General features: G+C 63.3%; 104 protein-coding genes and 1 pseudogene (1 of these 105 only partly in view). 61 read left to right on the top strand and 44 right to left on the bottom strand.

What is annotated here, in order from left to right; genetic code table 11:
* Positions 1 to 211 precede the first annotated feature (211 nt).
* Together AB0O52_RS13520 and AB0O52_RS13525 are read right to left on the bottom strand one after the other, a co-directional pair.
* Complete coding sequence (locus AB0O52_RS13520; RefSeq protein ID WP_284981096.1) at positions 212 to 1,411, bottom strand: amidohydrolase; 1,200 nt, start codon at positions 1,409 to 1,411, stop codon at positions 212 to 214.
* 89 nt (positions 1,412 to 1,500) lie between these two features.
* A complete protein-coding gene (locus AB0O52_RS13525; protein ID WP_364538325.1) occupies positions 1,501 to 2,634 on the bottom strand; it encodes a sugar phosphate nucleotidyltransferase in 1,134 nt (377 codons plus the stop codon).
* Between the two features lie 238 nt (positions 2,635 to 2,872).
* Between AB0O52_RS13525 and sdhC the strand changes: the two genes are divergently transcribed.
* The 5 genes from sdhC (at position 2,873) to AB0O52_RS13550 (ending at position 7,313) form a co-directional block, all read left to right on the top strand.
* Positions 2,873 to 3,253 carry a succinate dehydrogenase, cytochrome b556 subunit gene (gene sdhC / locus AB0O52_RS13530; RefSeq protein WP_078105987.1) on the top strand — a complete coding sequence of 127 codons (381 nt, stop codon included), beginning with the start codon at positions 2,873 to 2,875 and terminating at the stop codon, positions 3,251 to 3,253.
* Between the two features lie 3 nt (positions 3,254 to 3,256).
* Positions 3,257 to 3,751, top strand: a complete 495-nt coding sequence (locus AB0O52_RS13535) for a succinate dehydrogenase hydrophobic membrane anchor subunit (protein ID WP_364538327.1) — start codon at positions 3,257 to 3,259, stop codon at positions 3,749 to 3,751.
* A gap of 92 nt (positions 3,752 to 3,843) precedes the next feature.
* Positions 3,844 to 5,643, top strand: a complete 1,800-nt coding sequence (gene sdhA / locus AB0O52_RS13540; RefSeq protein ID WP_364538329.1) for a succinate dehydrogenase flavoprotein subunit — start codon at positions 3,844 to 3,846, stop codon at positions 5,641 to 5,643.
* A 1-nt stretch (position 5,644) separates the two neighbouring features.
* Complete coding sequence (locus AB0O52_RS13545; RefSeq protein ID WP_078105990.1) at positions 5,645 to 6,427, top strand: succinate dehydrogenase iron-sulfur subunit; 783 nt, start codon at positions 5,645 to 5,647, stop codon at positions 6,425 to 6,427.
* A 121-nt stretch (positions 6,428 to 6,548) separates the two neighbouring features.
* Positions 6,549 to 7,313 carry an alpha/beta fold hydrolase gene (locus tag AB0O52_RS13550; protein ID WP_364538331.1) on the top strand — a complete coding sequence of 255 codons (765 nt, stop codon included), beginning with the start codon at positions 6,549 to 6,551 and terminating at the stop codon, positions 7,311 to 7,313.
* 3 nt (positions 7,314 to 7,316) lie between these two features.
* On the opposite strand, the gene AB0O52_RS13555 is transcribed toward AB0O52_RS13550, so the two are convergent.
* From AB0O52_RS13555 to glyA, 14 genes are all read right to left on the bottom strand, one after another.
* Positions 7,317 to 8,273 (bottom strand): YihY/virulence factor BrkB family protein, encoded by a 957-nt coding sequence (locus AB0O52_RS13555; RefSeq protein WP_364538595.1) that lies wholly within the window; start codon positions 8,271 to 8,273, stop codon positions 7,317 to 7,319.
* An 82-nt stretch (positions 8,274 to 8,355) separates the two neighbouring features.
* The gene (locus tag AB0O52_RS13560) at positions 8,356 to 9,045 is read right to left on the bottom strand and encodes a 2'-5' RNA ligase family protein (protein WP_364538333.1); all 690 of its coding nucleotides are present in this window, start codon (positions 9,043 to 9,045) and stop codon (positions 8,356 to 8,358) included.
* A 4-nt stretch (positions 9,046 to 9,049) separates the two neighbouring features.
* Positions 9,050 to 10,141 (bottom strand): tryptophan--tRNA ligase, encoded by a 1,092-nt coding sequence (gene trpS, locus AB0O52_RS13565; RefSeq protein WP_364538335.1) that lies wholly within the window; start codon positions 10,139 to 10,141, stop codon positions 9,050 to 9,052.
* 19 nt (positions 10,142 to 10,160) lie between these two features.
* Positions 10,161 to 10,994: an exodeoxyribonuclease III gene (locus tag AB0O52_RS13570; RefSeq protein WP_364538337.1), complete on the bottom strand. Its 834-nt coding sequence runs from the start codon at positions 10,992 to 10,994 to the stop codon at positions 10,161 to 10,163.
* 10 nt (positions 10,995 to 11,004) lie between these two features.
* Positions 11,005 to 11,577: a hypothetical protein gene (locus AB0O52_RS13575; RefSeq protein WP_364538339.1), complete on the bottom strand. Its 573-nt coding sequence runs from the start codon at positions 11,575 to 11,577 to the stop codon at positions 11,005 to 11,007.
* Positions 11,578 to 11,644: 67 nt separating this feature from the next.
* Positions 11,645 to 12,478, bottom strand: coding sequence for an ABC transporter permease (locus AB0O52_RS13580; RefSeq protein WP_364538341.1), 834 nt, complete (start codon positions 12,476 to 12,478; stop codon positions 11,645 to 11,647).
* Positions 12,475 to 13,296, bottom strand: a complete 822-nt coding sequence (locus AB0O52_RS13585) for an ABC transporter permease (protein WP_364538343.1) — start codon at positions 13,294 to 13,296, stop codon at positions 12,475 to 12,477. The genes AB0O52_RS13580 and AB0O52_RS13585 overlap by 4 nt, the downstream gene beginning before the upstream one ends.
* A complete protein-coding gene (locus AB0O52_RS13590; RefSeq protein WP_364538345.1) occupies positions 13,289 to 14,218 on the bottom strand; it encodes an ATP-binding cassette domain-containing protein in 930 nt (309 codons plus the stop codon). The genes AB0O52_RS13585 and AB0O52_RS13590 overlap by 8 nt, the downstream gene beginning before the upstream one ends.
* A gap of 232 nt (positions 14,219 to 14,450) precedes the next feature.
* On the bottom strand, positions 14,451 to 14,540 hold the full coding sequence (locus AB0O52_RS13595) for an SHOCT domain-containing protein (RefSeq protein WP_364538347.1): 90 nt from the start codon (positions 14,538 to 14,540) through the stop codon (positions 14,451 to 14,453).
* A 24-nt stretch (positions 14,541 to 14,564) separates the two neighbouring features.
* A complete protein-coding gene (locus tag AB0O52_RS13600) occupies positions 14,565 to 14,750 on the bottom strand; it encodes a hypothetical protein (protein WP_364538349.1) in 186 nt (61 codons plus the stop codon).
* Positions 14,751 to 14,883: 133 nt separating this feature from the next.
* The gene (locus tag AB0O52_RS13605; RefSeq protein ID WP_364538351.1) at positions 14,884 to 15,549 is read right to left on the bottom strand and encodes a response regulator transcription factor; all 666 of its coding nucleotides are present in this window, start codon (positions 15,547 to 15,549) and stop codon (positions 14,884 to 14,886) included.
* Positions 15,546 to 16,676 (bottom strand): sensor histidine kinase, encoded by a 1,131-nt coding sequence (locus AB0O52_RS13610; protein ID WP_364538353.1) that lies wholly within the window; start codon positions 16,674 to 16,676, stop codon positions 15,546 to 15,548. Before AB0O52_RS13610 ends, AB0O52_RS13605 begins: the two co-directional genes overlap by 4 nt.
* A gap of 102 nt (positions 16,677 to 16,778) precedes the next feature.
* Positions 16,779 to 17,690: a bifunctional methylenetetrahydrofolate dehydrogenase/methenyltetrahydrofolate cyclohydrolase gene (locus tag AB0O52_RS13615; RefSeq protein ID WP_364538355.1), complete on the bottom strand. Its 912-nt coding sequence runs from the start codon at positions 17,688 to 17,690 to the stop codon at positions 16,779 to 16,781.
* An 8-nt stretch (positions 17,691 to 17,698) separates the two neighbouring features.
* Positions 17,699 to 18,997 carry a serine hydroxymethyltransferase gene (glyA, locus tag AB0O52_RS13620; protein WP_236818388.1) on the bottom strand — a complete coding sequence of 433 codons (1,299 nt, stop codon included), beginning with the start codon at positions 18,995 to 18,997 and terminating at the stop codon, positions 17,699 to 17,701.
* Between the two features lie 227 nt (positions 18,998 to 19,224).
* On the opposite strand from glyA, the gene purU reads away from it, so the two are divergent.
* From purU to AB0O52_RS13635, 3 genes are all read left to right on the top strand, one after another.
* The gene (gene purU / locus AB0O52_RS13625) at positions 19,225 to 20,085 is read left to right on the top strand and encodes a formyltetrahydrofolate deformylase (RefSeq protein ID WP_364538357.1); all 861 of its coding nucleotides are present in this window, start codon (positions 19,225 to 19,227) and stop codon (positions 20,083 to 20,085) included.
* Between the two features lie 116 nt (positions 20,086 to 20,201).
* Positions 20,202 to 20,873, top strand: a complete 672-nt coding sequence (locus AB0O52_RS13630) for a class I SAM-dependent methyltransferase (RefSeq protein WP_364538359.1) — start codon at positions 20,202 to 20,204, stop codon at positions 20,871 to 20,873.
* 93 nt (positions 20,874 to 20,966) lie between these two features.
* Entirely contained in the window at positions 20,967 to 21,491 is a 525-nt protein-coding gene (locus tag AB0O52_RS13635; RefSeq protein ID WP_364538361.1) for a gamma carbonic anhydrase family protein, read from the top strand.
* On the opposite strand, the gene AB0O52_RS13640 is transcribed toward AB0O52_RS13635, so the two are convergent.
* Positions 21,488 to 23,212, bottom strand: coding sequence for an FAD-dependent oxidoreductase (locus tag AB0O52_RS13640; RefSeq protein WP_364538363.1), 1,725 nt, complete (start codon positions 23,210 to 23,212; stop codon positions 21,488 to 21,490). The two genes, AB0O52_RS13635 and AB0O52_RS13640, sit on opposite strands and share 4 nt — an antisense overlap.
* Entirely contained in the window at positions 23,209 to 24,639 is a 1,431-nt protein-coding gene (locus tag AB0O52_RS13645; protein ID WP_364538597.1) for an amino acid permease, read from the bottom strand. The genes AB0O52_RS13640 and AB0O52_RS13645 overlap by 4 nt, the downstream gene beginning before the upstream one ends.
* Before the next feature lie 219 nt (positions 24,640 to 24,858).
* On the opposite strand from AB0O52_RS13645, the gene alr reads away from it, so the two are divergent.
* From alr to AB0O52_RS13675, 6 genes are all read left to right on the top strand, one after another.
* Complete coding sequence (gene alr / locus AB0O52_RS13650) at positions 24,859 to 26,079, top strand: alanine racemase (RefSeq protein ID WP_364538365.1); 1,221 nt, start codon at positions 24,859 to 24,861, stop codon at positions 26,077 to 26,079.
* The gene (locus AB0O52_RS13655; RefSeq protein WP_364538367.1) at positions 26,069 to 27,679 is read left to right on the top strand and encodes a PucR family transcriptional regulator; all 1,611 of its coding nucleotides are present in this window, start codon (positions 26,069 to 26,071) and stop codon (positions 27,677 to 27,679) included. Before alr ends, AB0O52_RS13655 begins: the two co-directional genes overlap by 11 nt.
* A 949-nt stretch (positions 27,680 to 28,628) precedes the next feature.
* A complete protein-coding gene (locus AB0O52_RS13660; RefSeq protein WP_364538369.1) occupies positions 28,629 to 29,345 on the top strand; it encodes an ABC transporter ATP-binding protein in 717 nt (238 codons plus the stop codon).
* Entirely contained in the window at positions 29,346 to 30,773 is a 1,428-nt protein-coding gene (locus AB0O52_RS13665; RefSeq protein WP_364538371.1) for a hypothetical protein, read from the top strand.
* Entirely contained in the window at positions 30,757 to 31,074 is a 318-nt protein-coding gene (locus tag AB0O52_RS13670; RefSeq protein ID WP_364538373.1) for a hypothetical protein, read from the top strand. The genes AB0O52_RS13665 and AB0O52_RS13670 overlap by 17 nt, the downstream gene beginning before the upstream one ends.
* Positions 31,071 to 31,607 (top strand): hypothetical protein, encoded by a 537-nt coding sequence (locus tag AB0O52_RS13675; RefSeq protein ID WP_364538375.1) that lies wholly within the window; start codon positions 31,071 to 31,073, stop codon positions 31,605 to 31,607. Before AB0O52_RS13670 ends, AB0O52_RS13675 begins: the two co-directional genes overlap by 4 nt.
* Before the next feature lie 45 nt (positions 31,608 to 31,652).
* Here AB0O52_RS13675 and AB0O52_RS13680 read toward each other — a convergent pair whose 3' ends face one another.
* Entirely contained in the window at positions 31,653 to 32,450 is a 798-nt protein-coding gene (locus AB0O52_RS13680) for a nitrilase-related carbon-nitrogen hydrolase (protein ID WP_364538377.1), read from the bottom strand.
* A 236-nt stretch (positions 32,451 to 32,686) separates the two neighbouring features.
* On the opposite strand from AB0O52_RS13680, the gene AB0O52_RS13685 reads away from it, so the two are divergent.
* From AB0O52_RS13685 to AB0O52_RS13725, 9 genes are all read left to right on the top strand, one after another.
* Complete coding sequence (locus AB0O52_RS13685; RefSeq protein ID WP_364538379.1) at positions 32,687 to 33,877, top strand: ROK family transcriptional regulator; 1,191 nt, start codon at positions 32,687 to 32,689, stop codon at positions 33,875 to 33,877.
* Positions 33,878 to 34,015: 138 nt separating this feature from the next.
* Entirely contained in the window at positions 34,016 to 35,572 is a 1,557-nt protein-coding gene (mmsA, locus tag AB0O52_RS13690) for a multiple monosaccharide ABC transporter ATP-binding protein (protein WP_364538381.1), read from the top strand.
* Between the two features lie 44 nt (positions 35,573 to 35,616).
* On the top strand, positions 35,617 to 36,888 hold the full coding sequence (mmsB, locus tag AB0O52_RS13695) for a multiple monosaccharide ABC transporter permease (RefSeq protein ID WP_364538383.1): 1,272 nt from the start codon (positions 35,617 to 35,619) through the stop codon (positions 36,886 to 36,888).
* 48 nt (positions 36,889 to 36,936) lie between these two features.
* Positions 36,937 to 38,040, top strand: coding sequence for a sugar-binding protein (locus AB0O52_RS13700; protein ID WP_364538385.1), 1,104 nt, complete (start codon positions 36,937 to 36,939; stop codon positions 38,038 to 38,040).
* A gap of 198 nt (positions 38,041 to 38,238) precedes the next feature.
* Complete coding sequence (locus tag AB0O52_RS13705; protein ID WP_364538387.1) at positions 38,239 to 39,687, top strand: FtsX-like permease family protein; 1,449 nt, start codon at positions 38,239 to 38,241, stop codon at positions 39,685 to 39,687.
* Between the two features lie 2 nt (positions 39,688 to 39,689).
* The gene (locus tag AB0O52_RS13710) at positions 39,690 to 40,391 is read left to right on the top strand and encodes an ABC transporter ATP-binding protein (protein WP_269993131.1); all 702 of its coding nucleotides are present in this window, start codon (positions 39,690 to 39,692) and stop codon (positions 40,389 to 40,391) included.
* Between the two features lie 103 nt (positions 40,392 to 40,494).
* On the top strand, positions 40,495 to 41,565 hold the full coding sequence (locus AB0O52_RS13715) for a Gfo/Idh/MocA family oxidoreductase (RefSeq protein WP_364538389.1): 1,071 nt from the start codon (positions 40,495 to 40,497) through the stop codon (positions 41,563 to 41,565).
* 100 nt (positions 41,566 to 41,665) lie between these two features.
* Complete coding sequence (locus tag AB0O52_RS13720) at positions 41,666 to 42,520, top strand: hypothetical protein (protein WP_364538391.1); 855 nt, start codon at positions 41,666 to 41,668, stop codon at positions 42,518 to 42,520.
* A 119-nt stretch (positions 42,521 to 42,639) separates the two neighbouring features.
* On the top strand, positions 42,640 to 44,424 hold the full coding sequence (locus AB0O52_RS13725; protein WP_364538393.1) for a hypothetical protein: 1,785 nt from the start codon (positions 42,640 to 42,642) through the stop codon (positions 44,422 to 44,424).
* A gap of 136 nt (positions 44,425 to 44,560) precedes the next feature.
* Here the strand turns inward: AB0O52_RS13725 and AB0O52_RS13730 are convergent, their stop codons facing one another.
* Positions 44,561 to 46,036 (bottom strand): chlorohydrolase family protein, encoded by a 1,476-nt coding sequence (locus tag AB0O52_RS13730; protein ID WP_364538395.1) that lies wholly within the window; start codon positions 46,034 to 46,036, stop codon positions 44,561 to 44,563.
* A 208-nt stretch (positions 46,037 to 46,244) separates the two neighbouring features.
* Here AB0O52_RS13730 and AB0O52_RS13735 point away from each other — a divergent pair, with 208 nt between their 5' ends.
* Both AB0O52_RS13735 and AB0O52_RS13740 read left to right on the top strand, forming a co-directional pair.
* Positions 46,245 to 47,654 carry a DUF3100 domain-containing protein gene (locus AB0O52_RS13735; protein WP_364538397.1) on the top strand — a complete coding sequence of 470 codons (1,410 nt, stop codon included), beginning with the start codon at positions 46,245 to 46,247 and terminating at the stop codon, positions 47,652 to 47,654.
* Between the two features lie 864 nt (positions 47,655 to 48,518).
* Entirely contained in the window at positions 48,519 to 49,016 is a 498-nt protein-coding gene (locus AB0O52_RS13740; protein ID WP_364538599.1) for a uracil-DNA glycosylase, read from the top strand.
* 6 nt (positions 49,017 to 49,022) lie between these two features.
* Here AB0O52_RS13740 and AB0O52_RS13745 read toward each other — a convergent pair whose 3' ends face one another.
* Together AB0O52_RS13745 and AB0O52_RS13750 are read right to left on the bottom strand one after the other, a co-directional pair.
* On the bottom strand, positions 49,023 to 49,469 hold the full coding sequence (locus AB0O52_RS13745) for a DoxX family protein (protein WP_364538399.1): 447 nt from the start codon (positions 49,467 to 49,469) through the stop codon (positions 49,023 to 49,025).
* A 127-nt stretch (positions 49,470 to 49,596) separates the two neighbouring features.
* Positions 49,597 to 51,816 carry an NADP-dependent isocitrate dehydrogenase gene (locus AB0O52_RS13750; RefSeq protein WP_364538401.1) on the bottom strand — a complete coding sequence of 740 codons (2,220 nt, stop codon included), beginning with the start codon at positions 51,814 to 51,816 and terminating at the stop codon, positions 49,597 to 49,599.
* A gap of 210 nt (positions 51,817 to 52,026) precedes the next feature.
* On the opposite strand from AB0O52_RS13750, the gene AB0O52_RS13755 reads away from it, so the two are divergent.
* Entirely contained in the window at positions 52,027 to 53,019 is a 993-nt protein-coding gene (locus tag AB0O52_RS13755) for a hypothetical protein (RefSeq protein WP_364538402.1), read from the top strand.
* Between the two features lie 170 nt (positions 53,020 to 53,189).
* Positions 53,190 to 54,218, top strand: a complete 1,029-nt coding sequence (locus AB0O52_RS13760; RefSeq protein WP_364538404.1) for a hypothetical protein — start codon at positions 53,190 to 53,192, stop codon at positions 54,216 to 54,218.
* Between the two features lie 210 nt (positions 54,219 to 54,428).
* Here the strand turns inward: AB0O52_RS13760 and purH are convergent, their stop codons facing one another.
* Positions 54,429 to 56,126, bottom strand: a complete 1,698-nt coding sequence (gene purH / locus AB0O52_RS13765) for a bifunctional phosphoribosylaminoimidazolecarboxamide formyltransferase/IMP cyclohydrolase (protein ID WP_364538406.1) — start codon at positions 56,124 to 56,126, stop codon at positions 54,429 to 54,431.
* A gap of 120 nt (positions 56,127 to 56,246) precedes the next feature.
* Here purH and AB0O52_RS13770 point away from each other — a divergent pair, with 120 nt between their 5' ends.
* Genes AB0O52_RS13770 through AB0O52_RS13780 form a run of 3 tightly spaced genes read left to right on the top strand, consistent with a single transcriptional unit; the run spans position 56,247 to position 59,515 of the window.
* Positions 56,247 to 57,185 (top strand): BadF/BadG/BcrA/BcrD ATPase family protein, encoded by a 939-nt coding sequence (locus AB0O52_RS13770; protein WP_364538408.1) that lies wholly within the window; start codon positions 56,247 to 56,249, stop codon positions 57,183 to 57,185.
* Positions 57,169 to 58,143 (top strand): N-acetylmuramic acid 6-phosphate etherase, encoded by a 975-nt coding sequence (gene murQ, locus AB0O52_RS13775; protein ID WP_364538410.1) that lies wholly within the window; start codon positions 57,169 to 57,171, stop codon positions 58,141 to 58,143. Before AB0O52_RS13770 ends, murQ begins: the two co-directional genes overlap by 17 nt.
* A gap of 19 nt (positions 58,144 to 58,162) precedes the next feature.
* Positions 58,163 to 59,515, top strand: a complete 1,353-nt coding sequence (locus AB0O52_RS13780; RefSeq protein WP_364538412.1) for an MFS transporter — start codon at positions 58,163 to 58,165, stop codon at positions 59,513 to 59,515.
* A 219-nt stretch (positions 59,516 to 59,734) separates the two neighbouring features.
* Here the strand turns inward: AB0O52_RS13780 and purN are convergent, their stop codons facing one another.
* The gene (gene purN / locus AB0O52_RS13785; RefSeq protein WP_364538414.1) at positions 59,735 to 60,307 is read right to left on the bottom strand and encodes a phosphoribosylglycinamide formyltransferase; all 573 of its coding nucleotides are present in this window, start codon (positions 60,305 to 60,307) and stop codon (positions 59,735 to 59,737) included.
* A gap of 38 nt (positions 60,308 to 60,345) precedes the next feature.
* Between purN and AB0O52_RS13790 the strand changes: the two genes are divergently transcribed.
* Positions 60,346 to 60,768: a hypothetical protein gene (locus AB0O52_RS13790; RefSeq protein WP_364538416.1), complete on the top strand. Its 423-nt coding sequence runs from the start codon at positions 60,346 to 60,348 to the stop codon at positions 60,766 to 60,768.
* Positions 60,769 to 60,798: 30 nt separating this feature from the next.
* On the opposite strand, the gene AB0O52_RS13795 is transcribed toward AB0O52_RS13790, so the two are convergent.
* Complete coding sequence (locus AB0O52_RS13795; RefSeq protein WP_364538418.1) at positions 60,799 to 62,130, bottom strand: DUF6350 family protein; 1,332 nt, start codon at positions 62,128 to 62,130, stop codon at positions 60,799 to 60,801.
* A 347-nt stretch (positions 62,131 to 62,477) separates the two neighbouring features.
* Here AB0O52_RS13795 and AB0O52_RS13800 point away from each other — a divergent pair, with 347 nt between their 5' ends.
* On the top strand, positions 62,478 to 62,942 hold the full coding sequence (locus tag AB0O52_RS13800) for a DUF4383 domain-containing protein (RefSeq protein ID WP_364538420.1): 465 nt from the start codon (positions 62,478 to 62,480) through the stop codon (positions 62,940 to 62,942).
* Positions 62,943 to 63,098: 156 nt separating this feature from the next.
* Here AB0O52_RS13800 and AB0O52_RS13805 read toward each other — a convergent pair whose 3' ends face one another.
* The 4 genes from AB0O52_RS13805 to AB0O52_RS13820 form a co-directional block, all read right to left on the bottom strand.
* On the bottom strand, positions 63,099 to 63,830 hold the full coding sequence (locus AB0O52_RS13805; RefSeq protein ID WP_364538422.1) for a maleylpyruvate isomerase family mycothiol-dependent enzyme: 732 nt from the start codon (positions 63,828 to 63,830) through the stop codon (positions 63,099 to 63,101).
* Positions 63,830 to 64,657, bottom strand: a complete 828-nt coding sequence (locus tag AB0O52_RS13810) for a fumarylacetoacetate hydrolase family protein (protein ID WP_364538424.1) — start codon at positions 64,655 to 64,657, stop codon at positions 63,830 to 63,832. Before AB0O52_RS13810 ends, AB0O52_RS13805 begins: the two co-directional genes overlap by 1 nt.
* Positions 64,654 to 65,790 (bottom strand): cupin domain-containing protein, encoded by a 1,137-nt coding sequence (locus tag AB0O52_RS13815; protein ID WP_364538426.1) that lies wholly within the window; start codon positions 65,788 to 65,790, stop codon positions 64,654 to 64,656. The genes AB0O52_RS13810 and AB0O52_RS13815 overlap by 4 nt, the downstream gene beginning before the upstream one ends.
* Before the next feature lie 173 nt (positions 65,791 to 65,963).
* Complete coding sequence (locus AB0O52_RS13820) at positions 65,964 to 66,764, bottom strand: IclR family transcriptional regulator (protein ID WP_364538428.1); 801 nt, start codon at positions 66,762 to 66,764, stop codon at positions 65,964 to 65,966.
* 47 nt (positions 66,765 to 66,811) lie between these two features.
* Between AB0O52_RS13820 and AB0O52_RS13825 the strand changes: the two genes are divergently transcribed.
* From AB0O52_RS13825 to AB0O52_RS13880, 12 genes are all read left to right on the top strand, one after another.
* A complete protein-coding gene (locus tag AB0O52_RS13825; RefSeq protein WP_364538430.1) occupies positions 66,812 to 68,143 on the top strand; it encodes an aromatic acid/H+ symport family MFS transporter in 1,332 nt (443 codons plus the stop codon).
* Positions 68,136 to 69,401, top strand: coding sequence for an FAD-dependent oxidoreductase (locus tag AB0O52_RS13830; RefSeq protein ID WP_364538432.1), 1,266 nt, complete (start codon positions 68,136 to 68,138; stop codon positions 69,399 to 69,401). Before AB0O52_RS13825 ends, AB0O52_RS13830 begins: the two co-directional genes overlap by 8 nt.
* Before the next feature lie 109 nt (positions 69,402 to 69,510).
* On the top strand, positions 69,511 to 70,947 hold the full coding sequence (locus AB0O52_RS13835) for an SPFH domain-containing protein (RefSeq protein WP_364538434.1): 1,437 nt from the start codon (positions 69,511 to 69,513) through the stop codon (positions 70,945 to 70,947).
* An 8-nt stretch (positions 70,948 to 70,955) separates the two neighbouring features.
* Positions 70,956 to 71,198, top strand: a complete 243-nt coding sequence (locus AB0O52_RS13840; protein ID WP_364538435.1) for a hypothetical protein — start codon at positions 70,956 to 70,958, stop codon at positions 71,196 to 71,198.
* Between the two features lie 139 nt (positions 71,199 to 71,337).
* Positions 71,338 to 72,585, top strand: coding sequence for a glycosyltransferase family 1 protein (locus AB0O52_RS13845; protein WP_364538437.1), 1,248 nt, complete (start codon positions 71,338 to 71,340; stop codon positions 72,583 to 72,585).
* Positions 72,582 to 74,021 (top strand): UDP-glucose/GDP-mannose dehydrogenase family protein, encoded by a 1,440-nt coding sequence (locus tag AB0O52_RS13850; RefSeq protein WP_364538439.1) that lies wholly within the window; start codon positions 72,582 to 72,584, stop codon positions 74,019 to 74,021. Before AB0O52_RS13845 ends, AB0O52_RS13850 begins: the two co-directional genes overlap by 4 nt.
* A 279-nt stretch (positions 74,022 to 74,300) precedes the next feature.
* Complete coding sequence (locus tag AB0O52_RS13855; protein ID WP_364538441.1) at positions 74,301 to 74,567, top strand: uberolysin/carnocyclin family circular bacteriocin; 267 nt, start codon at positions 74,301 to 74,303, stop codon at positions 74,565 to 74,567.
* Positions 74,568 to 74,571: 4 nt separating this feature from the next.
* On the top strand, positions 74,572 to 75,132 hold the full coding sequence (locus AB0O52_RS13860; RefSeq protein ID WP_364538443.1) for a hypothetical protein: 561 nt from the start codon (positions 74,572 to 74,574) through the stop codon (positions 75,130 to 75,132).
* 10 nt (positions 75,133 to 75,142) lie between these two features.
* Positions 75,143 to 75,751, top strand: coding sequence for a hypothetical protein (locus AB0O52_RS13865; RefSeq protein WP_364538445.1), 609 nt, complete (start codon positions 75,143 to 75,145; stop codon positions 75,749 to 75,751).
* Positions 75,752 to 75,787: 36 nt separating this feature from the next.
* Positions 75,788 to 76,195, top strand: a complete 408-nt coding sequence (locus AB0O52_RS13870) for a hypothetical protein (RefSeq protein ID WP_364538447.1) — start codon at positions 75,788 to 75,790, stop codon at positions 76,193 to 76,195.
* A gap of 6 nt (positions 76,196 to 76,201) precedes the next feature.
* Positions 76,202 to 77,731 (top strand): hypothetical protein, encoded by a 1,530-nt coding sequence (locus AB0O52_RS13875; RefSeq protein ID WP_364538449.1) that lies wholly within the window; start codon positions 76,202 to 76,204, stop codon positions 77,729 to 77,731.
* The gene (locus AB0O52_RS13880; protein WP_364538451.1) at positions 77,683 to 78,327 is read left to right on the top strand and encodes an ATP-binding cassette domain-containing protein; all 645 of its coding nucleotides are present in this window, start codon (positions 77,683 to 77,685) and stop codon (positions 78,325 to 78,327) included. Before AB0O52_RS13875 ends, AB0O52_RS13880 begins: the two co-directional genes overlap by 49 nt.
* Positions 78,328 to 78,346: 19 nt before the next feature.
* On the opposite strand, the gene AB0O52_RS13885 is transcribed toward AB0O52_RS13880, so the two are convergent.
* On the bottom strand, positions 78,347 to 80,692 hold the full coding sequence (locus tag AB0O52_RS13885) for a LuxR C-terminal-related transcriptional regulator (protein WP_364538453.1): 2,346 nt from the start codon (positions 80,690 to 80,692) through the stop codon (positions 78,347 to 78,349).
* A gap of 1,100 nt (positions 80,693 to 81,792) precedes the next feature.
* Between AB0O52_RS13885 and AB0O52_RS13890 the strand changes: the two genes are divergently transcribed.
* Positions 81,793 to 82,254: an excalibur calcium-binding domain-containing protein gene (locus tag AB0O52_RS13890; protein WP_364538455.1), complete on the top strand. Its 462-nt coding sequence runs from the start codon at positions 81,793 to 81,795 to the stop codon at positions 82,252 to 82,254.
* A gap of 358 nt (positions 82,255 to 82,612) precedes the next feature.
* Here AB0O52_RS13890 and AB0O52_RS13895 read toward each other — a convergent pair whose 3' ends face one another.
* On the bottom strand, positions 82,613 to 82,816 hold the full coding sequence (locus AB0O52_RS13895) for a cold-shock protein (protein ID WP_028266315.1): 204 nt from the start codon (positions 82,814 to 82,816) through the stop codon (positions 82,613 to 82,615).
* A gap of 289 nt (positions 82,817 to 83,105) precedes the next feature.
* Here AB0O52_RS13895 and AB0O52_RS13900 point away from each other — a divergent pair, with 289 nt between their 5' ends.
* The 3 genes from AB0O52_RS13900 to AB0O52_RS13910 are packed head-to-tail and all read left to right on the top strand — an operon-like array spanning position 83,106 to position 84,566.
* Positions 83,106 to 83,375 (top strand): type II toxin-antitoxin system prevent-host-death family antitoxin, encoded by a 270-nt coding sequence (locus AB0O52_RS13900; protein ID WP_364538457.1) that lies wholly within the window; start codon positions 83,106 to 83,108, stop codon positions 83,373 to 83,375.
* Complete coding sequence (locus AB0O52_RS13905) at positions 83,372 to 83,764, top strand: type II toxin-antitoxin system VapC family toxin (protein WP_364538459.1); 393 nt, start codon at positions 83,372 to 83,374, stop codon at positions 83,762 to 83,764. The genes AB0O52_RS13900 and AB0O52_RS13905 overlap by 4 nt, the downstream gene beginning before the upstream one ends.
* Positions 83,765 to 83,801: 37 nt before the next feature.
* Positions 83,802 to 84,566: an alpha/beta hydrolase gene (locus AB0O52_RS13910; RefSeq protein WP_364538461.1), complete on the top strand. Its 765-nt coding sequence runs from the start codon at positions 83,802 to 83,804 to the stop codon at positions 84,564 to 84,566.
* A gap of 525 nt (positions 84,567 to 85,091) precedes the next feature.
* On the opposite strand, the gene AB0O52_RS13915 is transcribed toward AB0O52_RS13910, so the two are convergent.
* The 4 genes from AB0O52_RS13915 to AB0O52_RS13930 all read right to left on the bottom strand — a co-directional run bounded on the left by AB0O52_RS13915 (position 85,092) and on the right by AB0O52_RS13930 (position 87,661).
* On the bottom strand, positions 85,092 to 85,340 hold the full coding sequence (locus AB0O52_RS13915; RefSeq protein ID WP_364538463.1) for a hypothetical protein: 249 nt from the start codon (positions 85,338 to 85,340) through the stop codon (positions 85,092 to 85,094).
* Positions 85,341 to 85,422: 82 nt separating this feature from the next.
* Complete coding sequence (locus tag AB0O52_RS13920) at positions 85,423 to 86,034, bottom strand: glyoxalase (RefSeq protein WP_364538465.1); 612 nt, start codon at positions 86,032 to 86,034, stop codon at positions 85,423 to 85,425.
* Between the two features lie 92 nt (positions 86,035 to 86,126).
* Positions 86,127 to 86,486, bottom strand: coding sequence for a VOC family protein (locus AB0O52_RS13925; RefSeq protein ID WP_364538467.1), 360 nt, complete (start codon positions 86,484 to 86,486; stop codon positions 86,127 to 86,129).
* 65 nt (positions 86,487 to 86,551) lie between these two features.
* The gene (locus AB0O52_RS13930; RefSeq protein ID WP_364538469.1) at positions 86,552 to 87,661 is read right to left on the bottom strand and encodes a hypothetical protein; all 1,110 of its coding nucleotides are present in this window, start codon (positions 87,659 to 87,661) and stop codon (positions 86,552 to 86,554) included.
* 350 nt (positions 87,662 to 88,011) lie between these two features.
* Between AB0O52_RS13930 and AB0O52_RS13935 the strand changes: the two are divergent.
* Positions 88,012 to 89,241, top strand: a pseudogene (locus tag AB0O52_RS13935) (NAD(P)/FAD-dependent oxidoreductase); the annotation flags it as partial.
* 238 nt (positions 89,242 to 89,479) lie between these two features.
* On the opposite strand, the gene AB0O52_RS13940 reads toward AB0O52_RS13935, so the two are convergent.
* Complete coding sequence (locus AB0O52_RS13940; RefSeq protein ID WP_364538471.1) at positions 89,480 to 90,844, bottom strand: MFS transporter; 1,365 nt, start codon at positions 90,842 to 90,844, stop codon at positions 89,480 to 89,482.
* A gap of 128 nt (positions 90,845 to 90,972) precedes the next feature.
* Positions 90,973 to 94,839: a hydantoinase B/oxoprolinase family protein gene (locus tag AB0O52_RS13945; RefSeq protein WP_364538473.1), complete on the bottom strand. Its 3,867-nt coding sequence runs from the start codon at positions 94,837 to 94,839 to the stop codon at positions 90,973 to 90,975.
* A 453-nt stretch (positions 94,840 to 95,292) separates the two neighbouring features.
* On the opposite strand from AB0O52_RS13945, the gene AB0O52_RS13950 reads away from it, so the two are divergent.
* Both AB0O52_RS13950 and AB0O52_RS13955 read left to right on the top strand, forming a co-directional pair.
* The gene (locus tag AB0O52_RS13950; RefSeq protein WP_364538475.1) at positions 95,293 to 96,066 is read left to right on the top strand and encodes an N-carbamoylsarcosine amidohydrolase; all 774 of its coding nucleotides are present in this window, start codon (positions 95,293 to 95,295) and stop codon (positions 96,064 to 96,066) included.
* Between the two features lie 486 nt (positions 96,067 to 96,552).
* Positions 96,553 to 97,365 (top strand): IclR family transcriptional regulator, encoded by an 813-nt coding sequence (locus AB0O52_RS13955; RefSeq protein ID WP_364538477.1) that lies wholly within the window; start codon positions 96,553 to 96,555, stop codon positions 97,363 to 97,365.
* Between the two features lie 161 nt (positions 97,366 to 97,526).
* Here AB0O52_RS13955 and AB0O52_RS13960 read toward each other — a convergent pair whose 3' ends face one another.
* Positions 97,527 to 98,330: an IclR family transcriptional regulator gene (locus AB0O52_RS13960; protein WP_364538601.1), complete on the bottom strand. Its 804-nt coding sequence runs from the start codon at positions 98,328 to 98,330 to the stop codon at positions 97,527 to 97,529.
* Between the two features lie 1,218 nt (positions 98,331 to 99,548).
* Here AB0O52_RS13960 and AB0O52_RS13965 point away from each other — a divergent pair.
* The 4 genes from AB0O52_RS13965 to AB0O52_RS13980 all read left to right on the top strand — a co-directional run bounded on the left by AB0O52_RS13965 (position 99,549) and on the right by AB0O52_RS13980 (position 102,188).
* The gene (locus AB0O52_RS13965) at positions 99,549 to 100,028 is read left to right on the top strand and encodes a hypothetical protein (RefSeq protein WP_364538478.1); all 480 of its coding nucleotides are present in this window, start codon (positions 99,549 to 99,551) and stop codon (positions 100,026 to 100,028) included.
* A gap of 429 nt (positions 100,029 to 100,457) precedes the next feature.
* On the top strand, positions 100,458 to 100,748 hold the full coding sequence (locus tag AB0O52_RS13970; RefSeq protein ID WP_364538480.1) for an antibiotic biosynthesis monooxygenase: 291 nt from the start codon (positions 100,458 to 100,460) through the stop codon (positions 100,746 to 100,748).
* Positions 100,749 to 100,784: 36 nt separating this feature from the next.
* On the top strand, positions 100,785 to 101,261 hold the full coding sequence (locus AB0O52_RS13975) for a MepB family protein (protein WP_364538482.1): 477 nt from the start codon (positions 100,785 to 100,787) through the stop codon (positions 101,259 to 101,261).
* A 261-nt stretch (positions 101,262 to 101,522) separates the two neighbouring features.
* A complete protein-coding gene (locus tag AB0O52_RS13980) occupies positions 101,523 to 102,188 on the top strand; it encodes a hypothetical protein (protein ID WP_364538484.1) in 666 nt (221 codons plus the stop codon).
* 235 nt (positions 102,189 to 102,423) lie between these two features.
* Here AB0O52_RS13980 and AB0O52_RS13985 read toward each other — a convergent pair whose 3' ends face one another.
* On the bottom strand, positions 102,424 to 103,176 hold the full coding sequence (locus AB0O52_RS13985; protein ID WP_364538486.1) for a GAF and ANTAR domain-containing protein: 753 nt from the start codon (positions 103,174 to 103,176) through the stop codon (positions 102,424 to 102,426).
* A gap of 122 nt (positions 103,177 to 103,298) precedes the next feature.
* Here AB0O52_RS13985 and AB0O52_RS13990 point away from each other — a divergent pair, with 122 nt between their 5' ends.
* Entirely contained in the window at positions 103,299 to 103,664 is a 366-nt protein-coding gene (locus AB0O52_RS13990) for a TfoX/Sxy family protein (RefSeq protein ID WP_364538488.1), read from the top strand.
* A gap of 53 nt (positions 103,665 to 103,717) precedes the next feature.
* Here AB0O52_RS13990 and AB0O52_RS13995 read toward each other — a convergent pair whose 3' ends face one another.
* Both AB0O52_RS13995 and AB0O52_RS14000 read right to left on the bottom strand, forming a co-directional pair.
* Positions 103,718 to 104,704: an NAD(P)-dependent oxidoreductase gene (locus AB0O52_RS13995; protein WP_364538490.1), complete on the bottom strand. Its 987-nt coding sequence runs from the start codon at positions 104,702 to 104,704 to the stop codon at positions 103,718 to 103,720.
* The gene (locus AB0O52_RS14000; RefSeq protein WP_364538492.1) at positions 104,701 to 105,657 is read right to left on the bottom strand and encodes a helix-turn-helix transcriptional regulator; all 957 of its coding nucleotides are present in this window, start codon (positions 105,655 to 105,657) and stop codon (positions 104,701 to 104,703) included. The genes AB0O52_RS13995 and AB0O52_RS14000 overlap by 4 nt, the downstream gene beginning before the upstream one ends.
* A 193-nt stretch (positions 105,658 to 105,850) precedes the next feature.
* On the opposite strand from AB0O52_RS14000, the gene AB0O52_RS14005 reads away from it, so the two are divergent.
* A complete protein-coding gene (locus tag AB0O52_RS14005; protein WP_364538494.1) occupies positions 105,851 to 107,128 on the top strand; it encodes an MFS transporter in 1,278 nt (425 codons plus the stop codon).
* Between the two features lie 12 nt (positions 107,129 to 107,140).
* Here the strand turns inward: AB0O52_RS14005 and AB0O52_RS14010 are convergent, their stop codons facing one another.
* A complete protein-coding gene (locus AB0O52_RS14010; RefSeq protein ID WP_364538496.1) occupies positions 107,141 to 107,329 on the bottom strand; it encodes a hypothetical protein in 189 nt (62 codons plus the stop codon).
* 1,065 nt (positions 107,330 to 108,394) lie between these two features.
* Here AB0O52_RS14010 and AB0O52_RS14015 point away from each other — a divergent pair.
* Positions 108,395 to 109,366 carry a hypothetical protein gene (locus AB0O52_RS14015; protein ID WP_364538498.1) on the top strand — a complete coding sequence of 324 codons (972 nt, stop codon included), beginning with the start codon at positions 108,395 to 108,397 and terminating at the stop codon, positions 109,364 to 109,366.
* A 678-nt stretch (positions 109,367 to 110,044) separates the two neighbouring features.
* Positions 110,045 to 110,275 (top strand): hypothetical protein, encoded by a 231-nt coding sequence (locus AB0O52_RS14020; RefSeq protein ID WP_364538500.1) that lies wholly within the window; start codon positions 110,045 to 110,047, stop codon positions 110,273 to 110,275.
* Positions 110,276 to 110,502: 227 nt separating this feature from the next.
* On the opposite strand, the gene AB0O52_RS14025 is transcribed toward AB0O52_RS14020, so the two are convergent.
* Positions 110,503 to 111,246 (bottom strand): ABC transporter permease, encoded by a 744-nt coding sequence (locus tag AB0O52_RS14025; protein ID WP_364538502.1) that lies wholly within the window; start codon positions 111,244 to 111,246, stop codon positions 110,503 to 110,505.
* 3 nt (positions 111,247 to 111,249) lie between these two features.
* A complete protein-coding gene (locus tag AB0O52_RS14030) occupies positions 111,250 to 111,957 on the bottom strand; it encodes an ABC transporter ATP-binding protein (RefSeq protein ID WP_364538504.1) in 708 nt (235 codons plus the stop codon).
* A 498-nt stretch (positions 111,958 to 112,455) separates the two neighbouring features.
* Between AB0O52_RS14030 and AB0O52_RS14035 the strand changes: the two genes are divergently transcribed.
* Positions 112,456 to 112,860: a hypothetical protein gene (locus AB0O52_RS14035; protein WP_364538506.1), complete on the top strand. Its 405-nt coding sequence runs from the start codon at positions 112,456 to 112,458 to the stop codon at positions 112,858 to 112,860.
* Positions 112,861 to 113,335: 475 nt separating this feature from the next.
* Positions 113,336 to 113,565 carry the 5' end (the start) of a GntR family transcriptional regulator gene (locus AB0O52_RS14040; protein WP_364538508.1) on the top strand. Its footprint extends 553 nt past the window's final position, so 230 of the gene's 783 nt are visible here — the first part of the coding sequence; it begins with the start codon at positions 113,336 to 113,338; its stop codon lies off the right edge, out of view.

Below are 113,565 nucleotides of genomic sequence, written 5' to 3' on the forward strand. Positions count from 1 at the left end.
CGGACGTCGAGGCAAGCCACACCTTCCTCGTCCCGTGCGGCTGCAAATAATACTCATGCATGAACTCACGGATCTCTTCCCGCGTAAAACCCTTGGTATCAACGGCCATCGCCGGCTCCTTCAATCAACAGGTAATGAATGACTCACAACCAGCTTGACGAAGAGGGAGCGACCGCCGATTGGACGATATAAGTGAGCGGGCGTCGCGGTTTCAGAGATCCCGGATGGTTCGCAGCGCGGCGGCGGCCAGGACCTGGATCGCGAAGCCGAGGGCACGCTCGTCGACGATGAAGTCACCGCGGTGGAGATCGTATTCCTCGCCGCCGGGCGTGTGGGTCCCGAGCCGCATCATGGCACCGGGCAGGTCGGCCAGGAACCAGGCAAAGTCCTCGCCACCCATGGACTGGGGCGTCAGGACGACGGCGTGCTCGCCGAGTTCCGCGCGGGCCGCGGCCTCGATGATGGCAGTCTCGTGTTCCGAGTTGACCACGGGAGGGACGCCTCGGGTGTGCTCGAGGTGCACGTCCACACCATACGGCGCGGCAACCTGCTGGACGACGTCGTCGAGCAACTCCCCTGCGCTATGCCAAGCGTCCCTGTCGAGGCAACGCATGGTGCCGGCCATGTAGCCGTTGGCCGGGATCGCGTTGGGTGCCGAACCTGCCGCGATCTGGCCCCACACCACCGAAACGCCGCTGCGCACATCCACGCGACGGGACAGGACGGCCGGGACGTTGACGGCGATTTGGGCCAGCGCAAAGACCAGGTCTTCGGTCAAATGCGGTCGGGAAGTATGGCCGCCACGTCCGGTCAGTTCGATTTTGATGGTGTCCGAGGCCGAAGTGATGGCGCCGATGCGCGTGCCGATCTTGCCGACGTTGATCCGCGGATCGCAGTGCAGCGCCAGAATCCGCGGGACGCCCTGGAGCACGCCCTGCTCGATGCAGGACAGGGCACCGCCGGGCATGGTTTCCTCTGCCGGCTGGAAGATGATGCGCACCGTGCCGCCCAAAGGGGACTCCTGGTGCATGGCATGCAGCACCAAGGCAATGCCAAGCATGCTCGTGGTGTGGACGTCATGCCCGCAAGCGTGGGTGACACCGTGGTTCTTCGACGCGAATGGAAGGCCCGTCTCTTCGATGATGGGGAGGGCGTCGATGTCTCCGCGCAAGGCAGTGGCGATGGGCCCCTCGCCGACGTCGACCGTCAGGCCCGATCCTTCCAGCCGGCGGGGTTCAAGTCCTGCCGCTTCGAGCCGTTCAACCAACTTGTCCGTGGTGCGAAATTCCTTGAAGGAAAGCTCGGGGTGCGCATGCAGATCCCTCCGGAATTCAATGAGTTCCGGCAGGAGATCGTCAAGCCACGGCTTCACCACTGGGGTCGGCTCGGTTTCGGTAGTGAAATTGCGCACCTCACAACTCTAGTCATCCGCGCCCTCCGAATAGCGAAAGGGGTCTCTTGGTTACGGACAGTGCCGCAAGCGGGCGCTAGAGAACTGGCCTAGAGAACGTCGGTGTCCCCGCTGGCCTTGAGTGCGTCCACTGCACCTTTGACCCGCTGGGCATGCTCCTTCGTGGTGACAAGCAGCGCGTCCGGCGTATCGACGATCACAACGTCCTTGATCCCGATAAGGGCGATCACGCGCTTGGTGTCGGAGACAACCACGCCGCTGGCGTTCTCGGTGAAGACACGGGCGCCTTCGCCGAGGACCGTCACTTCATCGACGTCGCCGGCATTGTTGAGGCGACCGATCGCGGCGAAGTCTCCGACGTCGTCCCAGCGGAAGGTACCGGGCACGACGGCGACATCCCCCGCCGCTGCGGCGGGTTCCGCCACGGCATAGTCAATGGCAATCTTCGGCAGCGTGGGCCACACCCGAGCGGTCACTTCATCGCGCTCCGGGGTGTCCCAGGCGTCGGCGATTTCCTGCAGCCCTGCAAACAAGACCGGCTGGTTTGCCTCCAGGTGCTTGAGCATGAGTGCAACGGGGGCGACGAACATGCCGGCATTCCAGACGTAGTCGCCCGTTTCGAGGTACTTATTGGCGATGTCCTCGCTCGGCTTCTCGACGAATTCGACCACAGCGTGCGCGTTCGGTGCGTCGTCGATATTGAGCAAATCGCCGGTGCGGATGTAACCGAACCCGGTCGACGGGTGCGTGGGCTTGATGCCGATGGTGACGATTTTTCCGGCAGCCGCAGTGTGGATGGCCTCGCGGACCGTTTCCTGAAAGAGGTTGTCCGGGCTGATGACATGGTCGGCGGCGAAGGAGCCCATGATGGTGTCCGGGTCGCGACGGTAAAGGATGGCGGCGGCGAGGCCGATCGCTGCTCCCGAGTCCTTCGGTTCGCTTTCGAGGACCAGTTCGTCGTCGCCCACTTCGGGAAGCTGGCGGCAGACAGCAACCCGGTGCGCCACACCCGTAACCACGAGCACGCGGTTGCCGGCCAGGGGTTCGAGACGGTCGTAGGTAGCCCGTAGAAGGGTGCTTCCCGAACCCGTGAGGTCATGTAGGAATTTGGGCGCGGCCGCACGCGAAAGCGGCCACAGGCGCGTGCCCACTCCGCCGGCCGGAATAACCGCATGGAAGTGACGCAGGGGCGGTTCGGGGCTTGCAGCGTTTTCTATACTCACCGCAACACCTTATCGGACACCCGCGCAAGTCCCACTTTGTGGTCTTCGTCTCACCCTCGCGGCGAAAAGACCGGAATTCAGGCGAACACCAGCGCTCTCGTTACAAAAAGGGGTACCTAAATTGAATAAGCTGTGAGCGAAGCCTAGATTTAGGCTGAGCTACGAGTGCTCTCGCGGCTGGCGTTCCCCCCGCATGGATCCCGTGCAAGCGCCGCTGTGTTGCAGGAAGGTTTATTCAGTGCCGACAAAACCAGCTGGCACCTTGTACCGCGGCCGTGAAGGCATGTGGTCCTGGGTTGGACACCGCATTACCGGTGTTGTGATCTTTTTCTTCTTGTTGGTCCATGTGCTGGACACCTCATTGGTGCGTGTGTCCCCGGAGGCCTACACGGCCGTTATCGGCGCCTACAAGAACCCCCTCATGGCCCTGGGCGAAACGGGCCTCGTCGCAGCGATCGTTTTCCACGCCTTCAATGGCCTGCGCGTTATCGCCATTGACTTCTGGAAGAAGGGCGCAAAGTACCAGCGCCAGATGCTGTGGACCGTCCTGGTACTGTGGCTGGTCGTTTTCGGGGCCTTCGCCATCCGCCACCTGTCCCTCGCACTGGGAGGCCACTAAGCCATGAGCACTGACATTCAAACTCCGCGCAGCGGAAAAAACGGCAGTGGAAAAATCGGCAGCGGGAAGATTGCACCGCAGTACCGTCGCGGCACAGGTTCCAAAGGGAACTTCGAGATGTTCGCGTGGTTGTTCATGCGGCTCTCCGGCGTCGTGCTCGTGGTCCTGATCTTCGGCCACCTCTTTGTGAACCTCATGGTGGGCGAGGGCATCCACGGCATCGACTTCGGCTTCGTTGCCGGCAAGTGGGCCGACCCGTTCTGGCAGTTCTGGGACCTGGCCATGCTGTGGCTCGCCATGCTGCACGGCACCAACGGCGTTCGCACCATCATCAACGACTACGCCGAGAAGGACGCCACCCGCCTGTGGCTCAAGGTGATCCTTTACGCGGCTACAGTCGCCATCGTCGTCCTTGGCACGCTGGTGATTTTCACGTTCAACCCGTGCCCCGTCGCCAACGGCGTTCAGCTGCCGGGCGGGTTCTGCCCGGCGCCGTAGCGGCTCCGCCGCACCACCGGCTAGTCCGGCGGTGCACAAAACGCGGAGCAGGCTCCGCCGACCATCTGACTTAGAGAGAAAGAGCATCTGGTATGCAGGTCCATAAGTACGACGTCGTTATTGTCGGTGCCGGCGGCGCCGGCATGCGCGCCGCGATCGAATCCGGTCAGCGCGCACGCACCGCAGTACTGACCAAGCTCTACCCCACCCGTTCCCACACTGGCGCGGCCCAGGGCGGCATGTGTGCAGCTCTGGCCAACGTCGAAGAGGACAACTGGGAGTGGCACACATTCGACACCGTCAAGGGTGGCGACTACCTGGTTGACCAGGATGCAGCCGAGGTCATGGCGAAGGAAGCCATCGACGCCGTGCTGGACCTGGAGAAGATGGGCTTGCCGTTCAACCGCACGCCCGAAGGCCGCATTGACCAGCGCCGTTTCGGTGGCCACACCCGTGACCACGGCAAGGCTCCAGTCCGCCGCGCCTGCTACGCGGCAGACCGCACCGGCCACATGATCCTGCAGACGCTGTACCAAAACTGCGTCAAGCACAACGTTGAGTTCTACAACGAGTACTACGTCCTGGACCTGCTGACCGTCGAGGAAGACGCCGTCCGCGAAGACGGAACGCCGTACAAGCAGAAGCGCATTGCCGGCGTCGTGTCCTACGACCTCGCCTCCGGCGAACTGCACGTCTTCCAGGCCAAGTCCGTGGTGTTCGCCTCGGGCGGCGCAGGAAAGGTCTTCAAGACCACCTCCAACGCCCACACCCTGACCGGTGACGGCATGGGCATCGCTTTCCGCCGCGGAATCCCGTTGGAGGACATGGAGTTCTTCCAGTTCCACCCGACCGGTCTCGCAGGCCTGGGCATCCTCCTCTCGGAAGCTGCCCGCGGCGAGGGCGCGATCCTTCGCAACTCCGAGGGTGAGCGTTTCATGGAACGCTACGCCCCCACCATCAAGGACCTCGCTCCCCGCGACATCGTGGCCCGTTCCATGGCGAACGAAGTCCGCGAAGGACGCGGCTGCGGGCCGAACAAGGACTACGTCCTCCTCGATCTCACGCACCTTGAGCCCGCCCACATTGACGCGAAGCTTCCTGACATCACCGAATTCGCGCGCACGTACCTCGGCGTCGAACCGTACACGGAACCGGTACCGGTGTTCCCGACGGCGCACTACGCCATGGGCGGCATCCCCACCAACATCACCACCGAGGTCCTGCAGGACAACGACACCATCGTGCCGGGCCTGTACGCGGCCGGCGAAGTTGCTTGTGTCTCCGTCCACGGCTCCAACCGTTTGGGTACCAACTCGCTGCTGGACATCAACGTCTTTGGCAAGCGGGCGGGTATTGCTGCCGCCGAATACGCCAAGACGGCTGACTTCGTGGAGCTCCCGGAAGACCCGGAGGCTTACACGCTGGACCTGCTGAACCACGTCCGCACTTCCGACGGCGGCGAAAGGGTTGCCGCGATCCGCAAGGAACTGCAGGACACCATGGATGCCAACATGCAGGTGTTCCGTACCGCGGACACCTTGAACCAGGTGCTCAAGGACATCGCGTCCCTCGAAGAGCGCTACCAGCGCATCAGCGTCCAGGACAAGGGAAAGCGCTTCAACCTTGATCTGCTCGAAGCGGTGGAACTGGGCTTCCTGCTGGAACTGGCCAAAGTCATGACGGTTGCCGCCCTGCACCGCGAGGAGTCCCGTGGAGGCCACTTCCGGGAGGACTTCCCGGAGCGCGACGACGAAAATTTCATGAAGCACTCCATGGCGTATAAGGATGAGCACGCCCCAGCGGACGGATCTGCGGAAGCAATCGCGGGCATCCGACTCGGCACCAAGCCTGTTGTCTTTACACGCTACGAGCCGATGGTGAGGAAGTACTAAGATGTCTGCTGAACTTGCTGAGCCAGCATCCAAGATCGAGCTGCCCGCGCACATTGGTGGGGGTGGGGAAATTCCCACCTTCAACATCACTTTGCGCGTGCGACGCTACAACCCTGAGGTCTCGGAAGAGCCCGTATGGGAAGACCACCAGCTGACGATGTACGGCACCGACCGCGTGCTGGACGCCCTGCACAAGATCAAGTGGGAAATCGATGGCTCGCTGTCCTTCCGCCGTTCCTGTGCACACGGCGTGTGTGGCTCCGACGCGATGCGCATCAACGGCCGTAACCGCCTCGCATGCAAGACCCTGCTGAAGGACCTGGACACTTCCAAGCCCATCACCGTTGAACCGATCAAGGGCCTCCCGGTGGAGAAAGACCTGATCGTGGACATGGAGCCGTTCTTCCAGTCCTTCCGCGAGGTCATGCCGTTCCTGATCAACAAGGGCCACGAGCCCACCAAGGAACGCCTGCAGTCGGTGGAGGACCGTGAACGGTTCGACGACACCACCAAATGCATCCTGTGCGCTGCCTGCACGTCGTCCTGCCCCGTGTTCTGGACGGACGGCCAGTACTTCGGCCCGGCCGCCATCGTGAACGCGCACCGTTTCATCTTCGATTCCCGCGACGATGCCGGTGACATGCGCTTGGAAATCCTCAACGACAAGGAAGGCGTCTGGCGCTGCCGCACCACCTTCAACTGCTCGGAGGCTTGCCCGCGTGGTATCCAGGTGACCCAGGCCATCGCCGAGGTCAAGCAAGCCATCCTGGCACGCAAGATCTAGTCGAGAATTCAGAAATACGACGACGACGGCGCCGCCCACCGCTCTGGTGAGGGGCGCCGTCGTCGTTGTTTAAGAGTCGCCCGGGAAGGCCGGGCAACTCGCCTAACGAAAGGCGGACAAGGTGTCCAAATCCGTGAAGATCAGATTCGAAGGCAGCACCGGAGATCTCCTGGCAGGGATCGTGGACGTTCCTGAGGGCCCGGTCCGGGGCTGGGGCGTGTTCTCCCATGGTTTGACCCTCGGCAAGGACAGCCCCTCTGCCTCGCGGATCTGCAAGGGCCTGGCGGACCTTGGAGTCGGCATGCTTCGCTTCGACAACCTTGGACTGGGCGACTCCGCCGGCGAATGGTCCGCCGGATCGTTCAGCGTCAAAGTGGCGGACACCATCCGCGCCGCAGAGTTCATGCGGGCCGATGACAAGAAAATCTCCCTGCTGGTGGGCCACTCCTTCGGTGGAGCGGCTGTGCTGGCGGCCGCCCTCAGCCTGCCCGAGGTGCGTGCCGTTGCGACTGTGGGCGCCCCGTTCGAGCCCAAGCACGTGGAGCATATGTTCGACGCCGAAGTGAGCACGATCCTCAGCGAAGGCAGCGCCGAGGTCAACCTGGGCGGCAGGCGCATGGAGGTGCGCCGGCACTTTGTGGAAGACGTGGAGAAGGCCGACCTCAGGGACTGCATCCGTACCCTGCACAGGCCCCTTATGGTGCTCCACTCCCCCACAGACAACACCGTAGGCATCGACAATGCCAGCGAGATCTTCCAAACGGCGCGGCATCCGCGGAGCTTCATCTCGCTCGAAGGCAGTGACCACCTCTTGACGGGCAAAGGACAAGCCGCCCGGGTGGCAGGGATCATCTCGGCCTGGGCCGGGCAGTACCTCGGCGACTAGGCTTTACTTGGCTTTCTCGGGGAATGCTTTAGCCGGGAACGAGTGCGGCGACGGGTGCCGTGATCCGAGGGCCGGCTTGGGGTGCTCGTGCGCGCCGGTATCCGCTTCCCTGATGGCCGCCCACGAGGCGGAGACCAAGTAGACCTGACTGACCAGGTTGAACCAGATGAGAAGCCCGATGATGATGGCAAATGAGGCCAGGATGGGGTTCCGTCCGGCATTCGCCAGCAACTCCGTGCTGAAGATCTGGAGGATGGTGGTCCCGACACCGGCCAGCACCGTTCCTTCCAGGAACGCTTGGCGGCGAAGTTTAAGGCGGGCTGCGAAGCGGAACATGATGACCGCCGTCGCCCAGTTGAGGACCAGTGGAACGGCTGTGCGGACGAGCCAGGTGACGGGGCCGGCAACGGCGTCGGCCAAGCCGAGCCGTTCGATGATCCATCCGGCCGCTGTCCCGAACACGAGCGAGACACCGGCGCTGACCACCAAGGCTGCGCCGAGCAGCAGGAGGGTACCGGCGTCGCGGGCCTTCATCAGCAGAGGATTCTCTTGCACGGGCTCAAGCCCGCAGACTCCGCGAAGACCCTCCCGGATCCCCGCGATCCAGCCGAGCGCGGTAAATACCGTGACGACGGCGGCGATGGCAGCCGTCCAGCCGAGGCCCGTGGGGTTCAGGAGATCATGCGGATCCACCAGGCCGTTGCCTCCGTTGGTTTTCAGGAGCCCCGGGGCCGCCGTGGCAACGCTTGAGACGATTGAATCAACCAGTTGGGGCTGCCCGTTGAGGACCAAGCCGGTCACGGCGAATCCCGTGGCCAGCAGGCCCGTGATAGAGAAGAACATGGTGAAGCCTATGCCGGCGCTCAACAGCGGACCGTGGCGCAGGTTGTAGAGGTTGAAGGCGCGCATGGGCCGGAAGTTGCTCAGCCGGGCGAGGGCGAGGTTGATGAACGCCGGTATTGACGCGCTTCTGTTGCCTGAGCGCCGGGCTTTACCCCATTCGACCTGACGGTGAATGAGCTGCAGCTTCAGCTGCGCCCCGTCAGTCGGCAGTGGTGGCGTTTCCGCCTGCCGGTCGTTGTGCTGTGCTTTTCCGTGATTGGTCTGCGTCGCCGCCAAAGTCGAGCTCTTCCCGTAGCTGCCAAATGCCGTTGTCATCGTGCTCGTAAAGTCCCATGCTAACCACCGGGAAGGTGGCGGTGTAGTTCTTCAGCACCGTTTCGGCCTCGTCCAGGCTTTCGGGAGCGACGTCGTGGGCTACCGTCACGTGTGGGTGGTAGGGGAAAGGAAGATCGCGTTCCAGGGGGCCGGTCTGCAGTTGTTCGTGCAGGCCCACGCACTCCTCGAAACCGTCTTCGACCTTCAGGAACACCACCGGGGATACCGGCCTGAAGGAACCCGTGCCGGAAATCGTGATCTTGAACGGTGTCTGGCGCCGGGCGACGTCGCGAACATGCTCGAGGGTGGCTTCCCAGTCCTGGGCAGGCGTGGTGGTCACGAGCGTGATGTGGGCCGGGATCACGTCCGCCATGGGGTCACCGAAGGAGGCGCGCCATTGCTTCAGTTCCTGGGCGACTTCCCGGGGGAAACCCAGGATGACCCCCACGCACAGGTTGCCCCCGCACGCGCTGGCAGTCTCGTGTGCGCCCGCGTCCAGGCGGGCGTCAGAGGCCTGGCCGGCTCCCCTTGAAAGGGAGCCGGCCTGCACGCTGAGCTTGGCAGCTGCGCACATGGCTTTAGCGGATTCCTTGTGCTCCGCCGTATGGCAGGAAGCCCACCTTGGCGTAGACGTCGGCGAGCGTGGCCGCGGCTATCTCCCGGGCTTTGTCCGCCCCGTGGGCGAGGAGCCGGTCGAGCTCGGCCGGATCGGCAAGAAGCTCGTTGGCGCGGTCCCGGATCGGCCCGAGGTGGGTTGCAACGAGTTCAGCGAGGTCGACCTTCAGGTGGCCGTACATCTTGCCTTCGTAGTCCGCCACGATTTTCTCCACCGGCTGGCCGCTGATGGACGAGTAGATGCTCAGCAGGTTCGATACCCCTGGCTTGGTTTCGCGGTCGAAGCGGATTTCCGTCTCTGTGTCCGTGACTGCCGACTTGATGCGTTTGGCCGTGATCTTCGGGTCGTCGAGCAGGTTGATCAGGCCGGCCGGAGACTCCGCGGACTTGGACATCTTGGCCGTGGGGTTCTGGAGATCGTAGATCTTGGCCGTTTCCTTCTGGATGAAGGCCTGCGGCACCTGGAACGTCTCCCCGTAGCGGCTGTTGAAACGCTGGGCGAGGTCGCGGCTGAGTTCAATGTGCTGGCGCTGGTCTTCGCCTACGGGTACCCCGTGCGGCTGGTACAGCAGGATGTCCGCTGCCTGCAGGATCGGGTACGTGAAGAGCCCGACGCTCGCGTGGTCGGAACCGTGTTGCAGCGACTTGTCCTTGAACTGGATCATGCGCGAGGCCTCGCCGAAGCCTGTGATGCAGCCAAGGACCCACGCCAGCTGGGCGTGCTCAGGAACCTGGGACTGGACGAACAGCGTGCACTTGTTCACGTCTACGCCGCCGGCGATGTACTGCGCAGCGGTGACGCGGGTCCGGCGGGCAAGCTCGGCGGGATCCTGCGGCACCGTAATGGCATGCAGGTCCGGGATGAAGAAGATGGCGTCATATTCGTCCTGCATGCGGACCCAGTTGACCAAGGCACCAAGGTAGTTGCCCAGGTGGAGGGAGTCAGCAGAGGGCTGCATGCCGGAGAGCACGCGGTGCTTTGCTCCGGCGGCCAGTTTGGTGGATGTTGCCTTGGCTGCGGCTGCAGCGGGTTCGGTCGTTGTGGAACTGGTCATGAGGAAAACTTTCGAAAGCCTAGAGCTGGTAGTCGACTACCAGCGGTGCGTGGTCGGAGAAACGGGTGTCCCACGAAGGCGCCCGGTCGACGACGGCCGAAAGTGCGGCTGCCGCGAGTCCAGGAGTGGCCAAGTGGTAGTCGATGCGCCAGCCCGTGTCAGTGTCAAAGGCCTTACCGCGCTGGGACCACCAGGTGTAGGGGCCATCGACATTTCCTGCCAGGCCCCTGTGGACATCCCTCCATCCGATCTCGTCGCCGAAGAAGCGGTCGAAGTACGCGCGCTCCTCGGGAAGGAAGCCGGCACGCTTGGTGTTGCCCTTCCAATTCTTGATGTCGAGCTCGGTGTGGCCCACGTTGAGGTCGCCGACAACCAGTGCATGCTCGCTGTGCTTGGCAAGTTCCGGAAGCCTCGTGGTCATGACATCCAGGAATCGGTACTTGTCCACCTGCTTGGGCGTGTCCGCTTCGCCGGAGTGCACATAAGCGCTGACGACCGTCAGGGTGGTGTCCTTCCCGGCGCCGTCCCGGACGACGTAGTCGGCCTCGACCCAGCGTCCAGTGGTGGCGAAGTAGTCGTCACCGATGCCCACGCGGGTGGCAACCGGTTCCTGCCGGGAGGCAATCGCAACGCCGGCGCGGCCCTTTGCCTCGGCTTCGGCGTGCAGGATGTACCAGCCTTCGCCTATGAGCTGTTGAACCACCTCGTCGGGCGCGCGGACTTCCTGCAGACACAGGATGTCGACGTCGCGCGGTTCCAGCCACTCGGCCATGCCCTTCTTGTAGGCAGCGCGAATGCCGTTGACGTTGACCGTTGCGATGCGAAGGAAGTCCTTCTTCAATGCCGAGCTCACCCCGCCTACTCTAGTCGATGATGGTGCCCGAGACGGGCTCGTCACCGCCGCCGGAGGACTTGATCATGTCCCGGGCATTGCTCGACGTGATGGCGATGGTCTCCAAGGCGCGGTCTATGGTGTCCTGGTCGGCGGCGTCGCCCTTGGCGCGTTCGTCCTCCACCACGCGTACTTGCACCTGGACGATCTTGAAGGAGTGGTCCAGTTTGAGGTCCCGGATTTCATCGGCTTCGTTCCGTTCCGAGACTACCCGTGTGCCCCCGTGGTCCGCGCTCGACGACGACGGCGCCCGGCCGGTTGCCGCGTTGAAGGCGTTCTGTGCCTCGGTGAGTTTTTCACCGGCGCGCCTGGCGGCCTTCTGGATGCTGAAGACCACGAAGGCGGCGAGCGCAAGCCAGCCGAAGGAGACAACGGCAACGATCCAGCCGACGACGTCGTTATGGTTGGCAGCGAAGATCACAGCCACCAGGAAAGCGATAAGCACCACTGTCATGCCCAGTCCACCGATGCGGAAGCCTTTGAAAGGGCTCCTGGCGGAAGCGGACGAGGGAACAGATGACGGGGAATCGCCGAGGGATCGCATGCACCCATTGTCGCAAACTCCGCGCGGCGAACCGCCCGCTTCCACCCCCGGCGAACAGCCTGTGCGGCTATTTCAGGAAGAGCTTGCGCAACCTTCCGGTGGTGAGTGTGATCCCCAGGGCGATCATCACGAGGTAGTAGGCGATATGGACTGCCGTGGCCGGGCTGAAGGAACCAATGCTGATCTGCCGCAGGAGTTCCACGCCGTGCCACAGCGGCATCGCCTGGATGAGCCACTGGATGTATTGCGGATAGACGCTGAGCGGGTAGAAGGTGGCGCTGAAAAGGAACATCGGCAGCATGAAGAAGTTGATCCAGTCCATCTGTTGGAAGGTCTTCATGAAGCTGGTGATGCCCATGCCGAAACTCGCAAAGCCGAAAGCGATCAGTACCGAGGCCGGGATGACGAGAATGGCCCATGGCGTGGTGAGGAGTCCCATGACAGCCATGACGGCAGTGAACCCCGTGGCGTACAGGAGTCCGCGCAGCAAGGCCAGGAAGATCTCCCCGATGGCTACGTCCAATGGTCCAAGGGAGGTGTAGAGCATTCCCTGGTACAGCTTGGCGAAGTTCATCTTGAAGAAGACGTTCCAGGTGGAGTCATAGACGGCGCCGTTCATTGCGGACACGGCCAGGAGCGCGGGTGCGATATAGGCCGCATAACTGATTTCCTGGCCGCCCGGTCCCGCCACGGTACCCACTATTGGCCCTAGTCCGACGCCCATGGAAATGAGGTACAGGACCGGTTCGAAGAATCCGGACACGAGGATCAACCACGTGCTGCTTTTCGCTGCCATGAGGCCCCGGGACACAACAGCAAGCGCGTTGCGGGAGTACAACGGGCCGAAGGTACGTTCACGGGCAGCGTCAGTGGCGCTGTGGCCCCCGGTCAGAACGCTCATGCCCCCATCCTCCTGACGAACTGGCGCCGCGTCAGCGTCCAACCCGCCGCGGCGGCGCCCACAAGGAACACGACGTGGGTCAGGGTCAACAAGGGATTCTCCTCGAGTCCATAGGTGAAGACGCGGCCCAGTTGCGTTCCGTGCCACACAGGGGAGATCCAACCGATCCAGCGCACCCCAAGAGGCAGGGAATCCAGCGGGAAGAAGGTGCCCGAAAACAGGAACAGCGGCACCACGATGAACCGCTGCACCAACGCGAACTGGCCGGAGTCTTTGGTGATGGTTGAGGCATAGGCCATGAGCGGCAGCCCGAAGGACAAACCGGCCACTGTGGCAACTATCGCCGACACCCAGCCCCACGGACTCGGCGAGGCGCCGAACATGGCCACGATGGCGAAGTACACCACTGATTGCACGAGGAACTTCAAGGCACTTGCCATGATGTGGCCCGCGGCGATCTGCTGCGGTACCAGAGGTGAGGCGTGCGGGCCGTAGAACACGCGGCGCCATTTGAAACCGTCCATGATCGGGTAGGAAAAGTCCCCGGACGCCGTCATGACCGCGGATGAGACTAACAGTGCCGGCGCGATGAAGGTCAAGTAGTTCACGCCACCGAACACTGCCGCACTGTTCGCATCCACAAGGCTCGCCAGCCCGATTCCCATGGCGAACAGATAGGCCACCGGCTGGCCCACGCTGTACAGGAACACGGACCAGCCGTAGCCGCGCATCACCCGCAGGACCTGCTCGGCGTAGAAGAAGGACCCCCAGCGCTTCGCCCGGCTGGCTGAAACGGCCGGCGAGTGGGCGCTAATCAACGAGGCTCCGTCCGGTCAGCCGGAGGAAGACGTCCTCCAGCGAAGAACGCCGCACCAGCGAGGTGAGGGGACGCAGCCGGCGTGCGGAGACTTGCTCCAGGGCCGATTCGCCGTCGTTCGCGTAGATGAGCACCCGGTCCGGAAGCGTCTCGACGCGTTCGCCGATGCCCGCGAGTTCGATGCCGATGGTGGCGTTGCGTTCGGAACCGAAGCGGAGTTCAAGCACCTCGCGCGTGGAATATTCGCGGATCAGGCTCGCCGGCGAGCCTTCGGCCATGATCCTGCCTTTGTCCACCACGATCAGCCGGTCGCAAAGCTGTTCGGCCTCGTCCATGTAGTGCGTGGTGAGGATCAGGGTGACGCCTTGTTCCTTGAGCCGGAACAGCCTGTCCCAAAGGATGTGCCGGGCCTGCGGGTCCAGGCCGGTCGTGGGTTCGTCCAGGAGCAGGATCTTGGGCTCGTTGATGAGCGAGCGGGCAATCGTGAGACGCCGTTTCATGCCGCCCGAGAGGGCATCGACCCTGGACTTGGCTTTGTCCGTCAGCTGGGCGAACTCGAGCAACTCATCGGCCTTGGGACGCAAGTAGCTCAAGGGCAGGCCGAAGTAGCGGCCATAGACAATCAGGTTTTCGCGGACCTTCAGTTCCTCGTCCAGGTTGTCCTGCTGCGGCACCACTCCGAGGTGCGCACGGACTTCAGGACCATGGGTTTCCGGGTCCAGGCCCATGATGCTGAGCTTCCCGGACGTGCGCTGGGAGACTCCGCCGATCATTTTCATGGTGGTCGATTTGCCGGCGCCGTTGGGGCCAAGCAGTCCGAAGGACTCCCCTGCCGGGACCTCGAACGAAATACCGTCGACGGCCGTGAGCTCGCCGTAGCTCTTAGTGAGGTTTTCGGCTGTGATGACTGCGGGTGGGTTCATCTGGGAGCTGGCTGACGTGGAGAAAGATCGGGTGGCTTCATTGTGCACCCCAGCAGACTAGTAGAGCCAAGGAATACGTGAAAGAGGTATTCCGCAATTTTCTGGAGTAACCTGCAGGCACGCCCTGAGCGACATTCTGCTGGATCACTCCAAACCTCAGGCCCTGGAACCGCGTGATTCCAAGGCCTGATGGTTTATCCAGACGAGTGATCCAGCAGAATCCGCCGGCTCCTCACTTTGTCGGATGTGCCCGCAGTACTTCCAGGCGCTGCCGGTACTCGGTCTCGTCGATTTCGCCCCGTGCGTAGCGCTCCCTCAGCACGCTTTCGGCGCCTTGGGTTGCTGCCTAGTATTGGTTCCGGCGCCACATCCGGCGGCCGAAGAAGACGAAGAATCCGATAACGAGGATCCAAAACAGCGGGATCAGGAGGAAAAACGGCCAGAAGACGAATCCGTCCCCCGGTCCATGGACGACGTCGGCGGGAAGCTGCGCGGCCGCGGCGCCGATGGTGGTGCTCAGTGATGTCAACATGTCCAGTCCAAACTCTCAACAGGCCGTATCTCGGCTCTGGTTCCAGTCTGGTTTTTGGCCCATCGAAACGCGTCGGCCACCGGGAGTCACTTGCGCCCCGCCGACTACTCCCCCGGGAGACTGCTGGCCAGGCCTAGCTGCTCCAGCCCGGCCGGACCAATCCGGATTCGTACGCCAGCACCACCAATTGGGCACGGTCCCGGACCAGCAGTTTGGTCATGATCCGTGAAACGTGCGTCTTCGCCGTCAGTGGGGTGATGAACAGCCGCTCAGCGATCTCCGCGTTGTTCAGGCCCTCGCCTACCAGCGCCAGGACTTCCCGTTCGCGATCAGTGATTTGGTCCAGCGGCACTGTCTTCGACGCCGCCCTGCTGTGCAGGGCGAGCTGGGCCATGATGCGGCGGGTCACGGACGGCGAAAGGAGCGCGTCGCCGTCGTGAACTGCCCGCACGGCGCGGATCAGTTCCTCCGGTTCGGTGTCCTTGACGAGGAAGCCCGCGGCACCCGCGCGCACCGCCTCGGCGATGTATTCGTCCAGCTCAAACGTCGTGAGGATGATGATCCGGGTATGTGCGAGGCGGGGGTTGGCCAGGATTTGCCGGGTTGCGGCCAGCCCGTCGCCATCGGGCATGCGGATGTCCATGAGCACGACGTCGGGCGCCTCGCGCTCGGCCAACCTGACGGCATCCCGGCCGGTACCGGCTTCCGCTACCACTTCCATGTCCGGTTCAGCGTCCAGGAGGGCACGGAATCCCGCGCGGATAAGGTTCTGGTCGTCGGCAAGCAGCAAGCGGATCATCGCGGGTGTCCTTCTTGCCCGGCGTTCAGCGGGAGGTTCGCTTCCACACGCAGCCCCGGCTCCAGCGGCATCAGGCCAAGCGTGCCGCCGAGGGCCTCGACGCGCTCCCGCATGCCCCTCAGCCCGTTCCCGGCTGGCGCTCCCCGGAGGCCTCCGCCGTCGTCGTCGACCCTCACCCGCAGCGAGTTCCCCGCCAATTCCAGAAGTACGACGGCGGACGCCGCGCCGGAGTGCCTGCGGACGTTGCTCAGCGCTTCCTGGACGATCCGGTAAGCGGCTTCCTGCTGAGCTGCGCCGATAAGTCCCGGATCGACGGAGTTCCCGAACCGCACCTCCAAGCCGCCGCACCTCGCGTCGTCCACGAGTTCCGGGATCCGCCCCAGACTTGGCGGCGCCGCGGGACTCAGCGGGGCGTCGTCGCGCAGCACCCCGAGAAGCTGACGGACTTCGGCCAGGGACTCCTTGCTTGCGGCCTTGATGGCCTCCAGTGCCGGGCGGAGCTTCTCGGGATCGTTCGTTCCCAGATGGAGTGCCACGGAAGCCTGGACGTTGATCATCGAGAGGGAGTGGGCCACCACATCGTGGATATCGCGGGCGAGCGTGAGACGGTACTCGTCCCGTTCGGCCTGTTTCGCGGCTTCCCGCCGTCGCCGGTATTCGGCCATCCGCTCGCCCCGCCGTCGGAAGCCTTCACCGATCAGGACAAGGATGGCCGCCCAGGCAACACCGGCAGAGGCCCGGACAAGCCCCGTCTCATCCCCGGCGAGGGCAGCCAGCAGAACGACGGCGCCCGCGCAAACACCGGCCCCGACCCAGGCCTGCCAGCGCAGACCCGCGGCAGCGGTCAGGATGATCGAGAGAGCCAAGGACAGCACAATCGGACCCCAGGCGTAACCGAGGAGCAGGTAGATGGACGTGGCCGCAACGGTGATCGGCAGCATGACGGCGGGCCTGCGGGTCCGGAACGCCAGGGCCGCGGGGCCGGCCAACAGCAGCATGAAGGCGAGCGGGTCCAAGGGGCGCAGGACGGCCTGATGGCTCGCCGAAAAGACGGTCCCCAAGACCTGGATCAGGGCCACCGCGATCACGATGAAACTCGTGGGAGGACCCTGGAAACGCCGCTGCATGCTCCGAGCCTAGCCGCGGAGCGCGCCAGCGTCGTCGGGTTAGCGGTGTAGGGTGCCTACTCCCGCGGGAGTAGGCGCCCTACACGCCGATGCGGAGCAAAATCAGGCGACGCCGGAGACGCTTCCCGCTGCCACTTGGCGTTCCGCGGCTTCGACCACGTTGGTCATGAGCAGCGCCACCGTCATCGGACCCACGCCGCCGGGGTTCGGCGAAATCCAGCCGGCCACATCGGCAACGGCGGGGTCGATATCGCCGTGGACCTTGCTCTTGCCCGTCTCGGGGTCGGTTTCACGGGTGACACCGACGTCGAGCACGGCCGCGCCCGGCTTCACGTCGGCAGGCTTGACGATGTGCTTGGCACCCGCTGCGCCTACAATCACGTCCGCCAGCCGCAGCAGCTCCGAGAGGTTCTTGGTGCCGGTGTGCGTCAGCGTGACGGTGGCGTTCACGGCCCGCCGGGTGAGCAGCAGGCCGATCGAGCGGCCGATCGTGACGCCGCGGCCGACCACCACGACGTGCTTGCCGGCGAGGCTGTAGCCGTTGCGCTCCAGGAGCTCGATGACGCCGCGGGGCGTGCACGGGAGCGGCGAGGTGATCTCTCCGTTGACGTTGAGCACCAGCCGGCCCAGGTTGGTCGGGTGCAGGCCGTCGGCATCCTTGGCGGGGTCGATCCGCTCGAGGATGGCGTCGGTGTCCAGGTGCTTGGGCAGCGGCAACTGCACGATGTAACCGTGGCAGGCGGGGTCCGCATTGAGTTCGTCGATGAGGGCCTCAACCTCGGCCTGGGTCGCATCCGCCGGAAGCTCACGCTGGATCGAGTTCATCCCGATCTCCACAGACTGCTTGTGCTTCATGGACACGTAAAGCTGCGAGGCAGGGTCCGCACCCACGAGCACAGTGGCAATGCCCGGAGTTACGCCGCGGGCCTTCAGGGCAGCGACACGCTCAGTCAGCTCGGATTTGATGGCGGCGGCGGCCGCCTTTCCGTCAAGGATCTTCGCGGTCTGCGCCATGGACGGGTTCACCACTGCTCGTGCTGCGGGTACAGCGGGAAGTCAGCGGCGAGCTTGTCGACGCGGGCCTGCAAGGCTTCAACATCGGTAGCGGAGCCGGACTTCAGCGCCGAAGCGATGATTTCGGCAACCTCGGTGAATTCGGTGGCACCGAAGCCGCGGGTGGCCAGGGCAGGGGTACCGATGCGCAGGCCGGAGGTGACCATCGGCGGGCGGGGGTCGAACGGAACGGCGTTGCGGTTGACGGTGATGCCCACCGAGTGCAGGAGGTCTTCGGCCTGCTGGCCGTCCAGCTGCGAGTTGCGCAGGTCCACGAGGACCAGGTGGACGTCGGTGCCGCCCGTCAGCACGGAAACGCCGGCTTCGGCGACGTCGGCCTGGTTGAGGCGGTCGGCGATGATCTTGGCGCCTTCGAGGACGCGCTCCTGGCGCTCCTTGAATTCCTCGCCGGCAGCGATCTTGAAAGCAACGGCCTTGGCGGCGATCACGTGCATGAGCGGGCCGCCCTGCTGGCCCGGGAACACGTTGGAGTTGAGCTTCTTCGCCCATTCCTGCTTGGCGAGGATCACGCCGGAACGGGGGCCGGCCAGCGTCTTGTGCACCGTGGAGGTGACGACGTCGGAGTGCGGCACCGGGCTCGGGTGCAGGCCTGCTGCGACGAGTCCGGCGAAGTGGGCCATGTCCGTCCAGAGGAGCGCACCGACCTCGTCGGCGATGGAACGGAAGGCTGCAAAGTCGAGGTGGCGCGGGTAGGCGGACCAGCCGGCGATGATGACCTGCGGCTTCTCGGCAATGGCCTGTTCGCGGAGCTTGTCCATGTCCACGCGGAAGTTGTCTTCTTCAACCTGGTAGGCAGCTACGTTGTAGAGCTTGCCGGAGAAGTTGAGCTTCATGCCGTGGGTCAGGTGGCCACCGTGGGCCAGGGAAAGGCCGAGGATCTTGTCACCAGGGGTGATCATGGCGGACAGGGCTGCGGCGTTGGCCTGGGCACCCGAGTGCGGCTGTACGTTGGCGTACTCAGCGCCGAAAAGCGCCTTCACACGGTCGATGGCCAGTTGCTCGGCGATGTCCACGTATTCGCAGCCACCGTAGTAGCGGCGGCCCGGGTAGCCTTCGGCGTACTTGTTGGTCAGGACCGAGCCCTGGGCCTCCATGACGGCGCGGGGGGCAAAATTCTCGGAAGCGATCATTTCCAGGGTGCCGCGCTGGCGGCCAAGTTCCTGTTCCAGCACCGCTGCGATCTCGGGGTCGAGTTCGGAAAGCGGCTGGTTGCTGATGGTCGCGGAGGTGATGGTGGTGGTGGTCACGAAGGTCTCCTGGATAAGCAACGGGTATTTCTACAGGTCAGGCTACCGGCTGGGTTTTTTCCATGCCTTTGATTACGGGGCATGGCACAGCGACAGTAAAACGTGACCCTCGGCCCAGGCGTACGATCCGTGGTCTTCATCCATGCCGCTCCCTGGTGGTACACCACCCAACGCCAGTCGCGACGACTTAAACACTACAACAGGTGCGCAACGGTAGGCTTGACCGTGTGACTGACTCCACCCTGCCTGCGTCTTTTGTTGTAACCCTGTCCTGCCCGGACCGGCCCGGAATTGTGTATGCCGTTGCGGGCGCTTTGTTGAAGGCTGGCTGCAACATCGCCGATTCCCAGCAATACGGCAGCCCCAGCACGGGAAACTTCTTCATGCGGGTGGAAGCCACGACGTCCTCGACCCAGGCTGAATTGAGTTCGGCGCTGGCCCCGGTGGCCGAAGAATTCGACATGAAGTGGCAGGTCAACCCCGTCGGCCAGAAGGTCCGTACCCTGATCCTAGGGTCAAAGGACGCGCACTGCCTCAACGATCTGCTCTTCCAGCAACGCTCCGGGACCCTCCCCATCGAGGTGCCGGCCATCGTATCCAACCACCGGGACCTCGAAGGTCTGGCGGAGTTCTACGGGATCCCCTTCCACCACATCCCGGTCACTCCGGACACCAAGGCCCAGGCGGAGGCGAAGCTGCTCGAGCTCATCCACGAGCATGGCATCGAGCTGACCGTCCTGGCGCGCTACATGCAGGTCCTCTCCAACGAGCTCTGCACCGAGCTCAACGGCAAGGCCATCAACATCCACCACTCCTTCCTGCCGTCCTTCAAGGGCGCCAAGCCCTACCACCAGGCGCATGCCCGCGGCGTGAAGATCATCGGGGCCACCGCCCATTACGTCACGGCCGACCTCGACGAGGGCCCGATCATCGAGCAGGAAGTCATCCGGGTGGACCACGCCCGCACAGCCGAGCAATTCGTGCAAATGGGCCGCGACGTCGAGGGCCGCACGCTGGCACAGGCGGTGCAGTGGCACGCCGAGCACCGCGTCCTGCTCGACGGCACCCGCACGGTGGTGTTCAACTAGCGCTCCCGCCGCACCCAACTGTCCCCACCGCCACCCGACTGACTCGCATTAGTTGTCGTTTTGGCGCCTCATAACGACACCTACTGCGAGTCAGTTGGGTGTTCTACGCTGGGTCCATGCAGGGCTTCCCGGACGCCGACCACGAAGCGGACCTCGCCGCGTTCTACGACCGGCAGGCCCCTCTCACACACACCCGCGCCATGACCCCGCGTCGGACGGAATGCCGCGATTGGTTCATTCGCCTGCTGAAGAACGAACACAGGCACTCGCTATTCGAACTCGGCTGCGGCACCGGCGTCGAAGGTTTGGAATTCGTGCGGGCGGGACTGCATTACACGGGCGTTGACCTGTCCGAGGAGAGCATCCACGTCGCCCGAGCCAAAGGGCTCGACGCCAGCGTTGCCAGCGGCCGGTCCTTGCCGTTCGCCGACGCCACGTTCCCGGCCGTGTGGACCATGAGCACCCTCCTGCACGTCCCCAACGCGGTAATCCACGACGTCGTCCGTGAACTCGTGCGGGTCAGCGCGGCTGGTGCGCCAATCGCCGTTGGGCTCTGGTCCGGTGACGATGAAGAAGTCCTCAACCCCGAGGACCAGGACGAGCCGCGGCGGTTCTTCAGCCGCCGCAGCGATGCCGCAGTCCGGAGGATCTTCGGCGCGCACGGCACGGTGGAGCATTTTGAAACCTGGCCTGAGGGAACGGGCGTCGAGTCCGGACCCGGTGCGGGCAATTGGACCCAGCACTACCAGTTCCTGGTCCTCCGGACGCCTTCCGGCCCACCCAACTGACTCGCATTTGTTGTCGTTTTCAGGGCTCATAACGACAACGAATGCGACTTAGTTGGGATGGGTGGACCGGACGCCGTCATCTAGGCTTGCCCCATGGCTCCCATTTACACCTTTGCCGGGGATACGCCGGCCATCCATGACACTGCCTTCGTGGCACCCACGGCTTCCATTATCGGCAAGGCCACCCTCGGAGAGGACTCCAGCGCTTTCTATGGCGTGTCAGTGCGTGCCGACACCGCTGCCATCAGCGTCGGCGCCGGCTCGAACCTGCAGGACAATGTGGTCCTGCACGCCGACCCCGGTTTCCCGTGCACCGTCGGCGAGCGCGTCAGCGTCGGGCACAGTGCCGTCGTCCACGGATGCACTGTGGAGGACGACTGCCTCATCGGGATGAGCGCCACCATCCTGAACGGCGCTGTCATCGGTACCGGTTCGCTCGTGGCCGCCGGCGCGGTCGTGCTTGAGGGAACTGTCATCCCGCCCCGATCCCTTGTTGCCGGGGTGCCCGCCAAAGTGCGCCGCGAACTGAGCGAGGAAGAGCTCGACGGCGTGAAGCGCAACGCGGCGCACTATCGGGAGCTGGCGGCGGCGCACCGCGGGATGCACGCGCAGGGCTAGTCCAGGCTGATCGGGCCCAGCTCGTCCAACACGTCACCGGGACCGGGGTTGCCCGCCACGGAGGAACCGCCAAGATGGTTCACCACGCCCCACACAGCGTTGAGGCCGGTGGTGACAGCGCCTTCGGCCCAGCCTGCGGTGAACGAGACGTCGTCGCCGGCCAGGAAGATGCCCCGCTGGGCCTCCGGCAGCTTGTCCTGCTTGAAGTGCGTGAACAAGCGCTGCTGGTAGCGGTAGTGCCCCGGCAGGTTGGCCTTGAAGGCACCCATGAAGTTGGGGTCGGCCTCCCAGGAAACGGTGATGGGCTGGCCCACGATGTGGCTCGCAATGTCCACGCCCGGGTAGATCTGCTCGAGTGAGTGCAGCATGAGCTTCACGCGTTCCTCGGCGCTGAGCGAGAGCCACTTCAGGGCGTCGTCGTTCCACGTGTAGGACAGCAGGATGACGGCAGGCTTGTCGGGGCCGTCGTCGAGCAGGTATGTTGCCCGGTTGAGCCGGTCGGTCAGCGTCATGGACAACACTTCGCGGCCCGTTTCGGGATCGATGTCCTTCCAGAACGGCCGGTCCACCATGACGAAGGTCTTGGACGACTGCATGTAGTGCGAGCGCTCGATCGCGGTCCACAGTTCCGAGGGGAACAACGACTCCTGGGTGTGGATGCGCGTGGACAGGAGCCAGGACTGGCATGTGGTCACGACGGCGGGATAGCCGGTTTCGCGGCCCCAACGTTCGCGCACCATAAGGTCGCCGTTGTCACCGCGCTCGATGCGGTCCACAGCTCCGCGCGGGGAACCGGAATGCAACGACGCGAGCGAGGTGCCCTCGGGCCAGTGAGCCATGCCCGACGGCGCGTGGTGCCATAGTGCCTCGGGCAGCCGTTGCGCTCCCCCGGTGATCAGCCGGTGCTGGTCATCGGCGTCGGTGTAGACGACGCGCAGGATTTCGAGGATGGAGTTGGGGAAATCGGTGTCCCAGCCGCCTGTGCCGAAACCAACCTGCCCGAAGGCCTCGCGGTGCGCGAATCCGGCCTCCTTGAAGGACTTGCTCGCGGCGATGAAGCCGTAGAAGGTCTGCTCGTCCAGGAGCGGGAGCAGTTCATTCCACAGTTCCTTGATGCGCTGGGTGTCGCGGGCCCGGATCGCCTCCTGCATCTCCTGGAACGCAGCGCCGTCATTCACTGCGGCCTTCCACGCTGCGGCAACCTCGCGGAAGAACTCCGGCAGCTCAGCAGACGTGGCGGCGTAGTGCTTCTGCCCTGCCAGCTCGATCACCGTGCTGGACGTTGCGGGCGCGAGCGGGTTGGGGAATTCCTGGGTGTCCAGGCCGAGGAGGTCCACGTAGTGGTAGAACGCCTTGCCTGACACGGGGAAGCGCATGCCGCCGAGGTCTGCCACCACGCCTGGAGCGGAGGGGAAGCTGGCAGTGCGCAGCCGCCCGCCGATCTGGTCAGCCTCGTAGACCACGGGACGCAGCCCGAGCTTCATGAGTTCATAAGCCGTGACGAGTCCCGACAGCCCGGCGCCGATGACCGCGACCTCCGTGCCGTACAGTTCCGGCGGAACAACCGCAAGTCCGTCCGGGTGAGCCAGGTAGTGGTCGTAGCTGAACGGGAAGTCCGGGTTCAGCATGGTGATGGGAGCGTCGGCCGGCGTTGCTTGGGAAACTCCGAGGTCCCCGGGGCGGGGTGTAGGTTCCGTGGGCAATTCGGTGGCGATGGTCATGAAAGTTCTGCCTTCACAGTTTCCGGGTCAGCGACCCTGGCGGATAGTTCACGGTATTCCTGTTCGGTCAGGGCCGCTACCTTGGAGTTCCGGCGTCCGTAGCCGAAGTAGAGGGCGATCCCCACGAGCATCCAGCCGCCGAATACCGCCCAGGTGTCGGCACCAAGGTTGGCCATAAGGTAGGCACACATCAGCGTGCCGAGAATGGGGATGATTGGGTAGAGCGGTACGCGGAAGCTGCGCTTGAGGTCGGGGCGATTGCGCCGCAGGTAGATGACGGCGATGTTGACCAGCGCGAACGCGAACAACGTGCCGATGCTGGTGGCGTCGGCCAGCGCGCCGAGCGGGACGAGTCCCGCGGTAAGTGCGACGGCGGTGCCCACGATGAGCGTCCCGGCCACCGGGGTGCCGGTCCGCGGGGAGATTCGGCCGAAGACCTCCGGGACCAGTCCGTCGCGGGACATGGACAGCAGGATGCGGGTCTGGCCATAGAGGACCGTCAGGACGATACTGGCGATGGCGAGCACGGCTCCGATGGAGAACACGAGCGCGATCCAGGGCTGGTGGGTGGTTTCCTCGAGGATCTGGACGAGGGCTGCTTCGGTGCCGCCGAACCATTCCCAGGGGCGGGCGCCGATGGCGGCCACGGCAACCAGGACGTAGATGCTGGTCACGATCACCATGGAGAGCAGGATCGCGCGGGGCAGGTCGCGCTTGGGGTTGCGGGCCTCTTCACCGGCTGTGGAAGCGGCATCGAAGCCGATGTAGGAGAAAAACACCCTGGATGCGGCAGCCGAAACACCTGCGGCGCCCATGGGCATGAGCGGTTCGAAGTTGCCGGCGTTGAACGCGGTGAACGCAACGGCGCAGAAGAAGAGCAGGATGACGATCTTGATGGTCACGATCGCGGTGTTGATCCAGGCGCTTTCCTTGGCACCTCGCACCAGCAAGATCATCGCGAGGACCACAATCAGCATGGCCGGCACGTTGACCACGCCGCCGCTGCCCGGCGGCTGGGACATCGCGTCCGGCAGGAACTGGCCGAACGCGGCGAGGGTTTCGTTCACGTACTGCCCTGCGCCGACTGCCACGGCCGCAACGGAGACCGCGTATTCGAGGACGAGGCACCAGCCGCAGATCCAGGCCATGCCCTCACCCATAGTGGCGTAGGAGTAGGAGTAGCTGGAGCCGGCAACGGGCACGAGGCCTGCCATTTCAGCATAGGACACGGCCGAGAAAAGGGCGGCAAGGCCAGCGACGACGAAGGAAATCCAGACCGCGGGTCCGGCCAGCGGCACGGATTCACCCAGGATCACCAGGATGCCCGTGCCGAGGGTGGCGCCGACACTGATCATGGTCAGTTGGAGGACGCCGAAGCTGCGGACGAGCGGCGTAACGGTTTCGCTGCTTCCGGCTTCGCTGACCATCTGCCCGATCGGCTTGCGGCGCAGCAGCTGCGAGCCGAGCCCCGGGCGGCGGGTGGCGTTGCCGGGATCTGCATTCGTGGCGTGCGTTGGCTTGGTCTGGGTGGAGGTAGGCACAGTCACCGTTGACGTCCCTTCAGAGTAGTTGGCGGTTTCCCCTGACTACCGTAAGCCTGTGAGCCAGCTCTCACGGCGGTGCAAAATGACCTATAGTGGTCAACCATGAGACGTATTGCACAATCAGAACCGACGCCGGAAGCGGCACTTTCCGGGCAGGTCAGCGTTGACCTATCTGCGATTTCAGACAACATCAAAGCCCTCAGGAAGCGCACCGACGCGCCGCATTTCATGGCTGTCGTCAAAGGGAACGGCTACGGTCACGGCCTCGTGGATGTTGCCCGCACCGCGGTGGCGGCAGGAGCCGATTGGCTGGGAACCGCCCAGTTGAGCGAAGCCATCACCTTGCGCCAGGCGGGCATCGCCGTGCCGGTCCTTTCGTGGCTGTATCTGGCATCCCAGACCAGCGCGACCATCCGTGAGGCACTCGAGTACGACGTCGACGTTTCGCTTGGGAGCGTCGGTCAACTTGAGGTCCTGGCCGGGATCGCGAGGCAATTGGGCCGCCCCGCCGTCGTGCACCTGGAGCTGGACACCGGCCTCAGCCGCGGCGGAGCGCGGAAGGAAGACTGGTCCGAACTCGTGGCCCAGGCACGCAAGGCCGAGCAGGACGGCACGGTCCTGGTCCGCGGCATCTGGACCCACTTGGCCTGGGCCGATGTTCCCGCCCACCCCGGAAACGCTGCAGCCGTGGCGGAGTTCGAAGACGCCGTTCGCGAAGCGCGCGCTGCCGGCCTGGACCCGCAGCTGCGGCACGTGTCGAGCTCTGCAAACATCCTGGACCGGCCCGAATTCCATTTCGATATGGTCCGCGCCGGACTGGCGATCTACGGATTGGCCCCGGCGGACCACCTGGATCCGGCCGACTTCGGACTGCGCCCCGCCTTGAGCGTCACCGCACCGCTCGTCATGGTCAAGAAGGTTCCGGCAGGGACTGGCGTCAGCTACGAACACCAGGCCATCACGCACGAGCCGCGCTATCTCGGACTCATCCCCCTGGGTTACGCCGACGGCATCCCCAAGGGCATCAGCGGCCGGAGCCTGGTCCAGATCGCCGGGCGGAAAGTCCCCGTGATCGGCAAGGTGTGCATGGACCAGTTCATGGTGGACCTGGGGCCGGATGCGTCCGGGATCGAGGTCGGTGACACGGCGGTCCTGTTCGGCGATCCGGCCGGAGGGGCTGCGAGCGCCGACGATTGGGGCGCCGCCATCGGAAGCCATGGTGACGAGATCATCAACCGGATAGCACCAAGGCTCCCCCGCGTGTACGAGTCCAGTGCCTACGAGTGCCCCGATTACCAGGAGGCCCCGAGCGATGTCGCCTGAGCCGACCCCTGGCCGCCTGAGCTTCGTCACGCTTGAGCAGTTCCTGAAGCAGCTGCCGCCCGAGTTGGAGATACTCCACGACGGCGGCAGCGGCGGGGAGCTGCTGCGCTGGGTCGAACCCAGCGAACTGGACGATCCCACCCCCTACCTGCCGGACGGGGAGTTCCTGCTGACCGCGGGGCTCCCTTTCCTTGGCGACGGCGGCTCGCAAGAGAACGTCGACGCCTATGTGAAACGGCTGGTAGGGGCCAAGGTGGCGGCGCTGGGGTTCGGGATCAGGCCGTATTTCGACGCCGTCCCGGCCGAGCTGCTCGAGGCGTGCCGGCGGCATCGGCTCACCTTGATCGAGATCCCGGAGTCCATCCCGTTCGCCGCGATTGGGCTCGAGTTCTCCCAGCTCCTGGAATCGGACAACGCGAAGGTCTTCCGCCAGCTCGCAGACACCAACAGGCACCTCATGCGGGCAGTCCTCTCCCCGCGGCCGGAACACGAACTGCTCGCCGCATTGGTCCAGAAGGTGCCCGTCTGGGCACTCCTCGTCGGAGCGGACGGGCGGGTACGTGCGCGCGCCCACGCTGCCGGCGGCAGCACCGGCGTCGAGCATTCGCTCCTGGAGCCCATGCTCGAACGGCTCCTTTCCGGCAGCGGGCCGCGGGTTGAGGTGGACGGCTTTGAGCAGCCGGGATCGGCGATGGTTTTCGGCCACCCGTTGCGGAGCACCAAGGACGCCAACCTGGGCGCCCTGATCCTGGGCTCGGACGCCGCGCTGACTCCCGCCCAGAACAGCGTGGTTCAGTCAGTGGTGGGGTTGCTGGAATTGCTCGTCCGCCAACGGACCAGCGGCTCGCTCGCGCCGAGCCAATTGGCGACGGCGTTGTTGCTGCACCCTGAAAGCGTTGCCACCGGCGGGACCCGGCACGTCAACGGACTTAAGGACCTCCTCGCCCAGAGCTTGTCCTCTACGCGATCCGCTCCCCTGCGCGTGGTCCAGGGCATCAAGGTGGACTCGCCTGAGTGGCCCGCGGGCGACAGCCCGGTGCGTGAGCTATTGCAGTGGCGGCGCCTTTTCGACACCAAGCTGGTGGAGATCACCGATTACGGATTCGCTGCGATCACTCGTTTGAAGGTGGACGACGCGCTTCTGGCCGACGTCGAAAAGCTCGGTTGGCGGCTCGTCATCGGAGACCCGACGGAGCTGACCGGGCTTGCCGCAGCGCATCAGCGGGTGACGTCGCTCCGTTCACGGGTCCAGTCCAGCGGACGGAGCGCCCGCGTCGACGAGGTGACGTGGTCCGTCACCGGGCTCCTGGGGCGCGAGGCCGGCTCCATGCTGGCCGCGAGGCTCCTTGAACCGGTACTCGCCTTGGAAGCCGATCGGCGAGATCCGCTCTTGGCAGTGCTCCGGGGCTGGCTAAGCGAAAACGGCAGCTGGGACGCCTCCGCCAAACTGCTGGGGCTGCACCGCAACAGCGTGCGCCGCCAGATCGGCCTGCTCGCCGAACTCCTCGATACCGACCTGAACCAGGCCCAGGTGCGGGCGGAGCTTTGGATCGCGCTTCAGTACACGGACGGCTTGGTGGGCGCAGGGGACGGCTACTGAAGCGACAGATCGCATCCTAGGCTCTGCAATAGCTGTTGAGAAACTTCCCTCGCTGCGGTTTCCTTATCAGGGTCTCTGCGAGCGCCGGCGAAAACTGCTATGCCAAAAGCCCAATAGGACCGCCAGGACTAACAGACCGAGAAATACCCAGACGGGCTGGCCCGTTAGCGTGGCAAGGAAAGGGCCTCCAATCACGCCCGCGACAACAGCGACAGCCCATACAGTAAACAAAATGCGTCGTTCCTGTTTGAGGGACATATTCATGATGCTAACCGTTCAGGTCCGAGCTGCTACCGACACTGAGGGCCGGTATATGGAAATGGGTTCCAGCCGATCGCCGGGTAGATACCCCAGAATGAAAGCCCGACACACTGGCCACGGTTATCGGCGTACTGGGCGGTTGCACCAAACAGCTCGGTGGACGACCACTCCATCCTGGGCGGTCGTCGCCGACTCAGGAACGAGCGCCATCAAGGCAACCGGCTGAAGCGGAGATTTCTTCGCCGCCCGAACCGGTGTCAACGTGCGCCATTTCAGTTTCATATCGGCTCCCTGACGAAGCGACACAAGGGGACGATCCCCACGTCGTCTCTCCTTACGCTAGCTGCAATCCGGGGCAATCGATATACAACTATCACTTTTGTTTGAATCCGCGACGAAGTTGACGACGACGCCATCACCAGGTCCAGCGCCCCGGCGTTGCCCCGGACAAGTGCGGGCGGAGCGTTGGATCGCGCTTCAGTACACGGACGGTCTGGTGGGCGGAGGGGACGGCTAGTCTCGGTGTTTCCTGGCTGCGGCACCGTCTACAAGTGTGCTTGCGAAACACGTAGACAGGGCCGCAGGCACACGGAGAAACGTCGATTTTGCACGTATTTTGCCCCGTTCCACCACTTAATTTCGCCGATTGACCACTGAGACGCGGTTTTCGCGGCCTACCATTCGCCTCATGACTCTCAGTGTTGCCAACGTCAACTACGCCTACAACTCCAGAAGCCAAGTGCTTCATGATGTCTCGTTCACGATCGCCGAGGAACAGGTCATGGGCCTCATTGGTCCCAACGGGTCTGGAAAGTCCACCCTGATAAAGGTCATCCTGGATCTGCTCCAACTTCAAAGCGGGCGCGTCCACATCGGGTCAGACAGTAGTCAGAGCCGCAGCGCCAAGATGTCTTCGATCTACTTGTCGAGCAATGATTACCTCCCCGAGTTCCTCACAGGGGAAGAATACGTGCGTTTCATGCACGGGCTCTATGGAGAACCCATGGATCAAGAGGCACTGAGGACGCAATTCGCCAGGTACTCGATGCGCGACAGGCAGCGCGACTTGATCGAAGACTACTCACACGGCATGAGGAAGAAGTTGCAACTCATCGCCGCGTTCATGCTCCGGCGAAGGTTTACCGTAATCGATGAGACCCTCAATGGCGTCGACATCGATGCGATCAACCTCTTCGAGCGCGATATCCGGAATCTCGCCAAAGAAGGCCGCTCAGTTCTGCTGTGCAGCCATGACTTCACCATGTTGGAGCACGTCGCTGACGAGCTGGCACTTCTCGTCCAAGGGGCCCTTGTGGTTCAGGCTCCGGTCCGGAAAATCATCCAAGATCACGGCACGATAGCTGACCTTGCCAACGAATTCATCCAAGCAATGGAACCGTCATAAATGCGCGTCAAAAGCGTAGTTCTGTTGTTTCGATTATTCTGGCTCTTCATCGTGAGACGCGTCCTGGGACGAGGCCTGCTGGCGAGCCCGGCTGCCAGGCTTTCAGCCATATTCCTGCTCGTTGCCGCGTTCGCCGGATTCAACGTGTTGAGCTATGTGGTCATCCGCCAGTATCTCGGTGGAACCGGCCTGCTTGAGCCTGTTCTTCTCTTCGCCAACGCATCCGTCGGATTCTGGGTACTTATCGCGTACACACTGATCCGGGTGCTGTTCATGAAGGCAGATGAGCTTCTGAAGCTCTCCTTTAATCTGCCAGTGACCAACAAGGAAAGGACGATGGCATTTGCTCTCTTTGAGTCGTCCCTCGTTCTCCTTATGACCTTGCTCGTTTTCGGTGCATTTTCCATTTCAACTGTGCTGATCGAGGGAACTGATTACATTCCGAGGGTTCTGGCGTCCGTCTGGTTTCCAGCTATTTCAACGTACCTACTTCTGAGCCTCGGCTACTATCTCCTTGAACGTGGTCTACAGGCCCTCAGGATTGCCCGACTCCGCGGTCTGGTAGTCCCGATGGTGCTGGCTCTCGGGCTGGCCGTGGCCTTTCCTCAAACCAACGAGCAGAGCAGCCAGATCGCCGAAAGCTACGTATTCGGGCGCGACTACAATGCACCAGTGTTGCTCTACGCGAAGCTGCAGGAAGACGTCGGGCTCTGGTTTTCCATTTTAGTGCTGCTTACGACATCAGCAGCCCTAATTCCGGCAATAGTGGCGATCGCGCCCAGGAACTACGTTCCGATGCGTCGTTTCTTCGCCTTTCTGCCTTCACGCTTGGCAGGGAGTAAGTTCGGCGTTTACCTTCTGGTCTTGTTTCGAAGTTTCGAAACAATGGTGGCTGTCTCTTTTATCATCATCTATTCGGTCTTCGCCTGGTTCGAGCATCTGGTGTTGCCACCCTACGCCCTTGCTCTCATAACGTTTCAGGGAGTCTATGCATTTTCGAACTCGGAACCTCTCCGACGCATGGTCACTTATCCGGGCCGCACTGTTGCGAACTACTTGCGCCTCGTGGGCTCGCAAGGCGTCCTCCTGATGGTTGTGGGTATTCCAGTCGTCACGATTTCCGTGGCCCAGAGAGTTTCGTTTGAAGCCTGCCTGCCGGTGCTCGGATTCTGCTTGAGCAACATTCTCATATCAACCCTTGTTGGCATCGCTTTCCCTCCCGAGAAGGGAAACCCATTCACGGTCATCATCGGTGTCTTGCTAACGATGATAGTCGTCATGATTGTGGCGCTTGGTTTGAACGTCTTTAACTTTGATCCAATTATCAGTGCGGCAATTTTTGCCGCCCTTAACTTACTCGTCGTCTTTTACAGCATCCTGGGTATGCGAAGAATGGAGAGGATTGCGCGCCATGAAGTGGCTGCTTAGATTCATTGCCGGGCTGACAGTCTCTTTTGTTGTCACCATGATCGTCGTTGTCACGAGTTTCATCACCACGATGTTCTCAGCGTCAGAAATAGGAGTCAGGAAGTTTGGGCTGTTCGGCGCGCTCTTCTTCGAGCCTCATGAACAGGCCGACGGAGCGACCGCATTGGAAATCGGGGTATCGAACGGCGCGCCCATCGCTTTGGTCTTCGCGGCATGCCTGGTTTTCTATGTTGCCGTTGCTGCAGTCCTGGAACGACTCAAGCTCCACAAGAAGCGACTCCTGCGAGCAAGCCAGGGTTGAGCGTTCGCGAGATCACCCTCCCGGATGCGACCGTCGGCCTGATAGCCAAGGAACTCATCGGGTCATGCAGATGGCCACTTGCCGCGGTGGTTCTCAGCTTCACTGCGTGTACCTTCCTGGCCGCCATCACGGCTGATCCGATCCTTTTCCAGGCCGGCCTGTGGCTCCTTGTGCATGCACTATTCCTTCTGGGCGGTTTTCTGGTGCACGAGTGGTCCCATGTTGCAGGCATGAGGCTGTTTCATGGGGTTTCGGACATCGTGGTATCTGCCGGAGTCCTTCGTTTTTCCCTCATTCCCGTCGGGCGTCTCTGCGGGTGGCAGATCGCAGTCGTGGCGACACTAGGTCCGAGTGCATCCTGCTTGGTCGGGGCGCTGATTGCCCTGCTCGCACCCGGCTCATTCCTCCAGTGCTGGTTCCTGTTGCATGCAGTCTTCCTTCTGCCATTCTTCGGCGACGGACGCAGCCTCATTCTCGGAATCCGCGTGTGGGCTCGGCCGGTTAGCTTACGAGCGCCCGGGACCAACTGCTGAGCTACCGTTCCACCCCATGGATTCCAACCCTCAACCTCGTGGAGCCTAATCGTCCCACTCGCGGTACAGCTCCGGGCGCCGCTCCTTCAGGTACGGCACCTGTTCACGGGCCGCCTTGACGCTTTCCGTGGAGATCTGGGCGAACAGCAATGCCGCACCATCCCCGGCGGCAGCGAGCAATGAACCGTCCGGACCGGCCACCACGCTTCCGCCAAGGAAGTCACAGCCGTCCTCGTGGCCGCTGTGGTTTGCATAGGCCACGTTGAGTTGGCTCTCCAGGGCCCGGGCCCGGATCAGGACCTGCGGCACGGCGTCGAAGCCCGCGGACAGGGCAGTGGGAACCAGCAGGAGTTCAGCGCCCCGCGTGGCCGCGGCGCGGACACTTTCGGGAAACTCGACGTCGTAGCAAATCAGCAGCGACGTCTTGACCCCGTTGAAGTCGACGACGCCGGGAGCCGCTTGGGCGGCGGCGAACGCCTTTCGCTCCTCCTCGCCGAAAAGGTGCACCTTGTCGTAGTCCAGAAGCGCGGTTCCGTGTGCATCCAGAAGGGTGGCGGAGATATGCCAGCCGCCATCGGCGGCCGGCGCGGGAAGGCTGTAAACGAGTCCGATTCCGTGCGTGCGGGCGATGTCGGCAAGGCGGCCCCGGATACCTGGAAGAACCGCAGGGTCCAGCTCCGAGTGCAGCCTCAGCGGCGCGTACCCTACAGGGAAGAGTTCGGGGGTCAGCAGCAAGCCGGACCCGGCCGCGGCAGCGCGCTGTGCCGCAGCATCGATCGTCTTCAGATTGGCGTCGATGTCCAGGACAACAGCGTTGGCCTGCAGAACGGACAGCAGCATCATTACCACCTCAATAGCACCTTGCATCCCCCGTCGGGCGTTCATGGGACACAAGCCCGGGGTTACTCGTGGTTCCAGCCTAGCCAGCCACAGGCCGGTCCCACAGGACAAAAGGACCTGCGGGCAGCCCGCCGGGGATGGATCGTACAAATCAGCGGTAAGTTCATGATGCCGACGCAAGTTCCTCGCGTTGCGTTAACTTCTTGACTGCAACTGTGATTTGAGGCACGCTTCATGACATGCCCGCAACATCCAGCCCGATGAAGAGCCACCGCAAGAACCCCGGTTCTCAATCAGCGCTGCGCCACCTGAACCAGCAGCGGCTCATCGAATGCCTGCTGAGCGGCCCAGCCACCCAGGCTGAACTCGCCAGGCAGACCGGTCTTTCCACAGCAACGGTGTCCAACATCGTCAAGATCATGCAGGACGCGGGACTCGTCTCCACCGAACCGATCACAAGCTCCGGACGCCGGGCACTGAACGTCAGGCTCAACAGCAACGGCGCGGTCGCCGTCGGTATCGATTTTGGCCGGCGCCACCTGCGGGTAGTCCTGGCCTCCCTGGGCTACCACATCATCGTCGAGGAAACCGTCACGCTGCCCCTTGGCCACCACGCCGAACAGGGCATCAGCGCCGCCGTCGCCCTCCTGGACAAACTCCTGCTCGAAAGCGGGGTTGACCGAAGCGCGGTAGTTGGCGCGGGCGCCGGTATAGCGGGCCCCATCGACCGCCGTTCCGGCACCGTGGCCCAGGGTGCCATCCTGCCCGAATGGGTGGGCATCCAGATTCTCGAACGACTGGAGGAAGCCCTCGATCTGCCCATATACGTTGACAACGACGCCAATCTGGGTGCCCTCTCCGAGGTCACATGGGGGCCGCACAGCGGGATCAGCAACCTCATGTTCCTCAAGATCGGTTCGGGTATCGGGGCTGGCCTCATCATCAATGGAGCGCCGTACTACGGGGCTGTGGGAATCACGGGCGAGATCGGCCACGCGACCATCCACGAGTACGGCGCCATCTGCAGGTGCGGCAATCGTGGATGCTTGGAAACCATGGCCTCAACCACCACGATGATCGAGTTGCTCGGCAAAGGTTCGGGCCAGCACCTCGAGCCGGAGGACATCGTCCGCAATGCCCTCGCAAAGGATCCGGCGACCTTGCGGGTAGTGGACGACGCCGGACTCGCCGTCGGACGCGCTTTGGGCAATGTGGCCAACCTCATCAACCCGGAAGTCATCGTCGTGGGCGGGCCCCTCGCCGGTCTCGGCGACGTCCTCCTCGACCCCATCAGGCGCGGTCTTGTCCGCCACGCAGTGCCCGTGATCGGCGAGACCACCCACCTTGCAATGTCTTCGCTGGGCGCCCGGGCGGAGGCTCTTGGAGCCGCCGCGCTGGTGTTCCAGCACGCCGGAATCAAACAAAGCTAAGCAATTCGTTACAACGCTGTTACCCGCGTCTTGCGTTCAAGTCTTGACGACAAGGCGTGTGATCCAGTTTACTTTCTCATCAGATAGGCTCGCCAATCCGCGGGCCGACAACGACGTCAACATTGGAGGCGCGAAGGAATGTCGACCCCCACATCGCAACAGGATCCGGTTCTCCTGGAGATGCGGTCCATCACGAAGGAATTTCCCGGGGTGAAGGCTCTCTCGGACGTAAGCCTGCGGGTCAAGGTGGGCGAGATCCACGCGATCTGCGGCGAAAACGGTGCAGGAAAGTCCACCCTGATGAAGGTGCTTTCGGGCGTCTACCCCTACGGTAGCTACGACGGCGACATCGTTTACCAGTCCCAGGTCCAGCAATTCAAGGACATCCGCGCCAGCGAGCAGGCCGGCATCGTGATCATCCACCAGGAACTCGCCCTGATCCCCGAACTCTCCATCACGGAAAACATCTTCCTCGGCAACGAACCCGTGCGTCGCGGCATCATCGATTGGGCTGAAGCCCGCAAGAGGACCATCGAGCTCCTTGCCAGGGTGGGCCTGCGGGAGGACCCGGACACCCCCATCAAGGAAATCGGCGTCGGCAAGCAGCAGCTCGTGGAAATCGCCAAGGCGCTGAACAAGTCCGTCAAGCTGCTGATCCTCGACGAGCCGACTGCGGCGCTCAACGAATCCGATTCCCAGCACCTGCTCGACCTCATCCTCGGCCTCAAGGGCCGCGGCATCACGTCCATCATGATTTCCCACAAGCTCAACGAAATCGAACAAATCGCGGATGAGATCACCATCATCCGCGACGGCAAGTCGATCGAGACCCTCAACGTGAAGGAAGACGGCGTTGACGAGGACCGGATCATCAAAGGCATGGTGGGCCGCACGCTGGAATCCCGGTTCCCGGACCATACGCCCAAGATCGGCGAGGTCTTTTTCGAGGTCAAGAACTGGAACGTCGGGCACCCGCAAATTCCGGACCGCCTGGTCTGCAAGAACTCGAACTTCCATGTCCGGCGCGGCGAGATCGTCGGGTTCGCGGGGCTGATGGGCGCCGGACGCACGGAGCTCGCCCGATCGGTCTTCGGCCATTCCTACGGCCGCTTCATCTCGGGGCAGGTGTACAAGGATGGAAAGCCGATTGTCATGCGCAATGTCCGGCAAGCGATCGACGCCGGCCTCGGCTACGTGACGGAAGACCGCAAGACCCTGGGACTGAACCTCCTTGACGACATCAAGACCACTACGGTGGCCGCAAACCTCAAGAAGGTCAGCCGGGGAATCGTTGTGGACACCAACAAGGAATTCATGGTGGCCGAGCAATACCGGAAATCGCTTCGCACCAAGACCCCGTCGGTGGAGGAAGGCGTATCGAAGCTCTCCGGCGGCAACCAGCAGAAGGTCGTGCTCGCCAAGTGGATGTTCACGGACCCGGATCTCCTCATCCTCGATGAACCGACGCGCGGTATCGACGTAGGCGCCAAGTACGAGATCTACGGCATCATCCAGCAACTGGCCAACCAGGGGAAGGGCGTCATCGTCATTTCCTCGGAACTCCCCGAATTGCTGGGCCTCTCAGACCGTATCTACACCATTTTCGAAGGCGCCATCACCGGCGTCCTCAACAAGGACGAAGCCAGCCAGGAGAGCCTCATGAAGCTCATGACATCCAGCCGCAAAGCTGCCTGACCCCGGTCACCTCCAGAAATAAACGGACTCAAGGACCTAAAACAATGAACGCGCTCAAGAAGCTATTCGGTGGCAACACCCGCCAGTTCGGCATGATCTTCGCACTGGTTGCACTCGTCATCTTCTTCCAGATCTTCACCCAGGGCCGCACCCTGACCCCTGGCAACGTCATCAACCTCTTCAACGGCAACTCCTACATCCTGATCCTGGCCATCGGCATGGTCCTGGTCATCATCGCCGGCCACATCGACCTCTCGGTAGGTTCGGTTGCGGCGTTCGTGGGCATCTCGGTGGCGCTGGCCATCAGGGACTGGCACCTTCCGTGGTACGCGGCCGTGCTGTTCGGCCTCCTGCTCGGCGCAGTCATCGGCACGTGGCAAGGGTTCTGGACTGCGTACGTCGGCATTCCGGCGTTCATCGTCACACTGGCCGGCATGCTCCTGTTCCGCGGTTTCAACCAGTTCGTCGGCAAGTCCAACACCGTGCCGGTCCCCGAAGACTTCCAGTACCTCGGTTCCGGCTACCTGCCCGAGGTCGGACCGAAGACCGGGTATAACAACCTAACGCTCCTCCTGGGCCTCCTCGGCGTCGCGTACGTCATCTTCAGCGAACTGCGCAACCGCCGCACCGCCCAGGCCTTGGGTGCGGATGTCCCCGAGACCTGGGTGATGATCACTAAGCTCGTGCTGGTCAACGCCGCCATCCTGTACGCCACGTACTTGTTCGCCACCGGCCGCCCGGGCACCTCGTTCCCCATCCCAGGGCTCATCCTGGCCGTGCTGGTCCTGATCTATGGCTTTATTTCGGCCAAGACGGTCATTGGCCGCCATATCTACGCAGTAGGCGGAAACCGCCACGCGGCAGAACTTTCGGGTGTCCAGTCCAAGAAGGTCAATTTCATGGTCATGATGAACATGTCCATCCTCGCCGGGCTCGCCGGCATGATCTTCGTCGGCCGCTCCACCGCCTCGGGGCCGTTCGACGGCGTGGGCTGGGAACTGGACGCGATTGCCGCAGTCTTCATTGGTGGCGCCGCAGTCACCGGCGGCGTAGGCACCGTTATCGGCTCGATCGTTGGTGGCCTGGTCATGGCTGTCCTTAACAACGGCCTCCAGCTCCTCGGCGTCGGCGCCGACCTGACCCAAATCATCAAGGGCCTCGTGCTGCTGGCAGCAGTTGCCTTCGACGTCTACAACAAGACGCAGGGCAAGAAATCGATCATCGGAATGATGATGAAGAACTTCGGCCGGAAGAGCGAAGAGATCGCTCCGGACGAGACAACCTCAACCAGGGAAGTCATCTCGAAGGAAGCCTGACCGGCTTCACAACTTGTTCCATCCACAACAAAGAAAGCGAACCAAGATATGCGAATGTTGGGTAAAGCAGGAAAGGCAGCAGCGGTAGCTGCGATCGCGGCACTGGCGCTGACGGCCTGCGGCCGTTCGGACACCGGCAGCTCTGGCGGCTCCTCAAGCGGAGCAGCCGAAACGTTTCCGAAAGGCTCCTCGATCGGCGTCGCGCTCCCCCAGAAAACGAGCGAGAACTGGGTGTTGGCAGAGAAGCTGTTCAACGACGGCCTGACGAGCGCGGGATTCAAGCCGGATGTGCAGTTCGCCAACGGCGGCGTGTCGGAGCAGCAGAATCAGATCAGCGCCATGGTCACCAAGGGCGACAAGGTCATCATTGTCGGTGCCATCGACGGTGCCCAGCTCGGTACACAGCTGAAGCAGGCCAAGGACGCCGGTGCGACGGTCATCGCCTACGACCGCCTCCTGCTGAACACGTCCAACGTGGACTACTACGTGGCATACGACAACTTCAAGGTCGGTGTGCTGCAAGGCCAGGCACTCCTGGACGGGCTCAAGGCCAAGAAGCCGAGCGGTCCATACAACATCGAGCTCTTCGCCGGTTCGCCCGATGACGCCAACGCGAAGGTCTTCTTCGACGGCGCCATGAGCATCCTGCAGCCGAAGATCGACGACGGAACCCTCAAGGTGGTCTCCGGCCAGAAGTCGTTCGAACAGGCCGTCACCCAGGGCTGGAAGGCAGAGAACGCCCAGAAGCGCATGGACACGCTGCTTGCAGGAACCTACACCAGCGCCTCGATCGATGGAGTGCTGTCCCCGAACGACACCCTGGCCCGTGCCATCCTGACCTCGGTGAAGGCTGCAGGCAAGCCGCTTCCGGTCGTCACCGGCCAGGACTCCGAAGTTGAATCGGTCAAGTCCATCATGGCCGGCGAGCAGTACTCCACCATCAACAAGGACACCCGCAAGCTCGTTGAGCACGCCATCACGATGGTCCAGGACTTGCAGGCCGGCAAGCAGCTTGAAATCAACGACACCAAGTCCTACAACAACGGCGTCAAGACCGTCCCGGCATACCTCCTGCCGCCGGTCATTGTCACCAAGGACAACGTGAAGACGGCCTACGTGGACGATCCGGTCCTCGGCCCGATCACCAAGTAGTAGTTCTCCTCCAGCACCAACGACGGCGGCCATCCCCATTCATGGGGGTGGCCGCCGTCGCTGTGTCCGGTTCCATCCGCCGTCGCGCAACTCTTCACAGGCCCCGCATAGCTTCAGCAGCACAGTCGCACAGCCGCGGTGAGCACTCTTAGGTGAGCAGGCGCGCCGCTGGGGCGGGCCAGGTCCAGAAGGAGAATCGTGAGCGTCCTCGCCCGGAGTGTAGGCAATGCCTTCCGCAACAAGATAAGAACCGCGGCTGTAGTGGCAGTGCTGGCCGTCGCGATCGGGCTGGCGCTGGCCATGCTCGTGGCCAACCAGGCCGTTGGCGGCAAAGTCCAGGAGCTCAATGCCTCCGTGGGCACGGTCCTGACCGTGAACCCCGCCGGGGCACAGGGATTCGACGGCGGCGGCGAGCCGCTCACTACCGCCCAGACCGCGACGGCGGCAGCCGTACCGAACGTCGTTTCGGTGGTGGGCACCAAGGCGCTGCGGCTGGAGACCGCAACAGCGGCCTCGACCACCAGCACCACGACGCAGCAGACGGGACCGGGCGGCGGCCCGGGCGGCGGTACGAGCGTCACCACGAACCTCCAGGCAGCCATCGACGCCGGCACGCTCGGTAACCGCAACACCGGCGGCAGCACCGGGTCGGGCAACACCGGGTCGGGAAGCACGGGCACGGGAAGCACCGGCACCGCGCCGTCGTTCTCATTGCCCATCACGGCTACCGGTATCGGAGCCGAGGTTGACACTGCCGGCAAGGCTTTGAACATCACCAGCGGCACGGGCCTGGGCGACTACACCGCGGCCAGCACCAAGGCCCTCGTCGGAACTACCCTCGCGACAAAGAACAACCTCAAGGCCGGCTCAACGTTCACGATCGCGGGTAAGACCTTCACGGTGGCCGGCATCTTCGACGCCGGCACCACTTTCGGCAACAACGCCGTATACACGACGCTCGCCGAAGCCCAGGCCCTCGCAGCAACACCCGGCGAGCTCTCCAGCATGGTGGTGACGGTCAACAGCATGGCGAACGTGGATGCCGCCAAGACGGCTCTGCAGACTGCCTTGGGCTCCAGCAAGGCAGACGTGACGCAGGGCCAGCGGAACCTCGAAACCGCAGTCAGTTCCCTGGACAGCGTCAAGAACATCTCACTCGTGGCCTTCATTGCAGCCCTTGGCACGGCCGGCCTGATCATCCTGCTCATCATGGTCATGCTGGTCCGCGAGCGCCGCCGTGAGATCGGAGTCCTGAAGGCCATAGGCGCCCGCAACCGGACCATCGGCTTGCAGTTCGTGCTCGAAGCCCTCGTCCTCGTGGCGCTCGGCAGCGTCGTTGGCGCTGCGATTGCCTCCTTCGCCAGCGGCGGCATCGCATCGGCACTAATCACTTCCAACAGCTCGACGGCGGCCACCACCCAGCGCGGCCCCGGCGGCGGAGGCTTCGGCGCCGGAGGCTTCGGCGGACCCGGTGGAAACCCCTTCGGCGGAGCCTCCCAACTGCTCACCTCGGTCACGGCGAGCGCCTCCCCCGGCGTCATTGCCGCCGGCGTTGCCGCGGTATTCGGCGTCGCCGTCGTGGGCGCCCTGGTACCAGCGCTGCTCACAGCCCGCATCCGCCCCATCGAAGTCCTACGAGGAGAATAGCCATGATTGAAGTCAAAGACCTGGTCCGCCAGTTCAAGTCCGGCGACCGCACCATCAAGCCCGTCAACGGCGTGAGCTTCGAGCTCGAAAAAGGCACCCTCGCCTCGATCGTAGGGAAGAGCGGCAGTGGAAAGAGCACCTTGCTCTCCCTGCTCGGCGCCCTCGACAAGCCCACAAGCGGCGACGTCGTCGTGGATGGGGTCAGCCTGGCCGGGCTCCCAGCGGGCAAACTCACCGAGTACCGACGCCGGGACATCGGCTTCGTTTTCCAGCAGTTCAACCTCATTCCCAACCTCTCGGCAGTAGACAACGTGATGCTGCCCATGGAGTTCGCAGGAATGCGGAAGGCTGCCCGCCTGGAACGGGCTCGGTCCCTCCTGGAGCAGGTGCAGCTGGATCCCGAAAAACAGTCCCGCCGCATCAACAAGCTCTCGGGAGGCGAGCAGCAGCGCGTTGCGATCGCCCGGGCGCTGGCCAACGAGCCCAAGCTCATCCTTGCCGACGAGCCCACCGGCAACCTGGATGAGCAGACCGGTGAGCACATCATCGAATTGCTCAGTTCCTTGAGCCGGGACCACAACACCACCATTCTGGTGGTAACGCACGACCGGAGCCTGGCGCAGAAAACCGAGCGGCGCTTCAGGCTGCAGCAGGGCAAACTGAGCGAGGAAACGGTGCGTCCGAGGGTAGCTGCCGGGGCCTGATCACGTTTTCCAAACAACGGAAGGAGGGCCGGCGAAATTCGGATGGCTCGTGACTTGAGCGTGTGCTGTATGACGCCTGGCGCGGAATGAGAGGATAGGCCGCATGAGTCTGCATATCGCCAAGCCGTGGTTGTTCAGCCAGCCGAACCAGGATCCCCGCGCAGCCACCGGCAGGGCTCTGAACTGGGGCATTATCGCCACAGGAGGGATCGCTAAAACCGTGAGCGGCGACCTCGCCCAGCTCGAGGACGCAAACCTCTACGCAGTGAGTTCCCGGCGCCAGGAATCCGCCGACGCCTTTGCTGCCGCGCACGGGGTCACGAAGTCCTACGGAGACGACGGCGGAGTGCACGGCTACCAGCGGCTGCTCGCCGATGACGCCGTCGATGTGGTCTACGTGGCTACTCCGCACGCCCAGCACTTCGAGATCGTCAGGGACGCCCTCAACGCGGGCAAGCACGTTCTGTGCGAGAAATCCTTGACCATCAACGGTCGTGAAGCGGCAGAGCTGGTCGCTTTGGCCCGGGAACGGAAATTGTTCCTCATGGAAGCCGTATGGAGTCGATTCCTGCCCAGCATGCAGAGGGCATTCGCCATTGCCGCGTCGGGCGAACTGGGCGACATCAAGTGGGTCAGCGCCGACCTTGGCTTCCCCGCCCCCTATGATCCGGCCGCCCGGATCTGGGCCCCGGCGGACGGAGGCGGCGCACTTTTGGACCTCACGGTATACGCGTTGCTCTGGCCTTTGGGCACCCTCGGCTTCCCGCAGTCGGTCAGCGCAGTGGGCACTTTGACGGACGACGGCGTCGACTCGCAGAATGCGCTCACGCTGGCTTACGACGGCGGTGCCATTGCCCAACTGACCTCTTCGTTACTGGCCCATGGGCCGCGCTCGGCGTCCGTTGCCGGGTCCAAGGGTTTCCTCCAGACGCGGGGGTCCATCAACAATCCACGCGAGCTTCTGGTTCGAACCGGCTGGGACGAGCCGCGAATCGAACGCTTTGACGCGGTGGGGATCGGCTATACGTACGAACTGCGTGAGGTTACGCGATGTGTCCAACAAGGACTGATCGAAAGTCCCGTGATGCCCCTGGACGATTCATTGAGCACGATGCGCCTCTTCGACGGCGTGCGGTCCCAACTAGGAGTCCGGTACGCCAACGACGCCCGCTGAACTAAATGACAAATCCATCGTCCAACGTCTGGACTAGTTAATTAGTGAGGCCTAGGATGGGAGCGATCGTCGATCCAAGCTGACGCTGGGGGGTGTCGAGATGGAAGCTGAGCAAAGTAAGTCGCGCGTTCTTCATATTCTCCGCTCCATCATGCTCGCCGGCGCCGGAGCCGTCGTTTGGATGGCCCTCTCTTCCACGGCAGCAAACGCTGATTCCGGAAGCGCAAACAACCACAACCTTCCGGGCGGCGCCGGCTCTGCAGTGTCAAACGTCGTGCACCACGAGGTCCATCCACCAGCGGTACAGGTACCGGCTGTCGCCGTGCACGAACTTCCCAAGCTGAGCCGGAGCGTCGACCAACTTGCAGCCAGCACGCCCGTTGTCAGCGCAGTCGTCCCTGAGGGAACCGTCGGTGCCGTGACTACAAGGGTTGTATCGCCGGCAGCAAGCGCGGTTGACGGCGTTGGGGCAAGGGTTGGTTCCTTGGTCGGCAGCCTTCAAGTCACCATCCCTCAGATAACTGTCCCCTCCGTCCAAATCCCCGATGCTGTCGGAACGGGCGAAGCTCTTGCAGGGGAACCCGCTGCTGTTGAGCCCGCTGCCGTGGCCCCCCCGACGCCGGCTCAGGATGTCGCGGCCCCGATGCTCGACGTCGCTGGCCCCAGCGGGCCGCCGGTCCTGGATGGGACACTTTCGACGTCGACAGTCCGGGCTACCAATTCCGAGGTACCTTCAGCGCCCGCGCCGGGCGGGACAATCCCGCCCGGCACACCAGGCGGCAGCGACGCCGGAAATAGCTCTGCAGTCCTCACCAGTAATCCTTCGGGGGCTGCTACTGCCTGGCTCCAAGGCACGATTCTGTTTTACCCCTTGACTGGGACGCTCGTGTCCACAGCTGCTGCCGGCAGAGTTCCGGCCCCGGTGTCGTTTGACCCGGGTTCTTCCCCTGACTAGTTCCGCGCCCCGCCGCTCTCCCGGAAGGCAATTCTGGACGGCGGCAAATGGCCAATCGGGGCGTACACGCAGGCTCCTGCGGACGCCTTTGGGAACTACACGTTCAGGAGAAAAACATAATGCACAGCATGATTCGCAAGGGGCTGCTTGGCACCCTCTTTGCCGGTGGGTTGATTGCCCTCGGCGCAACTGCCGCGAACGCGGCAGACACCACCACAAGTGCGTCAGGCAATGCCTCAGGCACACAAGTCGTTGCACCGGTGTCCGCTCCGGTGACCCTCGGGTCGACGTCGCTCTCAATTCTTGGAAATTCGAGCGCCGCAACCACCTCCCCTGCCCCCGCCCCGGCTCCGGGCCCGGCGAGCAATTCCGGCGGAGCAGCCGTCCCGTCCGGAACCCAGGTGGTGGCTCCGATATCGGTCCCTGTTAATATCGGAGCCGCTTCACTGGCAGTTCTGGACAATTCCGCCCCTGGAACAACCGCTGGCACGCAGGCGACTGCGCCCGTAACTGCTCCTGTCACCGTCGGCGACACCTCCGTCAACGTCCTCAGCACGACGCCGGCAGGCACCGCGCCGACGGGCACCGGCGGAGGCACCGGCGTCACGGCACCCGTGACCGGACTAGCCACCGTGGGTGACACCTCCGTCAACGTCCTCACGACCCCGGCAGGCAACAGCGGAGGCACCGGAGGCAGCGGCATCACGGCACCCGTGACCGGACTGGCCACCGTGGGTGACACTTCCGTCAACGTCCTCACGACGCCGGCAGGCACCGGCGGAGGCACCGGCGTCACGGCACCTGTGACCGGACTAGCCACCGTGGGTGACACCTCCGTCAACGTCCTCAGCACGCCGGCAGGCGCCAGCGGAGGCGCAGGCGTCACTGCACCGGTAACCGCTCCTGTCACCGTCGGCGACACCTCCGTCAACGTCCTCAGCACGACGCCGGCAGGCACCGGCGGAGGCACCGGAGGCACGGGCGTCACGGCACCGGTAACCGCACCTGTCACCGTCGGCGACACCTCCGTCAACGTCCTCAGCACGACGCCGGCAGGCACCAGCGGAGCCAGCGGAGGCACCGGAGGCACCGGCGTAACGGCACCGGTAACCGCTCCTGTCACCGTCGGCGACACCTCCGTCAACGTCCTCAGCACGACGCCGGCAGGCACCAGCGGAGGCACCGGCGGCACCGGCGTAACGGCACCGGTAACCGCTCCTGTCACCGTCGGCGACACCTCCGTCAACGTCCTCACGACCCCGGCAGGCACCAGCGGAGGCAGCGGAGGCGCAGGCGTCACGGCACCGGTGACCGGACTAGCCACCGTGGGTGACACCACGGTCAACCTGCTCGGCACCACACCGACGGCAGCGACCGGCATCCTCTCGGGCACGGGACTCACCGCACCCCTGAACCTGCTCGGCACCACACCGACGGCAGCCACCGGCATCCTCTCGGGCACGGGACTCACCGCACCCTTGGGTCTGCTCGGCACCACACCGACGGCGGCCACCGGCATCCTCTCGGGCACGGGACTCACCGCACCCTTGGGTCTGCCGATCAATGTCAGCAGCGCATCGGTAGGTTCGGGTCTGCCTTCCGGCGTCGTGAACCCGTCGACCGTTACCCCGCCCGTCGTGAACCTGCCGCTCGGTTCGCAGGGTTTTGTCGATCCAGGTACAGCCGCTCCTGCGGGTGAGACGCCGTCTGCCATCGCTTCGGGAACTGCAGCACAGGCCAATGCGGCCTCGGTTTCTGCAGCCGTTGCTGTGGGGGCTGGAACGGCCGTTCTCGCAAGCACTGGCTTCAATGGCCTGTGGTTGCTGTTCGCGGCAGCTCTGCTTCTGCTTGGTCTCATCGTCATGGTGGGTAGCCGGAAGCTCCGGGCAACCGTTCCCGCATAGTCACTGGCTCGGGCTGCTCCACCGCATTGGAGGTAACCCGTCCGCGGCTCCTCCGCAGGGCAAACAGCCCCGCGGAGGTGCCCGTGCGTGGAACCACCGCGGAATTCCGACTCCCACGGTTCGTTTCGCTGTCAGGTCACGGGACCTGGGGCGCCGCCGGGGCGTACACCGGGGGAAACAGCTCGGAGGCGTCGCGACGCCGGTAGTCGCGTTCGCCGTAGGCTTCCATCATCTGTCCAAAAAGCTGCTGACCCTCAGCGCGCAGTTCATCCAGTTCCATGCCTGGGAGTGAGCCGTCAACAACCACGGGGCGGCCCGCAACGTACGTATCGGTGACATTGCGTGCGGAGCCGTTGAGGATCAGCGTGCGCAATGGATCTTCGATGACCCCGTCACGGAAGTCACCCAGTGAGGCGACCATGATGTCCGCTTGCGCCCCCGGTGACAGGCGTCCCAGGTCGTCTCGGCCCAATGCCCTGGCACCACCCAGAGTGGCGGCGTCGAAGAACGCCGACACCGTGCCTGCGTCCCGGCGGCCCTCTGCGATGCGGGCCAGGTGCGTGCCGATGTCGATGCCCTTGATCAGGTCCGGCGGGAAAGAATCCGTTCCCAGGCACATGTTGACCCCGGCGGCTGCGAAGGCATCAAAGGACTTGAGCATGCCTGAGTAGTGGAACGACGTCAGTGGGCAGTGGATGATGCTGACGTCATGCCGGGCCAGCACATCCAACGGTCCGCCCTCCGCGCTGGAGGACGGGTGGGTGCCGTCGATGACAACCCCATGCGGAATAAGGAGCCGTGTGTCCAGCAGGCCGGAATCCGCAAGCTGCTCCAGGACGGTGCGCCCGGTGAGCTCGACAAGGAACCCGTCTTCGTTGGTCCCCTGAAGGCAATGGAGGCGGACCAGCGCGTTGCGTTTGGTGGCCAGCTCCGCGGTCCGGCGCATTAGTTCGTCCGAAAGCGTCTCGATTCGGCACGGCAGCAGGACACCGGTAAGCAACGGATGTCCTAGCTCGTCGGCGTAGTCGAGGAACCGCGCGGCGTCAGCGAATCCTCTACGTCCTTCTTCCTCGTCGAAGAGGATCACCCGCTGGCCGTCGTCGTCGGTAACATTGATCCCCGAGCGGTACGCGGGGCCCAGGATGCCCCGCAGTCCGAGCTCGATGCTGGACTGCGCCATCCCTTTGAGTTCTTCGAAGGTTTCAGCCCATGAGCTGTGGATTTCCGAGGCGATCGGCATGTAGGTGGTCACTCCGTGCAAGGCGAGCTGCGCTAGGGCGAATTTGCGCACGCTCTGGCGCTGCGCCGCAGTGAAGACATCGCGCCGGCGGTTGTGGAAGTAGTCCTCAGACCATTGCAAGCCCGGGGCCGTCTCGTCGGTGGGCCAAGAGTCGAAGATCATGTGATCTATGTCCGTCAAGGCATCAAGATCGATAAGGCCGGGTGCGATGAGGCTCTGTCCGAAGTCCCGGCGTTCGTCCACGGGACCCGAGTAGTCCGTCCCGACGTGGATGATCTCATCATCCCGCATAATGACGTGCCCGTCCCTGTGCATCACGTGCCCGGTTCCGTCATAGCCAAGGACGTACCGGGCAGAAAGCTGAGTAATCATAAACTCTCCAATTTTGGTATTCCAGATCAAATAGCCGCTGATCAAGTTCGAAGTTGGCCGAACACGCGGATGCCTTAATTTCTTAGAATTTCTAGCAGCTTATGTGACATGTCTTGCAATGCGATGTGATCCACCTTACCATCTTTGGTATACCAAACGACTGGACGGATCCGTCCTCGCCACTGCAGCGCACGAAGGGTGCACAACCATGAAGAACCAATCCACAACCACTCCGGAGGTGGATACGCCCGTAGTCAATGTCGATCACGAACCGGCCCGCCTCTTCACCCCGACGGCACGGCAATGGGGATCGATGATCCTGCTGTCCACAGCCATCTGCGCCGTCGCTATCCTGGCCGGCACGCACAAGATTCCCCTGGGCAACGCCGCCATCGTGCTCATGCCCGTCTTGTGGGCGGTGCTGATCGGCGCTGTCATCGGCGTCCAAAAGGTCCGTCCCATGTCCGGCCAAAGCCGCGCCGTGGCCTCGGTGTTGCTCAACGTCAGCATCGTCATGTTCCTCGGGGCCCTCGGCACCCAAGTGGGGCCTTCTTTCGCCAAACTGACCTCCCTCGGCCCGGCCATCCTGCTCCAGGAAGTGGGCCACATCTTCGGAACGGTCATCATCGCCCTGCCGGTCGGTGTGGCGCTGGGCATGGGCCGCACGGCCATCGGTGCCACCTGGGCAATCGACCGTGAATCCTACTTGGCTTACGCATTGCAGCGTTTCGGCGTGAAATCCCCGATTTACCGTGGCGTCTTCTCCGTGTGGCTTCTGGGCAGCGTCTTCGGCGCAGTCTTCATCTCCCTGCTGGCAGGCCTGCTCGGCGGGATGGGCATCTTTGACCCACGCGCCCTGGCGCTCGGCCTGGGCCTCGGCTCGGGGTCCATGATGCTTGGCGGCGTAGCTGCCCTGTCCATCATCCATCCGGAGCAGGCGCCGGAAATCATGGCGCTGGCGGCCCTGTCCAACCTGGTGACGAACCTTGTGGGCTTCTACGCCGGGGCCTTCCTTTCACTGCCGATGTCCTTGCGGCTTTACAAGTTCTGGTCGCGACTCTTCCGCCGCAATGACGAGGGCAAACGCCTTGACCGCAACGGGAACGCCGTTATCGCGAACCTGCGCCGGCCGCAGGACCGAACCAAGGTGGACGTTTCGGCTGTGATCCGGGACCCGGAGGTGCGCACGAAACCTTCAACATGGATCATCGCTTTTGTTGCAAGCATCGCCGCGGGCGTGGTTCTCAACGCTTTGGGCACGAAGTCCATCAGTGTCAACGACGTCATTGGCGTGGTGATCCTTGGCTTCCTTACCGCTCTGGCGTTCGTACTTGCCAAGTTCGTGCCTGCCGTGCCGTCAAGCGTATGGGTCCTTGCGCTCGCCACCTTGGCAACGGCTCCGATCCTGCCTGTCAGCGGCATGATTGGCTCGTTCACCCACAACCTTGACCCGCTCTACGTGGGCCTTGGCTCGATCGCCCTGCTCGGCATGAACGTGGGGCGCGACATCAACGCGCTTAAGACCCTGAACTGGCGCACGGTGATTGTGGCGACAATCACGTTCTCCGCGAGTTTCGTGGCAGCCGCGGCACTTGCGCAATTCGTCATCCACGTCTGAACTGTGGCACTGAACAACTGACGCCGAACAAGGCGGGTTGAATGGACGCTTTCTGTCCATTCAACCCGCCTTTTCGCGGCTCTACTCCCGCCCCCGGCCACGCGTACGGGTGATGTTCGACGCATCGCGGCTCCGTCATGCCCCTGGGCTGCGCGACATACCGTGTCAGGTGAACCGAGGAAGGACACCAGACCGCCTGTGGCTTGCTAAGATCTAAAGGCTCAACCGGCCCCCGGAGAGCCCCCCATCAACTGGCCCGGAACGGACGTGCCCCCACGCGCCCCGGTACCGGCCCCTGCCCGACCCCAGGAGACCCCTGCTCTCATGACCGCATTGGCCGAACCGGACTATTTCGACGTACACGAAGAGGATTACCGCAGCGCCCTGGACTCGCGGTACGAGGAAGGTTTCGGGCGCGGCCCCGAGCTCGACGACGACGACTACAGCGGCTACGACGAACTCGACAAGCTCTTCGATGGTTTGTTCGACGACGAGGATGACCTGGACGCCCCGGCCAAGGCCGAAAAGAAGGCGCCGGCCAGGAAAGACGCTCCCAAGGCCACTGCCGTAAAGGCCGTCACGCCGAAGAAGGCTTCCTCAATTTCTATGCCCAAGGCCAGCCCGGTCATCACCCGCAAGGTGGAACCTGCGGCCGCTCCCGCCGTCGAAAACACTCCGACGGTAACCGCCGTCGAACCGACCGCCGTCGAACCGGCAAGCTCCGCAGAGGCTTCCGCCGAAGAAGCCGTGGCTCCACCGGTCCCGGACAGCCCCTTCTTCGCCCCGCACATCGCGCCGGTGAACCAGCATGTGGATTTCCTCCGCAAGCTCCGCCCCGGCTTCGAAGTCCCCTATGTGGATCCGATGCACTCGGTGGAGGACTGCCGGATTGTCACCCTGTTTTCCAACAACAGCGAGGCCTCCTCGCGGGGCGTTGTCTGGGCCGGCGACGACGCCGCCGCCACCCGGCTACTGGGCCTGCAGTTCCAGCTCGGCCTGCGCCCGGAATGGATGATGCCCTGGAACACCCACCCGTGGTTCACTCCGGGCGAGGCGAACGGGAAGCTGACTCCGGAGCAGATCGCCGCAGGCCTCAAGCCGCTCATCGCTTTCCTCAAACTCGTTCCACGCGCTTCGGCGATCGTCGCCCATGGAACGGAAGCCAACCGCCTGGCGCAGATGCTCCTCAAGACTGACAACCAGCTGATTTGGCGCCGCGGCTTGAAGGTCTACAAGGCCCGTTCGCTGCACGGGCGCGCGTTCGCCGGGTCCAAGGAACGCCAGACCGAATGGCTGATCGAAATGGGGCGCTCCTACGCGGACGCCATGGCCCGCGCGGGTCTCCAGGCCGGTCGGCGCTAGGGCCGCCTAGCGCCGCGTCTTCCGGGCTGGCTTGCCGGCAAACAGTTTCCGGTCCAGCGAAACCGCCCCCGAACCGATGAAGGCAAACGCCAACGCCAACGCGATGTACAGAATGAGCAGCTCGGCGTTGATTCCGGGACTATTGCTCAACAGGGGCTTGCCCGATTCGGTGACAAACCAGATCCCGGCGTACATCAGGGCGGCCAGGAAACCAGCCACCCTGGTCAGGGCGCCGAGCACCAAAAGTGCGCCCAGCCCGGTTTCGCCCCAGATGACGAGCCAGGACATCAGCTCCGCCTTTTGAACACCCATTGCAGCGATGGTTGCCTCGAACGCGGGCTGCCCTGCGAGCAGCTTCTGGACTCCGTGCAGTAGCAAAAGGCCGCCGAACACGATCCTCAGAAAGGCGATGCCACGCGAGGACGATGTGTGCGAAGGAAGGAGGAATTTCACCCGGTCCAATCTTCCATGCCGACGGCAGAGCTCAAAACGGCCGCTTAACGCAACTGACTCGCAGTTGTTGTCGTTCTGAGCTCTCAAAGCGACAACAACTGCGAGTCAGTTGGGTGGGGCGGGGTGCCTAGTTCAGCGTGGCGACAACCTCGTTGAGCTTTGCGGACGGACGCATCACGGCCTCTGCCTTTGCGGCATCGGGGCGGTAGTAGCCGCCGATGTCGACAGGCGAACCCTGGACTTCGAGCAGCTCGGCGACGATCGTTTCCTCGTTGGACGTCAGGGCTCCGGCGACGGCGGAGAACGCCGCGGCGAGTTCGGCGTCGTCTGTCTGCTGGGCCAGTTCCTGTGCCCAGTACTTGGCGAGGTAATAGTGGCTGCCTCGGTTGTCGAGTTCGCCGACCCGTCGCTTCGGGGACTTGTTGTCCAGGAGGAATGTGCCCGTGGCACGGTCCAGCGTGTCGGCGAGGACCTGGGCCCGGGCGTTGCCCGTGGTTGCGGCTAGGTGCTCGAAGCTAACCGCCAGCGCGAGGAATTCGCCCAGGCTGTCCCAGCGCAAGTGGTTTTCCTGCAGGAGCTGCTGGACGTGCTTCGGAGCCGAACCGCCGGCACCGGTCTCGAAGAGGCCGCCGCCGTTGATCAGCGGAACCACGGAGAGCATCTTGGCGCTGGTGCCAAGTTCGAGGATCGGGAACAGGTCGGTGAGGTAGTCACGCAACACGTTTCCGGTAACCGAGATGGTGTCTTCGCCCTTGCGGATCCGCTCCAGCGTGAACGCGGTGGCCTTCTCCGGGGACATGATTTCGATCTGCAGGCCCTCGGTGTCGTGGTCCTTCAGGTATTCCTTGACCTTGGCGATCAGCTGGGCGTCGTGGGCGCGGCTTTCGTCGAGCCAGAACACGGCCGGCATCTTGGAAGCGCGGGCACGCGTGACAGCGAGCTTGACCCAGTCACGGATCGGCACGTCCTTGGTCTGGCAGGCGCGCCAGATGTCGCCCGGGGAGACCTGGTGTTCGATCAGCACGGTTCCGGAGGAATCCACAACCTGCATGGTCCCGGCGTACTCAACCTCGAAGGTCTTGTTGTGGCTGCCGTATTCTTCAGCCGCTTGTGCCATCAGTCCGACGTTCGGAACCGTCCCCATGGTGGTGGGGTCGAAGGCGCCATGTGCACGGCAGTCATCGATGACAACCTGGTAGACGTCCGCGTAGCAGCTGTCCGGGATGACGGCGAGGGTGTCGTGCTCCTTGCCGTCCGGGCCCCACATGTGGCCGGAGCTGCGGATCATGGCCGGCATCGAGGCGTCAACGATGATGTCGCTGGGAACGTGGAGGTTGGTGATGCCCTTGTCAGAATCGACCATGGCCAGTGCGGGGCCGTCTTCCAGGCCCTTCTTGATGGCCGCCTTGATGCCTTCGCGGACGTCCTCCGGGAGTTCATCGAGGCCGTTGAGGATGGAAGCGAGGCCATTGTTGGCGCTCAGCCCGGCGGCAGCAATCTGCTTGCCGTAAGTGTCGAAGAGCTCGGAGAAGTACGCCTTGACGACGTGGCCGAAGATGATCGGGTCGGAGACCTTCATCATGGTGGCCTTCAGGTGTGCCGAGAACAGCACGCCCTCTTCCTTGGCACGGACCACCTGACCAGCCAGGAACTCGTCCAAGGCCGCAGCGCGCATCACGGTGCCGTCCACAACTTCACCAGCGAGGACGGGGAAGGCCGGCTTGAGGACCTTGACGGTGCCGTCTTCGCGGACAATCTGGATCTTGACGGTGTCATCGGCGGGGATGACCACGGACTTCTCGTTGGAGCGGAAGTCGTTCGCCGTCATGTGCGCAACATTGGTCTTGGAGTCCGCGCTCCAGGCACCCATGGAGTGCGGGTTCTGGCGGGCGTAGTTCTTCACCGACAGGGGTGCGCGGCGGTCCGAGTTGCCTTCGCGCAGGACCGGGTTGACGGCCGAGCCCTTGATCTTGTCGTAACGTGAGCGGATGTCCGTCTCTTCGTCCGAGGAGGGGTTGTCCGGGTAGTCCGGAAGCGCGTAGCCCTGCGCCTGCAGTTCGGCAATGGCTGCCTTGAGCTGCGGGACGGACGCGCTGATGTTGGGGAGCTTGATGATGTTGGCTTCGGGTTTCTTTGCCAGTTCACCCAGTTCGGCCAGTGCGTCGCTGATCCGCTGCTCTTCAGTCAGGTAGTCGCCGAAGACGGCGATGATTCGGCCGGCCAGCGAAATGTCGCGGGTCTCGACCTCCACGCCCGCCGTCGAGGCGAAGGCTTCCACAATCGGCAGGAACGAGTACGTCGCCAGCATCGGCGCTTCGTCAGTGTGGGTATAGATAATCTTTGCCATTGGCGGGGCATCTCCCTGAAAGTCTGCAGATTTCAACATCTCTAACTTACCCGAGGGGGCCGGATTGGCGCGTACTGGGACGGTTCCGAACGAGCTATGCAACGTCATAGCCCGCCGGACCATATGTACGTCCGCGCCAAATCGGAGTAGGTTCATTGGGTCAAACTGTGGCCGACGACACGTGGCCGCCAAACGATTGGCAGGACAATCATGACAAAGAAATCACTCCCCATCACTGGTCTCCTGAGCCTCCTTACCTCCGCCGTTTTGACCCTCTGTGCCGCTGGAGGGGCGGCAGCCGCAATGCCTTTCACTGCGGTTTCGAGCTTTGCAGCGCCTGGGACGCAGCAGCTCGTCAGCTTGGCGACAACAAACACCGACCCCACTGCGTACTGGACTCCCGAACGGATGCAAGCAGCAATCCCCGGCGATGTCCTTGCAGGAAAAGCCCTCGCACGAGGTGGAACCTCCAGCACCGCCGGCGGCACGGTCGAAACCGGCCCGCCAGTGAAAATCGCCAGCACCAAGGTCGGCAGCCCGAGCCTGCATCAAGACGAAGACCCCATTGACCACGTCGGCAAGGTCTTCTTCACCATGGGCGCCTTCGCCTATGTCTGCTCCGGCAACGTCGTCGTGTCGGATAACGACAGCACCGTCGCGACCGCGGGCCACTGTGTCAATGAGGGTCCTGGCGCGTTCGTCCGGAACTTCGTTTTCGTTCCGGCTTATCTCAACGGGAAAGCTCCTTATGGCATCTGGCCTGCCAAAGCCCTCTACACCACACCCCAGTGGCGCACCGCGGGCGACATCCGCTATGACACAGGCTTCGCAGTCACTGCCACGGTGAACGGCAAGCACTTGGCCGACGTCGTCGGCGCGTCCGGCGTGGAGTTCAACCAGGACCGGGGACTCAGCTACCAAGCCTTTGGCTACCCTGCCGCGCCGCCGTTCGACGGACAATCGCTGAAGAGCTGTTCGGGCGACGCCACCGATGATCCCATCAATCCACAGTTCAAGGCACAGGGCATTCCCTGCGATATGACCGGCGGTTCATCGGGCGGACCCTGGATGGTCGACTCCGGGCGGGATTCCTACCAAAACTCCATTACTAGCTACGGCTACCCCGGTGGCCCGGCCGTGATCTACGGGCCGTATTGGGGCTCCGTCATCCGGGAAGCCTACGAGTCGGCGTCCACATCCTAGGTGTTCGGCCACCCGGAAAAATGGCAGAATTCGCATCTTGTCAAAACGAAAGTCAAATCTCACACAATTTCGACAATTTCTTTACATGCTTGTCACGTCTTGGGTAGTTTCGGTTCCGTCAGTCGGAGGCCACCACCAACCGGCGCCTACCCCCGATCTCTAGGACAACTGTGACGAGAACCAAGACCCTGGCCACAAGTCTGCTCGGCCTCGCTGCCGCCGCCTTGCTCGCACTGGGCGCCGGCAGCGGGGCCACCGCGGCTCCGTCCATAAGCCATGGCACCGATGCGTCGACCGTCAGCAGCGATTCGGCGTCGGATGGCAGCACCGCTGACTATTGGACTCCGGAACGGATGAAGGACGCCGTCTCCGGCGACGTTCTGGCGACCAAGGCGCTCACCCGGGCACACGCCGCAGTGGGCCTTGCCGATCTCCCGGTTTCTCCCGAGGAGCTTTTTCCCGCGCTTGGCCGCGCAGTGACTATCGAAGGCCAGAAACCCACCAGCACCACAGCACCGTCGGCCGTGGATCGCAAAGCCAACGCAGGTGAGGCTCCTGTCTCGCACATCGGGAAGGTGTTCTTCACCCTGGGCGGAGTGAACTATGTCTGCTCGGGCAACTCCGTCGCCTCGGCCAATCAAAGCACCGTCTCCACCGCGGGCCACTGCGTGAACGAGGGCCCCGGAGCGTTCGCGAGCAACTTCACGTTTGTTCCTGCCTACCTCGATGGCGCCGCGCCCTACGGCAAATGGACAGCCAAGGCGCTGTACACCACCAGCCAGTGGTCCTCGAGCGGAAACATGCAGTACGACACCGGTTTCGCCGTCATGAACACGCTCAATGGCCAAAGGCTCTCAGGCGTGGTGGGTGCCTCAGGGGTCCAGTTCAATGCCGCCCGAGGACTTGCCTACAAATCGTTCGGATACCCTGCAGCATCTCCCTTCACCGGAGAATCACTGAAGAGCTGCTCCGGCACGGCCGGCAACGATCCCTACAACCCCCAGTACAACACCCAGGGGATCGCTTGCAACATGACGGGTGGCTCCTCCGGTGGCCCGTGGTTCATTGGCACCAGCTCCAGCGGGTACCAGAACTCGGTGAACAGCTACGGCTACGGCAGCAACTCCACCACGATGTACGGCCCATACTGGGGCACGGTCATCCAGGGCACCTATCAGACGGCGTCCACGGCCTCGTAGCCTCCCCCTCTCCCCGGACATGCCCCCTGCTCGCTCCCAGGACTGGACATATTGCGAATATGCCCAGTCCTGAGCACGAAAAATGGACATGTCCCCCGGGAATGGGGGGACATGTCCATTTTTCAGTGGAGCGGCTGGGCTTGGTGGAGCGGGTGGGCTTAGTGGAGCGGGTGCGCCTAGTGGAAGCCCAGACCTAGTGGAAGCCCGGGCTTAGTGGAAGAAGTGCCTTGCTCCCGTGAAGTACATCGTGATCCCGGCGGCGTTGGCCGCGGCAATGACTTCCTCGTCGCGCACTGAACCGCCAGGCTGGACGACGGCGCGGACACCGGCGTCGATCAGGATCTGCAGGCCATCGGCGAACGGGAAGAACGCGTCGGAAGCGGCCACGGCACCGCGGGCGCGCTCGGGTGCGCCAGTCGCGCCTGATTCTGTCCCCCCGACATTTGACGCACCGCCGGGGGCATCGCCCCCAACAGCACCGTCGGACTCCACCTGAACGCCCAGGGTGTTGGCGCGTTCAACGGCCAGTTTGCACGAGTCCAGGCGGTTGACCTGGCCCATGCCGATGCCGACTGCGGCTCCGTTGTTGGCGAGGAGGATCGCGTTGGACTTGGCGGCGCGGCAAGCGGTCCAGGCGAACGCGAGGTCGGCCAGCGTCGCGTCGTCGGCAGCTTGACCGGCGGCGAGGGTCCAGTTGGCGGGGTTGTCGCCGTCGGCGTCCACCTTGTCGGCCTGCTGGACGAGGACGCCGCCCGAGACCTGGCGCATCTCCGTGGGGTAGCGGCCATAACCGTCCGGCAGCGCCAGCAGGCGGATGTTCTTCTTCTTGGACAGGATTTCAACGGCTTCCGGCTCGAAGCCCGGGGCGATGACAACCTCGGTGAAGATCCCGGCTACAGTCTGCGCCATGCCCGCCGTGACAATGCTGTTTGCCGCGATGACGCCGCCGAAAGCGGACACCGGATCGCAGGCGTGGGCCTTGGCGTGGGCGTCGGCGATGGGGTCGGCGGCATCGGCGGAACCGACGGCGACACCGCAGGGGTTGGCGTGCTTGATGATGGCGACCGCTGGCTCGGAGAAGTCGAACGCGGCGCGGAGGGCGGCGTCGGCGTCGACGAAGTTGTTGTAGCTCATGGCCTTGCCGTGCAGCTGGTCTGCCTGGGCGATGCCGGCGGGCGCGGCCTTGTCCACGTAGAGGGCGGCCTGCTGGTGCGGGTTTTCGCCGTAACGCAGGACCTCGGAGCGCTCCAGCGCGAGACCGGCGTAGGCGGGCCAGTCAATGACGCCATCGCCGTCTTCGTCGAGGAACTGGCTGGCGGTCCAGGTGGCAACGGCCGTGTCGTACGCTGCGGTGTGGGCGAAGGCTTTCGCTGCCAGGCGGCGGCGGGTCTTCAGGTCGAAGCCACCCGAAGCGGCGGCTTCCACCACGGCGCCGTAGAAGTTCGGGTCGACGACGATCGCGACGGCGGCATGGTTCTTCGCGGCCGAACGCACCATGGCGGGGCCTCCGATGTCGATCTGCTCGACGACGTCGTCCTGCTCAGCGCCGGAGCGGACGGTCTCCACGAACGGGTAGAGGTTGACCACTACGAGGTCGAAGGGCTCGATCTCCATCTTGGCCAGCGTTTCCATGTGGGCAGGAACCCGGCGGTCGGCCAGGATGCCGCCGTGCACGCGCGGGTGCAGGGTCTTGACCCGGCCATCGAGCATCTCCGGGGAACCGGTGACTTCTTCGACTTCCTTGACCGGAATACCGGCTGCGGCAATCCTCTTCGCGGTGGAGCCGGTGGAGACGATGGCGACTCCTGCTGCGTGCAGGCCCTTCGCGAGCTCCTCCAGCCCCGTCTTGTCGTAAACCGAGATCAGTGCACGGCGGATGGGAACACGGTCAAGCTGCGTCAAGCTCACAAAAGTCTCCGTCTTATATCGCGGGATTCCGCGGTTGCTGGGGATATGGACGAGTTTATCGTGTTGTGGCTCCTCTTAGTTTTTCGAGACGTGGCGGCGCCCGCAACATATGGTTGGGCCATGGATTCCGCGGATGTGATTTTGGTGGCCGACGTCGGCAAGAGCCGATGCAGGGTAGAACTCCGGCAGGGCGATGAGGTGTTGGGCTCGGCGGACCAGCAAGGCTTCCCCGGCCTGGGCATGGACAACGGCGCCCGGCTCGCCTTCGAGCTCCTCGCAGACACCGCAGCCATGCTGCCGCGAGGGCTTCCGGCAGCATTCCCGGAAGGTTCGTTGCGCGGAATCGGCGCCGCCGTGGCCGGGGTTGAGGCATCGGCGGCGAACTCCCACCGGCTCGCCGTCCTGCTTTCCGAACGCTTCAAGGTCCCGGCCGCGGTCCTCTCGGACGCCACCGCGGCCCAGCTCGGCGCCCTGGACGGCGCGCCCGGAACCGTGCTGATTGTGGGCACGGGGGCCGTTGCCTTCCGCTTCGACGACGCCGGCACCCTCCACCGTGCCGACGGCTGGGGACCGCTGTTGGGCGATCGCGGAAGCGGCCGGTGGATCGGCCAGCAGGGTCTCCAGGCCGCACTGCAAGCGCACGACGGCGGCCCTGCCACTTCGCTGCTCGGCGCGGCTGCCGCGCTCGTCGGCTCGCCCGCGCAGCTTCCCGCGTGGCTCGCCGAATCCGACAACCCGGCCCGGACGATGGCGCGTTTCGCCCCATCGGTGCTGAAAGAAGCGGAGGCGGGAGACGCCGTCGCACGCGGGATTGTGGACGAAGCTTGCAGGCTCCTCGTGAACACTGTGTTGCTTGCCTCCGGCGACACGGACAAAGTGGCGCTCCTTGGCGGCGTCGTGAAATCGGAGTTCTTCGGCGGGCTCTTGCACAACGCCCTCGCTTCGGCTGGGATTGAGGTGGTTGCGGCACTCGGCGATGGCATGGACGGGGCCGCCCTCGCAGCGAACCGCCGCGGGCTCCTCCAGGAAAGGTACATTCACCGTGACGGAACAGCCTGACGCACCTTCCCCAGACTCTCCCGGTTCCCCTGACGGCGACCGGCTCAAGGAACTCCGCTCCGAGCTCGCGGGCCTGCAAACAGAAGCGGCATCGCCCGCGCTCAGTGAATTGGACACCATGGGCACGGCCGAACTCGTCGCCGCCATGAACGAGCAGAACCGGGGCGTCCCGGCCGCCGTCGAACAAGCCAGCGAGCAGATCGCCGCAGTGGTCGACGCCGTTGCCGAACGCCTCGCCCGCGGCGGCCGGCTGCTCTACGTCGGCGCCGGAACTGCCGGACGGCTCGGGGTGTTGGACGCGAGCGAATGCCCGCCCACGTTCGGCACTCCCCCGGGACTCGTCGTCGGGATCATTGCGGGCGGCACCCAGGCTATCCAGAAACCGGTGGAATACGCCGAGGACAACGCCACGGCCGGGGCCCGGGACCTGCACGACATCAGCGTGACCGAGGCGGACGCCGTCGTCGGAATCTCGGCATCGGGTCGCACGCCGTACGTGATCGGCGCCCTCGAGGAGGCCCGCAGCCGGGGCGCCTTCACGGCATCGATCACCTGCAACCACGGCTCACCCATCAGCAAATTGGCGGACGTGGCGATCGACGTCGTAGTCGGCCCGGAATTCATTGCCGGTTCAACGCGGCTGAAGGCGGGGACCGCCCAGAAACTCGTCCTCAACATGATCAGCACGCTCGCCATGGTCAAGCTCGGGAAGACCTACGGGAACCTGATGGTCGACCTGCGCGCCACCAACAACAAACTCCTTGCGAGGTCCCAACGGACCATCCAACATGCCACCGGCGTGGACGCGGAGACGGCGATTCGCGCGCTCGATTCCGTCGGCGGATCGGTCAAGGCGGCCATCCTGGTGCTACTGACGGGCATCGATCCCACGCAGGCGAAGAACGCTTTGGATGAGGCCGGGGGCTTCCTGCGAAAGGCGATCGAGAAGCACGGATAGAGTTTCCCCAGGAGGGGAAATGAATACTTACACAACCGTCCCGAGCGGCGAGCAGGTTGTCCAGGAGCTGCCGTGGCGGTGGAAGGTCCAGGGCCGGATCTTCCTGATCGGTGGCCTCGGCTTCATGTTCGATGCCTGGGACGTCACCCTCAACGGCATCCTCATTCCGCTGCTTTCCAAGCATTGGTCCCTCCAGCCCGCCGACGCCGGATGGATCGGCACAGCCAACCTGATAGGCATGGCCTTGGGCGCCTTCGTCTGGGGAACCATCGCGGACACGATCGGCCGGAAACGGGCATTCACCGCCACCCTGCTCATCTTCTCGATCTTCACCGTGCTGGGTGCCTTTTCCCCGGACTTAGTCTGGTTCTGCATCTTCCGCTTCATGGCCGGCTTCGGCCTGGGCGGTTGCATTCCAGTGGATTACGCCTTGGTAGGTGAATTCACCCCACGGAAGCAACGCGGCAAGGTGCTTACTGCCATGGATGGTTGGTGGCCTGTGGGCGCAGCCCTGTGCGGCTTCATTTCGGCCGGACTTGTTGCGGCCTTTGCCGATTGGCGCCTGACCATGCTCGTCATGGTGTTGCCTGCCCTGCTGGTGTTCTGGATCAGGCGGAGCGTGCCCGAATCCCCGCTCTTCCTCATCCGTAAGGGCCGGCGCCAGGAGGCCGCCGACGTCATCGACAGTCTCGTCCTGGCCACAGGAGCCGAGCCTCGCGCCTACAGCCTTCCCGCACCGCACGACGCGCCGCGCCTCTCCGCCTCCAGCGGGTGGCAGCAGCTGCGACTCGTCTGGCAGTTCAACTGGAAGATCACGACGGCGGCATGGGCCCTGTTTTTCAGCATCCTCCTGGTCTACTACTTGAGCCTGACGTGGATGCCGCGGATTCTGATCGGCGCCGGATTCGAGGAGTACAAGGCCTTCGTGACGACAGCCGGGATGGCCGGCGTCGGGCTCTTGGGCGTGGTGGCCACCGCGGTGCTCGTGGAGCGCGTGGGCCGCAAGTGGATCCTGGCCATCACCGGGCCACTGTCCGCGTTGACCCTGGTGATTGTGTCATTGGTGGTGGACATTCCTGACGCGGCGGTGTTTTGGCTGCTGGCGTTCGGCTTCGTTGTTCAAGTGGCCATACCGGTGCTTTATACCTACGTGTCGGAGCTCTACCCCACCGAGCTTCGGGGTTCCGGCTTCGGCTGGGCCTCCACATTTTCACGGGTTGGAGCCGGGATCGGGCCGCTCGTGTTCGCCTCGTATTTCTGGCCCGAGTTCGGCTTGGCAACGTCCTTCGCCTTGGCCGGCGGAGTCATTGTGCTCTCCGTGCTTTGGATGGCGTTGTTTGCCCCGGAGACCAAGCAGCTCGACCTCCACTGAGCATGCCCCCTGACCGAGGCAACGAGTGGACATAACAGCAATATGTCCATCCTTCGCGGGCAGCAGTGGGCATGTCCCTTGGGGAGCGCCGCACATGTCCATCCTTCGGGGCCAGCAGTGGGCATGTCCCCCCAGGGGTGCCCAACTAGCTCGCATTAGGTGTCGTTTTGAGCCCCCAATACGACAACTAATGCGAGTCAGTTGGGTCGGAAGGAGGACTCAGGCGTGCTTTCCCGCCGCGAGCTCTGCGAGGGTCCGGACCAGGAGCCTGCGCTCCACCACCTTGATGCGTTCGTGCAGGGTGTCTTCGGTGTCGTCCGGGGCGATTTCGACGGCTTCCTGGGCGATGATGGGCCCGGTGTCCACACCGGCGTCGGCCCAGTGGACAGTGCAGCCAGTCACTTTCACGCCGTAGGCCATGGCATCGCGGACTCCGTGGGCTCCCGGGAAAGCGGGCAGCAGTGCGGGGTGCGTGTTGAGGTACTTGCCGCCGAACGCGTCGATGAATTCCGGGCTGACAATCCGCATGAATCCGGAGGAAACCACCACGTCCGGATCGTACGAGGCAACGGCTTTGGTAAGCGCGGCGTTCCAATCGGCCCGGTCTGCATAGTCTTTGAAGTCCACCACGAAGGTGTCCAGTCCAGCTTCAGCGGAGCGTTCCACGCCGTAAGTACCCGGCCGGTCGGCTCCCACGGCCGCGATTTCAACGTCCAGCTCTCCCGCCTTCACGGCGTCGATTACTGCTTGGAGGTTGGAACCGGTGCCGGAGACGAGGACAACAATGCGCATTGCACTAGCTTATGGCTGGCTCGCGTAGGCTGGAAAACATGAATTCCGGCGTTGGACCCACCCCGCAGCATCAGCCACAGAGCGAGGCTGCTAAATCAGCGCTTGCCATTACCCAAACGCTGTTCAGGGCATTCCTGCTGACTGTTCTTGGCGCCATCTTCGTTTACACCCTGAACATCAGCTACGTCTGGCTCAGTGCCGTCCTCACCGTCATCGCGGGGGTGCTTGGAGTGGTGGTCCTCGTCCGGACGATCAGGTTCAAGCAACCGCGCATCGTGCTGTTTGGCACCATTTCCGGGCTTGTGGTCACCGCCATCATGTGCCTGCTGGTGATCACCGCGGTCGTCTTCTTCCAACAGATCACCACTTTGAGGGACTGTGCACGGGGCGCCCTGACGCTCCACGCCCAAACCTCGTGCCAGGTGGATTTCCAAAACTCCATTCCCTCCGGATTGCGCTAACCGGGGCGCAAGCCAGGTGAGTCGGGCACCTTAGCGGCGGTCGCCGTCGTACACCGCATCGTCGAGATCCGCTTCGCGGAGCTTCTGCCGCCTTTCGAGCCAGGGCCCCACCCAGTAACCGATCACGACGCCGATCCCCACCTCCGCGGCGATCCAGACTGCCGTCCCCCGCGGGTCCGGGCCGATCTCGGTGAGGCGACCGATTCCGGCGGAACCGCGCGCCAGCCAGGCAAGCGCTCCAGCCAAGGCCCCGGCCACAGACCCGATGAGCGCGCCAAGGATCAGCGTGGAAACAGGAGCCGTGAACCAGCGCGCCTTGATCTTGATGGAGAGCCATTCGTCGAAGTGATTCTCCCCCGCGCGCAGGAACCACCAGCCCGCCAACAGACCGGCGATCACCGGAAGGGCAAGGGCCGCGGCGCCGAAGTCGAGCTGTCCGGTGGGCAGTGCGCCGAAAACAGGAATCGCAGGCAGGGGCCCGACGGCGGTGCCCAGCGGCCCGACGTGGGAGCCGACACCGAGGGAGAACCCTGCGCCGGAGGACCAAGCCAAAGTGAAAACCGCCAGATTGGGCAGGTAGCCGAGCTGGGCGATGGTCAGGACGCCGCCGCCGAGGGCCCCGGCTTTCAGGCCTTCATAGACGGCGATGATGTCCGTCCAGTGCATGACAAGGTCGACGGCGAGCAGCGTCGCTGAGAGTGTCATGGCCGCCATGACCGCCACGAATCCAGCCTTGATGGCGGAGCCGAAGTAGGAACCGGCCCAACGGGAATGTTGGCTTGTGCGCGCGAGCCAATCGACGGCGTCGACGCCAATGAGCCTGCTCCAGGAGCCGGACTCACGCCGGGCCCCAACCACCATGCCGAGGCCGAACGGGATAAGCGGCAGAAACGCAGCGAACCAGATGTTGATGACTACGTCCTGCGTGCGGCACACGAATCCGGTGGCAGCGCCGAACGCCCCGTAGACAAGCAACGCTCCGAAAAAGGCCTGCCACAGCTGGTCCGTGTAGGAAGCCCTGGCCAGTCGGCGGCCCGCGCGCCATGCCAGGAGGAAGGGGACCAACGTCAGTCCGAGCGGGATAAGGGACAGCATCCCGGAGCCAGGCAGGCCTGCGGTTCCCATGTTGACGGTAGCAAGCTGCAGCGGCACGCCGTGGACGAGGAGCCAGGTTTGGCCAGCCAGGCGTGCCAGGAAGTCGATGGTGTGGTTCTGGAATCCGTCAGTTGCCCAGACGCCGATGAGCGGCAGGACCACCACGAGCGCCGAGATGATGGCGGCCTGGGCCGACTCAAGAGCACCCTGCAGCCACAAAGGCATGGGCAGGCCATGGTTACCGGTCTGATCAGCGCGCAGTTTCATCGTGTTCTATCGTGCCACGGCGTGCCGCGCTCCCCCGGCAGGCGCCCGCGCGGCCCGCAAATCCACCAACGCCCGCTCACTTATATCCCCCTCCCGGCCAACGCCCGCTCACGACCGCCGTGCCGCCGTCGTTTAAGTGAGCGAGCGTCCGGGAAAAACGCCACACAAGTGAGCGAGCGTCGGTAGAAAACGCCACACAAGTGAGCGAGCGTCGGTAGAAAACGCCATACAAGTGAGCGAGCGTCGAGTGCCGCCCCAGGGCCCGCCGGGCGCCGCCGATCCCGGCGCTTTTTGCATATGTCAGACGTAAAATTGGATTGTTCGCAATAGGTGGATGGAGGGCATAAATGACTACCGCAACCCCACATGCACATGGTGTTCACTTTGGACGGACGGACATCCAGAACATCGGCATGGGTGTAGGTATTCTGATGGCTCTGGTGGGCCTTCTCGGATTCATTCCGGGCATCACCATGCGGTACGGGGAACTGCAGTTCTTCGGGCCAAATTCGCACGCAATGCTCCTGGGTGTGTTCCAAGTGTCGCTGCTGCTGAACATTGTGCAGCTGCTCATCGGTGGAACCAGCTGGGCGATGTCCCGCTCGGGCGGCCATAGCGCACGCAATATCCTGATGAGCTACGGTGCCTTGTACATCGTGTTCAGTGTGTATGGACTGAGTGTCGGGGTTGATTCGGCGGCCAACTTCCTGTCGCTGAACACTCTCGACAACTGGACGTTCATGGTTTTGGGCATCCTGATGATCGCCGCAAGCTGGATGTTTTCACGGCATCTGGCCGACGACGCCAAATAGACCTGTTCACAGGCCCGGATTGAGTTAGCCCGGGATTACAGGAGCCGCCAATGGGTAGGATCTATAGCTAAATCTGAATAGTCATACAAGCGGTTGGTGCAGTTCCTGCGGTGAAGAAGCCGGGAGCTGTGCCAACCTTCTTTGTGCCCGACGCCGTCAGATCCACTTGGGTGCCGCCGGCACCGGCCCAGCACCGCCAGCCAGCCCGTCGGTCCCGCGCCCGGTGGCCCACTGCACGACGCCGGCGAGTGGCCCGGCGACCACGACCGCTGCGTCCGGGTCCCCGAAGACCAGGTCCGTGCCGGTGACTTTGACCAACAACCCGGTGTCGGTGCCGCGCGCGGACCACGCGGACGTGATGTCGCGGAGCAGCCGTTCCAGTACCGACGCCGGGATGTCACCGAACGATGCTCCGTTGTCCAGGTCGACGGCGTGGACCCAGACTTCGCGCGTGCGCATCCAGACCGTTTCCGACGCCGGGACTTCCCTGCCCTGGATGGTCCGGACCGTGTGGTGCCAGGCGTCCTCGGGCAGGTCGCGCCATTCCACGCTCAAGTGCACGGCGGAGTGGTCAAAGAGGTTCCGCAACGCAATGGGAGAAAGGGTGGCGCCGAAGTTGATCTCCTCATCCCGCACCGCGACTGAGGGGTACATGGGGGTCTCCACCCCGGTCGAGGCCCATTCCACCAGCCGCGCGATGGCCCGGGCGTTGTAGCCGATGTGTGCTACAACGTGGCGGCGGCTCCAGCCGGGAAGCAGCGAACCGCCGTCGAGCCCGGCATCGGTGAGTTCATTGAGCTTGCGGGCGAAAAACGCGGTCCCCCGCCGGGCCTGCAGCAGTTGTTCCTGCAGGCCCGGATCGGTGGTGAGGTCGTGGCGGGCGACCATCAGGCTTCCTTGACCACGCGGTTGTTCAGTTGGCCCAGGCCCTCGATGGCGGTGACCAGGAGCTGGCCTTCCTGGAGGTAGCGCTTGGGGTCCTGGGCGTGGCCCACACCGCCGGGTGTGCCGGTCGCGATGACGTCGCCCGGGTTCAGCGTGATGATGGTCGAGATGTAGGACACCAGGAATTCGGGCGTGAACACGAGGTCCCCGGTGGGGGTCTGCTGCTGGATCTCACCGTCAACGGCCGAGGTCATCAAGGGCCCGGCTGTGAACTCGTCTTTCGTGACCAGGGCGGGCCCGAAGGGCGTGGACTTCTCCCAGGTCTTGCCTTGCAGCCACTGGATGGTGCGGAACTGGTAGTCGCGCATGCTGATGTCGTTCAGAACCGAGTACCCGGCGATGTGGTCGGCCGCGTCGGCTTCGCTGATCCGCCGGCCTTTCTTGCCGATCACCACGGCGAGCTCGGCCTCCCAGTCAACCGTGTCCGATTCCTGCGGCAACGCGAGGTCGTCGTTGGGCCCGATCAAGGACTCGGCGTACTTCGCGAACAGGGTGGGGTATTCCGGAATTTCCCGGCCCATCTCCTTGATGTGGTTGCGGTAGTTGTGCCCGACGCAGATGATCTTGCCCGGTGAGGGCACGACGGCGGCGAGGTCGGCGCCGTCGTACGCGTGCGTTGCGCCGTGGGCTGCCTCCGCGATGGCCGCCCAGGCGGGGTCCCGCAGGAGGGCGCCCACGTCGGAGAAGCCGTGGATCTCGGTCAGGGTGTCGGCGTCCTGGCGGACCGCCGTCGTCGTTCCGGCGGAAGTGCGGAGGGTGAGGAGTCTCATTTGTTGCGTCCTTCGATGTACGTGCGGTTGAAGTTCAGTCGTTCGAAAATGGGGGCGTCGCTGAAGCGGAAGAGATCGAACTCGCTCTCGGCTTCGAGGGACCACAGAGCCCAGGACGGGACCACGAACAGGTCACCCTTCGCCAGGACCTTGGGCTCCCCGTTCAGCACCACGGTGCCAGTGCCTTCGAAGACCTGCCACACGCTCGAGCCGACCTCGCGCAGCGGCTCGGTGGAAGCCCCGGCCCGCAGCCTGTGGAACTCGGCGCGGATGGTGGGCATGACGTCCCCGCCGGTGGTCGGGTTGGTATAGCGCACGGCGGCGTGGCCCTGGGACATGGTGGCGGGGTGGCCTTCGTCCTCGAGAAGCAACTGTTCGCGAAGGGCCGCGTCCGTGTGCTCCCAGCGGTAAGCCGCGATGGGCGAGTTAGTCGTGTCCTCCAGCCCGGACAGCGGGCGAAGGCCCGGGTGCGCCCAAAGCCGCTCGGAGCGGGAGACGTCCGGGGTGGCCTCGTCCGTGACCCGCTCGGTGCCGAATTCGAAGAATCCGGCGTCGGCGTAATGCACGAACGGGATGTCCAGACCGTCGATCCAGGCCATCGGCTGATCGGTGTCGTTGTGGTGGCCGTGGAAGTTCCAGCCCGGAGTCAGCAGGAAATCCCCGCGACGCATCGCCACAGGATCCCCGTTCACCACGGTCCACACCCCTTCGCCCTCGACGACGAAACGGAACGCGTTCTGTGAGTGGCGGTGCTCCGGAGCCGTCTCGTGCGGACCCAGATACTGGATCGCGGCCCACAACGTCGGCGTCGCATACGGCGTGCCGGCCAGGCCCGGGTTGGCCAACGCGATGGCCCGGCGTTCCCCGCCGCGGCCCACAGGGACCAGGTCTCCGGCACGGGCCGCCAAGGGATACAGATCGTTCCAGCGCCACACGTGCGGCACGGCTTTCGGGGACGGCAGCATCGGCATCAGGTCCGCGATCTCCGTCCAGAGCGGGACCAGGTTCCCGGCTTCGAAGTCGCGGTACAACTGCGCAAGCTGCGCAGCTTCCTCGGGAGTCGGTTCCGGAACCGCGTGCACTGTGCCAGAGGCAACTGATTGATGGGTTGTGCTATCGGCGCTGATCGACACAGGGGCCTCCTAGAGGGGTACGGGGCAGTTTTTGGCGTACTCCAAGACCCTAGGGAAGCCCCCAAGTGATCTCCAGCATATTCTGCTAGCCAGAATCCGCTGGCCCAACTGACTGGCAGTAGATGTCGTTACGGGCCCTCAAAACGACATCGACTGCGAGTCAGTTGGGTGCGCTACGGCTCGGACTCGGCCGGATTGGCGGCGATGTCGATCTCCAATTGGCGCTGGGTTTCGCGCAGGATGCCCACGAGTCCGCTGTCGAAGAGCCTGCGGAACCTTGCCACGGGAGTCGCGACGCTCAGCGCACCCACGGCAACACCTCGCCCGTTATGGAGGGCCACCCCTAAAGCGCTGATTCCTTCCTCGGTGCCCTCGAAATTCGCGGCGAAACCGTTGCTCCGGATCGTCTCAAGCTCACGGAGGAAGGCTGGATATTCGGCGTCGGGAATGTTGTCCCCGCCAATCTCGGCATTGTGGCTGCGGAACAACTGCTCAATCATGGCGGGCTCCAGCTCGGCCAGCAGCGCCTTGCCCCCCGAGGCCTTGTTCGCGGGCAGCACGGTTCCCTGCCGGTCACCTACCCGCAGGGCGTTGGTCCCTTCCACCGTGGCAAGGAACCTCACCTTGGTACCCACACGCACCATGAGGTTGACGGTCTCGTTGATCCGGCCGCTCAGGAGTTCCATGTGCGGCTGGGCCACTGTACGCAGCAAACGGGTCCAACTAAGTCCTGCCGGCCCGACCCCCATGGCCGGCCCGGGCACGTAGCGGCGGGTCTCGTCCTGGACCGCGAACCCCCGGTAGACGAGCATGGCCAACAGCCGGTGGGCAGTGGACGGGGCAACGCCCAGTTCCGCGGCGGCGTCCTTGAGCCGCAGGCTGCCGCCGTCGCGCAAGAGCTGGAGGAGTTGCAGGGCGTTGTCCACGGCCTCGATGGAGTAGGCCGGTTTCTTGCGGGCTGGAAGATTCTGCACAACAGAATTCTATTGGTGCCGGGGAGCGTGGCCCACACAGTGGTGGGATGAATCACACACCATCCGCTGCAGCGCCGGAGCGGACCCACCGGCCCCACTCTCCCGAACCCTCCGCCCGGTTCTCCAAGCGTTCCGCCACCGCTGTGCTGGTCTGCTGGTTGCTGGTTGTTTTCGACGGCTATGACCTCATCGTCTACGGCACGGTGCAATCGTCCCTCATCACCGAGACAGGCTGGGGGCTCACCAAAGCCACGGCCGGCACGGTCGGTTCGATGGCGTTCCTGGGCATGATGATCGGAGCCATCTTCGCCGGCAGGATGTCGGACAGTTGGGGCCGCCGACGGACCATCATCGCCTGCGCCGCCCTGTTTTCGCTCTTCACCATCCTGTGTGCGTTCTCCCCGAACGCCTTCGTCTTCGGGGGCTTGCGTTTGCTGGCCGGCATCGGCCTGGGCGGCCTTGTCCCTTCGGCCAATGCCTTGGTCGCGGAGCTGGTCCCCGCCAAATGGCGGTCCACCATCGCCACGTTGATGATGTCCGGAGTGCCGATTGGCGGCTCGGTTGCCGCCTTGGCAGGCATTCCACTGATTCCCGCATTCGGCTGGCCGGTCATGTTCCTGGTGGCCGCGGTGGCCCTGCTCGTGGTGGTTCCGCTGGGCCTGCGCTTCCTCCCGGAGACGCTCCCGGAAAGCCTCACGAAGCTGCCGCCTACGGAAAAGGCAAAACAAACTGTGGGCTTCAAGTCCTTGCTCAGGTCCCCGTACCTCGGCATGAGCCTCCTGTTCGCGATCTCCACCCTCGTGACGCTCTTTGCCTGGTACGGCCTGGGCACGTGGGTCCCGAACCTGATGCAACTGGCCGGCTACAACCTCGGATCAGCCCTGACGTTCGCGCTGGCACTCAACCTCGGTGCCGTCGTCGGCTCGGTGGCCACCGCTTGGGCGGGAACCCGCTTCGGTCCGATCCCGACGGCGATCGCGGCAGCCGCCGTCGCCGCCGTCGCGCTGGCCGTACTCGTGGCGGGGCCGCCCGTAGGGCTTGTCTACGTCATGTTGGTGCTGGCCGGGGTCGGAACGCACGGAACCCAGTGCCTCATCATCGCGGCGGTGGCCAGCCATTACCCGGCGCACTTGCGGGGCACAGCGCTTGGCTGGGCGCTCGGCGTCGGCCGCATCGGCGCGGTCGCAGCTCCCCAGGTTGGCGGGCTGCTGCTGGCGGCCGGGCTGGGCGTCAACTCGAACTTCCTGGCATTTGCCGGGGCCGCCGCCGTCGCGGCCACCCTGCTCGGCATCATCGGCTCGAAAATCAAAACCACGAAAATCAAAACCGCGAAAAACCAATCCAAAAGCACCACCTCTCTAGGAGCAAGCAATGTCTGACCGCAAACCGTCCACTGAAGTCCTCGTCGTCGGCGGAGGGATGGCTGGCCTTGCCGGCGCCCTGGCCCTCCGCGCAAACGGCGCAGAGGTGACGCTGGTTGAGCGGGCTCCCGAATTCGGCGAGGTCGGCGCGGGACTGCAGATGGCACCCAACGCCTCCCGCGTCCTGAAGCGTTGGGGCCTCCTCGAGAAGGCGCTCGAAATCGGCGTCCGGCCCAAGCATCTGGTGTTCCGCGATGCCCTGACCGGTGAGGAACTCACGCGTCAGACCCTCGGAGGCGAGTTCGAGGAGCGCTATGGCGCCCCGTACGTGGTCATCCACCGCAGCGACCTGCACCGGATCCTGTTGGAGGCCTGCCAGGACGCCGGCGTCCGCCTCGTCAACGACGTCGTCGTCGAGAAAGTCGAGACCGTGAACGGCCGCGGCCTGGCGCATGCCTCGAGTGGCGACGTTTACGAGGCCGACGTCGTGATCGGCGCCGACGGCCTCAAGTCCACGCTCCGCGCCGCCGTCGCGCAGGACGGGCCGGTGTCCTCGTCGTACGTCGCCTATCGCGGAACGGTGCCCATCACGGCTGAGACCCCGGCAGCCGATCTCGAAGACGTCGTTGTCTACCTCGGGCCGGACTGCCACCTCGTGCAATACCCGCTGCGCAAAGGCGAACTGCTCAACACCGTGGCAGTTTTCAAGTCGCCCTCATTCGAGCGCGGGGAGGAGCAGTACGGTGGCGTCGACGAACTCGAGGCCGCTTACAAGGACTGCATTCCGGCAGTCCAGCTCGCGCTGCGGAACCTTGCGACCGGCATCCGCTGGCCCATGTACGATCGCGATCCCATCGAGAACTGGATCGACGGCCGTTTGGTTTTGATGGGCGATGCTGCGCACCCCATGCTCCAGTACTTGGCCCAGGGTGCCTGCCAGGCGCTTGAAGACGCCGCGGTCCTCGAGGACTCCACCGTCGGCTCCGTGTTCACCGACGACGGCGTGGACACCCGTGCTTGGGACCGCGCCATCAGCGATTTCAACTCAGCCCGCGCAGCGCGCACAGCCCGCGTCCAGCGCACCGCGCGTGTCTGGGGCGAGTCCTGGCACGTGTCCGGCGTCGCGCGCATCTTGCGGAACCTGCTGTTCAAGAGCCGCAAGGACGGCGACTTCCAGTACAACGATTGGCTGTACGGCCAAGGGGGCGACGGCGTCCCGGCCGTTCCAGCGGACGGTACGGCGAGGACAGAAACGCTGGTGGGAACGCACGCCTAGCAGCATCCGTTGTGTCAATTGTAAGTAAACAAATTGCTGGACTCCTGGAGCAGACCACCGCAGACTGACTACACGAGCCGCTTGGGTGCTTGCCGTTGAAAGGACAGTTATGTTCGACCTCGTTGCTTATCTCCCCCTTCTTGTCACCGTAGTGGGGGTAGTTGTCGCCGTTGCCGTCATTAGGCTTCTCATCAAATTGATGTGGAAGGTGGCTGAACCAAACGAGGCACTGATCATTTCCGGCCTGACCCGCGGAAGTGCCGACACCAGGGACGGAATGGATTTCAAAATCGTCACCGGAAAGGGTGCCTTGGTGGTTCCCGGGCTCCAGACCGTGAGGACTTTATCCCTGACGTTGAATGAAACAGAGCTTCAGGTCAACTGCGTGACCTCGCAAGGTATCCAGGTGATTGTGGAGGGCGTGGTTATTTACAAAATCGGTGACGCCGCGCCTTTCATTGCGAACGCCGCGAGGAGGTTTCTCGGCCAGCAGCCCAAAATGGAAAGCCAGGTCTACAACGTCTTTGAAGGGCATTTGCGCTCGATCATTGGCAGCATGACCATGGAAGAGATCATCCGCGAGCGGGACAAACTCGCTTCCCTAGTCCGCAGCGCGAGCGGCATAGAAATGGAAAAGCTTGGCTTGGTGGTTGATTCCCTCCAAATCAAGGACCTCCAGGACCCCACGGGCTACATCCAAAACCTGGCCAAACCGCATATTGCCCAGGTCAAAATGGAGGCCCGCATCGCCGAGGCCACTAGAAACCGCGAGGCCGCGGAGAAGGAAGCCGAGGCAGCTGCCCAGATCGCGGACGCCCAGAGCCTTTCGGCGATCAAGCAATCAGCGGCCCAGGCCAATGCCGAGACCGCCAGGGCCAACGCCGCGCAGGCAGGTCCGTTGGCCGATGCCACGGCACGCCAGCAAGTTGTGGTCCAGGAAACCGAGGTGGCCAAGCTGGAGGCGGACCGCGAGGAGCAAAAGCTCCAGACGTCCATCCGAAAGCCTGCGGATGCGAAGGCATACGCCCAGCGGACCGAGGCTGAAGCCCAAAAGGCGGCCGACATCAGCGCGTCCGAGGCGCGGGCGAGGCGAACGGAGCTCGAGGCCCAGGCGAACGCCCGCAAGGTGGAGGTCGAAGCGCAGGCCAACGCCACGGCGGCGGCCGCCATTGCGGGAGCTACGAAGATCACCGGTGAAGCCGAAGCCGCAGCCACCCGTGCCCGCGGCGACGCTGCAGCCTCCGCCATCAAGGCCAAGTCCTTGGCGGAAGCGGATGGCATCAAAGCCCGTGCCGAGGCGCTCGGAACCAACCAAGAGGCCGTTATCTCCCAGCAGCTTGCGGAGAACATGCCCGCGATCGTGGCTGCCGCGGCTGAACCCTTTGCCCATGTGGGGCAAATGACGGTCCTCAATGGTGGCGAGGGCCTCAACAGCATGGTGGGTGGGATCCTGTCTCAGGTAGGCAACTACCTGCCGTCGATCACAGCTGCGCTCAAGAACGGCAAGGAACCGGCCAAGCGGCCCACCAAAGCCCCTGACGCATAGGGAAACCGATGCACAAAGAGGTGGACAAGAGCCTGACGGGCAAAATCGGCAGGGTTACGGGTCGCATCGGGCCGGGCACTGTGGGGGAAGTGATGCTGCCGTTCCACGGCGGCACGAGCGCCTTCCACGCTCACCCATTCGACAAGAGCAGTGTTTTCAACGTGGGTGACGAGGTGCTGGTCATCTATTACGAGCCGCCGGGGACAGTATTCGTCGACGAATTGCCGGACGTTCTGAGGCCAGCAAAATAGAGCGGGCCCGGCAAAAGCTGAGGGCGGCTGCTTAGCCGCCCTCAGCCCGGTAGTCACTGACCAAATTGTTAACCAAACCTTCCCCCTGCCGTCACGCCCATTCCCCCGCTTCGCCAACCTCCGCGCACACCGTGGAGGGGTGAGGATCGCTATCGTTGCCGAATCATTCCTGCCGCTCATGAACGGGGTAACCCACTCCATCCTGCGGGTACTGGAGCATCTGCAAGAGCGCGGCGACGAAGTGATGGTGATAGCGCCGTCGACGTCGGACACTGCTGTCTCGGACGTCGTGAACGGCGCTTTTGTCCACCGTCTCCCCTCCGTACCCTTGGCCGGATACACAAATGTGCGGGTGGCGTTGGGCGGTGTGAGCCGGGTCAAGAGAATCCTTGCCGACTACGCACCGGACGTCGTCCACCTCGCGTCCCCGTTCGTCCTCGGATGGCGGGCCGTGCAGGCCGCGCACCAGCTCGGCATCCCCACGGTTGCCATCTACCAAACCGAGGTTCCCAGCTACGCCGCCCGGTATGGCGTCCCCATCCTGGAGAACTGGGCATGGAACCGGGTGGACAACATCCATCTTCGTGCAGACCGGACATTGGTCCCGTCCACATTCGCGCTCAACCAGTTGCGCGGCCGCGGGATCTTGAGGGTGGGCATGTGGCGGCGCGGTGTGGATACCGCGCGGTTCTCCCCCACCAGGCGCTCGACGGCGTGGCGCGCCTCCGTGGCGCCCCGCGGCGAGCGCATCATCGGCTATGTCGGCCGCCTCGCGGTGGAGAAGCAGGTGGAGGACCTTGCCGTGCTGGCGGACCTGCCGGGAACCAGGCTTGTCATTGTGGGCGACGGTCCGCAACGCGCTGCCCTCGAAGCAGCCCTGCCGAACGCCTTCTTCACCGGGTTCCTGGGCGGCGACGAACTGGCCCAAGTCGTGGCGGGCCTTGACCTCTTCGTTCATCCCGGCGAGTTCGAGACGTTTTGCCAGACCATCCAGGAGGCCATGGCCTCGGGCGTTCCCGTCGTGGCCACCGGCCGTGGCGGTCCCCTCGATCTCGTGGAAAACTCGCGCACCGGCTGGCTCTACGAACCGGGAGACCTCGAGCAGCTGCGCGGCTACGTGCAGGACCTGGTGGGCGACGACGCCAAGCGCCGCGCATTCGGAACGGCAGCACTCGCTTCGGTCCAAGGACGGACCTGGCCGGTGCTGAGCGCCCAACTCGTCCGGCATTACGAGGCCGTGATCGCCGGCGAAGCACTCGTGGAGCCGGCCGCTGCGCCCAGCCACCCGCAGCCGGCCGCTGCGCCCAGCCACCCGCAGGCGACCGAGTTTCAGGCGGCCGAGCCCGCCATCATTTCCGTGACTTCCAGCAAAGGACTTCCAGCATGAAAATCTCCGTTGTGGGCTGCGGCTATCTTGGCGCGGTACATGCCGCCACGCTCGCGTCGATGGGCCACACCGTAGTGGGCATCGACGTCGACGCCCAGAAGGTGGCCCACCTGAACAAGGGCTTCGCTCCCTTCCACGAACCCGGCCTCGATGAACTTCTCCGGGACGGCTTCGCCACCAAGCGGCTTACGTTCTCCACCGATTTCGCCGATGCCGCCGACGCGCGGGCGCACTTCCTCTGCGTGGGCACCCCGCAGTCCAAGACCTCGGATACCGCGGACCTCTCCTACGTAATCGCAGCCACGAAGAGCCTCCTCCCCTATCTGGCGAGGGGCGCCGCCGTCGTCGGCAAATCCACCGTTCCTGTGGGAACAGTGGACATGCTCCGCGGCATCCTTGCCCGCAGGCCGGATGTCCTGCTCGGTTGGAACCCCGAATTCCTGCGCCAGGGCACGGCCGTGAAAGATTCGTTGGTACCGGATCGTTTGGTGTACGGCGTGCCGGGCGGCAAGGACTCTGCCGACGGCGCCTGCGTCACGGCCGCCCTCGACGCCGTCTACGAACCGCTGATTTCCGCCGGGATCCCGCGGCTGGTGTGCAACTTCGCGACTGCCGAGCTCATCAAGTCCGCCTCCAATGCGTACCTCGCCACGAAGCTCAGCTTCATCAACGCGATGGCCGAGCTTTGCGACGCCTCAGGGGCCGACGTCACCGAGCTCAGTGAGGCGATGGGCCTGGATCCGCGCATCGGCAACCGCTACCTGCACGCAGGACTGGGTTTCGGCGGCGGCTGCTTGCCGAAGGACATCCGTTCCTTCCGCGCACAGGCACAAGCGTTGTCCGTGCCTTCGGTTGATGAGTGGATGGGGGTGGTCGATTCGATCAATCTGGGCCAGCGCGCCCGCGCCGTGGACGTCGCCAGTGAAATGTGCAAGGGCTTCCTCTCCGGCCGCACCGTCACCGTGCTGGGTGCGGCCTTCAAGCCGGACACCGACGACATCCGTGACTCCCCCGCCCTTGACGTCGCACTCCAACTGGCCGCGGCCGGCGCCCACGTGACCGTGACCGATCCCAAGGCCATCAACAATGCCTGGATGCGCTACCCCCAGCTCCGCTTCGAAGCGTCCACGACGCGCGCTCTCGAAGGCGCGGAGCTCGTGCTGCTGCTCACCGAATGGGACGAATACCGCGCCCTGTCACCGGCCGCCGTCGGTTCGCTCGTACGACGCCGGATGGTGCTGGACGCGCGGAACGTCCTGGACGCCGGAGCATGGCGGGCGCAAGGCTGGACGGTCCGGGGACTCGGAACCGGTTCCTACGGTGAGCCTTCGGAGCCGATCTCTGAAGTCAAACCTCCGGTCGTTCCTGTCGAACCGCTCAACACGAGGCCGTTCATTGTCGGGTCCCCGGCCAAGGCACCGTCGACGAGACGGTAGCTTTGGCTTGCCGCGGCAGTAATGGGCGGCCGCGGGAGGCCCTCCGTGTTTTCCCCCGAAATACACGGAGACGGGCCCGCACGCACACGGAGATCCGGCTTGTTTACACTGAGAAACGGCCCTGGGCACACTGATTTTTCGCTTTTCTACACTTAGACGCCAATTTCACCGAGAGAATCTGATCGTGGATGGCCTTCCTCTGAGGAGGGTCGCCGCTTTCAAGGCCAGCGATACCGTTGGCCGTTCTACTCGAGAAATGGGGTTGAAGTGGAATCAACAATGAGGAAAAGGACCGGGCTTCAAGCGGCGGCCGCCGCGGCGCTGGGTGTGGTCGGCATCTTCAGCGCGAGCTTGGCTGTTTCATGGATCGCCGGGTCCCTTGGCATCTCTGCCGCGGCGGCGTCCCAGATCATGCACGCCATCGAGGTCGGAGGCTGGGCTCTCGTTGTCATCGGCACGATCTTCGGGGCAGGAATCACTGGTGCCTTGATCGCAACGGCTCGAAGCGTCCTCTTCCGCATCGGCCGGGCGCAAGCAGTCGCCTGAATCGATGCTTGCTAAGACAGCACGCGTGCTTGGGGGCATCCCTGGATGGTTGCTCCCAAGCACGGGCCTGGCCATGGCAGTCATTGCCGTCTTCGGCTACTCGGCAGTGGACCTGTCCTGGATTCGGGACGCCAGGGATATGGGTGGGAGTCCCTTCTACAGCAAAGACTTCCTCCAGATCCTTGGGCGGAACGTCGGCGCAGCCTTGGTGCTCTATTCCGGGGTCGCGACCCTTGGGCTGACGACGCTTCTCGGAGCCGGAATCCTGGCGCTGTATGTCGGAGCGACGGTATCCCTCGGGGTGCATTCCGTCGGCGGCGCCGGCCTGGTTGCCGACGTGATTTGGTATGTGCCGTTCGAGTTCTTCGGCCTGGTACTGGCGGCAACCGCCGGATTGCAGCCCGCCGCGGGTCTGGCCCGCAGGCTGCTGATGAAGAGCGAGCCGGCAACTGTGCGGTCGTTCATCGACGACATGGCCCGTTCCCTCGGCACTTTTGCCATTGCCCTCGCCCTGATAGTCCTCGGGGCCGCCATCGAGGCCACCGTGATCCAGCTAAGGAGCTGAGGAGGAATACATGACCAGCACGGAGGACGGCCGGGAGTCCGAAACCGTCATCAGCGTCGCGAAGGTCGGAAAGTTGCGGCCCGAGCCAACGGCAGCCAGGGAATGGGTCTCCACGTCCCGTTCTCTGTGGATCGCGGGCTACATTCTGTTGATGGCTTTGGTAGCCCTGCGGCTTCCCCTGACCAGAAAGTATCTCAACGCGAACGTTCCGGCGGACGTACGGTCGGAAATCGGGGACGATCGCCTGCTGCATCTCTCCATGACGGTCGGCACCGTTTTGTTCTTCCTTGTCTACGCGGTAATCATCGCTTTGTACTTTTCGCTCGCGGCGTTCCTGGACAAACGCGTGATCCCGGGAAAATCGGTACTTGCCGGTCGCCTCAATATCGGGGCCTTCTTTGTGATCGCCATTCTCGCCACGATTCCGGTGAATCTATTCAGCGTTGTTTTCGGTGTCATCCAACCGCGGGAGATCCCCGGATATTGGGCCTATTTCCCCTCGATCGCGGTTCTTGCCCTGGCGATCTTCTTCCCACATTGGCGCGGGTTTTCCACAGGCAGGAAGATCCTCGTTGTGCTTTCAGCCATAGCTCTGTCAACAATAGTCGCTATCGGCTGACCTTCCCCCACCACCACCCACGGACAGAAACTCCCAATGACTACTCAGCTTTACAGCCTTCTTCTACGAATCGTTGGCCTCATGGTCGCTGCGTTCTCGTGCATTTCCGTCGGCCTCATTTGGACTTCCCCTGCCCCGGACGGCCTCAACAATATTGATCCATTGGCCCTGAAGAACACGACCGTCACCATACTTCTTGTCTTCGCAGTGGCGGCGCCCCTGTTTGCGGCCTTCAGCCCGCCCGGGAAATGGCTACCGCTCAAGGCGGCCGTTTTCGCCGTCGCCGGTTTTGCCAACGCGGCGGCCCTCAGTCCGCTAATAGTTGTCCCGTTCCAGGGAACGACGTCGGCAATCGCCGTCGTCTGCGCGCTCGGGCTTGCGGTCCTCACCCTTGTGGCCTTCATGGACTCAGTCCAGAAGAAGAGTCCCCGGAGCAAGTTCTAGGCGCTGATGAGGACCAGAGTCTCTGCCGCCGACGTCGAAGGCCAGGTTTCGAACGCCAGGGTCACTGCCGCGTCAGTCCGGCGGTCCGATTACCGGATCCTGCGGGACTTCCGGGCGTTCGAAATCGTCAATGCGATGCGTTTGCCACTCACCCTGGACGCCTTCAGGGCCCTCGCAATCTTAGGATCAATAGCCCTGGTCCTGTTCGGAACGATGGTGTTCGCGTCCACGATGTCTGTTCTTCGCGACGGCCCGCTCCGCCATGACACGGCCGCTGTGCTCAATTGGGGATTCCTCGCGATCCTCTACTCCGCTGTCGCGACAGTGCTCACCGAGGTAGTTTCAAGCCGGCGGCTGGCAGTCTCCGGTACTCCGCATTTGGAGCTCTTCCGGGCGATGGAACTTCCCCTCGCGCAGGTTGTCGTCAGATACGGCCTGGTCCCGGCGCTCCGCCGCACTGGCATCCTTTGGTATTCGGCCGCTGTATTCCTCATGGTCTTCTTCGAAGAATCCTCGAGCTACCTCAACGTCGTGGCTGCATCGGTCTCCGTCCTGACTCTCGCCTCCTGTGCGTGCGCCTACTGCGTTCTCCACTTCGCTTCAACTCCTGCACGGCGGATAGGCCTCCGTTGGCTGAATTGTCTCTTGGCCCTCATCCTCGGATTGTTGCTCGGGGCTGCCACCGGCTTCCTCGTGCCCCGGCTCTCCCGGCTCGACGGCCTTGCCGACGACCCCTCGCGTTTCCTTCCGGGATTGTGCTTTCTGGGGGCCGTCGTTTCCGGGGTGTTGCTCCTCCTCAGCATCCGGGCGTGGCGCCGCCTCAGCTACCGCAAGCTTTCCCTCGGCATCGGACGGGGCGGCAGCCAACGTCCGGTGCGAAATTTCGGGGTATTCGTTGTCACTGATCTGTTGAGCAGCAAACAGGGCTCCGTGATCACTACCATCGTGCTCGCCTGGATCGCCGTCGTTGGCATCCTCCTGGGAGCCCGGGACATCCTTCCCCTGCCCTCGGCTCTCGGCGGCGGGGAACTGCATAAGGGCTTGATTGGTATTGCCGTGCTCCTGAGTCTGGGGATCACGGAACCGATGCTTTATCGGATCGGGCCCACTGCGAAGCTGTACCACTACCGCTTTGCGTGGGAGAACGGCGTCCCGGCCACTGCGATCGTTGTCCGGCTCGTCGGAATCTACGTTATGGCGGGGGCGATCATCGGTGGATTTGTCTTCCTAGGGGCACTTCTCGTCTTGGACCTTCCGGCTCCCGGTGCTGTTTTCGCGGGTTTGATCGTCGCAGCGTCCGGAGTGGTCGCGGAATCGCTCTCCCGTCCGCCAACCACTACTGACGGCACCAAATCCAACGATGTGATGGACGGCCTCTTCACGCTCCTCCTGATTTCTCCTTGCTCGCTCATCCTTGTTGTCGGCCCTGCGTTCAGCACCGTGCTGTTGTTGGGCTATTCCATCCTTTTGACCCTGGGAGCCGCCGTATGCCTGCACCAACGTCTTTTGAGGCTTCGATCGAAATTGATTCTGTAACCGCCGGCTACCGGGAAGGCTCACCCGTCCTGGACGGACTCAGTCTCAGCATGGACGAGCCGGGGCTCTACCGGGTGGCCGGCAGCAATGGCAGCGGTAAATCGACTCTCCTGGAGCTCATCAGCGGCTTTCTCCAACCTTGGGCCGGGAGCGTTCGCCTGTGCGGCATCGACGCTGGCTCGCCCGACGCGCGCCATGTACGGAGCGTCTGCCGAACGACGCCGGCGCTCTACCCCTCCATGACCGTTCACGATCATCTGGCTCTTGCAGCCCGCTGCCGTCAGGTTGGCCCGGAGGCCGGGGTCACCCGACTGGTCAGATACGGATTGGAGGACTGGGTGGAGCAGCCCGTATCCATGCTGTCGACAGGCAATATCCGCAAACTCTGGCTGCTCATGTGCACTGTCGCCGATACCCCTGTGGTCGCCATCGATGAACCTTTCAACGGTTTGGACGTTCGAGGTATCGAGGCCTTGATCGAGGAGCTCGGCGAGTGGGCACAGCACAAAGTAGTTGTCCTCATTTCCCACACAGTCCCGGAGCAGCTGACCGTTAGGCATTCCTTCGTCTTCAAGCAGGAAAGTGGAACGTTCTAGATCGAAGCCAGCATGCTGCTCACTCGGAAAGCCGCTTCTCGCGGAAGGGAGACGAATCCCGGACAAGGTCAAAGAGTGCGGTGCGGGACGGGCTTCCCGTTTTGCGCAGCGCGTTTGAGATGTGGCTTTCCACGGTCCTGATACTGATTCCCAGGTGCTCGGCGATCTCGGGGTTGGATCGATGACCGGCAAGGGATGCTATCTCGATTTCCCGGACTGTCAGGGGCGAATAGCTTCCCGAACTAAACGCGATGGGCTCATCCGCCGAGGGAAATCGTGTCGCGAACATGGAGTACGCCCGGTCCATCGCGGCCGCACCGATGGTGTTGTCTACGAATGCATACCGCTTGAATGCACCGCGGAGAAGCATCCGTACCTGGTAGAAATCGGCGTCCGGCTCGTAATGCTCGAGCAGCATGCCCAGCATTTGGTGGTCGTCCTCCACGACCGCACCAGCAATTGCCAAAAGCTGATCATGTGACGAGGACGAGCCGTGCTCTTTCAAGGTTTGCCGAAGCAGATCGAGAACGTGGCGGCCAGGGAGCAGGCACGTGAAGAACAATGCGGAATAGATCGCCTCCAGGACATACCCACGTTCGAGCTGCCGTTGAATGAGTTTCGCGGCTTTCCCGTCGAATACCGCGGGGATGAGGGGCCGCGCGGCGACGAGTTCGTACACTCCCCTCGCGGTCCCGGGGAGCGGTCCAATGTCTTCAGCTTCGCGCCGCGCCTGGGTGGCAAGGGTAGCTGCGGGCAAGATCGCGGACGTCGCCGTCCTCAGTCCAGCGAGCCTGAGCATGGCGTCGTGGAGGGAAGCCACCAGGAAGCCGGGCCGCCCCATGGCAAAGATGCTGCCCATGAGGTACTCGGCATCGTCGAAATAGCCGCGGTAGATCAGGGCTTGGGCAGCCACATAGGTGTTGGAAACCATCCCGAATTGGTCAAGGTTACGGCGGGCTTCTGCGCGCTGGTCAAGCGCAAAGACAATTGCCTCCTCACTCCGGCCCGAGCTGAACAATGCCATTCCGCGGATGAACGGTTCGATTCCGGGAATGCCCCGTAGTCCGGCTGAAGTGTCGATGGCTTTGAGCGCGGCGGAAGGGTTGAATCGGTAGAGTTCCAGAATGCCTCGGATGCTGGATATGACACCGCTTTCCGGGTGACGATCGCGTAGCTGCGCGAACATTTCGTCGAGGTTCTCGGGCATTCGATCGTAGGACGCCATGAGGAAAAGTTCCGCGGCTTCGGCTTCTGCGGCCCATTCGGGACGTTCCTTCCCGAAGCTCCTGAGGATGCCGGCTGCAGAATCCAGTCCTTTGCCCTTATGGATCGCCCAAAGTGCTTTGGTAAAGGCCAGGAACAGGAGATCGCACGGGTCTCCCTCCGAGGTCAAGGTCTGCGCAAGCACGCGCTCAATTCTCGAGGCGTCAATCGGCGAGCCCCAATAAACGCTCAGAAGCGCCACGGCATTCGGTACTGATCTGTCGGCGTCCCACAGCTCGTAGCGCTGACGCTCCAGAACGGAGATCTGCTCCTGAAAATGGCGCGCAGTGGCTGCGTCGTCGGAGCTCCGTTCGAGGCGCAGCGCGGCCAGAACCCGCATCAGCGAATCAGCCGAGTTGACGTCAGCGTGGGGGTCCTGCGGCAAAGCACTGAGGGCTCGCGTGATTCGACTCTTCAGGACCTGCCTGCTTGTGAGCACCCTCTGACCACGGAAATAGTCGGCCAGGAGGGGCGGGGTAATCACAGCGCAGACAGTGTTGTGGAGATCCTCTATGACGGAAATCAGGCCGCGTTGTTCGAGCCTGTCGAGAACGTCGGAATGGACTACCTGTTGCAGCACATCGAGGGGCGTGGTCCCGGCGATGGCCATCGCCTGAAGGCCTGTGAGTTCGTCGGGTTCAAGTCCTTCCAGGAGGGATTCCACCGTGCCATGGAGGTGGTCATTCCACAAAGTGTCGCCTGTCATGTGCCACTGACCATGGCGAAGGACAATCAAGCCACTGAGGGATGCAGTTTCAGCGATGCGAACCACAAGCCGGGGGTTCCCTGCCGATTTCGTCAGGATCCGGGCTGTGGTGTCTGTGTCTGCAGGAGCACCCAGAGTCTCGGTGAGGAGCACGTTCACCTGCTCGTAGCGAAGCGGATTCAGGTGAACCCTGGCTTCCGGACCCGGGCTGAGCATCGCACGTTGTGCCATCGAGTAGATGGAAGACTCGCTCATGGTGACGATCATGGGCCGTTTTGTCCGACGCCGGACGGCGTCGAGAACCGCTACCGTTTCGGTGTCGACGAACTCGAGGTCATCGACTACAAGGACGCGCTCCCCTGGCGTGGAGAGCCGGCTTGCCAAGGTGTCCGCCACACCTAGAACTCCCAGTTGGCCTATTCGAATATCCAGGCTCAGGCTATGTATTCCGCCAAATGGTATTCCGCGATGTGAGCGGAGTCCCGAAATGGAGTAAACCGTTGCTCCGGTATTTTCCAGATCGGCAATAGCCTTTTGGACAACACTTGTACGCCCGCTGCCAGGCGCGCCCACAATTCGAACCATCATTCCGCGAGCAACGTAGTCCAGCGTTCGCCGAACTTCCTGATCGAACACTCGCGATCCAACTTTCTCTGACGCGCTGATCCAGCACTATCCGGTCCCTAGGTGGTGCGAGGTCCAGACGGTTCAACTGTTTCCTGCCCGAAGCCGGGCTTTGGCAGGCGGACATCCAGCCACTCCCTCGGAATCCCCCGGGTGCGCTGACGAACCTCGTTCCAAGGGCAACCGTAAAGTCCGGTACTGCCATCTAAGTGGTGTTTTGGCGAAACTCAGTGTGCGCGGGGAGGCGTCTCCGTGTGCCGACGTGGGGTTTTGTTTCGCATCTACGTGTGCGCCGATGAAAACTCAGTGTTCCCCTGGCGTCCAAAGAAGTGAGGTTTGGCAGTTGTTTCTCCATGGCTCTCCTGATGGTGGTCTCTTGCTTTCGACGCTACGGGGCTTTCGTGGCCGCCTCCAGATCGAACCTCTCGCATGTGGATATTTATTCGAATCTTCTTTTTCTCGTTCGAACATAGTTTCTAATCAAGATCCGGTGCCATGCTGTTGAGGGCTCCGTCAAGGGGACCTCCCATCCATGTGGACAACTTCTTCTTTTCTTGCATTTCGAGTGCTAGGATCTGCAGACATTCGCGTCAAAAACTGAATCATGGGGGCAATAAATGAATACTCGCGCGCCTGAAAACAACGGGGAAATAAAGCACGCGTCGCACGACCTTTTGAAATCTCGCAAAGCTGCATTCAAGGTCTTCGCCATCGTCACATCAACAGCCGCAGCGCTCTCCCTTGCCGCGTGCGGCGGAGCCAGCCCGACAATTTCGCAGGCCGGCGCTTCGCAATCAGCATCAGCATCCGCCTCGGCGACACCAACTCCTACGCCAACGCCGACACCGACCGCGCCAAAGTCCGCGTCCTGCGTGACGGAAAACGCAAAGGAGAGCTATCCACCCAAGGAGTTCATTTGCACCAAGTCCGACGCGGGAGTCCTGCTCTGGATGGAACGCTCGGAGTCCAAGAAGGTAACGGATGCACGTGCGGCAGCAGCCGCAGCGGCGGCGAAGGCGGCGGCCGACAAGGCTGCGGCCGACAAGGCTGCGGCGGACAAGGCGGCAGCGGACCAAGCTGCGGCAGCTCAGGCTGCTGCCGATGCCGCGGCGGCGCAGGCGGCGGCGCAAGCGAAGGCCGACGCCGATGCTGCCGCAGTGAAGGCACAACAAGACCAAGCCCAGGCCAGGCAGGTACAGCCACCGGCGCCGTCGTCCGTTTACTACGCGAACTGTACGGCCGCCCGGGCCGCCGGCGCCGCACCTATCTATCGGGGCCAGCCGGGTTACCGGCCCGCGCTGGACAGGGATAACGACGGGATAGCCTGCGAATAAGGGCTACCCAGGACAACCTAGGGACACAGCCGGGTACTGCTGGATCACCCTCTTCGCCGAAGTTGCCGGTCCCGTGATTCCGCGGGCCCGGCAATTTGTCCATTCGAGTGATTGAGCAGAATCCATCGTCCGAGCGAAGACAATCCCGGGACGGACACGACCAAACCCCGGGCCGAGCGCTACAGCAAAGCTCGACGACACGCCGAATCCCTGTCGACACCAGGATTCAGGTGTCGACAGGGATCTAGCGCATCCCCGGGTAATTTGCGCGTCGCGAAGTGGGGGTCACACAACCCGGAAAGAGGCGCAAAAAAGCAGGGCCGGTCACTGACCGGCCCTGCTTTTTGAAATCCGAAGCTTAGAGAGCCTGGATGTTTACTGCCTGGGGACCCTTGGGGCCCTGCTCGACGTCGAAGGAAACCTTCTGGTTCTCTTCAAGGGAGCGGTAGCCGCCCGAGTTGATTGCAGAGTAGTGAGCGAAAACGTCCTGGCTGCCATCTTCCGGGGAGATGAAGCCGAAGCCCTTTTCAGAGTTGAACCACTTGACGATACCTGTAGCCATTTTTTCAGTTTCCTTACTGAAGGTGGAGGTTGTCCCGACTGTCGGGCCTCCGGTGTGGGGTGTTCTCCACCGTTACTTCAGAAGGTCGCGGTTGATGGACCGCGGGAACTGCCTGAACTACCAAATGCCAAACACAACAACAGCTACAAGCATACAGGGCTTTGGGCGGATGGCTACTATTTGTCAAAAACTTCATCGGTCGCGCGCCGCCAAGCGCGTATCCCGTGGCCTGTGCAAACCACCCGCCGCACCGCACTCTCCGGCAGTGCTACGATTGCTACGGAGGCACATGATGACCACAATCCCGCACCGCGAACTCCGCAACAACAGCAGCAAGATTCTGGAGCGCGTCAAAAACGGCGAAATCATCGACGTGACCAATAATGGAGAAATTGCGGCCACGCTCATTCCGCCTTCCTCGTCGCCGTTCGAACGGTTGCTGCAGTCAGGCGGCGTCCGCCCTGCCGCTGAGAGTCCTGTGGATTTCGGGCTCGTGCCCCGCATCCGGAGTGAGATGAGCACCTCGGACATGCTGGCCGATCTGCGTCGTGATCGGTGATCACTTATGTGGACACCTCGGCGATCCTCAAGCTGGTGGTCGACGAACCGGAATCAGCTGCCGCCGCTGAGTATCTCTCGACTGCGGCCTCAAGCGGAGACCGCCTTGTCGCGTCAATGCTGCTGTATCCCGAGCTTCATTGCGCGGCGCGGCGGCGGGGACTGGGCGCAGAACCCGTCAATACCGTCCTGAGCGGCATCAATCTCGTGGATATCGCCCGTTCCGATCTGATGTACGCGGCCGCCCTTCCTGGCCGTCTCCGGAGCGCGGATGCGATCCATCTGGCAACAGCGATCAGGCTCCAGGCTGATCTGATGATCGCTTACGACGGCGAGCTTCTCGCCGCTGCGGTTGACGCCGGTGTCACTGTCCTCTCGCCTGGAAAGTAGCCCTCCTTTCCCGCGCCAACCGGCGTAGAGTTCCGCAATGAAGCCGATTCGGGTTGTCCTTCTTCCGGGGAGCGTCCTTCCCGCCGAGCCCGCCTACGGGGCGCTGATCGAAGCGCTTGGGCCTGACGTGGACGCCGTCGCGAAGGACCTGGAACTGTACGACGGCGACGAGCCGCCGCCGGGCTGGAGCCTGGACACCGAAATCGACGGTGTGCTTCGCGAGGCCGACTCCCGCGGCTGGGAGGCGTTCCATTTACTCGGCTATTCGGGAGGCGGAGCCGCCGCTTTGGCGTTCGCTGCCAAGCATCCACAGCGACTGCTCAGCCTCACGCTCCTGGAGCCCGCATGGGCCGGGAGTTGGAACTGGAGTCCGGCGCACGCCAAACTCTGGAAGGAATATGAAGCGCTCGAGACGCTTCCCCCTGCGCAGTTCATGGCCGCGTTCATGAGGCTGGGAGTGAAGCCCGACGTCGTCCTTCCGCCGCCGCCTGAGGGCGGACCACCGCCGTGGATGGCCAAGCGGCCGGCGGGGATCAGGGCATTTCTGCGGGACTTCAAGGTTTACGACCTGGATAAGGCCCGACTCGCCGCGTTCGACCGGCCAGTGTTCTTCGTGCTCGGCGGCCTAAGTAACCCGGACGACTATGGCGAGGTTGCCGAGCGGCTGTCCACGGTGTTCCCGGACTTCCGCCTCGAAGTGTTCCCGGACCGCCACCACTTTGATCCCCCGCACCGGATCGAACCCGATCGCCTTGGCGCGTTGCTGCGGGAGCATTGGGAACGTGCCGATCGAGTTGTTTAACGGATGCGATCCATCTGGCAACCGCGATCAGGCGCCAGGCTGATCTGATGATCGCTTACGACGGCGACCTTCTCGCCGGTGCGGTTGATGCCGGGTCACCGTCCTCTCGCCTGGATAGTAGCCCTTTCGTCTGCCATAAGTGCTGATCGCGAAGTTTCGATCGACCGCAAATTTACTGTCGGCGACTGCGAATTCGAACGAGGATAATTATCGCGACGACTCCCGCTATCAAGCACGAGATTGAGCCAGCCGCCAAGAAGTACTTCTCAATCAGCGTCATTCTCGTAAGTTCAAGGTAGTCGTGGTAAGGGATCAGGCCAATCTTTGCGTCATGCTGTGAGTATCGTAGAAGTACGTCAAGAGGCTAACGCCTGAAACGGCGGCACCTAGAATCGCGATTGTGATTGAAAACTTTAAAGCAGTTTTCATCTTGGATGCCGTCACGAAGGCCTCCCCACTAGAACTGCTGCTCAATTGAACGGGTCCAGGCTCCGCTGGTTCCGATGGAACTCGCGGTAGGCCACCTTAGGAAATCGAAGGTCGCTTCCGATGCTTCACGCTTGTTGCGATCCAAGCCACCGGGCCGATGAGCGGAATGAACAGGACCAACAAGAGCCAGAGGACGAGTTCCCGATTAGTCAGACTTCCGGCGCTGCGCGCGAGCACAATCAGGGCCCAGACAAAGACGACTACTGCGGCGAAAGCCAGCACCGTCGCGATGGCTTCGTACCCCGTTGGAGCGAGAACGTCGTTACCGGTTGAGAGAAAAAGCACGGCCCTTCCTTCGCGTTTAGGTGTGACTAAGCTATCACTTACGAGCCTCAAGGGCCTTGAACGAGCCGAGACATCGCCCGCCTCACGCTGACGCGGGCTCCCACGCGAATCCGTCCGGGTCGGTGAACGGGCCGGCGTCGCTGCCGATCGCGAGTCGATGCGATCCTGTTCCGTCGGGAGAGACACCGGCGTCCTTGGCGAGGGCGCGGCGAGCGTAGAGCCCGAGCTGGACGGGACTCGACGGCATCGCGAACTCGACGTACTTACCGAAGGTCTTCCCAACGGAGAGGCCCCGGTCGGCGTAGAACCGTTTGCTCGCGGAAACGTCCGCCACCGCCATCAGGAGCACGATCTTGTCGACCTCCCGGGCGGCCGGACCGCTGTCCTTCGTCGCCGACGTCGCGACCTTCCAGATCGCGCCATCCGGAGCCTGCACGACGCCGCCGACGCCCCACAATGACTTTGCGACCGGCTTCAGCGTCGTGGCGCCGGCTTCCACCGCGGAATCGATCAGGTTGTTGACGGTAGATGGCTGTGAGACTACGAGCGACAGCGTGAACCCGCGGAAACCGTCAGTAGGAGCGTCCGAGGCGCGCACGCGCACCCGCGGACCCAATCCGAAAGCGGCGTCGTAGAAGGCTGTGGCGGCGGTAGGGTCAGGAACTTCGAGGGTGACTGATTCGATGGCGGTCATGGCAGATCCTTCAGTGAGGTGGGTTGCTTCGTGCTTTCGACGTTATGCCGAGGCCGCACTGACCGCTTCTTCAATCCTGACCGATGTTGTCATCAGTCCAAGCAGAGGCAAAAAGGATGACCGGCGGGGTCAAGGAACACCCGGAATGACGTTCCCGGCTGGTATTCGTGCTTGGTCGCGCCGAGCTCGAGCACAGCTGCCTCAGCGGTGTCGAGGTCATCGACTACGACATCGAGGTGCATCTGCTGCGGGACGTCCTGGCCGGGCCACTGTGGCGCCCTGTAGGAGTCGACTCTCTGGAAGGCCAGCGAATCGCCGTACTCGGCGCGGACTGACCACCAATCGTCGTCGTTCCGCTCGATTTTCCACTCGAGCAGGGCGCTGTAGAACTCGGCCAAGGTCTTGGGATCGGGACAGTCGAGTACGACCACGGGGAAGCGTGCGATAGCCATGGCCAACACTCTAGGACCGATTCAGGAGGATTGCATCGGCACTTCCGGCTGAGGCAAGGCGCGTCTCAGCGCGTGGCCATCGGTGTGGGGGTCGATGCCGGAAGCGCGGCGAGGTTCCTGTAGAGATCCGAGTCGCGCGTGGTGTGCCCGTGATCGTCGGTGACGTAGACCTCGAACGTGAAGGTGCTGTCATCGTGGTCGAGCGTGAACTGTATCGAGGGGTTCTTTACGGAAATTGTCCCTTGCGAGACGATTCGGCCGTAGTTCTGCTCCGGAACGCTGAGATCCGTGCCGTGCTGCGCAGGGTCACGGATGAAGTATCGGACCGTGTAAGGCGCCGACGGCAAGGACCGTATGGTCGGGAAGAAGGTGAAATCCCTCGTGCCGGTCGCCGGATACACCATCGCACGCCATTGGAAGGAGGTCACGGCCGGGGTGAGCGCGTCGTCGAGGTCGCGGATGCCGGTGCGGTTCGTTTGGGCGTCGAAGCTGCGGTTGTCGAAGCCGGTGCGGCTATGGCCCGAGGCTTTGGCGACAGGTCCGAGACCGAAGCCGAGGCTTAGACCGAGCCCGATCGAAACGACCGGGAGGAGGATCGCCCACATGCGAGCGCGGCGCTGCAGACCTGTCCGCAGGGCCTGCCGGTGCATCGAGAGCGTGTAGGGTACGGCGCCGGCGGGAATGGCTCTCGAGTACGGGCCGCTGGCAGCTCGGGTCCAGGCCTCAATGTACGCGGCACGCGGCGGCAGGGGAGCTTCCGTGCCGCCGACCGGATTCCAGTAAGACAGGAATGGCAGCGGCAGGTCCCGGAGCCGGTCGTACCAGTCTTTGGTCGTGAAGGTCGGCACCATGCGGTACTGGACTCCCCCGCGAGCGGGGTACTGGTGGAGGTAGGCATGGAAGTCTTCAATCTGCATGCGTCCGACCCGGACCTGGACAACGAATGCCCTCGTCACGATCGCCTCGTCCCGCGTGAGGGTGACCCACTCTCCCGCATGCCAGAGCAGGACGGCGCCCGAGATCGCCGAAATTACTGCTCCCGCTAGGATGAGCGCCTCGACCCAAAACGGGATGATCGTCCCGTCGCTCTCGTTGACGAGAATCGAGCCGGCGACCGCTGCCACTGCGATCACCACGAGGCCCGCGCCGAGGACCGCACCAGCCCAACGCGGCATCCGCAGTGCACGAATCTGGGCTGGAAGATCATCCTCTCGGAACTGATCACCGGAATTCGGAACGAACATCGCTACCCCCAACATCCAACGGGAAAGGCCCCGAGGTCGATGCTCCCATAAGCCGCCCCAGCTGGATGGTCAAATGAAAAATCTTGGGCAATTCTTCGACAAAACCTTGCACTTCCGGCTGGGGGCCCGCACCTCCCGCACCCGAATCACTGAGCGTAAAGTTCTGCCAAGGGACCGGAAGGATCGCTCATGGAGACTGACCCGCCCACAGCCGTACAACAGAACAGAGCCGCACAACAGAACAGGGCCGCTCAACAGGACCGCCCCGTCGAAATCGACCGCTTGTAGTCGGTGGAGGCCAAGCGGGACTGGCCACGAGCTACTTCCTCAGCCGGGCCGGCGTCGAGCACTTGGTCCTTGAACGGCGAGCCGCGCTGGGTGGCGCGTGGCAGGATCGCTGGGATGCGTTCGTGCTGAACACCCCGAACTTCTCACTGGACTTGCCGGGCATGCCGTATACGGGGTCGGACCCGGAGGCGTTCATGGCGCGCGACGACGCCGTGGACTATTTCCGCGACTATGCGCGGAGGATCGGCGCCCCGGTCCGGACCGGCACGGACGTCACGCGGATCTCGACGTCGGACGGCGGCTTCAGCGTCGAAACGTCCGACGGCGGCTGGCGGGCACGCAATGTGGTGCTGGCGACCGGCGCGTACCAGATACCGAAGATCCCGCCACTGGCCTCCGGACTTCCCGGGAGCGTCCTGCAGCTTCACACGCACGACTACCGCAATCCGGAGCAACTGCCCGACGGCGCTGTGCTGATTGTCGGGACCGGGCAGTCAGGCGGCCAGATCGCGGAAGACCTGCTCGAGGCCGGGCGTGAGGTGCATCTGGCGGTGTCGATGTGTCCGGAGGCGCCGCGCCGGTATCGCGGGCACGACATCATTTATTGGATCCTGCAAGCCGGAATCCACGGACCCGAGTACGGGGTCAACGCCCTGACGGTCGGGCAGCTGCCCTCCCCCGCGGCACGGTTCGCCTGCAACCCCCTGCTCTCCGGCACCGACGGCGGCCACGACATCCACCTCCGCGAGCTCGGCCGCAAGGGCGTGCGGCTGCACGGGCACCTGGAAGCAGCCGACGACGGCGAACTCGCCTTCACGGACGACCTCCCCGAACGCTTGGCAACAGTCGAGGCCGGGTTCGGCCAGCGCATGGGTCGTGCGCTCGACACCTACATCGCCGCCGCAGGAATCGACGCGCCCGAACACCCGCAGGCGCCCGCGGACGACTGGCTACCGGTTTCCTCGCCTGCTCTGCTGAACCTGGCCGGCGAGAACATCACCACGGTCCTGTGGGCCACCGGCTACAAGCTCGACCTTGGTTTTGTGGACATTCCTGTTCTGGATGCATGGAGCTACCCGCGACAAGTCCGCGGCGTCACCGAATGTCCGGGGCTGTACGTGGTCGGCCTGCCGTGGCTGACCGGGCACTACTCATCGATTGTCGGCGGGGTGGGCGTGGACGCGGAGTATGTTGCGGGGTGCGTGGCTGGGCACCTCCGATGAAGACCGAGCGAACATAGATGTCATTAACGAGGCACCACGTGTGCGGCTCACCACGACAGGGACGAGCGGAGCGCCATCCTAGTCAGGCAATGAACCGAATTTCCAAACCGCAATGACGGCACCTCCGAACACAGCAACCGAGACGAAGTAGCTCATCACGCGTCCGCACGGCGAGAACTCTTGGGGGGACCAGGAGTTCTCGCCGTGCGGAGGGTGTTTGTGGCGGGGTTCGGGTTTGTTAGTCCTTGCGGACTTTGCTGGGGTCGACGTTCCGGGCGGCGAAGATCAGCAGGCCGGAGGCCAGGATGGGGATGACGCCCCACCATAGGGTGGCATTGATCCAGCCGGCGCCGGCGGCGAGGGTGGCGGTGATCAGCAGGCCGCCGATGATCGCTCCGACTTGGCCGGAGGCGTTGATGATGGAACTGCCGGTTGCCCGGGTGTGGACGGGGAAGCTTTCGCCCGTGAAGAACAGCAGGGCGGAGAAGGGGCCAATGAGGAAGAAGAGCCCGGCGCTGTAGAGCCCGATGATGAGCGGGAAGTTCCCGTTCGGTGCCTGGAGCATGGTGAAGAAGGAGACGGCACACAGGATCCAGCCGATCCCGATCGCGTTGCGGCGCCCGATCCGGTCGCCCAACCAACCGTGGAACAGGTAGCCGGCGAAGGCCGTGGCATTGGAGATGACAAGGACAAGCAGCGCGTTGTCGAACTCGATGTTCTTGCCGTCCGGTGCCGTAAGCAGCGACGTGCCGAGGATCGCGAATGCAAGGACGCCCAGCCAGTTCAGGAGGAAGGCTCCGCCGATCGTCAGGGTGGATCGCAGCGATTCCCCTCGGAACACCGAGACGAGTGGGCTGGCCTTCTCCGAGACGTCGATTCCGTATTTGTTTCCGAGCTCCTGCGCCTCTTCCACCCGGCCGTCCTTGATCATCTTGTCGATTTGGTGACGGTGGCCGAACTGGGGACTCTCCTTGAGCCAGCGTCCGGCGAGAACGATGAAGACGGCGGGGAGGGCGGCCACGGCGAAGCAGAGCGCCCACCCCCCGATCGGGAACAGCAGGTAGACGGACCCGGCTGCCAGCACGGAGCCGACCGGCCAGCCGGACTGGACGAGTGAGTAGATCAGGCCGCGGCGGCGGGCTTTGCCGGGGTCGCTCTGGTGGGCGAACATTTCGTTGAGGTAGGCCGCGTTGATGGCCTGCTCGGCGTAGCCGAGGCCCGCCAGTGAACGCACGAGGACCAGGAAGACGAGTCCCAGGCCCGCTGCGATGCCCGCAACCCAGCCGACAGTGGCGGTCAGCAGTGAGGCGACAGCGGCACCGGCGACGGCGATCAGGATGCCTTTGCGGCGGCCGATCCGGTCGACTATCGGGCCGATCGCGAAGGCCACGAGTGCGGTGCCGGCGGTCACCCAGGTGTTGATCCCCGTGGACTGCGCAGCGCTCCAGCCGAGGTCTGAGGCCAGCTTCGGCAGGAGGTTGCCGAACAGGACGAAGTCATAGACGGCGAAGGTCCAGGCGAAGAAGCAGATCCAAGTGGCCAGCCGGACATCCTTGGGCCTGACATCGGACTCGACGAATTGAAAGGTTGAGGCAGTGGACATATCGGTTCCTAATTCACGGGGATGGTTGGGGGGTGTGATGAGGATGTGATGGGTACAAAACGAAGGGGCGGGCTGGAGGCCTAGGTCGTTGACCGGCCCCCAGACCGCCCCCTCACTGCTGTTCCAGTTCAGCTTGTGGGGCTGAGCTCGGAGACCAGGACGTCGCGGCGTTCGGCCGTGGCTTTCAGGTCGACGGTGAGCTGGCCGTTGACCTCCTTGAGGACCACGCCGTAGTCCCTGGCGGCCGCTTCGACGGTCGTGAAGCCATCCAGCACGTCCTCGAGGACCTTCAGCGGGTCCCGCCGGTGCGGGTCACCGAAACCGCCGCCGCTGGGCACGGTGATCTGGAGGGAGTCCCCCGCCAGCAGCTGGCGGCCGGTGACCTTGGAAGGCCAGGACTCCTCGCCCGCCCGGCCGGGGTTCTTCACGAGCGAGCCGTTAAGGCCTTCATGGCCTCCAAATGCGCCCCACGGCACGTCCGACTCGTGGCGTTCACCCTCGCAGGTGATCGCGGTGTCGGTCAGGAACGTGTTTTCCCGGATGATACCGATCCCGCCGCGGAACTCGCCGGCCGCGGCCGGTTCGGAACGCAGTTCGTAGCGGTCGGTGCGCATCGGGAACCGCCACTCGAGCTCCTCGATGGGGTTGTTGCGGGTGTTGGCGATGAGGTTGTCCACGGAGTCCGGACCGTCGCTGGTGGCGCGGCCGCCGTAGGAGCCCTCATTGACCTCGAGGTAGACCCAGTACTCGCCCTGTTTCTCGTCCCATCCTGAGTAGGAGATGAAGTGGATGTGGGCGGAGTTGCCGGCGGTGACACGTTCGGGGATGACGGGGGCGAGGGCCCGCAGGGCCAGGTCGACGGCGCGCTGCACCTGGGAGAACCGCGAGAAGGTCGCTGCCGGGTACTTCGGGTTGAAGATGGTGCCCTCCGGGGCGATCACCTTCAGCGGCTTGAGCATGCCCTCGTTCTGGGGCACGAAAACCGGGAAGGCGACCTCGTCCAGGAACATCATGCGGGTGATGAACGTGAACGCCGAGACCGTCGTGCCCTCGAACGCGCAGTTGTAGGCGGTGGGCACCTGTTCACTCGAGCCGCTGAGGTCGTAGGTGATCTCGTCACCTTCGACGATCACCTTCACGACGATCGGCAGCTTCTTGCCGTAGTTGCGGCCGTCATCGTCCAGGTAGCCGACCTCGGTCTCGTAGACGCCGTCCGGGATCTTGGCGATTTCCTGGCGCAGCATCCGCTCCGAGTAGTCGATCCAGCTCTGGCCGGCTTCGCGAACCGCGCCGAAGCCGTAGCGCTCGATCAGGGCGGTATATCGGGTCTTGGCCAGCTCGCAGGCCGCGATCATCGCCTGGAAGTCGCCCTCGTTGGAGGTAGGCGTGCGGGTGTTGTTGAGGATGTGCCGGATCAGCGATTCCTGCCGGACGCCCTTCTCGGAAATCTTCACCGCCCGGAAGATGGTGCCTTCGGACTGGATGTCCTGGATGTCCACCATCAGCCCGGAGTACGCACCGCCGTTGTCGATCAGCTGGCCCGAAGCGCCGGCGAAGCCGACGAGTTCTCCGTCGTGGAAGATCGGTTCGATGATCGCCACATCTGGAGAGTGCGTGGCGCCCAGGTAAGGATCGTTGTGCAGGATGACGTCCCCGTCGTGGATGTCATCGCCGAGGACCGAGATCACGCCCTTGACGATCTTGGGCATGGAGCCCATAAACATGGGCGTGGAGTCGGACTCGGCCAGCACGTTGCCGTCCCTGTCGAACAGCCCTGCGCCGAGGTCCTCGGACTCGCGGATGATTGAGGAGTAGGCCATGCGGAACAGCACCGATGCCATTTCCTTGGCCGCCGAGTTCAGGGCGCCGCCGATCACGCGCATCAGGATCGGGGTGGCCAGTTTCTCGGCGCTCTGGGCGGCAGCCGGGCAGTCGATGACGAGGTTGCCGGCCGAGTCCACCGCTCCGGAGAACCCCGGAGGAATAACCGTGGTGGAGTCGTACTGCTCGATGATGGCGGGACCGGCGAAGGTAATTCCCACGCCCATCCGGTCGCGGTCATAGAAGGCGGTGTCCAGGGTGACCGGCTTGCCATCCTGTTCGAAGGTCACCGGGCGGGTTTCCACCAAGGCGTCTTCGAGCGAACCGGACTTCGTTGCTTCCGGCGTGGGCAGATCATCCATCACGGCACTGGCCTCCACCCGGATGTTGATGACCTCCACGGTGCCGTTCTTGAAGCGGTGGCCGTACTCCTCGAAGTGCGCGTCGTGGAAGGCTGCCTCGGCCTTTTCCAGCCAGGCCTGGTTGACCGGCCCTGCGGGGGCGGTGAACCGGATCTCGTATCCCTGGCCCTCGTAGCGCGCGTCGGCGAGCCATTCGAGCTTGCGGCGTTCGGCTGGTACGTCCTCGGCATCGAGCTGGGCGTTGGCCTCGCGCTCCAGCTGTTCATAGGAGCCCTGGATGGCGACGGGGTCGGCGTGGGCGAACGTGAACCGCCGGGTCGCGACGAACTCGTACTTCTCGTCGGTGGCCAGCAGGCCGGTCGCGGCCATGATGCCGGGGTGGGCCGGGATCAGCACCTTCGGGACCTCCAGCTCCGCGGCGATCTCACAGGCAAACAGTGCGCCGGCACCGCCGGCGGCGACGAGCGTGAAGTCGCGCGGGTCGTAGCCGCGGCGTACGGAGTTCTGCTCTATCGCCTGCGTCATGCCGAATTTCTGGATCTGCAGGGCGCCGAGGGCGGCCTCGTCCACCGACATGTTGAGCTTTTCCGCGAGGCCTTCCATGGCCTTTCTGGCGCCACCGAGATCCAGATCCATCCCTGAGCCTGCCAGGACGCGGTCAGGACGCATGCGGCCCAGCAACATCTGGGCGTCAGTCGACGTCGGCTCCGTCCCGCCGCGGCCGTAGCAGACCGGGCCCGGGACGGCGCCGGCGGACTGAGGACCGACGCGGAAGACCCCGCCGGCGTCGACGTAGGCGATGGAGCCGCCGCCGGCGCCGATGGTGTCGATGTCCACCATGGGGACCATGGCCTGGTGATCACCGATCTTGGTGTCCAGCAGGTGACGCATGCGGAGTTCACCCTGGTAGGCCACACCGATGTCCGCCGAGGTACCGCCGATGTCCAGGGTGACGACGTTATCGAAGCCGGACTGGCGACCGGCCCACATGCCCCCGATCAGGCCGCCGACCGGTCCGGACATCATCAGTGTGACGGGCCGCTTGGCAGCCTCCTTGATCGGAACCATACCGCCGGAGGACTGCATCAGCAGGATCTCCCGCTTGTAACCCAGACCTTCGGCCTGCTCCTGCAGACGGTACAGATAACGCGAGACCCGGGGACCGACATAGGCATTGAGCGCCGTGGTCGAGAACCGCTCATACTCCCGGTACAGGGGCACGATCTCGCTGGACAGGGACAGGTAAGCCTCGGGGAACTCCTCCGCAACGATCTCCCCGATCCGCTGCTCGTGGGCAGGGTTCAGGTAGGAGTGCAGCAGGCACACGGCAATGGCCTCGACGCCGGCCGCTTTCAGCTCGCGCACGCGCTCACGGACCTCGTCCGCTTCCAGGGGAACCAGGACGTCGCCGTTCGGGGCGGTGATCCGCTCCTTGACCGTGAGCCGATGACGGCGCTTGATCAGGGGCTTGGTCTGCCAGGGCAGATCCTGCTGGAGGGAGAAGTTGTACGGCTTCTTGTGACGGGCGATGTGCAGGATGTCCCGGAAACCCTCGGTAGTGATCATCCCGACCTCCGCACCGGTGTGCGTCAAAGCGGTGTTCGTAGCCACCGTGGTCCCGTGCACCAGCTGGTCGATCTCCGCAAGCGAGACCCCGGCCTTCGCGCAGAGCTTTATGATGCCGCTGATCACCGCCTCGGACGGGTCGTGCGGGGTTGACGGAACCTTTTCCACAACGGCAATGCGCTGGGCGTCGTCCGAAAAATACAAGTCGGTAAAGGTGCCGCCGACGTCTACTCCGATGCGCTTCATACTGGGGTCCTTTCGGAAGTGAGGCTCAGGACTGCGTTGAAGGGGAAAGCCTGCGTCGGCCTCTCGGCCATTAGACCAGCCCCGGGCTGGAGTCCTCTGGGGTTAGACCGCAAATCAATGTGCCATGGGTCACAAGTTGCTTAGTAAGCAATCTAGTTCCCCTGAGAGCAACATGCAATGCTTCACGACTCTTTTTTTGAGTCGCCCCCTCTGCCTACAGGCCGGATGCTGCGAGTGGTCAAAGGCTGACCCTTTTGATAAACCGCCATGCTCGAGAGTTCACGCTTTTTGGAAGATGTCAGCATTGGGTCACTTGGGCAGCGCGGGACCGGAAGCGAATTCCGGCAAATCTCAGAAGGGGGTTGTGCGTTGCACAAACAGCAACTACCGTGATGGCACAGCAACAAAATTGCGGACAGGAAAAGCCTGGTCCCCAAGAGAGTGGAGACAGCCATGACAACAGAGACGTTCAACGACATCGAAGCCCGTCTTGCAGCAGTGCTGCAGGAGGCGTTTGAAGCCGGCACGGACATCTACAACGAGCGGGGCTTCAAGCGTCGGATCGGCTACGGCAACCGGCCCGCCGTCATCCACATCGACCTTGCGAACGCTTGGACCCGTCCGGGCCACCCCTTCAGCTGCCCGGGCATGGAGACCATCATCCCGAACGTCCAGCGGATCAACGAGGCCGCGCGCGCCAAGAATGTCCCGGTCTTCTACACCACGAACGTCTATCGCAACCGCGACGCCACCTCCGGGACGAACGACATGGGTCTGTGGTACTCGAAGATCCCCACGGAGACCCTTCCGGCGGATTCCTACTGGGCGCAGATCGACGACCGCATTGCGCCCGCGGAGGGCGAGGTCGTGATCGAGAAGAATCGCGCCTCGGCGTTCCCGGGGACGAACCTCGAGCTCTTCCTGACCTCCAACCGCATCGACACCCTGATCGTGACCGGCGCCACCGCGGCCGGGTGCGTGCGCCACACCGTCGAGGACGCGATCGCGAAGGGCTTCCGCCCGATCGTCCCCCGGGAGACCATAGGCGACCGCGTCCCGGGCGTCGTGCAGTGGAACCTCTACGACATCGACAACAAGTTCGGTGACGTGGAGTCCACGGATTCGGTGGTGGAGTACCTGAACCGCCTCCCGCAGTTCGAGGACACGGTCCCGAAGACCCTCTCGGATCCCCAGCCCGAGGTAGCGACCCCCGCGGATCCGGCCTGAGCCGCACCACACTCTCGGAGTTCCGCGGCTCGGCATCCCCAGGCCCCCGACCAGACGACGGCCGGCACCCCTCAGCGGGTGCAGGCTGTCGTCTGGACGGGCTGGGCTGCGATGATGAGCGCGTTTCTGGAACACGGCAGTCGCCAAGGATCCCACTATTTGCCGATCCACCCAATGACGTGAGAAGCCGATTCGAGACCAGATCGTCCATCAGAGGGGCTCCGCCGCCGTAGACCTCGAGCCGCTTGAGAACGTCATCCAGTACCTCATCAACCCACCCAACTTCACTCGGCGAAACCCAGTCAACACCCCCTAGCCTAAGCGGATCCACACACCACGGCTCGGTCCCGGATCTTCTGGGACCCGCTGGCCCGCCGTGCCGGGCCCGCAGCGGCCGGCGTCGCGGCCTCCGGCCAGAGGTGGAACGGGCACACCGTTCGATGACTGGCACGGGCGACTGCACAAGTGCCTGGAGAGGGAGAATTCATGCTGGACCCACAAACCACCACTGACAAACCGCAAGGGGCGGCAGCATCGCTGCTCAACGGCCTTACGGTCCTAGAAGCCTTCTCCGTCGCAAAGCGTTCCCTCCTGGGCGTCACGGAGATCGCCGAGCTCGTCGGTCTGCACAAGAGCACGGTCTCCCGGATGCTCACCGGTCTGGATGAAGCCGGATACGTCCAGCGCGACGACGATACCGGACGATACCGCCTCGGGATCGGAATGATCGGCCTGGCCGGACCGCTGCTCGCCGAGCTCGGAGTCCGCCGTGTCGCCCTGCCCCATCTCGAAGAGCTCACCGAAGCCACCGGCGAGACGGCCGCGATCGCCGTCTGGAACGGCACCAACGCGATCGTCGTGGAACAGACAGCCAGCCCCCACCAGGTCAAGCACAGCGCGGCGATCGGCACGTGCTACAACAAGTTCGCCAGCTCCTCAGTCCGCGTGTTCCTAGCCGAACTGCCGCCCCAGGAAACCGACCGCCTACTGACCGGCCGGACGGTACTACGGGACGGCTACCGAGGACTCGAGGACCCGGCACACGAACAACTCGCCCGCGTACGCGAACAGGGCTTCGCCGTCAACGACGGCGAAACCACGTACGAGGAATACGGCGTCTCCGCACCCGTGCGGGACTACCGGGGCGCAATCGTCGGCTGCATCACAGCAAGCGCGCCCCGGGCCCGGGTGCAGCACCGGCAGAGTCAGTCGATCCTGCGCGAAGCCGTGCTCCAGGCCGCTGAGCGCGTATCGACACGGCTGGGCAACCGGCCGGGCGAAACAGCTCCAATGCGCTGACCGCCATTACGGCTCCGCGGGGAAGCAAACCTCCGCTGTTGCGTCCAGCAGCCAGGGCCCGGTGAAGTCCGCGTACTCGTCCGCATCCGCCAAAGTCCTTCCGGATTACGCGGCCGGATAGGCGGCCAAGACGGACTCTCAGGCTTGATCGCTCCCGTAGCTCAGCTCGCGGCCGACCAGCCCAGGCGAACGGATACTTCCGAGGCCGACTGTCGTACGGCTTGAACCAGAGCGTCCCCGGCGGCGTGCTTGTGCACGCGGGAACGGGGAGCAGCTGCAGTGATGCACCCAACCACCTTGCCCCGGTAATCCCGGACCGGAGCGGATACACCAAACTCCTCCTCGGCGGTCGAACCGTCGTTAACGGCGTATGCCTGACGGGCGACTTCCTGCAGGTGGGTCGTGTGATCCAACGGCAAACCGTCTCCTACTGTGCGTAGTATCCGCCCGGATTCGATCAGTTCTGTCGCGAGCGCCGGCGCCAGCTCGGCCAAGAAGACCCGCACCGAGGAACTCTCGAATTTGTTATAACGGGTTCCGATGGTGGCAGTGTGTTTGACCTGATACGGGCTGGCAACCTGCTCCACGACGATGGCCTCGTGACCATTCCAGACCGAGATTGCGCTGGTCTCTTGGGTGCTTTCGGTCAACCGCTCCAAATACGGAACCGCAGCACGGCGGACATCCAGGTCCGCCAGCAAAGGGCCGGACAACGCAAGGAGGCCCAGTCCGAGCCGATAACGTCCCGTCTCCTCATCCCGCTGGACATATCCTGCTTCTGCCAGACCGCCAAGAATGCGTGACACCGTGCTCTTGTGGAGGCCAACGCGCTGAGCAACCTCAGTCACACCAAGAACCGGATTTTGAACGGAAAAGGCCTCCAGTACGGCAAGACCATTCAACAGCGACGCCGCAGCTCCTTGTACCTGCCCGTTGTCCTGCCTCGGCCTGCCTGCCATCTGCATCCTCCCGCGCGGCGTGACCATCCCGCCACTCTTTGGCCATCATATGCCGTATTCCGGGAGGTTGCGGCCGGTACTGCACCGCCCGCGTCGTGGCCCACGAGTAGGGGTCGTCTTTCGATTGTCCTGGCCCGCGCCCGGGATCCGTCTGGCCGAGAAAATCGGTGATCTTGGGCTCTGCGAGAAACCGCGCCCACGAGAAGCCTCTGCGACCGACGGTGGGGGCAGTTGAGGGCGCTTTAAACGGACCCTTATGAGCCAAACCCTCAGCCGGAAAGCGGACGTGGTGCAACGTATGGAATCTAGCGTTCCCGGTCAGGAATCGACACTGGATATCGTCATCAAGCTCGGCCGCCGGTAGTAGCTTCGCGGGCCAAAGCGAGTTGGTCGGAGACCGCGTATCCGTGGTGCGGTGCGGCCGCTGTGCTCAACCAGACGGCACCTGTACCGGCCTGAACCGCACCGGACCACCGCAATCGGGGCCATCAGGATGCTCCCCGGTCGGCTCTGTTTCTATCGGCAGCACGCGCGCAACACGGACACCCGAAGAGTCCACCGCATCCACATAGACAGAGGTGACACTGACGGGCGGCATCAGATAAGGCGCAGACTGTGGCACGAGCCACATGCCGTCCGGGTTCCTGGTTACCGGGGCCAGAGTGCAGCCCTCCCCGAAGCATGCCGAAACCGACGTTGGCTCGCGTGTAAATACCAGCTCCGCATCGCCTGTGTAGGCGTGCCCAACCGCGGGGCAGACAGTGCTGACACCGCCACGGATAAACACACCCAGGGCCAGGACAACGCCCAGCACCCCAAGAACGATCAGAAGTAGTCCCCGGAGCTTCATTCCGCGAGCCTAACCCGCGAACCCGGATCCGGACAGCAATCCCCAAGGTCTCCGGCGTACGCTGCCAAGTCTGGCTGCACTAAGGGTTGGCTCATAGCGTCCACCTGGCATGCACGTTGAGGGATCCCTTACCGGGCACCCATTCGGCCTTCCGCTCCATTCGGTTGGATTGTTCCTACGGGTAGCGAGCACTCTAGCCAGGAAGCTAACTGATTGTTTGCCGTGGCAATCAGCATTTTCACTGTGACGCGTGATCCGGTGCGCGAGAGGACAAAGCCAGAGTGGTTCGATTATGGCCGCGGTGGTAACCTCCCGGACCTGTCAAGTCGCGAGGATTTGGAGGTCACGAACGGATGCCGTGCCTATTATGATCATTGGTCCGCAAAACAGGCATTCGCGCCGTCGCGTTCTGGGAGTCGGCCGCGATGGCGAGCGATAAGGAACAGTCCGAGCTGATCGCCCGGGGCCTTGAGCAGCTTCGAGTCTCGCGGCTGCGCTGGGTGATCCTTGTCGGGGCTTGTGTGGCTGCGGCGGTTCTTTTCGGGATGGCCGGCGCTGTGCTGTGGCGCTGGTGGCCATGCCGGGCATCGATGGTGCCGGCGATGCTCATCCCCGTACTGTTTGTGCTTTTGGCTGTCTTCTCGCTCAACGCCCCGGAAAGAGTCAGAAAGCGTTTGTGGGTCCGTCGTGCGGTCTTGATTGTCCCGCCTCTGCTGGGCGGCCTCCTCGTGGGGTGGGCATTTAATGACTTCATCGGTTCCGGCGGGCTTTACGGCGGGCTGGGCGTCGGTGTAGCCAGTGTCCTTCTCAACATCTTGAACGGATGGCCGCGCAGATCGAACGCCGCCCCATGAGGATCCCTCAGCGTGCGCTGCTTGTTGCTGGAGTAGTGACTGGCTGAGACCATGGCTCATGGAAAACCCGTCAGGGAACCGCGAATGGGTCCGTCGGCTGCTGGGCTTGGACCCCCCTGAGCTTCTCCGCCCGGCGGCAGTGCGCCGTCGCCCGCTTGACCCTGTTGGTTCGATCGCCGGGAACGGGTCGAAATGGACACGAGCGACGGTGACACCTACAACGGGGCGCCGGCATCGCATCGCGGCTCCTCGTACCCAAGTCCCGATCGGGCATCACAATCCGCAACTCCGTATTGAACGCGCTCCCCTTTCGCAACAAGGGACAAACCCCAGATTCGCGGCGATAAGTGGCGGACTTTTCGCAGCGCTCGATCTCACCCGGTGACCGTTAGCCGATCCTCAACCGGACGACCGTGAGAAGCTGAGGGAATGATTCTGGAGCACGCGATCCTCCCCGTCCGTCCCGGCAGCGAGTCCGATTTCGAAGAGGCATTCCGGATGGCGCGACCTCTGATCAGCCGGCAGAAGGGCTTCCGGAGTCTGTCGATTTCACGCTCGATCGAGTCCCCAAACCTGTACCTTCTACTCGTCGAGTGGGATTCGGTTGAAGCCCATTCCGACGGTTTCCGTGGGTCCGCCGACTACGGGCGGTGGAAGGAACTGCTGCACCATTTCTACGACCCATTCCCGGTGGTTGAGCACTTCACAACGGTGCCGTAGCCAGTCCCTCAGCCCGCACGTGGATACAGTTTGAGAGTGAATTTCCACGCGTTCCAGCGTTTCTTCGATCTTGCGCCTGCTCTTTCAGATGCACTGCCTGACATTGAGGTTGAGGAACAGAACAGCGACTACGAATCCGGGGTCGCCCGCATCGGGAACGAGCAATGGCGAATCCGCACCGCCAGGATCACACCGACGAAACCCGGCGCCTTCGTCGCGGTCTGGAAGCGCGGCGAAGGCGGGTCGACCCGGCCCTTCACGGTTGACGAGTCGATGTCTGGACTGCTCGTCTTCGTAGAGGAGCAGGAACGGTTCGGGGTCTTCCAGTTCACCAAGGCCCACCTGATTACGCTCGGATACGTCAGCTCCGACCTTCATCCCGGCAAACGCGGTTTCCGCGTCTATCCCGAATGGTGCACCGACCTGAATCCTCAAGCGTCACGCACTCAGCGAGCGCAGGAGGCTGCGTTCGTCGAGCTTGCTCCGAGTAACTCGTCCCCGGATCGTAACTGACCTTCCGGTCATTCGGAGACAGCTGTCAGCAAGACAGCATCGCCCCTAACGTGCACGAGGGGCTGCCTGCCGACGTCCGCCGTCGAGTGCGAGGCGGTCCCCTCATCGGATGCAGCTCTCCGACCCCATAGGGCGGACCTGGCCTTTCGAACCGACGCGCGGCGAGATCGATGGAACCCAACGTGAGATATAGGCTTCAGGTGGCTCATCGAGTCCTTGGAGAACGATCACGACATGTAGGCGCAGACGACAGGGGCGGGCATGGGCGGGAATTCAATAGCCACCGAATGGAGCGAGCTCAGCCTGGCGCAGGCGTGGAACGCCGCACGACGCTATGCCGCGTTGGGAGACCGGAGCCGTGTTCAGAGGGCCAGCACTGTGGTTTCCGCCACCGTCTCACTTACGCTGGCTTCCCTCGCCGGCATGGTTGTCGGCCGCGGTCCGGTCACGGCAACAGCAGGGACGGAGCGCGAGTACCGCGGGTTGGCAGTGTTCAGGACTCTCCTCGCGGTAGCCATCGTCATCGCGCTCGGAACCCTCGTGTCCACGGCCGTTCCCGCCGCAAACAGCTTCGGGGTGACGGTGGCCCTCGAGTTGATGATCATCGGCTCGACGGCGGCCATCTTGCCGTCCCGAAGGTTCCACCGCTCGCGTGGCCTCAGGCTGAATGGGCCGAGCTGGAAAAGAAGCCATGGTGTGAGGCAGCTGTGGATCGTTACCTCCCTGGTCCACGACCCGGAAGCCACCGTCGACGAGCTCGAAGCCTCGTTGCGGACCCTAGTACCGGATCTCAGCCCCGGTTGGGCATCCATAGTGTTTACGACCACAGATGTACAGGTACAGGCATTGCAGGGCCTCGGGTTCAGCCGTGCCAGCGAGAATTCCGGGCTGACGTACCGCACGGTCACAGCGGCCCAGCAGGTCTAGCTCGCCGACGCCAGGACGATCAACCGCACGCGAGCAGTTCAGCGCCCACCGGACAACATTGATCTGAGTTCTTCTGCAAGGGACGCGATTGCCTGACGCGGGTCCCGCTTGGATCTTCTGACCTGAAGGTCGAGGGCTGCCCGCCTGACGCTGGTCGCGGGTGAGTCTTCTGACCTGCAGGTCGAGGACTGCACGGCTACCAAGCGCCCCCACGCCCATGCCCATGCGCCCGTTCCTACTCGTCGAAGTGGGTTTCGATGCTGCTGCCGGAGAGCTGTTCGATCAGTTCGGCGGCTACGTCCCGTAGTTTGCGGTTGCGGTTGCTGGAGACCTTTGTGAGGATTTCCATCGCTTCTGCCTGGGAGCATCTGTTTTGCGCCATGATGACACCGCAGGCCACGTCAATTGCGGTCCTGCTTTGCATGGCTGACTCCAGGTCCTTCGCCCGATTGTGGGCGGAGTCGATGCGCACAGACAGGTGGAGTATGTCGCGTGCGGCAGCAGCAAATCCCACGGCCTGCTTGAAGACATCCTGGGTGAACACGCCTGGCTTTGAGGCGAAAAAGTTCAGTGCGGCACTGGCCTCGTCACTGATTTCCATGGGAATCCCCAAGGAGCTGTGGACGCCCATCTCGGCGAATTTTTTGGTGAGGTCCGGCCAACGCGCATCGGTCGAACCGTCGTCGATGATCACGGGGGACATCTCCCGAAGTGCCTTGATGCAGGGGCCGTCACCGATGGCCTGCTCAAGCCGGTCAAGCTCCACGGCGCGTTCACTGCTGCCGGCTGCAGTAAGGGGCCGACGCCTGACCTTGACGGTGACTGCGCATTCGATCTCATCGCCGGAAGCTTCAGAAATTGAGGCCGCGGCCAGCTTGGAGAGCCCGGTAAGGAATTCCGATCCGTTCTCTGCACGCACCAGGACAGATTGAAGGTCCAAAATGCCTTGAACCTGGTCTGCAGGTTCGTTTTCCAGTGAACTCGACATTGGCCCATCCTACTGCCCTCGTTTGACAAGGTGAACGGTGCCCGGACGCTGGCAGCCAGCATCCCGCCGTCGTATGCTTCAGGCAGTCCCAGGCTTTCGATCCCCTACCCCGGAGCAGTCACATGCAGATACCCAAACCGTCCGACGCCGACAAAGACCGCTTCCGCGCGGTGGTGCCGGAGAACCCCGATGTGGTCGTCAAGCCGATGTTCGGCAACCTGGGTGCCTTCGTGAACGGGAACATGTTCGCCGGGCTGTTCGGCCCGATGATCGGCGTGAGGCTTTCCGACGCCGACAAAGCGGCGCTGGAGGCCGAGCACCAAACGCTTCCGTTCGGCCCGGAAGGCCGTGCCATGGGTGGCTATGTCGGACTGCCCGAATCCTGGAGCGGCGACGACGAGCAAACGGCGGAATGGGTCGAGAAGGCCTTCGAATACGTCGCAACTCTTCCTCCGAAAGCCGCGAAGCCGCGTTCGTCGAAGAAGTAATGCTCACGTCCGGCGACCGTCAGGCGCATCCGGCACCGGCTACGCAAAAATGATCAACTCGCCAGGACGCTCAGCGGAGTCGCGACGCGGAGCTGCCCGCGTTCGATCAACCAGGTGATGGATTCCAGCACAGCTTCTTCGGGCTCGTACCGGGGAGCGTAGCCCAGCAGCGACTTGGCCTTCTCGATCGTGAAGCAATGGCTGCGGTAGAGGTGGCCCCAGCTCGACTCGGCGTACTCCGGTGTGGTCGATTCGCGGAAGTGCTCCCACGTGACCGTCTCCACCGTCGCGGACTGGCCGAACCAGCCGGCGGCGATGTCGGCGTATCCGCGGACGGTCAGCGCAGTCGGGGCGACGATATTGAAGTCCTCACCGGCTGCCGCGTCGCGGTTCTGGATCGCTTTCTCGAACGCTTGGGCGACGTCGTCCGCGTGCACGTGGTGCATCAGTTCGGAGCCGCTTCCGGGGACTTGCAGCGGCTGGCCGGCAGAGAGGGTGTACCAGACGGCGGGGTCGAGGTTCCCGAGCGGACCGATCGGGTGCCAGCCGGGCCCGACGATATGGCCAGGGTGCACGGACGTGGTGACCAGCCCGCCGTCGTCGGTCTCCTCTTTCAGCATCCGCGCGATCCGGTCCTTCTGGATGCCGTACTCGCCGAACGGGGCTGCCGCCGATCCGGAACCCTCGGCGATCGGCAGCTTGAGGCTCTGGCCGTACCGCCACACCGAGCCGCAGTGCAGCAGGTGCCCGGCGTCTCCGCGGAGCCGGTTGACGAGCAAGCTCGCCGATTCGAGCGTGAAACAGACCAGATCAACGACGACGTCGGCCTGCAGTGCCGCGACCTTGTCACCGAACGTGCCGTCCCGGTCTTCTTGCTGCCGGTCGGCGATGACCTGGCGCACCTGCTGCCACTCGGGCGCGTCGCCGTAGCTTTGGTGGGTGCCACGGCTGATGTTGATGACCTCATGACCGGCGCGCACCAGCCGGGGGACGAGGAAGGATCCGATGTGACCGCTGCCGCCGATGACGATGACCTTCATTGCTCTCCAGTGCTTGGCGATGATTTAGCTGTGAATGTTTGGTTCGGGCTAAGTGTTTGGTTCTGGGCGGGATGAGCCGACGACGGCGGCGCGAACCTTTGCGCGGCGAGCTGGTCGTTGGTGGCGGCCCAGCTGGCGAGGAGTGCGAACTTCTCCGCGGATTCGCTACCCTCCTCGACGCTATAGATTCCGATCCATAGCCCCTTCTCCCCCGGCATCTCAAATACGTCGTAGGTAACGTCAACAACCCCCACTACCGGATGCTTGAACAGCTTCCGGCCGGTGCGGTGCTCGTGCACGTCTCGCTCGGCCCAGTTCGAACGGAACTCCGGGCTGCGGGTGGAGAGCTCCCCGATCAGGGCAGTCAGCTCGGCATTCAGCGGATCGCGTCCTGCTTCCATGCGCAGCATTGCTGCTGTCATCCGCCTGGCCAGCGGCCAGTCCACGTAATAGTCTTTCGCCCGGGGGTCCAGGAAGATAAACCTCGCGAGGTTGGGACTGTCGGACTCGAACTGCGGCGAGTACAGCGCCCGTCCCATGAGGTTCGAGGCGACGAGGTCATGTTGACGGTTCCACACCACGGCCGGAACGCTCATGCTGTCTAATACCCGTTGCACCGATTCGCGCACTACCGGCTTCTTCTGCATTGTCCGGGCGGCGGCGGTCGGCGCAGTGGCGGTCCGGGCGAGTCCGTGGAGGTATTCCCGTTCGAGCTCGTTGAGTTGCAGGGCATTGGCGAGGGCGTTCAGTACATGCTCTGACGCTCCGCGGAGGTTCCCCCGCTCAAGGCGGGTGTAGTAATCGAGGCTAACCCCTGCAAGCATGGCCACTTCTGAGCGTCGGAGGCCGGGTACGCGGCGTTGCCCGCCGAAGGTCTGCAGATCGGTCTGGGACGGCGTGATGTTGGCGCGCCGGGACATCAGAAACGCCCGCACTTCATCTTTCGAACTCATACCTTCCACGGTAGGGGTTGGACCGGCAACAGTGGGAGGCCCTGCCAGGGCCCCTTTTGAGCCCGGGTGAGGGGTTCTAAGGGGGCCTCTCAATGTGCGGTTGGATACCGATACCGTGAATTCGACCCCTCCCCCATCCCCGGCACGCCTCAGGTGTTGCCTTCGGCGTTCCCCAAGAAAGTGGGCCTCAAGCATGTCATCAACGGATCTCAAAGCGGCCGGGTTGAAAAGCGCCGTGCGTTCACGCGGCGGACTTCCTCCTGTGGTGTTCGTTCTCACCGCCGGAACATTCCTGATGCAGACAACCGAGTTCTTCATCGCCGGTCTGCTGCCCGAACTCGCCAGCGACCTCCGGGTCAGTGTTCCCCACGCGGGCCTCCTCATCACCATCTTCGCCGTCGGGATGATCATCGGATCGCCGGCGATGATCATGCTGACCCTGCGCCTCCAGCGTCGGCTCACCCTGATGCTCTCGCTCCTGCTGTTCGCGGTCGGTCATGTCCTGGTCGCCGTCAGTCCGAGCTTCGAGGTCATCTTCGCGGCCCGTTTTGTCACAGCCTGTGCCACTGGCGCCTTCTGGTCCGTCGCCGTCGTGGTGGCGACCCGAGCGGCAGGTCCCGCGGCCGGATCGCGCGCGCTCGGCGTCGTCATGGGTGGAGGAAGCCTGGCGACAGTGGTTGGCGTCCCGCTCGGGGCGTTCGCGGGCCAGATCGCCGGCTGGCGGGCTCCTTTCTGGGCCTTGGCCATCCTCGCGGCCGCTGCCGCGGTGTTTATCGTCCGCTTCGTCCCGCACGAAAAGCCTGCCGGGGCGACGCCGTCCCTGCGTTCGGAGTTCGCGGCGCTCCGGTCCGGTCGATTGTGGCTGGCTCTGGCCTCCTGTGCCTTGATCATGGGAGGCGTCCTGGCAACGTACAGCTATATCGCGCCCCTGCTGACGGACCGTGCCGGCGTTCCGGCTGCGATGCTGCCGTGGGTGCTGTGCTGCTTCGGCGTGGGTGCGCTCCTCGGCAATTACACGGGAGGCAGGCTCGGAGACCACCGGCCGTACGCCACCACCATCACGGCTGCCGTCGCGGCCACGGTTTTCCTCCTCGCATTGTGCGTGTTTTCGGAGCAGGCCCTGCCTGTCGTCATCCTGATCACCCTGGCAGGCTTTGCCGGGTTCGTGGTGAATCCCGTGGCGTTCGCGCTTGCGGTCAAGTTCGCGGGGAAGGCCCCGACGCTTGCGTCCGCGCTGACCACAGCTTCGTTCAACTTCGGCATTGCCGCCGGCTCGTGGGCGGCAGGCCTTGCCCTCAGCTCCGCGGCAGGCGAAACCGGACCACCGGCAGTCGGAGCGGCGATCGCGTCTTTGACTATCGTTTCGCTCGGTGCGCTGGCCGCCGGCCAGCGCCGGGCATCGCGGGCGAGCGCGAACCCTGGCGAGGAGCCATCCGGGGAATCCCGGGAGTGCGTTGGCTTGTCGCTGTAAACCTGGAACCGTTCAGAGTGTGGATGTGTGGACCTCGATGAGGCCGCTCGCTGCAATTTCCCGGAGTTTGTAGATCCCACGGACTACGGCATCCTTGTCGTGGAAGGGGCCGGACACCGCGAGCTCCGTGCCGAACTCGTCAACCAGCCTGACCCGGCAGCTTCCTACGTTGTCGGTGAACACTTCAAAGTGTCCCGCCATCAGAGCGAACCTCCCCGATGGTGTGCGGAAAGACGTCGGGGCAGCCGGCGAACTCCGAGCCCCGGGCTATGGCTGAGTGGTAGATGTTTTTCCGGTTCGCGGCGCCGCTCCAGTTCGGCCGTCACGAGAGCCAGCAACGCCTGGGCGCATTCGGACAAGTGGTGGGTTGCGGCGGGATTGCCTAGTTCATCGCAGTGCAGAAGCACTTGGCGGATGCGTTCCAATTCGCGGGAAGGCACACGCGGCCATCTCCGAAACAGTTGTTGGACCGCACTTTGCCCGGAGAGGGAACCACCCGGACCATGAAGGTGGGTGTGTGTGGGTCGGATCGGCGACATGGCTGACTCCTCGGACGACGTCGGGAAAGCCAGCTGCTTGACTAAATCCAGCATATAGAAAGTGAGATGCATCACGTCAATAATTTCCGCTAGATGACGGATGTGGACTCACTCTGGAAGGAACCCGGACCCGGCTTCACAGGCACTGCGGGAGCCTGAGGAGAAGGCGGCGGGTTCGGTCTTCGGGGTTGAGGTGTACGACGGCGCGCGGCACCTGGGCGGTTGCGTTCACTTCCCGTGTGGTTCCGTCCCGCCACAACGACCGGGTGCGTGGCACGTAGACACACGTTGTCCCAAACACGTAGACGCCGCCTCGCCTCCACTGAATTTTGCGAATTTCACACGGAGATTCGCCCAAAACGCACGGAGATTCGACCGAACCCACACTGAGACGGGTTTTCGCGGGTTTATCTTTCTCTCAGGATGGGGCCGTCAGCAGCTCAACAACTGACCACTCTTTCCTAACCAAGATGTCGACCTGACCCTGGGGGGAATTATGAATTGGCACCAACTTAGCTGCGTCCTGCAAGAAAGGACAAAAGCACGTCGAGCAGTTGTGGCCGGTACAATCGCACTCGGGTTGTGCCTCAGCCAGCCCATATCGGCATCTGCAGCGCCACCCAATTTGGAAGACGCTAACCAGATCTTGGCCGAGACGTCGACCAGAATGCAGGTGACGTCGAACTTGGTCAACCCTGCGAATGATGGCGTTGTTACACCGCGAAATTTGCAGCCACCCGATACCGGTAAGAACGGATACGTCGCCAGCAAGGTCGAACTCTCAGCTTCGGGAACGGCTCAGGTTCTCGTCTCCTCGGGGAATGGCCAGGGGCGGCCGGACAGGAAGATCACTGCCGCGTTTGCTCATGGAAAAGCCAAAGTATCCGGAGACACTGCGGTGTATTCAACGTCTGGCGTGGACAGAAAGTTGTATGTGCGATCCGCGCCGAGCGGTGCCGAGGTGTTTGTTGCCCTCGGCAGTCCCAAGGCTGATCGGACAGCGGCCTTTGACTATGACCTTCCGCCCGGGTTTACTGTCTCGGACGCAATCCCTGGTTTCAAAAACTTCTACTCGGCTCAAGGCAACTATTTGGGTTCGGTGAAGCAGGGTAGCGCCAAGGACTCTGCGGGCAATACAGTCCCCACAACATTGGAAATTAGCGCTGCCACCGTAACGCAGAAGGTACAGCCCACAAGTGCGACCGCGTATCCGCTCGTGATGGCCGCCCCGTCGTGGACTTACAACTTAGAGTTCCCATTGGGTTACGGCAATAACGTGGAGCCGTTCAATCTCCTTCGAACGTGCTTCAACTGCTACTTCCCGATAAACGGGGCGACATCAACCTACCCCTATGTTGGGCAGGTCTTGGATCTGAAGATCCTCATAGCTGGGGCGATTCAGGTTCCCGCGCCGGTGAGGGTTGGATATGCGGGAAACTTCTATTTCCAATTCACAGCGATGGCAGGACACTTCGACGGCGAGGGATCGGTCATCAATTTCGCATCGATCCCCAAGCCCAACGGCGAGAGGGCCTTGAACGTCAACGCGGCCATCGTCATTGACCGCGGAGTACTCAACGCCGGGAACCAGTACGCCGCACGTGGGCAGTGGTATCAATTTGCCAGCAACATGTGCATGGGGCTTTGGAGGATGAATGCTTCAGCCTGCAACTGGCCTGCGCTCTACCCTCCCTACTAACTAATGAACTGTCGTTGGGGAGTCTAGCGAGACTCTCCAACGACAGTTTTCGTCCGGGGCCACGCCAGTCCACCAATAACGGCTGCTGCCCCCGCCGAAACAAGGTCCGTCCACCACGGCCACCTTGAATCCGCTGCCGAAGCCAAGGCCATAAGGATCAGCAAAGTCGAAAACCCGGCTATACAGGCGGCCGTGGCCTTTTCATGGTCACGCCGAATTCTGGTCAGGCGACACACCCAAAAGGTCAATACGGCAATGACACAACCCGAAACGGCACCCACCATCGCGCCGCCGAGCCCGCTGAGTATCGCCACTCCGGGGCCGCCGGGCCCGCTCAAGAGGAGAACAACCAGCACGTAAGCACATCCGAACCCTGCCCCGAAGAACAATCCCCTGGTTACTGATCTGTTCAACGTTTCCTCCATCGCTGGCGAGCGTTCCGAATGCCGCAAACACCCAAAGTCTATTGCCTCCACGATTCGGTTCCCGAAGCCGATGCCAGCAGTGGGACCCTGACCGTATCCGAGTGTCGAAGACTTCGGCCTGTAACTACGCGGCAGGTTTCCGTGGGCGGTGGGCTCACACGGCAGCTAAGCGCCCCGATTTCCGGGTCAGGTTTCTTCGCTGCCATCTACAATGGCAGAAATTGCAGGTAAACAGTGGCATAGGAGCCGCGAAATGATCACCGCAGAACAAGCCCGCCATGTGATGCGTCAAGGCTGGAGCGGCTTGCTGACGCTAGCAATAGCGCTCTTGGGTGTTGCCATGATTTTCATTAGCCACCTTCGCGAGCTGCTTGGACCGCTATGGACCGGATACCCGGTCATCGCGTTTGGGTACATCTTTCTTGGGGTCCCGGCGATTCACCGTCACCGCTCAGGAAAAGCCGGTCAAGGCCGCTCTCATTAGCGCTATCGACCGGCAAAGAGTCAAACCCGCTGTCGCCTGAGCGCCACCCACAGCCTGCTCTACGGCACGCCCCCTACTCCGATGAGCGCGGCCGCCCGAATGGCGACTCCCCGAGGAAGGAACCCGGATCGGGGACGCAGGAACTGCCGGAGTCTGATTCCGGGGAGTAGGCGGCGCGCTGCGTCGCCCGTGGTGAGGTGTACGACGGCGGCCGGCGCGGTTGCGGACTATCTTTCGTTTGAGATCCGGTCGGCAGCGCGAAGTAGGAAGAACGCCAGCAGCAGACCTGTGAGGCACCATGCGGCCGCGAATCCATAGCCGCGGGTAATTTCCAAGCCTTCGGCCCTGAGCCAAGCCACTTGATAAGTAAGCGGGTTGGCTGCCGATAGCCATTTGATGTAATGAGGTGCCGAGTCCAGAGGATAGAACAGTGGAGCCGCCAAGACCACGGGAAGTGATGTAAGCGTGATGACCAAATCACGTTTGGAGTATGACTGAATCCTGGCGCCAGCTGCGGCCCCGAATCCTACCCAACCCACAACAATCACAATGCCTAGCGCTACGAGTTGGAACAGTTGGTCCGCTTGCATGACGTCGGCTCCGAAAAGGACACTCGCAACTCCGGCAAGAGTTAGGACTTGGACCAGGAAAACAGAAACGGCAAATAGAACGAGACTTCCAAGGTAACCGGCAATGCCGCCGCCCTGCATGACGTAGATTGCAAATATTCCCCATTTCCTGTCATTCGCAACATCGCTCACTGTCGAGGTTCCCGCCCTGAATGCGACGACACATATCAGACCAATAAGCATGAAGGCCGGGTAACTTCCTGCCCTGGTAGCGACCGAGCCGCTGAGCCCGCCGCCAAGAAGGATAAGAAAGGCGATGGGTTCAATGAACCGACCTAAGTAAACCGAACGCCAGTTCCACATCGATAGGAAGTGGAATTTGGTCAGAACCAGACTGCGCATAGATCAGACTCCCGTCCGGGCCAGGTAGCCGTCCCAGAGATCTTCAGACAGGGGTGCGGCCCGCATGAATTCGTCAACGGGAAGGTCGGCTATGAGTTCTCCCTTATGCATAGCAACCACCCGGGTGCATCGTGTGGCGAATCTCGAGGTTTCATGCGTGCTGATAAGCGCCGCCGCGCCCTCCCCCATCCTGCATTCCAGATACGCGAAGACTTTCGAGATGCCGGTGGGATCGAGACCGGTAGTCGGCTCGTCCAAGATCATCAGCGGAGGATCTCCAGCCAGGGCTCTGGCTATTTGTGTTCGCCGAAGTTCCCCGCCGGAGAGTGTTTCCGCAGTTCTCTCCAAGTAGTCTGTAAGTCCCATGGCGGCCGCCAACTCCTCAATAGCTTCACGCCGCTTCGTGCGGGTGGACCGCTGGCGGAGTTCCAAACCGATGGAGATGTTCTGCCGAACCGTCAGTGACCAATCAACGATCTCTCGCTGTGGGCACCAGCCGATCTCATTCGAGGAGACGTGGAGTTCGATCTTGCCCTGATCCGGCCTGGTTAACCCACCCAGAATGTCGAACAGTGTGGATTTTCCGGCGCCGTTGTGACCGACGACTGCGATAATCTCGCCTCGCGAAATTTTGATCGAGGCATTGTTGACGGCCTTGGCGGTCCCGCCAGGGTATTGCTTTGAAATGCCTCGCGCTTCGATAAGGATCATTTTCGCGCCTCAACCTCTATCCGGTCTGCTAGTTTATCGGGACTTATGGAGTCAGCGCACACAATGTGTATGGCTTCTGGGGGAAGCAACGAAGCCGTTCGCGACGGTTCACTTCCGGTGAACCAGCCCAAGGGCGGTGTCGGTGCGATTCGCACCGACAACTCGGAGTCAGATCGGCTGAGGACTACGACGCGGTCCACGGCGCCTCCTCAACATTGGCCGCTCCGAGAACTTGCTCAGGTTGAATCAAAGCCACCAGCCCTGTGTCTGGAGACACGGTAAGTCTGTAGTCAAGGGTGTGCAGAGACCAAGCGCACCAATGATGATGGGGGCTGTTCGGTTACTCATTTCGTCCCCACTTCCGTATTACCAATTGCACCGGTACCTGATGAAGTCGACCGGCTCGGTCACAACTCGGCGCCAACGTCGATCATCCCGATCGCTGGCTTCATTGCCTTCCTCCTCGGCCCGCTTGCCATCATCTTCGGTGTCATTGGGTTGACCCGTAAGTTCTCCAAGAAGGGAACCTCTGCTGCCGGACTTATCCTGGGCGTTCTGTCCGTGATCGTCGCGATCGTCGTCACCGCCATCATCGGCGCTGCGGCTCAGAGCGTCAGCGACTCGGTGAACAAGGAACACAAGATCGAATACATCGTCACCGTCACCGGTCCGGCTCACGTCTCCTATTGGACCGACGGAGACACTTCCAACGAAGACATTACGGCCGACTGGAAGAAGGACGTGACCGCCAAGGGCTTTAACCTGAGCTCTTTGACCGTCACGGGTGATTACAAGAGCCCGACCAACGTCACATGCGAAATCTTGGTCGACGGGAAGAGCGTGTCAAAGAACAGCGGCTCTGGAACGACTGCCATGGCTTCTTGCACCGGCAGCAGCAAGTAGCGGCTGTTTGCTCGTATGATCCAGTGCCCTAGTCCCTGCGGCTAGGGCACTGGATCCCGCCCAGCGCACTGACTCAAAAACGCCGACCGATCGCCAAAGACTTTTTTCTCTCGGGGAATGTTCAATCAGGTTCCTTTGTGGGCCCGCATTGTGGTGCCGTAACGCTTGTCGCCGGTCTAATCGTCGGGGGCAGCACTCGGTTCCGCCGCGCGGCCAGCCGTCAGTTGAGCTTCCAATCCTTTGGACGGACTCCAAGGCATGCGCTGGATTCTCCGCGGCAGATCTCGAAACGAGAAACGACGTCCTGTTCTCGTAGCCGCCGTTACATCGGAAATTCGGCCGGGAGCGGGTTTCCGGCGCCGCGTCCGGCGCCGCGCTTCTTCCGTGCCCTTGGCTTGCAAGTGCCACTTGTCCAACAAGCCCGTATCACTTGCTACGCTGAGAATCCCCGAACAATACGCAAGCGAGGCATAACGTGCACGACGACGCCGTCCGGTTCCTGTCCCAGCCGGTAGAGGTCCAGCCTGGCTCGCCGCTCCGCGTTGTCGTTTACTCGCGGATCGCCGAAGCCATCCGCAACAACCTCCTGCACCCCGGCTCCATGCTCCCGACTGAAACCGAGCTCGGCACGGACATGAAGGTCAGCCGCACTGTGGTCCGCGAAGCACTGATGCTCCTCGAGGAAGATGGCCTCATCAGAGCCCG

It is taken from the genome of Arthrobacter sp. NPDC080073 (assembly GCF_040686575.1).
Taxonomy (GTDB): Bacteria; Actinomycetota; Actinomycetes; order Actinomycetales; family Micrococcaceae; genus Arthrobacter.

Bases quoted from the DNA above. Each gene is read 5' to 3' on its own strand.
- AB0O52_RS13535 (WP_364538327.1), top strand. From the start codon at position 3,257: ATGAGCACTGACATTCAAACTCCGCGCAGCGGAAAAAACGGCAGTGGA.
- sdhA (WP_364538329.1), top strand. From the start codon at position 3,844: ATGCAGGTCCATAAGTACGACGTCGTTATTGTCGGTGCCGGCGGCGCC.
- AB0O52_RS13545 (WP_078105990.1), top strand. From the start codon at position 5,645: ATGTCTGCTGAACTTGCTGAGCCAGCATCCAAGATCGAGCTGCCCGCG.
- AB0O52_RS13560 (WP_364538333.1), bottom strand. From the start codon at position 9,045: ATGTGCGCAGCTGCCAAGCTCAGCGTGCAGGCCGGCTCCCTTTCAAGG.
- trpS (WP_364538335.1), bottom strand. From the start codon at position 10,141: ATGACCAGTTCCACAACGACCGAACCCGCTGCAGCCGCAGCCAAGGCA.
- AB0O52_RS13575 (WP_364538339.1), bottom strand. From the start codon at position 11,577: ATGCGATCCCTCGGCGATTCCCCGTCATCTGTTCCCTCGTCCGCTTCC.
- AB0O52_RS13580 (WP_364538341.1), bottom strand. From the start codon at position 12,478: ATGAGCGTTCTGACCGGGGGCCACAGCGCCACTGACGCTGCCCGTGAA.
- AB0O52_RS13590 (WP_364538345.1), bottom strand. From the start codon at position 14,218: ATGAACCCACCCGCAGTCATCACAGCCGAAAACCTCACTAAGAGCTAC.
- AB0O52_RS13600 (WP_364538349.1), bottom strand. From the start codon at position 14,750: ATGTTGACATCACTGAGCACCACCATCGGCGCCGCGGCCGCGCAGCTT.
- AB0O52_RS13605 (WP_364538351.1), bottom strand. From the start codon at position 15,549: ATGATCCGCTTGCTGCTTGCCGACGACCAGAACCTTATCCGCGCGGGA.
- AB0O52_RS13610 (WP_364538353.1), bottom strand. From the start codon at position 16,676: ATGCAGCGGCGTTTCCAGGGTCCTCCCACGAGTTTCATCGTGATCGCG.
- AB0O52_RS13615 (WP_364538355.1), bottom strand. From the start codon at position 17,690: ATGGCGCAGACCGCGAAGATCCTTGACGGAAAGGCGGCCGCCGCCGCC.
- AB0O52_RS13630 (WP_364538359.1), top strand. From the start codon at position 20,202: ATGCAGGGCTTCCCGGACGCCGACCACGAAGCGGACCTCGCCGCGTTC.
- AB0O52_RS13635 (WP_364538361.1), top strand. From the start codon at position 20,967: ATGGCTCCCATTTACACCTTTGCCGGGGATACGCCGGCCATCCATGAC.
- AB0O52_RS13640 (WP_364538363.1), bottom strand. From the start codon at position 23,212: ATGACCATCGCCACCGAATTGCCCACGGAACCTACACCCCGCCCCGGG.
- AB0O52_RS13645 (WP_364538597.1), bottom strand. From the start codon at position 24,639: ATGGTCAGCGAAGCCGGAAGCAGCGAAACCGTTACGCCGCTCGTCCGC.
- alr (WP_364538365.1), top strand. From the start codon at position 24,859: ATGAGACGTATTGCACAATCAGAACCGACGCCGGAAGCGGCACTTTCC.
- AB0O52_RS13655 (WP_364538367.1), top strand. From the start codon at position 26,069: ATGTCGCCTGAGCCGACCCCTGGCCGCCTGAGCTTCGTCACGCTTGAG.
- AB0O52_RS13660 (WP_364538369.1), top strand. From the start codon at position 28,629: ATGACTCTCAGTGTTGCCAACGTCAACTACGCCTACAACTCCAGAAGC.
- AB0O52_RS13665 (WP_364538371.1), top strand. From the start codon at position 29,346: ATGCGCGTCAAAAGCGTAGTTCTGTTGTTTCGATTATTCTGGCTCTTC.
- AB0O52_RS13670 (WP_364538373.1), top strand. From the start codon at position 30,757: ATGAAGTGGCTGCTTAGATTCATTGCCGGGCTGACAGTCTCTTTTGTT.
- AB0O52_RS13680 (WP_364538377.1), bottom strand. From the start codon at position 32,450: ATGATGCTGCTGTCCGTTCTGCAGGCCAACGCTGTTGTCCTGGACATC.
- AB0O52_RS13685 (WP_364538379.1), top strand. From the start codon at position 32,687: ATGCCCGCAACATCCAGCCCGATGAAGAGCCACCGCAAGAACCCCGGT.
- mmsA (WP_364538381.1), top strand. From the start codon at position 34,016: ATGTCGACCCCCACATCGCAACAGGATCCGGTTCTCCTGGAGATGCGG.
- mmsB (WP_364538383.1), top strand. From the start codon at position 35,617: ATGAACGCGCTCAAGAAGCTATTCGGTGGCAACACCCGCCAGTTCGGC.
- AB0O52_RS13700 (WP_364538385.1), top strand. From the start codon at position 36,937: ATGCGAATGTTGGGTAAAGCAGGAAAGGCAGCAGCGGTAGCTGCGATC.
- AB0O52_RS13710 (WP_269993131.1), top strand. From the start codon at position 39,690: ATGATTGAAGTCAAAGACCTGGTCCGCCAGTTCAAGTCCGGCGACCGC.
- AB0O52_RS13715 (WP_364538389.1), top strand. From the start codon at position 40,495: ATGAGTCTGCATATCGCCAAGCCGTGGTTGTTCAGCCAGCCGAACCAG.
- AB0O52_RS13720 (WP_364538391.1), top strand. From the start codon at position 41,666: ATGGAAGCTGAGCAAAGTAAGTCGCGCGTTCTTCATATTCTCCGCTCC.
- AB0O52_RS13725 (WP_364538393.1), top strand. From the start codon at position 42,640: ATGCACAGCATGATTCGCAAGGGGCTGCTTGGCACCCTCTTTGCCGGT.
- AB0O52_RS13730 (WP_364538395.1), bottom strand. From the start codon at position 46,036: ATGATTACTCAGCTTTCTGCCCGGTACGTCCTTGGCTATGACGGAACC.
- AB0O52_RS13735 (WP_364538397.1), top strand. From the start codon at position 46,245: ATGAAGAACCAATCCACAACCACTCCGGAGGTGGATACGCCCGTAGTC.
- AB0O52_RS13740 (WP_364538599.1), top strand. From the start codon at position 48,519: ATGCACTCGGTGGAGGACTGCCGGATTGTCACCCTGTTTTCCAACAAC.
- AB0O52_RS13750 (WP_364538401.1), bottom strand. From the start codon at position 51,816: ATGGCAAAGATTATCTATACCCACACTGACGAAGCGCCGATGCTGGCG.
- AB0O52_RS13755 (WP_364538402.1), top strand. From the start codon at position 52,027: ATGACAAAGAAATCACTCCCCATCACTGGTCTCCTGAGCCTCCTTACC.
- AB0O52_RS13770 (WP_364538408.1), top strand. From the start codon at position 56,247: ATGGATTCCGCGGATGTGATTTTGGTGGCCGACGTCGGCAAGAGCCGA.
- AB0O52_RS13780 (WP_364538412.1), top strand. From the start codon at position 58,163: ATGAATACTTACACAACCGTCCCGAGCGGCGAGCAGGTTGTCCAGGAG.
- purN (WP_364538414.1), bottom strand. From the start codon at position 60,307: ATGCGCATTGTTGTCCTCGTCTCCGGCACCGGTTCCAACCTCCAAGCA.
- AB0O52_RS13790 (WP_364538416.1), top strand. From the start codon at position 60,346: ATGAATTCCGGCGTTGGACCCACCCCGCAGCATCAGCCACAGAGCGAG.
- AB0O52_RS13795 (WP_364538418.1), bottom strand. From the start codon at position 62,130: ATGAAACTGCGCGCTGATCAGACCGGTAACCATGGCCTGCCCATGCCT.
- AB0O52_RS13800 (WP_364538420.1), top strand. From the start codon at position 62,478: ATGACTACCGCAACCCCACATGCACATGGTGTTCACTTTGGACGGACG.
- AB0O52_RS13805 (WP_364538422.1), bottom strand. From the start codon at position 63,830: ATGGTCGCCCGCCACGACCTCACCACCGATCCGGGCCTGCAGGAACAA.
- AB0O52_RS13810 (WP_364538424.1), bottom strand. From the start codon at position 64,657: ATGAGACTCCTCACCCTCCGCACTTCCGCCGGAACGACGACGGCGGTC.
- AB0O52_RS13825 (WP_364538430.1), top strand. From the start codon at position 66,812: ATGAATCACACACCATCCGCTGCAGCGCCGGAGCGGACCCACCGGCCC.
- AB0O52_RS13830 (WP_364538432.1), top strand. From the start codon at position 68,136: ATGTCTGACCGCAAACCGTCCACTGAAGTCCTCGTCGTCGGCGGAGGG.
- AB0O52_RS13835 (WP_364538434.1), top strand. From the start codon at position 69,511: ATGTTCGACCTCGTTGCTTATCTCCCCCTTCTTGTCACCGTAGTGGGG.
- AB0O52_RS13840 (WP_364538435.1), top strand. From the start codon at position 70,956: ATGCACAAAGAGGTGGACAAGAGCCTGACGGGCAAAATCGGCAGGGTT.
- AB0O52_RS13850 (WP_364538439.1), top strand. From the start codon at position 72,582: ATGAAAATCTCCGTTGTGGGCTGCGGCTATCTTGGCGCGGTACATGCC.
- AB0O52_RS13855 (WP_364538441.1), top strand. From the start codon at position 74,301: ATGAGGAAAAGGACCGGGCTTCAAGCGGCGGCCGCCGCGGCGCTGGGT.
- AB0O52_RS13860 (WP_364538443.1), top strand. From the start codon at position 74,572: ATGCTTGCTAAGACAGCACGCGTGCTTGGGGGCATCCCTGGATGGTTG.
- AB0O52_RS13865 (WP_364538445.1), top strand. From the start codon at position 75,143: ATGACCAGCACGGAGGACGGCCGGGAGTCCGAAACCGTCATCAGCGTC.
- AB0O52_RS13870 (WP_364538447.1), top strand. From the start codon at position 75,788: ATGACTACTCAGCTTTACAGCCTTCTTCTACGAATCGTTGGCCTCATG.
- AB0O52_RS13875 (WP_364538449.1), top strand. From the start codon at position 76,202: ATGAGGACCAGAGTCTCTGCCGCCGACGTCGAAGGCCAGGTTTCGAAC.
- AB0O52_RS13880 (WP_364538451.1), top strand. From the start codon at position 77,683: ATGCCTGCACCAACGTCTTTTGAGGCTTCGATCGAAATTGATTCTGTA.
- AB0O52_RS13895 (WP_028266315.1), bottom strand. From the start codon at position 82,816: ATGGCTACAGGTATCGTCAAGTGGTTCAACTCTGAAAAGGGCTTCGGC.
- AB0O52_RS13900 (WP_364538457.1), top strand. From the start codon at position 83,106: ATGATGACCACAATCCCGCACCGCGAACTCCGCAACAACAGCAGCAAG.
- AB0O52_RS13910 (WP_364538461.1), top strand. From the start codon at position 83,802: ATGAAGCCGATTCGGGTTGTCCTTCTTCCGGGGAGCGTCCTTCCCGCC.
- AB0O52_RS13920 (WP_364538465.1), bottom strand. From the start codon at position 86,034: ATGACCGCCATCGAATCAGTCACCCTCGAAGTTCCTGACCCTACCGCC.
- AB0O52_RS13925 (WP_364538467.1), bottom strand. From the start codon at position 86,486: ATGGCTATCGCACGCTTCCCCGTGGTCGTACTCGACTGTCCCGATCCC.
- AB0O52_RS13930 (WP_364538469.1), bottom strand. From the start codon at position 87,661: ATGCCGCGTTGGGCTGGTGCGGTCCTCGGCGCGGGCCTCGTGGTGATC.
- AB0O52_RS13940 (WP_364538471.1), bottom strand. From the start codon at position 90,844: ATGTCCACTGCCTCAACCTTTCAATTCGTCGAGTCCGATGTCAGGCCC.
- AB0O52_RS13945 (WP_364538473.1), bottom strand. From the start codon at position 94,839: ATGAAGCGCATCGGAGTAGACGTCGGCGGCACCTTTACCGACTTGTAT.
- AB0O52_RS13950 (WP_364538475.1), top strand. From the start codon at position 95,293: ATGACAACAGAGACGTTCAACGACATCGAAGCCCGTCTTGCAGCAGTG.
- AB0O52_RS13955 (WP_364538477.1), top strand. From the start codon at position 96,553: ATGCTGGACCCACAAACCACCACTGACAAACCGCAAGGGGCGGCAGCA.
- AB0O52_RS13960 (WP_364538601.1), bottom strand. From the start codon at position 98,330: ATGCAGATGGCAGGCAGGCCGAGGCAGGACAACGGGCAGGTACAAGGA.
- AB0O52_RS13970 (WP_364538480.1), top strand. From the start codon at position 100,458: ATGATTCTGGAGCACGCGATCCTCCCCGTCCGTCCCGGCAGCGAGTCC.
- AB0O52_RS13980 (WP_364538484.1), top strand. From the start codon at position 101,523: ATGGGCGGGAATTCAATAGCCACCGAATGGAGCGAGCTCAGCCTGGCG.
- AB0O52_RS13985 (WP_364538486.1), bottom strand. From the start codon at position 103,176: ATGTCGAGTTCACTGGAAAACGAACCTGCAGACCAGGTTCAAGGCATT.
- AB0O52_RS13990 (WP_364538488.1), top strand. From the start codon at position 103,299: ATGCAGATACCCAAACCGTCCGACGCCGACAAAGACCGCTTCCGCGCG.
- AB0O52_RS13995 (WP_364538490.1), bottom strand. From the start codon at position 104,704: ATGAAGGTCATCGTCATCGGCGGCAGCGGTCACATCGGATCCTTCCTC.
- AB0O52_RS14000 (WP_364538492.1), bottom strand. From the start codon at position 105,657: ATGAGTTCGAAAGATGAAGTGCGGGCGTTTCTGATGTCCCGGCGCGCC.
- AB0O52_RS14005 (WP_364538494.1), top strand. From the start codon at position 105,851: ATGTCATCAACGGATCTCAAAGCGGCCGGGTTGAAAAGCGCCGTGCGT.
- AB0O52_RS14010 (WP_364538496.1), bottom strand. From the start codon at position 107,329: ATGGCGGGACACTTTGAAGTGTTCACCGACAACGTAGGAAGCTGCCGG.
- AB0O52_RS14020 (WP_364538500.1), top strand. From the start codon at position 110,045: ATGATCACCGCAGAACAAGCCCGCCATGTGATGCGTCAAGGCTGGAGC.
- AB0O52_RS14025 (WP_364538502.1), bottom strand. From the start codon at position 111,246: ATGCGCAGTCTGGTTCTGACCAAATTCCACTTCCTATCGATGTGGAAC.
- AB0O52_RS14030 (WP_364538504.1), bottom strand. From the start codon at position 111,957: ATGATCCTTATCGAAGCGCGAGGCATTTCAAAGCAATACCCTGGCGGG.